General features: G+C 58.9%; 104 protein-coding genes (1 of these 104 cut by a window edge). 60 read left to right on the top strand and 44 right to left on the bottom strand.

Annotated elements, in window-relative coordinates:
* Nucleotides 1–720, bottom strand: the 5' portion of a protein-coding gene (locus tag RBB47_RS14735) for an SDR family oxidoreductase (RefSeq protein ID WP_305986584.1). It extends 96 nt beyond the left edge of the window; the window shows 720 of its 816 coding nt (coding positions 1–720); its start codon is at nt 718–720; its stop codon lies beyond the left edge, outside the window.
* A gap of 253 nt (nt 721–973) precedes the next feature.
* On the opposite strand from RBB47_RS14735, the gene hisB reads away from it, so the two are divergent.
* The 9 genes from hisB to RBB47_RS14690 all read left to right on the top strand — a co-directional run bounded on the left by hisB (nt 974) and on the right by RBB47_RS14690 (nt 6,763).
* Nucleotides 974–1,567, top strand: a complete 594-nt coding sequence (gene hisB / locus RBB47_RS14730; protein ID WP_305986583.1) for an imidazoleglycerol-phosphate dehydratase HisB — start codon at nt 974–976, stop codon at nt 1,565–1,567.
* A 14-nt stretch (nt 1,568–1,581) separates the two neighbouring features.
* Entirely contained in the window at nt 1,582–2,085 is a 504-nt protein-coding gene (locus tag RBB47_RS14725) for a DUF2628 domain-containing protein (protein WP_305986582.1), read from the top strand.
* A complete protein-coding gene (gene hisH, locus RBB47_RS14720; RefSeq protein WP_305986581.1) occupies nt 2,082–2,735 on the top strand; it encodes an imidazole glycerol phosphate synthase subunit HisH in 654 nt (217 codons plus the stop codon). Before RBB47_RS14725 ends, hisH begins: the two co-directional genes overlap by 4 nt.
* 45 nt (nt 2,736–2,780) lie before the next feature.
* Nucleotides 2,781–3,068 carry a DUF1330 domain-containing protein gene (locus tag RBB47_RS14715; protein ID WP_305986580.1) on the top strand — a complete coding sequence of 96 codons (288 nt, stop codon included), beginning with the start codon at nt 2,781–2,783 and terminating at the stop codon, nt 3,066–3,068.
* Nucleotides 3,069–3,073: 5 nt separating this feature from the next.
* Entirely contained in the window at nt 3,074–3,817 is a 744-nt protein-coding gene (gene hisA / locus RBB47_RS14710; protein WP_305986579.1) for a 1-(5-phosphoribosyl)-5-[(5-phosphoribosylamino)methylideneamino]imidazole-4-carboxamide isomerase, read from the top strand.
* Nucleotides 3,814–4,593 (top strand): imidazole glycerol phosphate synthase subunit HisF, encoded by a 780-nt coding sequence (hisF, locus tag RBB47_RS14705; protein WP_305986578.1) that lies wholly within the window; start codon nt 3,814–3,816, stop codon nt 4,591–4,593. Before hisA ends, hisF begins: the two co-directional genes overlap by 4 nt.
* 25 nt (nt 4,594–4,618) lie before the next feature.
* A complete protein-coding gene (locus tag RBB47_RS14700) occupies nt 4,619–4,942 on the top strand; it encodes a phosphoribosyl-ATP diphosphatase (RefSeq protein ID WP_305986577.1) in 324 nt (107 codons plus the stop codon).
* Between the two features lie 39 nt (nt 4,943–4,981).
* Nucleotides 4,982–5,947, top strand: a complete 966-nt coding sequence (gene coaA / locus RBB47_RS14695) for a type I pantothenate kinase (protein WP_305986576.1) — start codon at nt 4,982–4,984, stop codon at nt 5,945–5,947.
* A 186-nt stretch (nt 5,948–6,133) separates the two neighbouring features.
* Nucleotides 6,134–6,763 (top strand): hypothetical protein, encoded by a 630-nt coding sequence (locus RBB47_RS14690; protein WP_305986575.1) that lies wholly within the window; start codon nt 6,134–6,136, stop codon nt 6,761–6,763.
* A gap of 97 nt (nt 6,764–6,860) precedes the next feature.
* Here RBB47_RS14690 and RBB47_RS14685 read toward each other — a convergent pair whose 3' ends face one another.
* The 4 genes from RBB47_RS14685 to RBB47_RS14670 all read right to left on the bottom strand — a co-directional run bounded on the left by RBB47_RS14685 (nt 6,861) and on the right by RBB47_RS14670 (nt 12,674).
* Nucleotides 6,861–8,549, bottom strand: a complete 1,689-nt coding sequence (locus RBB47_RS14685; RefSeq protein ID WP_305986574.1) for a methyl-accepting chemotaxis protein — start codon at nt 8,547–8,549, stop codon at nt 6,861–6,863.
* Between the two features lie 174 nt (nt 8,550–8,723).
* Nucleotides 8,724–10,547, bottom strand: coding sequence for a hypothetical protein (locus RBB47_RS14680; protein WP_305986573.1), 1,824 nt, complete (start codon nt 10,545–10,547; stop codon nt 8,724–8,726).
* 146 nt (nt 10,548–10,693) lie between these two features.
* Nucleotides 10,694–11,239 (bottom strand): ActR/PrrA/RegA family redox response regulator transcription factor, encoded by a 546-nt coding sequence (locus RBB47_RS14675; protein WP_305986572.1) that lies wholly within the window; start codon nt 11,237–11,239, stop codon nt 10,694–10,696.
* 88 nt (nt 11,240–11,327) lie between these two features.
* The gene (locus tag RBB47_RS14670; RefSeq protein WP_305986571.1) at nt 11,328–12,674 is read right to left on the bottom strand and encodes an ActS/PrrB/RegB family redox-sensitive histidine kinase; all 1,347 of its coding nucleotides are present in this window, start codon (nt 12,672–12,674) and stop codon (nt 11,328–11,330) included.
* A 175-nt stretch (nt 12,675–12,849) separates the two neighbouring features.
* Between RBB47_RS14670 and secB the strand changes: the two genes are divergently transcribed.
* Nucleotides 12,850–13,353, top strand: a complete 504-nt coding sequence (gene secB, locus RBB47_RS14665) for a protein-export chaperone SecB (protein WP_305986570.1) — start codon at nt 12,850–12,852, stop codon at nt 13,351–13,353.
* Nucleotides 13,354–13,447: 94 nt separating this feature from the next.
* Here the strand turns inward: secB and RBB47_RS14660 are convergent, their stop codons facing one another.
* From RBB47_RS14660 to hrcA, 3 genes are all read right to left on the bottom strand, one after another.
* Nucleotides 13,448–13,855, bottom strand: a complete 408-nt coding sequence (locus tag RBB47_RS14660) for a carboxymuconolactone decarboxylase family protein (protein WP_305986569.1) — start codon at nt 13,853–13,855, stop codon at nt 13,448–13,450.
* 64 nt (nt 13,856–13,919) lie between these two features.
* Nucleotides 13,920–14,723, bottom strand: a complete 804-nt coding sequence (locus RBB47_RS14655; protein ID WP_305986568.1) for a molybdopterin-synthase adenylyltransferase MoeB — start codon at nt 14,721–14,723, stop codon at nt 13,920–13,922.
* Between the two features lie 68 nt (nt 14,724–14,791).
* On the bottom strand, nt 14,792–15,883 hold the full coding sequence (gene hrcA / locus RBB47_RS14650; protein ID WP_305986732.1) for a heat-inducible transcriptional repressor HrcA: 1,092 nt from the start codon (nt 15,881–15,883) through the stop codon (nt 14,792–14,794).
* Between the two features lie 173 nt (nt 15,884–16,056).
* On the opposite strand from hrcA, the gene rph reads away from it, so the two are divergent.
* The 7 genes from rph to RBB47_RS14615 all read left to right on the top strand — a co-directional run bounded on the left by rph (nt 16,057) and on the right by RBB47_RS14615 (nt 22,772).
* Nucleotides 16,057–16,770 (top strand): ribonuclease PH, encoded by a 714-nt coding sequence (gene rph / locus RBB47_RS14645; protein WP_305986567.1) that lies wholly within the window; start codon nt 16,057–16,059, stop codon nt 16,768–16,770.
* Between the two features lie 12 nt (nt 16,771–16,782).
* Nucleotides 16,783–17,421, top strand: coding sequence for an RdgB/HAM1 family non-canonical purine NTP pyrophosphatase (rdgB, locus tag RBB47_RS14640; protein ID WP_305986566.1), 639 nt, complete (start codon nt 16,783–16,785; stop codon nt 17,419–17,421).
* Nucleotides 17,422–17,426: 5 nt separating this feature from the next.
* Complete coding sequence (hemW, locus tag RBB47_RS14635) at nt 17,427–18,590, top strand: radical SAM family heme chaperone HemW (RefSeq protein WP_305986565.1); 1,164 nt, start codon at nt 17,427–17,429, stop codon at nt 18,588–18,590.
* Between the two features lie 321 nt (nt 18,591–18,911).
* Entirely contained in the window at nt 18,912–20,507 is a 1,596-nt protein-coding gene (gene phaZ, locus RBB47_RS14630; RefSeq protein WP_371932795.1) for a polyhydroxyalkanoate depolymerase, read from the top strand.
* Between the two features lie 440 nt (nt 20,508–20,947).
* A complete protein-coding gene (locus tag RBB47_RS14625) occupies nt 20,948–21,376 on the top strand; it encodes a DUF2852 domain-containing protein (protein WP_305986563.1) in 429 nt (142 codons plus the stop codon).
* A gap of 134 nt (nt 21,377–21,510) precedes the next feature.
* The gene (locus tag RBB47_RS14620) at nt 21,511–22,248 is read left to right on the top strand and encodes a M48 family metallopeptidase (protein ID WP_305986562.1); all 738 of its coding nucleotides are present in this window, start codon (nt 21,511–21,513) and stop codon (nt 22,246–22,248) included.
* 89 nt (nt 22,249–22,337) lie between these two features.
* Entirely contained in the window at nt 22,338–22,772 is a 435-nt protein-coding gene (locus tag RBB47_RS14615) for a hypothetical protein (protein ID WP_305986561.1), read from the top strand.
* Nucleotides 22,773–23,060: 288 nt separating this feature from the next.
* Here the strand turns inward: RBB47_RS14615 and RBB47_RS14610 are convergent, their stop codons facing one another.
* The 10 genes from RBB47_RS14610 to RBB47_RS14565 form a co-directional block, all read right to left on the bottom strand.
* Nucleotides 23,061–25,316, bottom strand: a complete 2,256-nt coding sequence (locus RBB47_RS14610) for a transglycosylase domain-containing protein (RefSeq protein WP_305986560.1) — start codon at nt 25,314–25,316, stop codon at nt 23,061–23,063.
* Between the two features lie 168 nt (nt 25,317–25,484).
* On the bottom strand, nt 25,485–26,423 hold the full coding sequence (locus tag RBB47_RS14605) for a GNAT family N-acetyltransferase (RefSeq protein WP_305986731.1): 939 nt from the start codon (nt 26,421–26,423) through the stop codon (nt 25,485–25,487).
* A gap of 325 nt (nt 26,424–26,748) precedes the next feature.
* Complete coding sequence (locus tag RBB47_RS14600) at nt 26,749–29,154, bottom strand: PAS domain-containing hybrid sensor histidine kinase/response regulator (protein ID WP_305986559.1); 2,406 nt, start codon at nt 29,152–29,154, stop codon at nt 26,749–26,751.
* 307 nt (nt 29,155–29,461) lie between these two features.
* Nucleotides 29,462–30,541 (bottom strand): tryptophan--tRNA ligase, encoded by a 1,080-nt coding sequence (gene trpS / locus RBB47_RS14595; RefSeq protein ID WP_305986558.1) that lies wholly within the window; start codon nt 30,539–30,541, stop codon nt 29,462–29,464.
* Nucleotides 30,542–30,662: 121 nt separating this feature from the next.
* Nucleotides 30,663–32,225: a murein biosynthesis integral membrane protein MurJ gene (murJ, locus tag RBB47_RS14590; protein ID WP_305986557.1), complete on the bottom strand. Its 1,563-nt coding sequence runs from the start codon at nt 32,223–32,225 to the stop codon at nt 30,663–30,665.
* 32 nt (nt 32,226–32,257) lie between these two features.
* Entirely contained in the window at nt 32,258–35,092 is a 2,835-nt protein-coding gene (locus tag RBB47_RS14585; protein WP_305986556.1) for a [protein-PII] uridylyltransferase, read from the bottom strand.
* A 227-nt stretch (nt 35,093–35,319) separates the two neighbouring features.
* A complete protein-coding gene (locus RBB47_RS14580; protein ID WP_305986555.1) occupies nt 35,320–35,691 on the bottom strand; it encodes a helix-turn-helix domain-containing protein in 372 nt (123 codons plus the stop codon).
* Nucleotides 35,692–35,695: 4 nt separating this feature from the next.
* Nucleotides 35,696–36,265: a Smr/MutS family protein gene (locus RBB47_RS14575; RefSeq protein WP_305986554.1), complete on the bottom strand. Its 570-nt coding sequence runs from the start codon at nt 36,263–36,265 to the stop codon at nt 35,696–35,698.
* A gap of 3 nt (nt 36,266–36,268) precedes the next feature.
* On the bottom strand, nt 36,269–37,387 hold the full coding sequence (locus RBB47_RS14570; RefSeq protein WP_305986553.1) for a murein transglycosylase A: 1,119 nt from the start codon (nt 37,385–37,387) through the stop codon (nt 36,269–36,271).
* A 116-nt stretch (nt 37,388–37,503) separates the two neighbouring features.
* Complete coding sequence (locus RBB47_RS14565; RefSeq protein ID WP_305986552.1) at nt 37,504–38,226, bottom strand: Tim44/TimA family putative adaptor protein; 723 nt, start codon at nt 38,224–38,226, stop codon at nt 37,504–37,506.
* Between the two features lie 238 nt (nt 38,227–38,464).
* On the opposite strand from RBB47_RS14565, the gene RBB47_RS14560 reads away from it, so the two are divergent.
* The 3 genes from RBB47_RS14560 to polA all read left to right on the top strand — a co-directional run bounded on the left by RBB47_RS14560 (nt 38,465) and on the right by polA (nt 43,172).
* On the top strand, nt 38,465–38,989 hold the full coding sequence (locus RBB47_RS14560; RefSeq protein ID WP_305986551.1) for an FxsA family protein: 525 nt from the start codon (nt 38,465–38,467) through the stop codon (nt 38,987–38,989).
* Nucleotides 38,990–39,108: 119 nt separating this feature from the next.
* The gene (locus RBB47_RS14555) at nt 39,109–40,140 is read left to right on the top strand and encodes an acyltransferase family protein (RefSeq protein WP_305986550.1); all 1,032 of its coding nucleotides are present in this window, start codon (nt 39,109–39,111) and stop codon (nt 40,138–40,140) included.
* 56 nt (nt 40,141–40,196) lie between these two features.
* A complete protein-coding gene (gene polA / locus RBB47_RS14550) occupies nt 40,197–43,172 on the top strand; it encodes a DNA polymerase I (RefSeq protein ID WP_305986549.1) in 2,976 nt (991 codons plus the stop codon).
* 157 nt (nt 43,173–43,329) lie between these two features.
* Here polA and RBB47_RS14545 read toward each other — a convergent pair whose 3' ends face one another.
* Both RBB47_RS14545 and RBB47_RS14540 read right to left on the bottom strand, forming a co-directional pair.
* A complete protein-coding gene (locus tag RBB47_RS14545; protein ID WP_305986548.1) occupies nt 43,330–44,151 on the bottom strand; it encodes a cyclase family protein in 822 nt (273 codons plus the stop codon).
* 133 nt (nt 44,152–44,284) lie between these two features.
* Entirely contained in the window at nt 44,285–45,193 is a 909-nt protein-coding gene (locus tag RBB47_RS14540; protein WP_305986547.1) for a LysR family transcriptional regulator, read from the bottom strand.
* Nucleotides 45,194–45,363: 170 nt separating this feature from the next.
* Between RBB47_RS14540 and RBB47_RS14535 the strand changes: the two genes are divergently transcribed.
* The 7 genes from RBB47_RS14535 (at nt 45,364) to RBB47_RS14505 (ending at nt 53,871) form a co-directional block, all read left to right on the top strand.
* Nucleotides 45,364–46,398 (top strand): hypothetical protein, encoded by a 1,035-nt coding sequence (locus RBB47_RS14535; RefSeq protein ID WP_305986546.1) that lies wholly within the window; start codon nt 45,364–45,366, stop codon nt 46,396–46,398.
* Nucleotides 46,358–47,554: an MFS transporter gene (locus tag RBB47_RS14530; protein WP_305986545.1), complete on the top strand. Its 1,197-nt coding sequence runs from the start codon at nt 46,358–46,360 to the stop codon at nt 47,552–47,554. Before RBB47_RS14535 ends, RBB47_RS14530 begins: the two co-directional genes overlap by 41 nt.
* Nucleotides 47,555–47,665: 111 nt before the next feature.
* Nucleotides 47,666–47,896 carry a hypothetical protein gene (locus RBB47_RS14525; RefSeq protein WP_305986544.1) on the top strand — a complete coding sequence of 77 codons (231 nt, stop codon included), beginning with the start codon at nt 47,666–47,668 and terminating at the stop codon, nt 47,894–47,896.
* A 171-nt stretch (nt 47,897–48,067) separates the two neighbouring features.
* Nucleotides 48,068–49,594: a YifB family Mg chelatase-like AAA ATPase gene (locus RBB47_RS14520; RefSeq protein ID WP_305986543.1), complete on the top strand. Its 1,527-nt coding sequence runs from the start codon at nt 48,068–48,070 to the stop codon at nt 49,592–49,594.
* A 75-nt stretch (nt 49,595–49,669) separates the two neighbouring features.
* Entirely contained in the window at nt 49,670–51,418 is a 1,749-nt protein-coding gene (locus RBB47_RS14515; RefSeq protein WP_305986542.1) for a sigma-54-dependent Fis family transcriptional regulator, read from the top strand.
* 170 nt (nt 51,419–51,588) lie between these two features.
* Complete coding sequence (locus RBB47_RS14510) at nt 51,589–53,388, top strand: NAD(P)/FAD-dependent oxidoreductase (protein WP_305986541.1); 1,800 nt, start codon at nt 51,589–51,591, stop codon at nt 53,386–53,388.
* Nucleotides 53,389–53,553: 165 nt separating this feature from the next.
* Nucleotides 53,554–53,871 carry a heavy metal-binding domain-containing protein gene (locus RBB47_RS14505; protein WP_305986540.1) on the top strand — a complete coding sequence of 106 codons (318 nt, stop codon included), beginning with the start codon at nt 53,554–53,556 and terminating at the stop codon, nt 53,869–53,871.
* 119 nt (nt 53,872–53,990) lie between these two features.
* Here the strand turns inward: RBB47_RS14505 and cysK are convergent, their stop codons facing one another.
* The 3 genes from cysK to dut all read right to left on the bottom strand — a co-directional run bounded on the left by cysK (nt 53,991) and on the right by dut (nt 56,202).
* A complete protein-coding gene (gene cysK / locus RBB47_RS14500; RefSeq protein WP_305986539.1) occupies nt 53,991–54,950 on the bottom strand; it encodes a cysteine synthase A in 960 nt (319 codons plus the stop codon).
* 126 nt (nt 54,951–55,076) lie between these two features.
* Nucleotides 55,077–55,739: an HAD family phosphatase gene (locus tag RBB47_RS14495; RefSeq protein ID WP_305986538.1), complete on the bottom strand. Its 663-nt coding sequence runs from the start codon at nt 55,737–55,739 to the stop codon at nt 55,077–55,079.
* Between the two features lie 13 nt (nt 55,740–55,752).
* Nucleotides 55,753–56,202 (bottom strand): dUTP diphosphatase, encoded by a 450-nt coding sequence (gene dut / locus RBB47_RS14490; RefSeq protein WP_305986537.1) that lies wholly within the window; start codon nt 56,200–56,202, stop codon nt 55,753–55,755.
* Between the two features lie 172 nt (nt 56,203–56,374).
* Between dut and RBB47_RS14485 the strand changes: the two genes are divergently transcribed.
* The 4 genes from RBB47_RS14485 (at nt 56,375) to RBB47_RS14470 (ending at nt 59,144) form a co-directional block, all read left to right on the top strand.
* On the top strand, nt 56,375–56,794 hold the full coding sequence (locus RBB47_RS14485; RefSeq protein WP_305986536.1) for a hypothetical protein: 420 nt from the start codon (nt 56,375–56,377) through the stop codon (nt 56,792–56,794).
* Nucleotides 56,795–56,814: 20 nt separating this feature from the next.
* Nucleotides 56,815–57,396 carry an OmpA family protein gene (locus RBB47_RS14480; protein WP_305986535.1) on the top strand — a complete coding sequence of 194 codons (582 nt, stop codon included), beginning with the start codon at nt 56,815–56,817 and terminating at the stop codon, nt 57,394–57,396.
* Between the two features lie 168 nt (nt 57,397–57,564).
* Complete coding sequence (locus tag RBB47_RS14475) at nt 57,565–58,353, top strand: class III extradiol ring-cleavage dioxygenase (protein WP_305986534.1); 789 nt, start codon at nt 57,565–57,567, stop codon at nt 58,351–58,353.
* A 356-nt stretch (nt 58,354–58,709) separates the two neighbouring features.
* Nucleotides 58,710–59,144, top strand: a complete 435-nt coding sequence (locus tag RBB47_RS14470; RefSeq protein WP_305986533.1) for a hypothetical protein — start codon at nt 58,710–58,712, stop codon at nt 59,142–59,144.
* Between the two features lie 19 nt (nt 59,145–59,163).
* Here the strand turns inward: RBB47_RS14470 and coaBC are convergent, their stop codons facing one another.
* Both coaBC and RBB47_RS14460 read right to left on the bottom strand, forming a co-directional pair.
* Nucleotides 59,164–60,405 (bottom strand): bifunctional phosphopantothenoylcysteine decarboxylase/phosphopantothenate--cysteine ligase CoaBC, encoded by a 1,242-nt coding sequence (coaBC, locus tag RBB47_RS14465; RefSeq protein ID WP_305986532.1) that lies wholly within the window; start codon nt 60,403–60,405, stop codon nt 59,164–59,166.
* A 30-nt stretch (nt 60,406–60,435) separates the two neighbouring features.
* Nucleotides 60,436–61,659: a penicillin-binding protein activator gene (locus RBB47_RS14460; protein WP_305986531.1), complete on the bottom strand. Its 1,224-nt coding sequence runs from the start codon at nt 61,657–61,659 to the stop codon at nt 60,436–60,438.
* A gap of 176 nt (nt 61,660–61,835) precedes the next feature.
* Here RBB47_RS14460 and rsmI point away from each other — a divergent pair, with 176 nt between their 5' ends.
* The 3 genes from rsmI to gshB all read left to right on the top strand — a co-directional run bounded on the left by rsmI (nt 61,836) and on the right by gshB (nt 64,289).
* A complete protein-coding gene (gene rsmI / locus RBB47_RS14455; RefSeq protein ID WP_305986530.1) occupies nt 61,836–62,741 on the top strand; it encodes a 16S rRNA (cytidine(1402)-2'-O)-methyltransferase in 906 nt (301 codons plus the stop codon).
* A 2-nt stretch (nt 62,742–62,743) separates the two neighbouring features.
* Nucleotides 62,744–63,127, top strand: coding sequence for a YraN family protein (locus RBB47_RS14450; protein WP_305986529.1), 384 nt, complete (start codon nt 62,744–62,746; stop codon nt 63,125–63,127).
* 217 nt (nt 63,128–63,344) lie between these two features.
* Entirely contained in the window at nt 63,345–64,289 is a 945-nt protein-coding gene (gshB, locus tag RBB47_RS14445) for a glutathione synthase (RefSeq protein WP_305986528.1), read from the top strand.
* A 412-nt stretch (nt 64,290–64,701) separates the two neighbouring features.
* On the opposite strand, the gene hppD is transcribed toward gshB, so the two are convergent.
* Nucleotides 64,702–65,814, bottom strand: a complete 1,113-nt coding sequence (gene hppD, locus RBB47_RS14440) for a 4-hydroxyphenylpyruvate dioxygenase (RefSeq protein WP_305986527.1) — start codon at nt 65,812–65,814, stop codon at nt 64,702–64,704.
* A gap of 126 nt (nt 65,815–65,940) precedes the next feature.
* On the opposite strand from hppD, the gene RBB47_RS14435 reads away from it, so the two are divergent.
* On the top strand, nt 65,941–66,408 hold the full coding sequence (locus tag RBB47_RS14435; RefSeq protein ID WP_305986526.1) for an Lrp/AsnC family transcriptional regulator: 468 nt from the start codon (nt 65,941–65,943) through the stop codon (nt 66,406–66,408).
* 112 nt (nt 66,409–66,520) lie between these two features.
* Here RBB47_RS14435 and RBB47_RS14430 read toward each other — a convergent pair whose 3' ends face one another.
* Nucleotides 66,521–67,060 carry a hypothetical protein gene (locus RBB47_RS14430; RefSeq protein ID WP_305986525.1) on the bottom strand — a complete coding sequence of 180 codons (540 nt, stop codon included), beginning with the start codon at nt 67,058–67,060 and terminating at the stop codon, nt 66,521–66,523.
* A 141-nt stretch (nt 67,061–67,201) separates the two neighbouring features.
* Here RBB47_RS14430 and RBB47_RS14425 point away from each other — a divergent pair, with 141 nt between their 5' ends.
* Complete coding sequence (locus RBB47_RS14425; RefSeq protein WP_305986524.1) at nt 67,202–67,963, top strand: tellurite resistance TerB family protein; 762 nt, start codon at nt 67,202–67,204, stop codon at nt 67,961–67,963.
* A 531-nt stretch (nt 67,964–68,494) separates the two neighbouring features.
* On the opposite strand, the gene RBB47_RS14420 is transcribed toward RBB47_RS14425, so the two are convergent.
* Entirely contained in the window at nt 68,495–69,640 is a 1,146-nt protein-coding gene (locus RBB47_RS14420; RefSeq protein WP_305986523.1) for a citrate synthase/methylcitrate synthase, read from the bottom strand.
* A gap of 34 nt (nt 69,641–69,674) precedes the next feature.
* On the opposite strand from RBB47_RS14420, the gene RBB47_RS14415 reads away from it, so the two are divergent.
* The 4 genes from RBB47_RS14415 (at nt 69,675) to RBB47_RS14400 (ending at nt 74,099) form a co-directional block, all read left to right on the top strand.
* Nucleotides 69,675–70,844: a citrate/2-methylcitrate synthase gene (locus tag RBB47_RS14415; RefSeq protein ID WP_305986522.1), complete on the top strand. Its 1,170-nt coding sequence runs from the start codon at nt 69,675–69,677 to the stop codon at nt 70,842–70,844.
* Nucleotides 70,845–71,054: 210 nt separating this feature from the next.
* Nucleotides 71,055–72,134, top strand: coding sequence for a ribosome small subunit-dependent GTPase A (gene rsgA / locus RBB47_RS14410; protein ID WP_305986521.1), 1,080 nt, complete (start codon nt 71,055–71,057; stop codon nt 72,132–72,134).
* Between the two features lie 156 nt (nt 72,135–72,290).
* Nucleotides 72,291–73,184: an AEC family transporter gene (locus RBB47_RS14405; RefSeq protein WP_305986520.1), complete on the top strand. Its 894-nt coding sequence runs from the start codon at nt 72,291–72,293 to the stop codon at nt 73,182–73,184.
* A 21-nt stretch (nt 73,185–73,205) separates the two neighbouring features.
* A complete protein-coding gene (locus RBB47_RS14400; RefSeq protein ID WP_305986519.1) occupies nt 73,206–74,099 on the top strand; it encodes an AEC family transporter in 894 nt (297 codons plus the stop codon).
* Here RBB47_RS14400 and RBB47_RS14395 read toward each other — a convergent pair.
* The 4 genes from RBB47_RS14395 to RBB47_RS14380 form a co-directional block, all read right to left on the bottom strand.
* Nucleotides 74,092–74,574, bottom strand: a complete 483-nt coding sequence (locus tag RBB47_RS14395; protein WP_305986518.1) for a GNAT family N-acetyltransferase — start codon at nt 74,572–74,574, stop codon at nt 74,092–74,094. The genes RBB47_RS14400 and RBB47_RS14395 overlap by 8 nt on opposite strands.
* Before the next feature lie 5 nt (nt 74,575–74,579).
* Nucleotides 74,580–75,413, bottom strand: coding sequence for an oxaloacetate decarboxylase (locus tag RBB47_RS14390; RefSeq protein WP_305986517.1), 834 nt, complete (start codon nt 75,411–75,413; stop codon nt 74,580–74,582).
* A 209-nt stretch (nt 75,414–75,622) separates the two neighbouring features.
* Complete coding sequence (locus RBB47_RS14385) at nt 75,623–76,087, bottom strand: DUF1203 domain-containing protein (protein WP_305986516.1); 465 nt, start codon at nt 76,085–76,087, stop codon at nt 75,623–75,625.
* A 126-nt stretch (nt 76,088–76,213) separates the two neighbouring features.
* Nucleotides 76,214–77,383, bottom strand: coding sequence for a hypothetical protein (locus RBB47_RS14380; RefSeq protein ID WP_305986515.1), 1,170 nt, complete (start codon nt 77,381–77,383; stop codon nt 76,214–76,216).
* 167 nt (nt 77,384–77,550) lie between these two features.
* Between RBB47_RS14380 and RBB47_RS14375 the strand changes: the two genes are divergently transcribed.
* From RBB47_RS14375 to RBB47_RS14325, 11 genes are all read left to right on the top strand, one after another.
* Nucleotides 77,551–79,164 (top strand): GMC family oxidoreductase, encoded by a 1,614-nt coding sequence (locus RBB47_RS14375; RefSeq protein WP_305986514.1) that lies wholly within the window; start codon nt 77,551–77,553, stop codon nt 79,162–79,164.
* Between the two features lie 17 nt (nt 79,165–79,181).
* Nucleotides 79,182–79,922 carry a molybdate ABC transporter substrate-binding protein gene (gene modA, locus RBB47_RS14370; RefSeq protein ID WP_305986513.1) on the top strand — a complete coding sequence of 247 codons (741 nt, stop codon included), beginning with the start codon at nt 79,182–79,184 and terminating at the stop codon, nt 79,920–79,922.
* Nucleotides 79,923–79,968: 46 nt separating this feature from the next.
* A complete protein-coding gene (gene modB / locus RBB47_RS14365; protein WP_305986512.1) occupies nt 79,969–80,676 on the top strand; it encodes a molybdate ABC transporter permease subunit in 708 nt (235 codons plus the stop codon).
* Nucleotides 80,669–81,754, top strand: coding sequence for a molybdenum ABC transporter ATP-binding protein (modC, locus tag RBB47_RS14360; protein ID WP_305986511.1), 1,086 nt, complete (start codon nt 80,669–80,671; stop codon nt 81,752–81,754). The genes modB and modC overlap by 8 nt, the downstream gene beginning before the upstream one ends.
* A 55-nt stretch (nt 81,755–81,809) precedes the next feature.
* Nucleotides 81,810–83,612: an ATP-binding protein gene (locus tag RBB47_RS14355; protein ID WP_305986510.1), complete on the top strand. Its 1,803-nt coding sequence runs from the start codon at nt 81,810–81,812 to the stop codon at nt 83,610–83,612.
* Between the two features lie 3 nt (nt 83,613–83,615).
* The gene (locus RBB47_RS14350; protein ID WP_305986509.1) at nt 83,616–84,950 is read left to right on the top strand and encodes a sigma-54 dependent transcriptional regulator; all 1,335 of its coding nucleotides are present in this window, start codon (nt 83,616–83,618) and stop codon (nt 84,948–84,950) included.
* A gap of 220 nt (nt 84,951–85,170) precedes the next feature.
* A complete protein-coding gene (locus RBB47_RS14345; protein WP_305986508.1) occupies nt 85,171–85,602 on the top strand; it encodes a carboxymuconolactone decarboxylase family protein in 432 nt (143 codons plus the stop codon).
* Between the two features lies 1 nt (nt 85,603).
* Nucleotides 85,604–86,518, top strand: coding sequence for an RNA polymerase sigma factor SigJ (sigJ, locus tag RBB47_RS14340; protein ID WP_305986507.1), 915 nt, complete (start codon nt 85,604–85,606; stop codon nt 86,516–86,518).
* 256 nt (nt 86,519–86,774) lie between these two features.
* Complete coding sequence (locus tag RBB47_RS14335; RefSeq protein ID WP_305986506.1) at nt 86,775–87,782, top strand: DctP family TRAP transporter solute-binding subunit; 1,008 nt, start codon at nt 86,775–86,777, stop codon at nt 87,780–87,782.
* A gap of 102 nt (nt 87,783–87,884) precedes the next feature.
* Nucleotides 87,885–88,589, top strand: a complete 705-nt coding sequence (locus tag RBB47_RS14330) for a TRAP transporter small permease (protein WP_305986505.1) — start codon at nt 87,885–87,887, stop codon at nt 88,587–88,589.
* A gap of 4 nt (nt 88,590–88,593) precedes the next feature.
* Nucleotides 88,594–90,195 (top strand): TRAP transporter large permease, encoded by a 1,602-nt coding sequence (locus RBB47_RS14325; RefSeq protein ID WP_305986504.1) that lies wholly within the window; start codon nt 88,594–88,596, stop codon nt 90,193–90,195.
* Between the two features lie 115 nt (nt 90,196–90,310).
* Here RBB47_RS14325 and RBB47_RS14320 read toward each other — a convergent pair whose 3' ends face one another.
* The 9 genes from RBB47_RS14320 to RBB47_RS14280 form a co-directional block, all read right to left on the bottom strand.
* Nucleotides 90,311–90,592: an SCP2 sterol-binding domain-containing protein gene (locus RBB47_RS14320; RefSeq protein WP_305986503.1), complete on the bottom strand. Its 282-nt coding sequence runs from the start codon at nt 90,590–90,592 to the stop codon at nt 90,311–90,313.
* 353 nt (nt 90,593–90,945) lie between these two features.
* Nucleotides 90,946–92,745, bottom strand: a complete 1,800-nt coding sequence (locus RBB47_RS14315; protein ID WP_305986502.1) for an IlvD/Edd family dehydratase — start codon at nt 92,743–92,745, stop codon at nt 90,946–90,948.
* 112 nt (nt 92,746–92,857) lie between these two features.
* Nucleotides 92,858–94,420 carry an HAD family hydrolase gene (locus tag RBB47_RS14310; RefSeq protein ID WP_305986501.1) on the bottom strand — a complete coding sequence of 521 codons (1,563 nt, stop codon included), beginning with the start codon at nt 94,418–94,420 and terminating at the stop codon, nt 92,858–92,860.
* Between the two features lie 836 nt (nt 94,421–95,256).
* A complete protein-coding gene (locus tag RBB47_RS14305; protein ID WP_305986500.1) occupies nt 95,257–96,981 on the bottom strand; it encodes an ABC transporter ATP-binding protein in 1,725 nt (574 codons plus the stop codon).
* Nucleotides 96,982–96,988: 7 nt separating this feature from the next.
* On the bottom strand, nt 96,989–97,966 hold the full coding sequence (locus RBB47_RS14300; protein WP_305986499.1) for an ABC transporter permease: 978 nt from the start codon (nt 97,964–97,966) through the stop codon (nt 96,989–96,991).
* 15 nt (nt 97,967–97,981) lie between these two features.
* The gene (locus RBB47_RS14295; protein WP_305986498.1) at nt 97,982–98,956 is read right to left on the bottom strand and encodes an ABC transporter permease; all 975 of its coding nucleotides are present in this window, start codon (nt 98,954–98,956) and stop codon (nt 97,982–97,984) included.
* 73 nt (nt 98,957–99,029) lie between these two features.
* A complete protein-coding gene (locus RBB47_RS14290) occupies nt 99,030–100,610 on the bottom strand; it encodes an ABC transporter substrate-binding protein (protein ID WP_305986497.1) in 1,581 nt (526 codons plus the stop codon).
* A 133-nt stretch (nt 100,611–100,743) separates the two neighbouring features.
* A complete protein-coding gene (gene argE / locus RBB47_RS14285; RefSeq protein ID WP_305986496.1) occupies nt 100,744–101,889 on the bottom strand; it encodes an acetylornithine deacetylase in 1,146 nt (381 codons plus the stop codon).
* Between the two features lie 49 nt (nt 101,890–101,938).
* Nucleotides 101,939–103,654: an adenylate/guanylate cyclase domain-containing protein gene (locus tag RBB47_RS14280; protein ID WP_305986495.1), complete on the bottom strand. Its 1,716-nt coding sequence runs from the start codon at nt 103,652–103,654 to the stop codon at nt 101,939–101,941.
* A gap of 203 nt (nt 103,655–103,857) precedes the next feature.
* Between RBB47_RS14280 and RBB47_RS14275 the strand changes: the two genes are divergently transcribed.
* Nucleotides 103,858–104,217, top strand: a complete 360-nt coding sequence (locus RBB47_RS14275; RefSeq protein WP_305986494.1) for an ArsC family reductase — start codon at nt 103,858–103,860, stop codon at nt 104,215–104,217.
* 119 nt (nt 104,218–104,336) lie between these two features.
* Here the strand turns inward: RBB47_RS14275 and RBB47_RS14270 are convergent, their stop codons facing one another.
* Nucleotides 104,337–104,753: a D-Ala-D-Ala carboxypeptidase family metallohydrolase gene (locus RBB47_RS14270; protein WP_305986493.1), complete on the bottom strand. Its 417-nt coding sequence runs from the start codon at nt 104,751–104,753 to the stop codon at nt 104,337–104,339.
* A gap of 192 nt (nt 104,754–104,945) precedes the next feature.
* Here RBB47_RS14270 and RBB47_RS14265 point away from each other — a divergent pair, with 192 nt between their 5' ends.
* Together RBB47_RS14265 and RBB47_RS14260 are read left to right on the top strand one after the other, a co-directional pair.
* Nucleotides 104,946–106,262 carry an aspartate aminotransferase family protein gene (locus RBB47_RS14265; RefSeq protein ID WP_305986492.1) on the top strand — a complete coding sequence of 439 codons (1,317 nt, stop codon included), beginning with the start codon at nt 104,946–104,948 and terminating at the stop codon, nt 106,260–106,262.
* A 131-nt stretch (nt 106,263–106,393) separates the two neighbouring features.
* Nucleotides 106,394–106,681, top strand: a complete 288-nt coding sequence (locus RBB47_RS14260) for a hypothetical protein (RefSeq protein WP_305986491.1) — start codon at nt 106,394–106,396, stop codon at nt 106,679–106,681.
* A gap of 52 nt (nt 106,682–106,733) precedes the next feature.
* Here RBB47_RS14260 and RBB47_RS14255 read toward each other — a convergent pair whose 3' ends face one another.
* The gene (locus RBB47_RS14255; RefSeq protein ID WP_305986490.1) at nt 106,734–107,330 is read right to left on the bottom strand and encodes a LysE family translocator; all 597 of its coding nucleotides are present in this window, start codon (nt 107,328–107,330) and stop codon (nt 106,734–106,736) included.
* A gap of 98 nt (nt 107,331–107,428) precedes the next feature.
* On the opposite strand from RBB47_RS14255, the gene RBB47_RS14250 reads away from it, so the two are divergent.
* From RBB47_RS14250 to RBB47_RS14225, 6 genes are all read left to right on the top strand, one after another.
* Nucleotides 107,429–108,838 (top strand): PLP-dependent aminotransferase family protein, encoded by a 1,410-nt coding sequence (locus RBB47_RS14250; RefSeq protein WP_305986489.1) that lies wholly within the window; start codon nt 107,429–107,431, stop codon nt 108,836–108,838.
* A 109-nt stretch (nt 108,839–108,947) separates the two neighbouring features.
* The gene (locus tag RBB47_RS14245) at nt 108,948–109,724 is read left to right on the top strand and encodes an energy-coupling factor ABC transporter ATP-binding protein (RefSeq protein WP_305986488.1); all 777 of its coding nucleotides are present in this window, start codon (nt 108,948–108,950) and stop codon (nt 109,722–109,724) included.
* A complete protein-coding gene (locus RBB47_RS14240; protein WP_305986487.1) occupies nt 109,721–110,332 on the top strand; it encodes an energy-coupling factor transporter transmembrane protein EcfT in 612 nt (203 codons plus the stop codon). The genes RBB47_RS14245 and RBB47_RS14240 overlap by 4 nt, the downstream gene beginning before the upstream one ends.
* Nucleotides 110,333–110,431: 99 nt before the next feature.
* Nucleotides 110,432–110,986, top strand: coding sequence for a biotin transporter BioY (locus RBB47_RS14235; RefSeq protein ID WP_305986486.1), 555 nt, complete (start codon nt 110,432–110,434; stop codon nt 110,984–110,986).
* A gap of 24 nt (nt 110,987–111,010) precedes the next feature.
* Nucleotides 111,011–112,447, top strand: a complete 1,437-nt coding sequence (locus RBB47_RS14230) for an AMP-binding protein (protein ID WP_305986485.1) — start codon at nt 111,011–111,013, stop codon at nt 112,445–112,447.
* Nucleotides 112,444–113,613 carry a thiolase family protein gene (locus RBB47_RS14225; protein ID WP_305986484.1) on the top strand — a complete coding sequence of 390 codons (1,170 nt, stop codon included), beginning with the start codon at nt 112,444–112,446 and terminating at the stop codon, nt 113,611–113,613. The genes RBB47_RS14230 and RBB47_RS14225 overlap by 4 nt, the downstream gene beginning before the upstream one ends.
* A gap of 116 nt (nt 113,614–113,729) precedes the next feature.
* Here the strand turns inward: RBB47_RS14225 and RBB47_RS14220 are convergent.
* Nucleotides 113,730–113,950, bottom strand: a 221-nt coding sequence (locus RBB47_RS14220; protein WP_305986483.1) for a hypothetical protein, incomplete at its 5' end; no start/stop codon positions are given.

The following is a 113,950-nucleotide window of genomic DNA, read 5'->3' as shown; positions in this document are numbered from 1 at the left end:
GTAACGCAATGTATCGGTTCCGTCGGTGGCGGCTTGCCAGATCACGTCGGCGACGACAGACGGCTCGGAGCCGTTGTTCCCGGCTTCGCCGAGGGCCGCAAACAGCTTTTGAACCGTTTCCTGATATTCACCCAGGGTTTCGTCATTGCTGAAATCGAAGGACCGGCCCGCAAAATCGGTCTGGATGACGCCTGGCTCAATGATTTTTATCTTCACGCCGAACGGCTCCAGTTCGAAATGCAGGGATTCAGACAGGCCTTCAACGGCGAACTTTGTGCCGTGATAAAGCGTTCCGAGCGGGAACGTTATCTGGCCGCCGATGGAGGAGACGTTGATGATCGTACCGCTCCTGCGCTCACGGAAATGCGGCAGAACGGCCTTTGTAACCGCCAGAAGGCCGATAACATTTGTGTCGAATTGCCGCCGGATTTTCTCGATGGAGGTTGCCTCAAGCGGTCCGTAGGCACCGTAACCGGCGTTGTTCAAGAGAACGTCGATCTGGCCGAACTTCTCGATCGCCTGGGCGACAGATGCTTCGATGGTCCATTCATCGGTGACGTCCAGACGGGCCACGAGCACATTCGGATTGTCGGCGAGGGCACCTGCCTTGTCCGGATTGCGCATCGTCGCAACCACGTTCCAGCCCTTGTCGAGGAACAATTCCGCAGTGCTGCGTCCGATACCGGTGGAAGCGCCGGTGATGAGGATGGTCTTGGTCATGCCTGTCTCCTGAAAACTCGTTCGCGCCAACCGGTGACGGCCGGCATGTTCGGCAATATCGGAACGCCAAGGACGATTTTTCGGGTGAACTGCGCCAAATGACTTGCAGAAGACGCCAAACCTCCGATCTGGCAGCCGCGGGACTTCCGGCCAGGCAAACCGGCCAAGTTGGACTGCACGTGGCTATTTCATTAGCGGGTTCAGGCTGCTACAACACCGCCGGTTCCTCACTTCAGAGCAAGGACGACGGCAAATGCGTACAGCGAGTGTATCGCGCGACACCAAGGAAACCCGCATTTCGGTCGAGATCAATCTCGATGGAACGGGCAGTTATGACGTTGCAACCGGTGTCGGTTTCTTCGATCACATGCTGGAACAGCTGTCACGCCATTCGCTGATCGACATCAAGGTGCGCGCCGAGGGCGACACCCATATCGATTTCCACCACACTGTGGAAGACACCGGGATTGCACTGGGCCAGGCGATTTCAACCGCGCTGGGCGATATGGCCGGCATCACGCGGTATGCCGACACTCACCTTGCAATGGACGAGGCCCTGACCCGGTGTGCGCTCGATGTGTCCGGCCGGCCCTTCCTGGTCTGGGACGTAACATTCGACCGGGACAAGGTCGGCGATTTCGATACCGAGCTCTTTGAAGAGTTCTTCCGGGCTTTTGCCATGAATGCGGGCATCACCCTTCATATTGCCAATCTTTATGGGTCCAATTGCCACCATATCGCGGAAACCTGCTTCAAGGCGGTTGCGCGCAGCATGCGCAAGGCCGTTGAGATCGATCCGCGTCAGGCGGACCGGGTTCCGACGACGAAAGGCCAGTTGGGCGGCTGAAGGACTATCGGCAAATGAGTACTTACGTTGTGATGGCGCCGCCGGAATTCCGGGATCTGGCAGGAGACCCGCGCGAGAGCGACCGGCTTCTGTTCATTCCAGACCGGTTTTCCGTTCTGGCCTTTGTTTTTTCGATCATCTGGATCCTGGTGCACCGCATGTGGCTGGTGTTCCTTGGATATCTTGCGCTGACACTGGCAATTGAGCTTCTGGCGCTTGCACTTGGGAACGAGGCAACTGGAGTTGTCGCCTTGACGATTTCCTTGCTGTTCGGGTTCGAGGCGCAGGCGCTGCGCCGCTGGTCGCTGGAGCGCAAGGGCTGGCGCGTGGTCGGCATTGTCGATGCCGCCAATCCCGCTGAAGCCGAACTTCGCTACATTCACAAGGAAGCCGGAGAGACTGTCCCTGATGAACCGCAGCCAGACCTGCCGCCGCGCCCGGTCCACAATCCGATCGTCCCGCGCATCGGCAGCGAGCGGGTCGTCGGCCTGACACTTGGTCCGGAGCCCCGACAATGACGGTTGCCATCATCGATTACGGCTCGGGCAATCTACGCTCGGCGGAGAAGGCTTTTGAGCGCGCTGCGCGTGCCCACGCCCGCATGCCGGATGTGATCGTCACCGCCGACCCTGATCGTGTCCGAAAGGCAGATCGGATCGTGTTGCCAGGCGTCGGCGCCTTTGCCGACTGCAAACGCGGCCTCTGGTCGGTCGAGGGCATGCCTGAAGCGCTTCAGGAAGCCGTTCGCGACGCGGGTAAACCGTTTTTCGGCATCTGTGTCGGCATGCAGCTCATGGCAGAGCGGGGCCTTGAGTTCGAAACCGTTGACGGCCTCGGCTGGATCAAGGGCGATGTTTCGGAGATGAAACCCGCCGATGCATCGCTGAAAATCCCGCATATGGGCTGGAACACGATTGATGTCCGGCCCGAAAGCCACCCTGTTTTCAAGGGTCTCAGCACGGGGTCGGACGGGCTGCACGCCTATTTCGTTCACTCCTTCCACTTCGCCTGTTCTGAGGAAACAGACCGGCTCGCTACGTTCGACTATGCCGGCACTTTCACGGCGATGGTGGCAAAGGACAACATGATCGGAACCCAGTTCCACCCGGAAAAGAGCCAGCGGCTGGGTCTGGAGCTGATTGCCAACTTCCTGGACTGGACACCGTGAGCTGCGGGAAGTTGCCCGCAAAGAGGGCGCAGAGGGAGAAGTGATGTGAGCAAGGGATACTGGATAGCAAGGGTGGATGTCCGCGACCCGGACAACTACCTGCAATATGTCGAAACGGCGAAGCCGGCTTTCGAGAAGTTTGGTGCAAATTTTCTTGCCCGGGGCGGCAAGACCAACGCGATCGAAGGCCCGGGCCGCGCACGCAACGTTGTCATTGAGTTTCCGAGTTTCCAGCACGCGGTCGATTGCTATAACTCGCCGGAATACCAGGAAGCGGTGAAAATCCGCCAGAAAGTTGCCGATGGCGAAATCGTCATCGTGGAAGGACTGTAACTAGAATGATCCTTTTTCCCGCCATCGATCTGAAGGATGGCCAGTGTGTGCGCCTGAAGCTCGGCGACATGGACCAGGCGACCGTCTTCAACGACGATCCGGGCGCACAGGCAAAGGCCTTTGAAACTCAGGGTTTTGAGTGGCTGCATGTGGTTGACCTCAATGGCGCTTTTGCCGGTGAAAGCGTCAATGGCTCTGCTGTTGATGCAATCCTCGCCGCCACGGCCAATCCGGTACAGCTTGGCGGCGGGATCAGGACGCTGGACCATATCGAAACCTGGCTCGAGAAGGGCATCACCCGGGTCATTCTCGGCACGGTTGCCGTGCGCGACCCGGATCTGGTGAAGGAAGCCTGCCGGAGATTTCCGGGAAAAATCGCTGTCGGTATCGATGCCAAGGGCGGCTATGTCGCTGTCGAGGGTTGGGCGGAAACCTCTGAACTGACAGCCGTCGATCTTGCAAAGCAGTTCGAGGATGCCGGTGTTTCAGCCATCATCTACACCGATATTGACCGGGACGGGGTCCTGAAAGGGCTCAACATCCCGTCAACGCTCGAGCTGGCGAGGTCTGTTTCCATCCCCGTGATTGCCTCCGGCGGCCTCGCCTCGATCGACGACATTCACCGCCTTCTGGAACCGGACTGCGCCATTCTGGAAGGTGCGATTTCAGGCCGGGCGCTTTATGACGGGCGGCTTGATCCGAAAGAGGCAATGGATCTGATCCTGCGGGACCGGAGAAAAGCATCATGACCCTGAAAGCCCGTGTCATTCCCTGTCTGGACGTGAAGGACGGCCGTGTCGTCAAGGGTGTCAACTTTGTTGATCTGGTCGATGCAGGCGATCCGGTGGAAGCCGCAAAGGCCTATGACGCTGCGGGGGCCGACGAACTCTGTTTTCTCGACATCACGGCCAGTCACGAGGGACGCGATACAATCTACGATGTGGTCCGGCGCACCGCGGAAGCCTGTTTCATGCCGGTGACGGTTGGTGGCGGTGTCCGCACGGTCGAAGACATCCGCAAGCTCCTGATTGCCGGGGCGGACAAGGTATCGATCAACACCGCCGCGGTCAGAAACCCGGATTTCGTGCGCGAGGCGGCGGAAAAATTCGGCGCCCAGTGCATTGTCGTTTCCATCGATGCCAAGCAGGTCAATCAGCCCGGCGAGCCTGAAAAATTCGAAATTTTTACCCATGGCGGGCGCAATCCGACCGGTATTGACGCGATCGAATTTGCGAAGAAGGTGGTCGCGCTTGGTGCTGGCGAACTGCTGGTCACCTCCATGGACCGGGACGGCACCAAGGCCGGCTACAACATTGCACTGACACGGGCAATTGCCGATGCCGTGCCGGTGCCGGTGATTGCGTCCGGAGGTGTCGGCACGCTCGATCATATGGTCGAAGGGGTGCGCGACGGACACGCGACGGCGGTTTTGGCCGCGTCGATCTTCCACTTCGGCGAATACACCATCCACGAAACCAAGAAATACATGAACGACGCAGGTATACCGATGCGTCTCGACCTTTGATGTTTCTCCTACGAGCGCTAGCCAAATGACCAAGTTCACACTGGACGATCTGGATGCCATAGTCGCAGCGCGCGCGAAAAGCGACGATGAAAAGTCCTATACGCGCAAGCTTGTGAACAAGGGCGTGGCAAAATGCGCCCAGAAGCTGGGGGAAGAGGCGGTTGAGGCGGCGATCGCCGCCGTGAGGCGGGATCGGGAAGAGTTGACGGCGGAAGCCGCCGATGTGCTTTATCATTTGTTGGTGGTTCTGAACGTATCCAATGTTTCGCTTGAGGAGGTCATGGCGGAGCTCGGGCGGCGTACGGGACAGACCGGACTAGAGGAAAAGGCCTCCCGGCCTCAGGAGTGATTGTCCGCCGAAAGGCAGCGCAGCGGGAACTGCGAGACGATGGATCAGAAAGTCGCAACGGCCCTGGACATGGACCTGTCCCCCTACCGGGTGTTCACCGAGCGCCAGTGGTCCCGTTTGCGCGCTGACACACCGATGACGCTCGATGAACACGAGGTCGAGCAGCTCCAGGGTCTGAATGCGCCGGTCTCCATGCAGCAGGTCGAGACCATCTACCTGCCGCTCTCCCGCCTATTGGCCTTCTATGCCGAGGCCACGATCGGCATCCATCAGGCAACGCAGAACTTCCTCGGCCATCGCGAGGGCAAGTCACCATTTATCATTGGCGTTGCGGGCTCTGTCTCGGTCGGCAAGTCAACGACATCCCGTGTTCTGCGCGAACTGCTGGCCCGGTGGCCCGCAAGTCCCAAGGTCGACCTGATCACGACAGACGGTTTTCTCTATCCCAATGCCATTCTTGAAGCGGAAGGGTTGATGTCGAAAAAGGGCTTTCCGGAAAGCTTCGACCGTCCGCGGCTTCTAAAATTCCTTTCTGATATCAAGGCCGGCCGGCGTCACGTGCGCGCACCGGTCTATTCGCACTTTTACTATGACGTCATGCCCGGCCACACGATCACCGTCGACAAGCCGGATATCCTGATCGTCGAGGGCCTGAATGTCCTGCAGGCCCGGGAATTGCCGAAGGACGGCCGCGCCGTGCCGTTTGTCTCGGATTTCTTCGATTTTTCGGTCTATATCGATGCGGATGAGGATCTTCTGCGCAAATGGTATGTCGACCGGTTCATGCGGCTGAGAGAGACAGCGTTCCGCGACCCGGGATCCTACTTCCATAAATTCTCGCGAATAACCGACGAGGAAGCGCTTGAGACAGGTGAGAAGATCTGGAACGAGATCAACCTGGTCAACTTGCGCGAAAACATCTTTCCAACGCGTCCGCGCGCCGATCTGATCCTGTCAAAGGATGCCAGCCACCGGATCTCCAAGGTCGCCCTTCGCAAGATCTGAAGCCGGACGGCAGCACTTGAATTCAACTTAGATTGCTGGAGTTCGGAAAGTGAGGTTATCGGGCACAGCCCCCTTTCCCATCGCGGAGCAGATATTCCTGCTCCTGCGCAACCAGACCGAATTGCTTCTTTCAAGTCGCTTTCGACTTTCACAATCCGGCCTCTCGCCAAACAGAAACAGACAAACATGTCCCGCATGCACCTGCAAAACCGCGTTCTGCCGACCGGCGAAATCGTTTCGGCACCCTTTCGTGGAACGTTGACCGGAAACCGTGGGATACTGCCCTTCGACGCCAGCGGCCAGCTCGGCACGTCCCGCTGGAAACACCAGCACTGGATCATCTGCACATTGACGCATCCAAGAGGCCGGTATCACGGGCCTCAGCCCGCGAGGGGATGGACACCACTCTTTTTCCTCAACGAGGCGGTCGCGCTCGCCGCTGGCCACCGGCCGTGCGCTTATTGCCGGCCGCAGGCCTATCGCGCCTGGCAACGCGCCTGGATCGACGCGCACGGAGATCCGTCAGGGCACAAGGAAATGGATGCAGCTCTTCATGCTGCCAGAGTGACAAGAAACAGGCAGCAGATCCGCTATTTTGCAGGCTTACGGGACCTGCCGGACTACACCTTCGTTCTGTTTCAGGAGCACCCGCACATGGTGCTTGGTCAACACCTGGTCCCCTTCGCACCCGATGGCAACGCAGACCCGCTTCTCAGGCACAAGGTCGATGATTTGCAGGTCGAGGTTCTGACGCCAGGGCCAACTGTTGCCGTTCTGGCATCCGGTTATCGGCCCGATGTGCCTGAAGCCCGTTGACACGACCGGAGTTTGGGAAGTGTAGCGGCTCCCTCTCCCATGGGGAGAGGGCCGGGGTGAGGTGAAAGGTGCGTTTGCGACCTATCTCAAGGCTGCATCAAGCGACGGACCGTTGGCGGACCTCGTCGAGGAACGTTGCGACCTGGCCGCGCAGCTGCGCAGCATTGTCCTTCAGTTCCTGTGCCGAGGTGTCGACCTTTTCGGCGGTATCCCGCGTGTTTTCAGCTGCCGCCGCAACGCTTTCGATATTGGTGGTCACGTCGACTGTGCTGCGGGAAGCCTCGGTCGCATTGGTGGCAATCTCCTGGGTCGCAACACCCTGTTCATCGACAGAGGCGGAGATTGAGGAGGCAATCTCGTTCATGTTGTTGATGATTTCGGTGACCGATGAAATCGCGCTTGCCGCGTGACCTGTTTCTTCCTGGATTGCCGAAATCTGGCTGGAAATCTCTTCCGTTGCCTTGGAAGTCTGGTTGGCCAGTTCCTTGACTTCGGCCGCGACGACCGCAAATCCTTTGCCGGCCTCGCCTGCCCGCGCCGCTTCGATGGTGGCGTTGAGCGCAAGGAGGTTCGTCTGTTCGGCAATTGCCTGGATCAGCGTGACGACTTCCCCGATCCGGCTGGCCGATTCCGACAAGCCGCTCATGCGCTGATTGGTCGATTGCGCTTCTCCGGCGGCCTTGGCTGCAATCTCGCTGGAGGACTGAACCTGCCTGCGGATTTCGTTGACCGATGCGGACAACTCTTCAGCCGCGGCCGCAACCGTTTCGACGTTGTGGGCGGCCTGCGACGATGCATTTGAGACCAGTCCGCTCTGTTCGGTCGTCTGTGTGGCTACTCCGGTCATATCGGCGGAAGCTGTCTGCAGGTTCTGGACCGAGCTGTCGATGATGTTCAGCATGTCCATGATCTGGCGATCGAACTCGCCGCTGAGCTGCTGGATCTCCGATCCCTTCCGGGCAGCGTCTTCCTGCGCAGCGTTCTGCTGGTCCTCCAGCGCACGCCGTTCGGTTTCGTTGTGCACGAAGACCTCCATCGCGGACGCCATCTGGCCGATTTCATCGCCGCGGTTTGCGCCTTCAATTGAGATGTTTGTATTGCCCTCCGCCAGCGTGCTCATGTTGGCCGTGAGTGCGCGCAATGGACGAACCGTCTGGCGGACTGCAATAATCGCGATCATGATCGCAATCCCGGCACCGAAAACAGCGAGCGCGATGATGGTCGTGGCAGCGCTCCAATAGGCCGCTTCGAGGTCATCGACATAAACACCGGTTCCGATCATCCAGTTCCAGTCTTCAAAGCCCGCGCCCCAACCGTATTTCTCGATTGCTATCTCGCTGTTCGCGCGTGGCCAGAAGTAAAGCATCGACCCGCCGCCTGCCTTGGCGACATTGATCAGCTCCTCGACCAGACGGACACCCGTCTTGTCGGTAAAATCCATCATGTTTGTGCCGACGAGCGTCGTCTTCGGATGAACCAGGTTCATGCCGGTATAGTCATAGACGAAGAGATAGTTGTCGCCTTCAAAGCGGATCGCCCCAATCGCGGCCTTGGCGGCAGCCTGGGCTTCTTCAAGGCTCATCTCGCCATCTTGCTCAAGCTGGTGAAAGTGAGCCGCAATCGCAACGCCGCCGTTGGAAATGTCCTCGATTTTCCGCATCCGTTCATCGAACATCGCTGAATAGAGGCTGTTCAGGCTGATCGTGCAGATCGCCACGGTGAAAACGAGGATCGTCGCGATCGGGAGACTGATCTTCCAGGTGATGGGCCAGCGAGCGAAGGACATGTCGGGTGATTCCTCTCGTATTGCAGTGCGAGAATGAAGTCCCGAAATTGCTGACCAAAGGCTTAAGAAATCACGCGCGAGAAGACGAATTTCAAGTGTTTGCACACCTAGGCAAGCGGTGCTCGTAAAATCTGCCTAAGTACTTTCAAATACTACGCTTTATGTCTGCAACTTTTACCTGCGTGCGCAGAAGACATCCCGTAATCCGGGACGTGACCAGGTCGCGTTTTCCAGTTGGCCCTTCAGCACGTGCCCCTGGGCCTCGAAATGGAATGTGTTTGCGCCACCCAGCCGCTGCAGTGTCACGGCGCCATAGCCCATTTCCGCAACGGTCGCGAGTTGCCCGTCCGTCGAGAAGACGACATTCAGATCAATACCGGCGGTGCACAGGTAGTCGGCGACGTTGGTTCGGGCGGCCTGCTGCTGAAAATTCGGCTGGTTGGTACCGCCGACGCTTCCCGGCGGAACCGGACCATTCGGAATGCCCGTGTTGAACTGGTCGTTCTGAAATCCGCCTTGTCCGTTCAGGTCTGCGCCGAAGCCGCCACCGGTGTTGTTGCCGAACGTCGACGGCCCGCTAATCGTGATTTCCCGGTAGGGCGACTGAGTCACGTAGATACCGCGACATTCGCCAGTGGCGCCGCGAACAGTCCACGCGTGGGAAAGGAACGTCTGCTGGTCCAGAACCTGCCCCGGTTCAAGGCGCGCATAGGGACGTTCTCCCCCGCGGTAGTCGACCCAGTTGACCTCGACAGGCTGTTGGCTGGCGTTTCTGAAGATGATCTGGCCTGGACGAACGGCTTCGACGGACCGCACACGGCCAAGTTCGTTACACGAGAGATCCGAACTGGGATCCTGGCCCGGAACACCAAAGGCGTCATCGCCGACAATCTGTTGCGGCAACGCACAGGTGGCCACGAAGAGGCGCACCGGACTGGCACTGCCCTTTAGCGAAACCGGATAAGCAGGAAGGCCTTCAACCGACACGGAGAGTTCTGCCTCGCGGATCATTGCCTCCCAGAGCGGGTCGGTCATCTCGATATTGACTTCGGGCAGGGAAACGCCGGCATCATTTGCGTTGGACGATCCAAACGCGTTGTAGGTTGTCGAAAATCCGCCAGCCGTCACGCGGATCGCCTGAGGCATGCCTTCCTGCAACCCGGCGGGTGCTTGCTGGAACGTGATTTTCGCAAAACCCGCCTGGGTCGTGCAATCGGCCCGGAAATCGCGGTCATTGGTCTGCGGCACGATATGTTGCAACACGGACGGTGCGCCGGGCTGGCTTCCGGGTTCTGACACCCATTCACGATTTTCTGTCGGCGAAACCAGGATGGCCTGCGCGTTGCCGGCGCCACCCGACAGGCTGTCCCGGACGAGGTTCTCGAAATTGTCGGGAGTGCCGGTGTCATCGGTTCCGGGCGTCGAAATCGCTGTTTCGACTTCTTCAAGCGGCTCAAGACCGTCTGAATCTGCCGGCGGGGTGACCTCGACAATAGAAGGCTGCTCCTCCTGGACAGGACTTTGCTCGGTCGTTGCCGCCGTCTGGGTTTGGCCGGTCTCGGCCGGTGCGCTGGTGACAGCGCCTGTGGATACTCCTGAAGATGTGCCGACAATACGTGCCGCAGCGCCGGGTTTGCCGTCGCTCGTGACGTCCACGACAAGGGTGCTGCCGCTGCACAGATTGGCATCACGGTGCAGAATTCGGCTGTTTTCGAGAGTCACTTCTAATTTGACATCGCACGGCGGCAATGTGTTGTCGCTGCCCATCGTATCGATCACGACGCCGTTTTCATCGCGGCTGATGATCGGGCGGTATTTCTTGTCGACGGTTATGGATCGAATACCGGGTTCCGCCGGCTGCACATTAATGCGGACGGTTTCCGGAACCGATTGCGCAAGCGCAGCGGGGCCGTACGTCAGGAAAACGGCGCTACAGGCGGCAAGAAGGCCGGATTTGAAGGCAGGCGTATGCGTGTTTCGAGCAGCAGCAAGCCGCATGTACGATCTCCGTCGGAGCGCTCGTCACCTGAACCGAGTATTATCCCGTTCTTGGGTGCGAAGCCTTGAGAACCACCAATAAGATCTACTTAGGCAAAGTGGCGTTGAAAGGGCAACCCCGCATGAGGCCGTTATCCAGCGCGCCGTCAGCGCGGCGCGCGCTTGGCAAGGATCCGCTGCAGCGTCCGCCGGTGCATGTTCAAGCGACGTGCTGTTTCAGAAACATTGCGGTCGCACAGTTCGTAAACGCGTTGGATGTGTTCCCAACGGACACGGTCTGCAGACATTGGATTTTCAGGCGGCTGAGCCTTGTCTTCCGGCTTGCGGGCCAGGGCGGCGACAATGTCGTCCGGGTCAGCCGGTTTGGCAAGGTAATCAATCGCGCCAAGTTTCACGGCAGTCACGGCTGTTGCGATATTGCCGTAGCCGGTCAGAACGATGGCGCGCGCGTCCGGGCGTTTCTGGCGGATCTGTTCGATGACATCAAGACCGTTGCCGTCCTCCAACCGCATGTCGACGATCGCATAAGCAGGTGCACCGCGCGAGATCTTGGCAGAGGCATCTTGAACACCGTCCGCTGTCTCGGTGGTAAAACCGCGCTTTTCCATCGCGCGCGCCAGCCGTTGCTGGAACGGCTTGTCATCGTCAACGATCAGGAGGCTTGTGTCTCCGGATCCGTTCAAAGTACTCATTTGGTCCGTCATGGCTCGTTACCGTTATTTTTACGTCTTCTTGTGCAGGCCGGATGAGTTTTTTGCCAACGAACCTGCCAAAGAAAGCCTATTTATTGCCGTTATGGGGCGAAAATGACGTTTCGTCCACTCTGGAACCGCCTTCGAACATCGCGCGCGGCCAGCTGACGCGGATATGGGCGCCCCTGCCCGGGGGCGCTTTGTTCTCAAGTTGAAGTTTCGCGCCGGTGCGCTCCAGAAGCGTTTTGGCGATGAATATTCCCAGACCCAGGCCACCGCCCGTACTGCCCCGCGAAGATTTGCCGGCCCGGACCGACACATAGGGATCGCCGATTTTTCCAAGGATATCGACCGAAAAGCCCGGCCCGTCATCCCGGATCGAAATCCAGAGTGTTTCGGCATCCCACTTCGCCGTGACATCGACCCGCGCCTTGGCAAAATCGACTGCATTTTCAACCAGGTTTCCCAATCCGTAACGGATTGCGGCATTCCGTGTGCCGACCGGTTCCGGACCCACGCCGTCATGGGTCGAATGGATTGCGACGCCTGTGCCCCGGTGCGGATCGATAACATCTTCCAGAAGCTGCGACACCGGCATGCGCTGATAGGTCTGGTCTTCTTCGCTGGAAAGACTTGCCAGTTGCTTCAGGATTTCCCGGCACCGTTCGGCCTGTGAGCGGATCAGCGCCACGTCCTCGCCTCTGAAGTCGCCGCTTTCGAATTCGTCGGTCAGCTCCTTGGCGACAAGGTAAATGGTCGCAAGCGGCGTGCCGAGTTCGTGGGCGGCAGCCGTCGCCAACCCATCAAGCGCATTGAGGTGCTGCTCCCGTGCAAGCACCAGCTCTGTTGCGGCAAGGGCGTCGGCAAGCTGCCGGGCTTCTTCAGCAACCCGGAACGCATAAACCGCCATGAACCCGAGCGTCAGAACAAGTGCAATCCAGATGCCGGCCGAATAAATGACCGGAAGCACGAAATCCTCGTTGTCCGGCCACGGCAGCGGGAAATGGAAAACGGCCAGAAAACTTGCGCAAAGCGTTGCCAAGACACCGAGCATGAATGTGTAGCGCGCGGACAGGCCGGTCGCGGACACCATCACAGGCGCCATCAGGAGAAAGGCAAACGGATTTCCGAGCCCGCCGGTCAGGAACAGGAGACCACTCATTTGCACGATATCGTAGGCAAGCTGAACTGCGGCAGCACGTTCCGAAAGCCGCATGGCGGACGGCCAGCGGACCTTGAGGAAGATGTTGAGCCAGGCAGAAAGCGCCACCATGGCGAATGCGGGGCCCGCGGGCAGGGAGTAGCCGAGACCAACATAGACAACCAGCAGAGCCGCCGACTGGCCGCCGACTGCGAGCCACCGCAGTCTGACCAGTGTGTCGAGTTTCAGCTGCCGGTGCGGCAGTGTAATGTTGGATGCGGGTTGATCCGTCATGGCCCCTTTTGAATCGGATTCCCGCCGCTGACAAGGCCATAGCCCTTGTGCGCGCCCTTTTGAGATGTTAGCCAGCCGCTAACAGGGTTGTCCGGATCACGCGGGCCGGCGGCCGTCCGGAGGGATTTCAGAACTCTTCATTTCAGATCAGCACCGCGAAACGGAATGAAACAAGATGACCGATACGAATGACGGCGGCGCACAGCCGCAGACAGAAGGCGCTGCAGCACCCGGCATGCATATCCTGGGTCAGTACATCAAGGACCTGTCGTTTGAAAACCCGAACGCACCGCGGGCACTCGCTCAGGGGGATCAGCCGAAACTTGACATCAACGTCAATGTCGGTGCGCAGGCGATGGCTGACGACCAGTTCGAGGTTATCCTCACGCTGAGCGCCAAGGCGGAACGTCCGGACCTGGTAATGTTCAATGTCGAGCTGGTCTATGCCGGTCTCTTCAAGATCACCGGCGTGCCGAAAGAGCACATGCATCCGTTTGTGATGATCGAATGCCCGCGCATGATCTTCCCCTTCGCACGCAACATTCTGTCCGAAGCGACCCGCAACGGCGGCTTCCCGCCGCTCATGCTCGATCCGATCGACTTCGCGCAGCTCTACCGCCAGAACATGGCGCAGCAGGCCGCCGCTCAGCCGGAAGGTGAGCAGCCGCAACCGAACTGACGTCATCCGGCGTTCCTTTGGAAAAACCCGCTCTGATCGACTGATCGGCGCGGGTTTTTTGTTGGAAATTTGCCGCTCAGGAATGTTCAAAGCTCTAGCTGACTTCGAATTCCGGATCGACCGGAACCTGCAGAGACGTGACGAGCGTGTTTGTCATTGCGGCGAGCGCGATGATCTGGAGCAATTCGCCGTGTTCCTCGTCCGTCATGCCCTTGGCACGAGCCGCCGCAGTGTGGGAATGGACGCAGTAACCGCAGCTGTTGGCCGATGACACGGCGATATAGATCATTTCCCGGGTCTTGGGGTCGAGCGCACCAGGCGTCGCCATGACCGCCTTGACCTGGTCCCAGGTCCGTTTCAGTCCCTGCGGATCGTTTGCGAGCGCGCGCCAGATATTGTTGATGAAGTCCGAACCGCGCGTTTCCCGGATATCGTCAAAGACCGCCTTGACCTCAGGGATCGCTTCAGCCTCGGCATTTGACATCAGTTTCGCGGTCGCCATGGCATGCTCCTCGTATCTTGTTGGATTGTTCGGCGGGACCCGGGTTCCTGAATTTCCACCGTCCTTACGCTTCCTCCAGAAGCTCCGCCCAGCTTTTCGGGGTCTCTCCGTTTAGCGGGTTCCTGGGCGATCGCTTGTAACGGATCGTTTCCATCCGGAAGCTGCGGGCGTCGAACATGATCATTCTGCCGACCAGTCCCTCGCCGGTTCCGGTGATCTCCTTGATCACCTCCATGGCCTGCATGGCCCCGACAATGCCGGTCAGGGCTCCCAGAACGCCTGCTTCCGCGCAGGTCGGCAACAATCCGTCGCGCGGTTTCTTGGGAAACAGGCAGCGGTAGGTCGGATTGAGAGTGCCGTCCTTGCCGGTTTCAAACGGCCTGAGGGTTGTAATCGAGCCATCGAATTGTCCAACAGCGGCGGTGACAAGTGGCTTTTCGGCAAAAAAACAGGCGTCAGAGACCAGATATCTCGTGTCGAAATTGTCCGATCCGTCGACAACAAGATCGTAGTTGGAAACAAGCGCAAGCGCGTTGTGCCCGGCAAGGCGCGTTGGATGGGGTTCGACTTTGACGTTCGGATTGAGCCGCGCGATGGCCTCCGCGGCGCTGGCGACCTTGGGTTCGCCGAGCCGGTCGGTGTCGTGAATGACCTGTCGCTGCAGGTTCGAAAGCGACACCGTGTCATCATCGACGATCCCGAGCGTGCCGATACCGGCTGCAGCGAGATATTGCAGGACAGGCGCCCCAAGGCCGCCGGCGCCGATCACCAAAACACGGGCATTCTTCAGCTTCTGCTGGCCGGGGCCGCCGATTTCCTGCATCACGATGTGGCGGGCATAACGTTCAAGTTCGGCAGCGGAAAGCATGAATAGTCCTGCGTCAGCGATTGTAATTCAGCCACATCGGCCTTGCGTCTGGAATAAAAGACATGGCTTCACCCGAGGATCTTGCTGACCAGCCGGGCCGTATAATCCACCATCGGGATCACACGCGCGTAATTCAGGCGGGTCGGACCGATCACGCCGAGCACGCCGACGATGCGCTGGTTGCTGTCGCGGTAGGGTGAGACCACGAGGGACGAGCCTGACAGGGAAAACAGATTGTTTTCCGAGCCGATGAAGATGCGGACACCATCACCCTTTTCGGCAAGGCCGAGCAGGTGAATGAGGTCTTTCTTGTTTTCAAGATCGTCAAACAGAAGCCGGATCCGTTCCAGGTCTTCGACGGCGTCAAGATCGGTCAGCAGGTTGGACCGGCCGCGGACAATCAGCGTGCCCGGATCGCCGCTGTTGTCACCGCCCCAAACGGCAAGACCCGCACTGATGACCTTCTGGCTCAACTGGTCGAGTTCGGCCTGATCGGCATCGCGCACCCGCTCCAGTTCCGTTCGGATTTCCGGGATCGTCCGTCCCTGGATCTGGGCGTTGAGATAATTTGTTGCCTCGACCAGTGCGGAAGACGGCAGGTTGGCCGGCAGATCGACCACCCTGTTTTCGACCGAACCGTCTTCGCTGACCAGAATAACGAGCGCCTTTTGAGGTTCGATACGCACGAATTCGATGTGTTTCAGCCGCATGTCGGATTTGTGCGTCAACACGACACCGGCACCCATCGACAGGCCCGAGAGCATCTGGCTCGCTTCGGTCAGCACTTGCTCGGTCGAATTGGCCTCGGTGGACGCCCTCACCTGAACATCGATCTGGCTGCGTTCCGCTTCGGTCAGATCGCCGACTTCCAGCAATGCATCGACAAAGAAGCGCAAGCCGATTTCCGTTGGCAAGCGCCCCGCGCTCGTATGCGGCGAATGTAGCAGGCCGAGATGTTCCAGGTCCGACATCACGTTGCGAACCGAGGCCGGTGACAGGGACATGGACAGGTTGCGGGAGACATTCCGGGAACCGACCGGTTCCCCGGTCTCCAGATAGGTCTCGACAATCGAGCGAAAAATCTCCCGGGATCTTTTGTCGAGGTCGCTCAGACTCAATGCAGGTTCTCCATATGGGTGGCTGGGGCCGCACAGGAAAATTCGTCTTACACCCAAGATATAGGCGCAAAATGGGTCCGGCGTGAAGCAGGGCCTTTACCTTGGACGAATTTGAAGTCTACAAGGCGCAGTAACACTAGGGTCCGTACCCTGGGAAAAACTGGCGATTTCGAACAAACGGATTTCGAATCGGACGAGGGTCGAAAGGAAATTTCATGCGTCCATCAAAACGCGCAGCCGACGAACTCCGGGCGGTGACCCTGGAGCGCGGTGTTTCCAAGCACGCGGAAGGGTCGTGTCTGGTCAAGTTCGGTGACACACATGTGCTTTGTACAGCCAGTTTGGAAGAGCGGGTACCGCCCTGGCTGCGTGGCCAGAACCGGGGTTGGGTGACGGCGGAATACGGCATGTTGCCGCGCGCGACCGGCGATCGGATGCGCCGCGAGGCGAGTGCTGGAAAACAGTCCGGCCGCACCCAGGAAATCCAGCGCCTTATCGGCCGCTCTCTGCGCGCGGTCGTGGATCTGCAAGCGCTGGGCGAAGTTCAGATCACAGTCGACTGCGACGTGGTCCAGGCCGACGGTGGTACACGCACGGCGGCGATCACCGGCGCCTGGGTGGCTCTGCGCGACTGTATCGAATGGATGCGGGCACGGGACATGGTGACGGGAGACGTCCTGACAGACCAGATTGCCGCGATTTCCTGCGGGATCTACGAGGGTACACCGGTCCTTGACCTCGACTATGCCGAAGACAGCACCGCCGAGACGGATGCAAATTTTGTCATGACGGGCTCTGGCGGCATTGTCGAAATCCAGGGTACGGCGGAAGGCGTACCGTTTTCCGAGGACGAATTCGGTCAGCTGATGGGCCTGGCAAAAGCCGGCATCAATCGTCTCGTCGATCTGCAGAAAATGGCAATTCTCTAGGAAAACCGACGCATGGATCACCGCAAACTCGAACCCGGCAAGCTTGTTGTTGCAAGTCACAACAAGGGAAAGATCCGCGAAATCAACGACCTGCTTGCGCCATACGGGTTTGAGGTGGTGTCTGCTGCCGAGCTCGATTTGCCGGAGCCGGAGGAAGACGGACTGACGTTTGAAGCCAATGCCGCCATCAAGGCGGTGGCGTCCGCCGAGGCGTCCGGTCTGCCTGCTCTGGCCGATGACAGTGGGTTTTGCGTCGAGGCGCTGGATGGCGACCCGGGGATTTATTCCGCCCGCTGGGCCGGACCCGGCAAGGATTTCGCCATGGCAATGCGGACGATCGAGGAAAAGTTGCGCAGTCTGAAGGTCGAAGCACCCGAAGAGCGGCGTGGATCTTTCGTTGCGGTGCTCTGCCTTGCCTGGCCGGACGGCCACAAGGAATATTTCCGTGGCGAGGTCGAAGGGCTGGTGGTCTGGCCACCACGCGGCAGCCAGGGCTTCGGGTATGATCCGATGTTCCAGCCGGACGGTCATGAGCGCACGTTCGGCGAAATGTCCGCAGAAGAAAAACACGGACTTTCCGCGGACAAAGATCCGCTGTCGCATCGCGCCCGGGCATTCAAGATCTTCGCGGAAGGCTGTCTGGAGGGATAACTCACGTGACCACCCAACGGTCAACCGACGGCGGCTTCGGGATTTATGTGCACTGGCCGTTCTGTGCCGCCAAGTGCCCCTATTGCGACTTCAACTCCCATGTCCGCCATCAACCGGTCGATCAGGAGCGTTTCTGCGCAGCGTTCGAAAACGAACTCAGCTATTTTGCCGATCTGACGAAAGGCAAAACCGTCCAGTCCGTGTTTCTCGGCGGTGGCACGCCGTCCCTCATGGAGCCTGCAACGGTCGAGCGCGTGCTCAACGCGATCTCGGACCGCTGGACGATGGACGGCGACGCTGAAATCACGCTGGAAGCCAATCCAAGCTCAGTCGAGGCAAACCGGTTCAGAGGATACCGCACAGCCGGAGTGAACCGCGTTTCGCTTGGTGTTCAGTCCCTGAACGACACGGATTTGAAGCTGCTCGGCCGCCTTCACGACGCAGCGACTGCGCGTGCAGCCATCGAGACGGCGCGCGCCACCTTTCCGCGCCTGTCTTTCGATCTCATCTACGCCCGGCCGGATCAGACGCCCGCTGAATGGGCAGCCGAGCTTGATCAGGCAATCGGCCTGGCAGCCGATCATCTGTCGCTTTACCAGCTGACGATCGAGGAAGGCACGCCCTTTTACAGGCTCTACATGGCCGGGAAGCTGAAGACGCCCGAACCGGAACTGGGTGCGGAATTTTACGAGCTGACCCAGGACGTTACTGCTGCGGCCGGATTGCCGGCTTATGAGGTTTCCAACCATGCCCGCCCCGGTGCGGAATGCCGCCACAACCTCGTTTACTGGCGATATGGCGACTATGTCGGTGTCGGGCCGGGTGCGCATGGGCGGCTGACGGTGGGCGCAAGCCGGTTGGCGACGTCCACCGAAAGCCATCCCGAGACCTGGCTGGAAAATGTTGAAGGCAACGGGCACGGCCTGATCGAAGAAGTTGGGCTGAACGAGGAGGAACAGGGAGACGAGTTTCTTCTCATGGGCCTCAGGCTGACGGAAGGGATCGATCTCAGCCGTTATGAAAATTTCGCTCACCGGTCGGTGGACCCCAAGCGCCTGAAAGCGCTTTTGGAGCACGAAATGGTGGAAGAAATCGGGGAAAACCGGATCCGGGCGACGCGGGAGGGGTTTTTCGTACTCGATGCGGTGGTTGCCGACCTCGCGGCTTGAGCCGGGACGATCTCTGCGGCAATTAATTCTACCAGCTTGATTTAAATGCCCTATCTGCTTTGTGCGCTGCAAAGAAATTCGATGCCGAAACGAGTTTGGCAGTGACTTGGACTGCTTAGACGATTTTTCGACTAGCAATTAGCAGTATTGCGGCTGCCTGATTGCCTAGCTATTGTGCTGCGATGCAAAACATGGTGCCATAAACAAACGGGCCGCGAATAAATGTTTATAAACTTCGCCAAGGGGGCAGGCGGCGGCTTCGTAAACAAGGGAGACGCGCCTTTGCCGTTTTATCACCTTTACGAGCTGAACCACGCGGCCATGGCGCCGTTCAGAGCACTCGCGGATATGACGCGGCTCTACTTCCAGAATCCTCTAAATCCCTGGACACACACCAGTTTCGGCCGGCAGATTGCCGCCGGATGTGAAGTGCTTGAACGCACCACGCGACGCTACGGCAAGCCGGAATTCGGTTTAAAGGAAACCGTGGTCGGCGGTGTGCGCGTGCCGGTGCGCGAAAACATTGTCTGGAGCAGACCCTTTTGCGACCTGGTGCGTTTCGAGCGCGGGGTCACCTCGCACCGCAACGACCCCAAGGTGCTGATTGTTGCGCCGATGTCGGGCCACTACGCGACTTTGCTGCGCGGCACCGTCGATGCTCTGATGCCGAATGCGGACGTCTACATTACCGACTGGATCGATGCACGCATGGTGCCGATCCAGGATGGTAAATTCGATCTGGACGACTACATCGATTACATCATTTCCATGCTGCATTTCCTGGGTCCGGACACCCATATCCTCGGTGTCTGCCAACCATCCGTTCCGGTGCTGGCAGCTGTCGCGGTGATGGAAGACCGGGAAGATCCTTATATTCCCGACACCATGACGCTTATGGGCGGTCCGATCGACACCCGCGTTGCGCCAACGGTCGTGAACGACCTTGCGGTGACGAAGGGCATTGATTGGTTCAAGAGCAATGTCGTGATGAAAGTGCCGTTCCCGCATCCCGGGTTCATGCGCGACGTTTATCCCGGTTTCCTGCAGCTTTCCGGCTTCATGAGCATGAATCTGGACCGCCACGTCACGGCGCATCGCGAATTCTTCCAGCATCTCGTGGAAGGGGATGGCGACAGCGCTGAAAAGCACCGCGATTTCTATGATGAATATCTGGCGGTTATGGATCTGACGGCTGAATTCTACTTGCAGACGGTGGAGACCGTGTTCATCAGGCACGCCCTGCCGACCGGCACGATGGAGCATAATGGCAGGCTCGTCGACTGTAGCAAGATCACGCGCACCGCGCTGCTGACGGTCGAAGGTGAGAAGGACGATATCACCGGCCGCGGCCAGACCAAGGCAGCTCACGATCTTTGCACGAGCCTTCCGGAAGATATGAAGGCGCATTACGAACAGCCGGATGTCGGTCACTACGGCGTCTTTAACGGGTCCAGGTGGCGTTCCGAGATCGCTCCGCGGGTCATGGACTTCATCAGGTCCAACCGGTCGGGTGCGCCCCGTAAAGCGCAGGTGCGTACACCTGCCAAACCCACGGCTCCAGCTAAACCTGCAGCCCCGGTGAAAACTGCAGCCCCGGCAAAAGCCGAGGCACCGGCAAAGCCCAAATCCGCGCCGAAACCCAAGTCAAAACCCGCACGGAAACCTAAGCGCGGATCGCTGGCGGAAGTTCTTCTCAGCAAGCCGGATGGTGCCGCCGATGACCTTAAGGCGATCAGTGGTGTCGGACCGAAACTGGAATCTTCTCTGAACGAAGCAGGCATTTTCCACTATTGGCAGATTGCCGCGTTGACTGGAGACCAGATCGAAGCGCTCGACACCAAGCTCGACTTCCGTGGACGGATCGAGCGCGACAACTGGATCGAACAGGCGCGCCAGCTTTCGGAAACCGTAAGCTGAACAAGACAACCAGGGTGCTGCTTGCGCAGCACTCCTTTTCCCTTTCTGGCGACAACACAACCTCAACCTGAGGAAGCGCAGAGCGCTGTCTCGGAGGATGGGTGGCCATCTTCTTTTCAAGCGGTTTTTCCTGCGAGATACGCGCCTTCAACAAGCTCTTCCGGATGATGGTCAAAACGAGAAGTCATCCGCGGCGCGAGTCGCCTGTTTTGACCTCGGACGGCAAAAATCCGAGGATTCTTCGGACCGGCTTTTGGTTAACGCAGAAAACAGTCGAACCATTTTTTAAAGCAGTAAAAACAGAGACTTGACCGAAGGAGCGGCCAACCGCCTCGCGACCTTTCGAGCTAAAAAACGACTGTGTTGAGCATCACAAATCCTTGAAGCGGCAGCTGACAATTCCCACTTCACTAACGTGGATGTCTTAAATGGATAGGAAGATGACGACGACCAAAAGTTGTATGATCAAACCTGCCTGGACGCCGGTGACCATCGGCCTGATGGTGCTGGGGTTTGTGGTTTTCTGGCCGCTTGGCCTCGCCATGCTTGCCTACATTTTATGGGGTGACCGTTTCGAAGGCATGGCCCGCGACGCAAAGGAACACTGGCGGGGTAGCCCGCTGAAGGGAGCATTCGATCAGATGTCAAACACGACTGCCTATGCACGCACTGGAAACGTTGCGTTCGACGACTACCGTGAGCGCGAGTTGAAGCGCCTGGAAGAAGAACGCGCAAAGCTGGATGCCATGCGGGCAGACTTTGACGACTTCCTGCGCGAACTGCGCCGTGCGCGCGACCAGGAAGAATTCGACCGCTTCATGGCCAACCGGGGCCGCACGAGTGGTGGCAGCGAAGCTGCTCCATCGTAAGGTCTTCCTCCTCCCGGACCCGTCCCTGGACGGCCTGACCGAAGGCGGCGCTTCAAAAAAGCGCCGCTTTCGTCGTTTTGTTTCCCGAAAGTGCTTTAGAATCCCGCGTAAGTGATTCGAACGGACCACCTTTCATGCTCTTTCGCCGCAGCAAAACCCAACTGCCAGATCACATTGACATTGAGACAGACACAAAAGCGGTTCGCATCCGACTGAAGCCAAATCCGCGGGCGCAGCGCTATCTTTTGCGTCTTCCTGCAGATCATTCCGGACCCGTTCTGACCGTTCCGAGGGGCGGCAATCTTACCCGTGCGGAGCATTTTGCGCGTCAGCATATCGACTGGCTGGTCGAACGCCTGCAGGACCGGCCTGAGCACATAGCTTTTCTACCGGGTGATGCGGTGCCATTGCGGGGCGAGCACCATATCATTATCCCGACCGGCAAGTTGCGCGGGCTGGTGTCGAGTGGGATATCAGAAGGCGGTGTTCCGGCGCTTTACGTTCCCGGCGCCGAAGACCACATTCCGCGAAAGGTAACGTCCTGGCTCAAGGAACAGGCGCGCAAGGATCTGACGCTGCGCGCAAATCACCACGCCGGGACCATTGGCAAGAAGATCGCCGCAATCAGCATCCGCGACACCAAGAGCCGCTGGGGGTCTTGTGCGGCCAATGGCAGGTTGTCCTTTTCCTGGCGCCTGATCCTCGCGCCTCCCGACATTCTGGATTATGTCGCGGCGCACGAAGTTGCGCATTTGAAGGAAATGAACCATTCCGCCAGGTTCTGGCGCCTTTGCGAGGAGCTTGCACCACAAACACCGACAGCACGTGTCTGGCTCAAGGAAAACGGGCTCTATCTCCACGGCTTCGGTTAGTGGGTCGCAATTGATTGGCCTTAAAAACCAATTTGCAACATCCCAAATCTGTGCTTCGCTGCCCTGAAGTGACTTTAGGGGGCGGTTACATGTTTTTTCTGAGATTTCTGATGCGCGGTTTGCTCGGACTGGCAGTTCTCGCCATCTCGGGTCTGTCGGTTGCGAGCGATGCAAGAGCGGACAGCTGTTGGGACCACAACGGATCGATCATGCGCCTGCAGGCTCAGGGCAACCAGCGTTGGCTGTCCTATGAGGTTCCGCGCAATGTTCTGCGTCAGGCCGGCGTCCAGCCCGGCACGCTCCTGTTCAACGGCACCAAGAACGGCAATTGGTATTCCGGGATCGCGCGCGTCTTTTCCAAATACTGCCCTGGCAACCCGCTGGAATACTACGTTGAAGGACCGGTGCGGGGCGACCAGCTTCAGGTCACGGTCACCGGCACCCGCGAGGTCTTCAAGCAGTGCCGCCCAACCGGGCGGATGACGACGGACACGCTGGTCTTTACCTATAGCCACGATTGCTGATTGGGCACGTCACTTCAGGCGCGTGCACATCGACCGACGTGTGAGTTTCGAACCGGAAAGAATTTTGAATTTCCGGGAAAAGAGGACCCCCACCCCTAACCCCTCCCCACAAGGGGGAGGGGAATCCCGACACGCCTCGTCCGAACTTTTCGATCCTGCTACTGGTTCCAAGAAGCACTGTGGTTTGCAAACGGCACTGCCTGGTCCCCCTCCCCCTTGTGGGGAGGGGTTAGGGGTGGGGGTTTGCTGAAGCAACAAAACAGTGCGGCGGTTTTCAGCCGTGCGCCCCTAGCCGCCGCCAAAAATATTTCTGAGCAGATTAAGTGGCCCGCGGCGTTCGCCGTTGCCGCTGTTGCCACCGCCAACGGGTGCCGGTGGAATCGGCTCTCGACCAGATCCGACTGCAGCGGTGGGCTGTGCCTGGGGTTTGCGCGGGGCTGCGACAGTCACTGGAAGGTTGGGAACACCCGGCAGGTCCGCAATGGGCAGTCCCTGGTGCGAGGCATCCATGACCGCTTTCCAGGTTGCAGCGGGCAAGCTGCCGCCGGTGGCCTTCTTCGTCGGCGAATTGTCGTCGTTGCCGAACCAGACGGCCGTGGTGAGATTGCCTGTATAGCCGATGAACCAGGCATCGCGGAAATCCTGGCTGGTGCCGGTCTTGCCGCCGGCTGGCCGGCCGCTGTCAAGCCGCGCCTTGCGCCCGGTCCCGGTCAAGAGCGTTTCGGACATCATCAGGTTCATATTGCCGACGTCGCGCCGTTCGACCACCCTGCCGCGTCCGTCGCCCGATCGGGAATAAAGGGTCTTGCCGTCAACGGTTCTGATCCGCCGGATCACGTGCGGCAGCACTCCATAACCTCCGTTTGAAAACGGGACGTAGGCGCCGGCGATTTCAAGCGGCGTGACCTCGGAGGTCCCGAGCGCCAGCGAAAGGTTCTTCTTCAGGTCGGAGGTGACGCCAAGCCGCTTGGCGGTGTTTGCGACCGTTCCGGCCCCGACTTCATGCGCAAGCCGCGCAGCAACTGTGTTCAGCGACAGGCTCAGCGACCGGGTCAACGTCACGGGACCATAGTGTTCCTTGGTGTAGTTCTGCGGCGACCAGCCGCCGATCGTGATCGGTTGATCCTGGCGGACCGTTTGCGGCGTCATGCCGCTTTCGAGCGCCGCCAGATAGACGAACGGCTTGAAGGCCGATCCAGGCTGGCGCTTAGCGTAGACCGCCCTGTTGAACTGGCTCTTGGCATAATCCGCTCCACCAACCATGGCCTTGATGGCGCCGGCGGTGTCGAGCGTCACGATTGCGCCCTGTGAAACGCCCAGTTTTTGGCGGTTTTCTTCAAGAGCTCCGCGCAGCGCGGTCTCGGCGGCCTGCTGCATGGCCGGGTCTACCGTGGTGTCGACGATGATGTCGCCGTCGATCGATCCGACGAAATGCGGCAGCACGTCCATGACGTAGTCGGCGACGTAGTTTTCGCTCGCGGTCGTGTAGCGCCGGATTGCCTTGGCGGGTGCGGCAATCGCGGTCTTGGTCTCATCGGAGCTGATGTAGCCTTCTTCATGCATGGCCGCGAGCACGAGCTGCGCCCTGTCCTCGGCAAGATCCGGGTTGCGCGCCGGTGAGTAGCGGGAGGGTGCTTTCAGGAGGCCGGCAATGGTCGCAGCCTCCGCGACCGTCAGAAGGCGCGCCGACTTGCCGAAATATCGGCGCGCGGCAGCATCCACACCATACGCGCCGGATCCGAGATAAACCCGGTTGAGATACATTTCGAGAATTTCGTCTTTCGAATATTCACCTTCCAGCCAGAACGCGAGCACCAGTTCCTGGATTTTCCGCTTGATGGTCCGGTCGGGTTCGAGAAAGAGGTTCTTGGCGAGCTGCTGGGTCAGCGTAGAGCCACCTTGCGCCACTCGGCCGGACGTCACATTGGTATAGGCAGCCCGCGCCAGACCGATCGGATCAATGCCGAAATGCGACCGGAAACGTCTGTCTTCGATGGCAATGACGGCATTCGGCAGATAAGGCGGCAACTGTTCCAGCCGCACGGCCTCTCCACCCGTGTCGCCCCGGTTCGCGATGAGCTGTCCGTTCATCGCAACGATCTTCACATTCGGCGGGCGGGCCGGCACCTGCCACTCGGAGGTTGGCGGAAGATATGCGGCGTAATAGCCAATGACGCACACAACTGCGATCACGCACCAGATGCCGAGAACAGCGCTCCAATAGGCTCCGCGCTTTAGCAGACGCCCGAGGCCTGCCGGCATCTTGAAACTGCTCTTGCGCTTTCGGCTGCGCCGCTTGGCGCCCGAGCGGCCTCCGCGGCGATTGCTTTGACTGGTGCGGGCTTTGCCCTTTTGTGATTTCGCGCTCTTTTTCGGTGAGGATTTCTTCCGGGTCCCGGGCTTGCCGGATTTGCCTTTGGATCCCGTCTTTGATGCAGGCGCAGAAGGGCGATCCTGCGGGCCAAGGCGCAGGTCAAGCAGGCTGCTGCTGTCGCTTCCAAATGTCGGTTCAATCCGTGGCTGGCGTTTCGCCCGACGCGCCATTGATCATTCGTCCCGTAGTCATACTCGGCAATTGCCGGGATCCCCGGTGATGATCTTAGAATGCGGCAATTTAAGGGGGCGTTAAGGCTTGGACAGTTCCCGAAAGGCAATCACCCGCGGGTCCGGAGCGGATTCCAGCCGGTTCACCGATTGTCCATACGATTGTATTTAACTGGCGTAGCGGCTTGCGTCCGCACCGTAATAGTTGACGTAGCGCGTATTGAGCTCCGTCACCGGCATGACAATCAAGATATCGGTCGTGCCAAACTGGTGATCGACCACGGCGCCGTCGCCGACAAACGCCCCAAGGCGCAGATATCCCTTCACAAGTGGCGGCAGGGCGCGCAGCGCTGTTTTGGGATCGATCCTGTCCGCCGGCAGGCGGTTCATTTCCACGTAGCGCTCGTCAACGGCCCGCACCCGCCATTGTTCGGGTGCACGGGCGTTTTGATGCAGGAAGGAGAGTTGCTGCGCCATGGCATCCGGGCTTGTTCCCTCGATGGAGGCGCATCCCACCATGACGTCGATCTTGTGGCGCAGGATGTAGGACCAGACGCCATGCCAGAGCAATTCGACGGTTTTCTTGTTCCGGTAGGGCTTCAAAACGCAAGAGCGTCCAAGCTCCAGGAAGCGTTTGTCCGGATTGGCGTCGATGAGTGCTTGAATGTCGTACTCTGCGGAGGTGTAAAACCCGCCATGCTGGTCGGCGACTTCCTGGCGCAGCAACCGATAGGTTCCCACAATCTCGGGTTTCAGCCGGCCCAGTTTGTTTCGTTTCATCGAGGCGTGATCGACGACAAGCAGATGGTCGCAATACGCGTCGAACGGGTCCGCGTCCCGACGCGTCGCAAGCGTGTGGGCATCTGCGATCGCCGACATTTCCTCGTAGAAGACTTCGTAGCGGAGGCGCTGGGCTTTCTTCACTTCCTTGAAGTTCCGCGCCATACGCACTTCCAGGGAGCCGATCCGGCCCAGGGTTTCGCCGGTCTTGACCGGCGTTCGAACCGGATTACCGATACGGGCGGATTTCGCGGCGGCAACACCTGTGCGCATTCCTGGTGTAAACCTGCGCACCAGTTTCCTTGGAGAAAACAGTCCCTGCCGCATTATGGCCATTCCACCCTCTTGCATTCCATCCAGATCACGCTGGGAGGTTTCACAGTTTGTGGTCTGCCTCACCTTTCTTTTTCCCTTAGCCGGTGTACTAACACCGGTTGCGGTCAGCGCGCTTCAATCCTGCCGTAGAACACATTTATCCGACAACTGGATGACAATAGTTTTTTTTCACTTCACCCGCCAGATTAAGCTTAACTTAGTCTTGGATATTTGTGAAATTTGCCGAACTGCTTAGGGTTCTGACCCTAAGCTTGCTGAAGGCTTTCGCGATCGAATCTTAGATAAGCAGTCGCGCCGATTTCGCAAGTCAAATCCGTCACGACCTGCCGATCGCTGCCAGCGCTCCGGAAATCGACTCCACGGACAGGGGTTTGGTCAGATAGCCGGCCGCCCCCATTTCAGCCGCCTTGTCGCGCGCATCCTGCATGACGTCCGCCGTCACGATCATCACCGGAACCGGAGGCCGTCCGCTGGCGCGTTCGTCTTCGCGGATTTTCCGGATGGCTTCGAAGCCGTCCAGTCCCGGCATATGCAGGTCCATCAGAATCGCGTCGAACGTGCCATTGGACGCTTCTTCGACAGCCCTTTCGCCGTCTACCACCATGACGGGTACATGACCGAGCTTGCGCAACATTGCCTCGCTAAGGAGCCGGTTAATGTCGTTGTCTTCCGCAACAAGCAGCCGCAACGGTCGCGCAGGTGCATTGGCCCGCCGCAGTGCCGCGCTGCTGTTTTCCGGTTTTGCGCCGGCATCCCAGGCAAGCTCGCTGACCGTGCCTTCCAGCAGCCCGGAAAAAATCTGCAACAGCGTTTCAACACGGACGGGTCTGATCAGATAAGCGGCATATCCGGCCGCGTGAAGATGCGCCAGCTTGTCCCGTTCAGAGGGGGAAACCAGGACGACGGCGGGCGCGGAGCAGCCCGCAAGGCGTGCGGAGGCCAGCCATCCGCCGCTATCCGAAAGAGCCGCATTGTCAACCACGACCAGGTCCGCACCTGACAGGGCGTCCTCGAGGCCGGAACTGCCCGGCGCTTCGACCGAAGTTACAGCGTCGTGCTGTGCGAGCCGACCGGCAAGCAGCTGGCACTCGATCCGGCTGTTGCTGATGAAGACAATGTTCCGCTCCGCCAGACTGGAAAGCCGGGGGTCGGTACTGGCGGCCATGTTCTCCGGGATCGGCAGACAGACCTTGAAGTGTCCGCCGCCTTCTGCGGAGGGCTGCGCGGTGATCTTGCCACCCATCAGACCGGCGAGCCGCTGTGCGATGGCAAGACCCAGTCCGGTTCCGCCGAATTTCCGCGCAGGACCATGGTCGACCTGCTCGAACTCCTTGAACAGGCGGTCCGCCTCCAATTCGTTGAAGCCGATGCCTGTATCGCGGACGTTGATCTCCAAAAGACTGCCGCCGGACGGATTGGGCCGCCCCGCAAGTTCGACTGCGACACCGCCTTCGTCGGTAAACTTCACGCCATTACCAATAAGATTGAACAGGATCTGCCGCACCCTTGTGGCGTCAAGAGTGACTTCCTCGGGAAGGTCGGGCGCCAGCATGGAGCCGATTTCCAGGCCCTTGGCATGTGCCTTGGGGGCCAGAAGCTCGACCACGCTTTCCGCAAGCGCGCCGATCTTGACCGGGGCAGCCTGGATCTCCAGCTTACCGGCCTCGACCTTGGAAAAATCAAGCACTTCGTCAATCAGCAGCAGCAGGGTTTCACCAGAGGTTTCCAGCGCTTCGATGTATGCGCCCTGCTCCTTGGTGAGCCGGGTGTCCCGCAGGAGGGAGGCCATACCGAGAATGCCGTTGAGCGGCGTGCGGATCTCGTGGCTGACGGTTGCCAGGAAGCGGGACTTTGCCTCGTTTGAACTTTCCGCAGAATGACGGGCCGCAAGCAGTTCTTCTTCGATCAACCGCCGCTCCGTGACGTCGCGCAGAACTGTTTGAACCAGTTGCCGGTCCGTGGCCGTGTCGCGCACGGGAACGTCGATCCGCGAAAACCAGCGCGGACCTTGTGCTGTTCGCATGCGAAGATCCTGAAAACCCATGCCGCCGGCGCCACCATCTCTCGAAGCGAGATCGGGATGCGATGGATCACCGCCGCTGATCACCGGCAATTGCATCGCATTGCCGGGATGCAGATCGTGCCCGTTGCCGAAAACATCTTCTGCTGCCGAATTGGCATAGGTGATGATGCCGTCTGCATCGCGGCGGATGACCACATCGCCGAGCGTTGCAAGAATGCTGGCATGCCGTTCGTCGGATTCGCCAAGTTCCCAGGCCCGGTCTTCCAGTTCTTCGCATCGGGCCATCAGCCGCCGGATTTTTTCATCCTTCAACTGAAGGGCCTGCACGGAGCGCTGCAAGTCGTCGGCAATAACGCGCCACACCGCCAGCCCGCCGGCAAAAAATGCGAGGCCAGCCCCCAGGAAACGGTTGAACCCGTCGGTCGAAACGAGAAACAGTGCCGCTCCGAGGCCGATTACAAGCCCGGCAACGGCCAGATGTTGCAGGGACTTCTGTGGGGCGTTGACCGGCGTGTCCGTTGCGCGCCGTCCCGGGCCAACGTCCGGCCCGAGGTCGCGCAACTCCGAATCATCGGTGGGCGCGGCAGACGTGTTGTCGGACTGACGCGGTTCTTTCAAAGGCAACTCGCCTTGCGCGTCTCCCTCTGCCACCTGCCTCGGTTCTGTTTCGGCTGTCTGCTCACGGTTCTGATTGACCAAAATCGCAACTCTCTGCTGGACCTGTTGGAGCAGAGAGTGCCGCTTAAACTTTTAGAAACCGTTTCCTTCGAGGCGGGTAAGGAACTTGTGCGGACGAGAACAAGACCGTCCATCCTTCGAGACGCGAGCATGCTCGCTCCTCAGGATGAAGGCGTGCAGTTCGCTGGCGCGAACCGTATCAGAACCCACCAACCTCATCCTGAGGAGCCGCAACGCGGCGTCTCGAAGGTGGGTCACAAACTCTTGTTTTTGTGGATAAATTCATGCCCGCTTCGCTCCGTGTGTTCCCGGAGCGAAGCGGTTGCTCTTATCGCACGTCCAGGAAACCAATGATCTTGCGCACGTCTTTCAGGACGGGTTCGGCAATTGCGGAGGCTTTTTCCGCGCCGTCCTTGAGGACAGCGTCGATCTGCGCCTTGTCTTCCTTCAGCCGGCGCATCTCGTCCGTCATTGGCGAAAGTTTGGTCACGGCAAGTTCTGCAAGCGCGGGTTTGAACGCCGAGAATTGCTGTCCGCCGAATGTTTTCAGGACGTCTTCTTTCGAACTGCCGTCCAAAGCGGCGAAAATTCCGACAAGGTTGTCCGCTTCCGGCCGCTCTTCCAGACCGCCGACTTCGCTGGGCAGTGCATCCGGATCGGTTTTGGCTTTTCTGACCTTTTTCGCAATCGTGTCGGCGTCGTCGGTCAGATTGATGCGCGACAGGTCAGACGGGTCGGATTTCGACATCTTCTTTGTTCCGTCGCGCAACGACATGATCCGGGTCGCAGGACCGGCGATCATCGGCTCGGTGATCGGGAAATAGAGCTGCTCGGGCAGCTCCGGAGACGGTGTTGGATTGGGAACACCAATACCGAGCTCCTTGATCCGGTCGCCGAAATCGTTGTTGAACTTCGTCGCGATATCCCGGGTCAGCTCCAGGTGCTGTTTCTGGTCGTCGCCAACCGGCACATGCGTGCCACGATAGGCCAGAATGTCTGCGGCCATCAGATTCGGATAGGCGAACAGGCCGACGGAGGCGTTTTCCTTGTTCTTTCCGGCTTTTTCCTTGAACTGGGTCATGCGGTTGAGCCAGCCCATGCGCGCCACACAGTTGAAGATCCAGGCAAGTTCCATGTGCTCGCGCACCTGAGACTGGTTGAAAATGATCGACTTATTGGGATCGATGCCTGCTGCCATATAGGCTGCGGTCACTTCCCTGGTCGCTTCGCTCAGCTCGATGGGGTCTGGAAATCCGGCGGTAATGGCATGGCTGTCGACCACACAGAAGATGGTCGGCATCCGGTCCTGCAGCGGGACCCACCGGGAGACGGCTCCCAAATAGTTGCCAAGATGAAGGTTGCCGGTCGGCTGGACGCCGGAAAAGACACGGGGCTGGAACTCCGCCATTCTTGATCCCTTTAATTAGTGCGGCCGGTTGGAAGGGCGCTGTGAAACTTTGGGCGCGCCGGGTGTAAGCCCCGCAGGACGTGTACGCAAGCGGTAACGGCGAAGATTTCGTCTTAAATTGTTAAGTGTTGCGCCGTGTCAACGCCTTAAGCATGCGCAAAAGGTCTGCACCACCACTGAGTTGCGTGAAAACGGCAAAGGTGACGATGCCGGTCAGAACAATCAAAGCAAGGCTTGCCACGCGCACAATCAGCCAGGTATCGGCGAGATATGGTGCAAGAAACAGGGCAACGAAATGAATGCTCACGCCCATGAGCAAACTTGCCAAAAGCACCAGCGACATTTGCCTCAAGAGCGAAAAATCCGGGGTAAAGTGGCCGCGTTTCCACAACACGATGACCAGAAGCGCTGTGTTGACCCAGCCTGCGATCGTGGTGGCCAGGGCAATGCCGACATGTTTGAGGACCGGAAACAGCGCGATCGAGAGGGCAACGTTCACCACCATGCCGACGGCCGCGAATTTCATCGGCGTCTTGGTGTCCTCGCGCGCGAAGTATCCAGGTGAGAACACCTTGTTCAGGACAAAGGCAGGCAGGCCGAGCGCGAAGGCCATCAGGGCCGCAGCGGTGCCGTCGACGGCTGCTGCGTCGAAGCGCACGCGTTCGAACAGAACGGAGACGATTTCATGCGGGACGACCGCCAGCGCGACGGCTGCCGGCAGGGTCAGCACAAGCGAAATCTCAAGCGCCCGGTTCAAACTGTGCTGATAGGCGCTGAGCTGCCCCGACCGCAATTGCCGCGTCAGGCTCGGCAACAGAACGACGCCGATGGCAATGCCAATCACGCCGAGCGGAAGCTGGTAGAGGCGGTCGGCGAAATAGAGCATGGCGTTGGCGCCGTCCTGGAGCGACGCGATGATTGTTCCGACCGCAATGTTGAACTGAGTGACGCCGCCCGCGATGATTCCGGGGATTCCGAGGACCAGCAGCCGTTTCGCAGACTGCGTGTAGCGTGGCCGAAACACGGGAATCTTGAAACCAAGGCGTTTGAGGTCGATCACCACCACAAGCAGCTGGAGAATGCCGCCCAGGGTCACGCCAATGCTCAAAAGGACGCCAAGTTGGAAATTGTCTTCAACACCGGCAGCAAGAATGCCGCCGAGGACAATGCTCATCACCACGTTGAGCATGACCGGTGCGAACGCGGCAGCGGCAAATCTTTGATAGGTGTTCAAAATTCCGCCGACAAAGGCGAGCAGCGACATGAAAACGAGATAGGGGAATGCGATCCGGGCCATGACCACGGTCAGGTCGAACTTGTCCGGGTCGGCGGAAAATCCCGGCGCCAGTCCCCAGACGATCAATGGCATGAAGATCTGCGCGACAGCTGTCAGGATCAGCAGGCAGAACAGGAGCGCGGATCCGATCTCTCCGGCAAATCGCCGTGCGTCCGCTTCACCGCCTTCCTCCAGTGCCCGGCCAAACAGCGGAATGAAGGCGGAGTTGAAGGCGCCTTCCGCAAACAGCCTGCGGAACAGGTTCGGTAGCCGGAACGCCACGGCAAAGGCATCGCCGACGGGACCGGTCCCAACCGCCGCAGCAAGCAGTACGTCCCGCACAAAGCCTAGCACGCGGCTCAGCATCGTCGCGCCACCGACCGTGGTGAAATTGCGCACAAGGCTCATTGGGACGTGGCTCCGTGACGGCGTCTGGTCATTCAGGACGCCTGGCGCTGGACTTTGCGTGTGACGGGAGCCGCCGGGTCAAGCTCAAGACGGCCTTGCACCGCGTCGGCAAGGCGTTCTCGAATGATTTCCTGGCGGCCGATATTGGAAATTTTCTGACCGGTCAGATCAGTGACGTAGAAGACGTCGACGACCTTCTCCCCGAAGGTGGAGATGTGCGCCGAGCCGATATTGAGGTTGAGCGTTGCGATTGACCGGGTCAGGTCATAGAGCAGTCCGGGACGGTCCAGGCCGGATATTTCCAGAACCGTGTAGTCGTCAGAAAGTGAATTGTTGACGAGGATCTCGGTCGCGACCTTGAAGGCCTTTACCCGGCTCTTCATGGCATTTTTCTTGGTAACCGGCTCCGGCAGGCGCTCGTCACCGCGCAACGTGGTTCGGATCAGTTGCGTGATCCGCTCGCCCCGGCGTTGTTCGTCCTTGTCGTCCGGAAGTTCCCGCCCGATGAAAATCGTGTCGAGCGCAAAACCGTCCGTGGTGGTGTCGATCTGTGCGTCGACAATGTTTGCGCCGGTCGAAAAACAGGCACCTGCGATGATCGAGAGCAAACGCGGATGGTCAGGTGCCATGATGTTCAATTCAGTCACGCCTTCAAAGGCGCGAGGAATAACCTCGAACGCAAGGCGCTTGCGGCCCTTGTCCGCCTTGCGGAGCAATTCGGCGTGGGTCAGGAGCCGTTCGGGTTCGGTTCGCAGCCAATAGGCCGGATAGTGCCGGTTGAGGTAAGCCTTCCGATCCTTCTCGGGCCAATGGCCAAGCTTGCTTGCCAGATCCTGCTTGGCCGATTCGATCGCCTGGTTGTGGGACATTTTCGAATGACCGCCTGAAAGATGCGGCTCGGTCGCATAATAGAGCGTCCGCAGCAATTGCCCCTTCCACCCGTTGAAGACACCCGGCCCCACGGCACGGATATCCGCGACGGTCAGGATCAAGAGAAGTTTCAACCGTTCCAGGGATTGCACGGTGTTTGCAAAGTCGGTGATGGTCTTGCGGTCGTTGAGGTCGCGCGACTGGGCGATCGTGCTCATGTCGAGATGATGTTCGATCAGCCAGGCCACCGTCTCGGTTTCCGCCTCGTTCAGACCGAAACGCGGACAGATCTTGCGGGCAACCTTGGCTCCGGCGATCGAATGATCTTCCGGGCGCCCCTTGGCGATGTCGTGCAGGAACATGGCCACATAGAGCACCTTGCGGTTCTGCAGCGTCAGGATCAACTCGGTGGAAAGAGGGTGGTCCTCACCGGAATTGCCGCGTTCGATCTCTGACAAGACACCGATCGAGCGGATCAGATGCTCATCGACCGTGTAGTGGTGATACATGTTGAACTGCATCATCGCGACGACCTTGCCGAAGTCCGGCACGAACCGGCCGAGCAAGCCGGTTTCGTTCATCTTGCGCAGGACTTTTTCTGGCGTGTTCCGGGACGTGAGCACAGACAGAAACAGCCGGTTGGCTTCCGGATCGTTCCGGAGATCGCTGTCCACGAGCTTGAGCGAGTGGCGGATCAGGCGGGTCAACCTCGGATGAAGATTGTAGTCATGCTTGTCCGCGAGCTGGAAGACCCGGAGAAGGTTGGCGGGATCGGTCTGGAAAATCGTATCGTTGGTGACATTCAGCCGGTTGTTTTCGACAACGAACCCAGGCGCGCCCTTCACCGGCTTGGCAGTGTCCGACACCCGTCCGCTCCGCAACCGCCGCATCATGCCGGAAAGGCCCTTGCCGCGCGGTTCCTTGACGTGTTCTTCCTCAAGCGCCGCGCAGATAATGCGCGTCAGGTCGCCAACGTCCTTTGCGACCAGGAAATAGTGTTTCATGAACCGTTCGACATCGCGCATTCCCGGATGCTGCGTGTAGCTGAGCCGGATTGCGATCTCGCGCTGGTATTCGAAAGCAAGCCGTTCTTCCGGTCGGCCCGTCAGGAAGTGCAGATGGCAGCGCACCGCCCACAGGAAATCCTCGGATTTTTCAAACCGCGTATACTCGGAGCGTGTCAGAACGCCCTTTTTGACCAGTTCCGCCTGGCTGTCGACCCGGTAATGATATTTCGCGATCCAGAACAACGTGTTGAGGTCACGGAGGCCACCCTTGCCTTCCTTGATATTGGGTTCAACCAGATATCTTGACGTGCCCTGCCGCCTGTGCCGATCATCCCGTTCCAGAAGTTTTGCGGCGATGAACTCGGAACTCGTGCCATTGACGACATCGTTGCCGAAGCGGTTGACAAGGTCATGGAAGAGCGGTTCGTCGCCCCAGATGTAGCGTGCTTCCAGGATGGCGGTCCGGATGGTCATGTCGGACTTCGCCAGCCGCATGCATTCGTCGATGTTGCGGGTCGCATGACCCACCTTGAAACCCAGATCCCAGAGCATGTAGAGAATGTACTCGACCACCTGCTCGCCCCAGGGGGTCTGCTTGTAGGGCAGGATAAACAGGAGATCGATGTCCGATCCGGGCGCAAGCGTTCCGCGTCCGTAGCCGCCCACCGCGGCAACCGACATGCGTTCGGCAGCCGACGGGTTCTTGGCGCGATAAACATGCTGGACCGCAAAATCGTAGATGACGCGGATCAGTTCGTCCTGAACATGCGACAGGCGCTCGGCGCACAAGAGTCCGCCGCCATCTTCGTTCAGTTTTTCCTCGACAAGCTCACGCGCCGCTTTCACTTCTAACTTCAGCTCGTTCAGGACGGCGGCCCTGATCTTCGAATCCGACCCGTCGCCCTCGGATTCGGCGGTTAGCGCGCTCAGGCGCGTCCGCAAGGCATCCGCATCGATCAATCCGGCAAGGTCTTCCTGGGTGGCTTTCATGCGTGTCAGAGGGTCCGTTCAGCAGTCTGTTCAAGTGTGCAGGTTATATAGGGATCGCGCGATAAGGACACGTAAATCTGAAACTGCCTCGCGTCTCTTGTCATCCCTGCGCGGGCAGGGATCCAGTAAACGCAGGCCCGAATTGCAGAAAACGAAAGTTCTCGAGTCCTGGAACCCGGTCTTGGCAGAGCCAAACCGGGATGACAAGGTTTGCGCGACCAACTGAATTAGACATCGTCCTTGGCGGCGGCAACACGGAGCTGGTGCAGGAGGGCGGCGAGTGAGTCTTCCGACAAGACACCGATTTTCAGGGAAAGCTGGTTGGCCAGTTCGGTCGCCTTGGGGTTCATGCCGGCGGTATCGATTGTGATCCTCGGGTCAGACAGCTCCGCCAGCCGCTGGATTTCTTCCGCCTCGTCCCAGATCACGTTGAAATAGGTGATGATCCGCTGGACCAGAAACCATGTCGGCTTGCCGCGCTTGCCGTGTTCGAGCGCAGACAGATAAGCGCTTGAAACCGAAAGCGCGGTCGCCATTTCTTTCAGCGAGACGCCGCGCTTTGCCCTGAGTTCCCGAATTTTAGCCCCAAGCGGTGTCACGGTCCTACCTTCTTTTTCGTATCCGGACGTAGAGCGCCCCCGCTCCACCGTGGCTGGCATGTGCTTGTTCATAGCCCAGCACCACCGGTCGCAGGTCCGGCATCGACAGCCACTGGGGAACCATTCTGCGCAAAATGCCGCGTTCGTCCATATAGGCTTTTTCCGGGCCGCCGCCCTTGCCGGTAATCACCAGCACGACCCTGTGCCCGCGGGTCTGTGCCTGATAGAGAAAACCGACCAGTCGGTCATGAGCCTGATACTGGGTCAATCCGTGAAGGTCGATGCGGGCATCGATCGCGGTGACACCGCGCACGATTTTTCTGCGGTACCGTGTCTCGAGCTGGTTGAGAGGCAACAGGGCAGGCGTTTTCCTGGCTGGTTCCGGAGCCTTGATTGCTGTTGCGGTCTTGGGTGTTTTCACAGGTTTTGGCGGGGCGTCTTCCTGGCTCTTGGCAAGCTCTTCCTGAAGATCGCGTGCCCGCTCCGGGTGCAGCGGCGTCAGAGTTTTCGCAACCTTGCCCCAAAGCTCCCGGTCCTCCGGAGACAGGCTGCCCTTTTTGCCCCGCTTGCTCATTCTTCAGTCAGTCGCCAGTTCTGCACCTGTGCCAGGCCTCTTGGGAACAAGGATGGTGAAGCGTGCCTCGTGCCGGATCTCGCCCGCCAGATCGCCGGCAGGATCGCCCGACCCGGTAAAGATGTCTCCGCGTGCCGGACCCCTGATTGCCGAACCGGTGTCGTCGGCAACCATCAGCCTGGAAAAGTCCCGGCCGTCAGCGTCAGCGTCCGGAAACCCGGCCTCGACGAAGACGAGCGCTCCATAAGGAATGTGCTCAGGATCAACGGCAAGGCTCCGTCCCGGCGTCAGCGGCAGACCGGATGCGCCCACAGGCCCCTCGTTCGGCCCGGTCTCCGTCACTTCCCGGAAGAAGATATAGGACCGGTTCTCTCTGAAGAGCGCGTCGCGCCGGTGTGGATCGGCGGCAAGCCAGCTTCGCAGCCCGGCCATGGTGAAGTCTTCAGGAGTGCCTTCGCCGCGCTTGACCAGCAGTCGTCCGATTCCGGTATAGGGATGACCGGACTTGCCCGCATAGCCGACCCGCATGACCGAGCCGTCGCTCAGACGCAGACGGGCCGACCCTTGTACATGAATGAAGTAGGCATCGATGGGATCGGCGAGCCAGACCAGTTCCAACTGTTCCGCATCGAGCGCGCCATCCATGATGGCGGAACGGTCGGGCAATTCTTCAAAACCGCTTCCGACCCGGCGGCCATGGCTAAACTGTTCGGGCCAGCCTGTCGGGCGGGTCTCCGGCGTCAGAGCTTCAAGACCGGTGGGCTTTTTGTGGAGCGGCACAGAAAACCGGTCTGATCTTGTGCGGGATGCTGGGACTTCCGGTTCGAAGTAACCCGTCACAAAGCCGGGTTTTGTAATCAGATACGCCGTGAAATGCGCCTCGATGAAGTGCCGGATCTCATCATTTGTCGCGAGCGATGCCTGATCGATTGCCGCGCACAACGACGGCATATCGGCGAGCGCATACCGCACCGACGCCGGGTTCGAGCCCAGTGCTTCTGGCTTTGCGCAAAAGCGCAGAAAACTTGTCAGCGCCTTCGACTGGTCATCCTGCGTCCAGCCGGAAAGGTCCGAATACGCGATCTCTTCGAGATGGTCGGGCGTGTGCGAGCTTTGCGGCATGGCCGGCGCAGGTCCTGCAAACAAAAAAAGTGGCGCGGCCAATACCGCGCCCCTTAAACACATGGAAGAACGAGGTGGCAACAACGCCCTCGTCAGCCGCTGCGTCCACGTCATTGTCACTCGGCGGATTCGGTCGCGACCAGCTTCCAGTTCGGATCGCGGGACTCTGTGTCGCGCGCGAAGGTCCAGATATCGACCACTTCGGTGACCTTCGCGGGATCACCATCCACCACTTCACCCGCCTTGTCCTTGGTCGCCGAAATCAGCTGGCTGTGGATCTTGACCGTTACCTGGGCCGTTGATCCTTTCAACGCTGCTTCCACGATTTCCGCCTTGTCGATGCCGACAAAGGTCGATTCGATGTGCTCCCCGCGCTTTTCGCGATCTTCAATGGCCGTGACGAAGCCTTCATAGACTTCACGGGAGAGAAGGTTCTTGAGAGCTTTCTTGTCGCCGTCCGCAAAAGCCATGACGATCATCTCGTAGGCGGCGCGAGCCCCTTGCAGAAATTCCTCGGGCTCGAAGCTTCGGTCCACGGAAAGGATCTGCTTCAGCGCGCTGTTGAGCGCGGATCCTTCCGGAGCGACCTTGTCGATCACCACATCGCCGGTCTGCGCCGGCTGTGCCACGGTTTCGGGCTGTTGATCGGTCTGGTTCGGAAGCGGGATGACGTTGTCCTGACCGTTGGACTGCTCGTTCGTCTGCTCCGGTTTGGAATAGGGATCAAAGGGCGGGCGCTCACTGCCGGTACGTTTGCCCAGGACAGATCTCAGTCTGAACAAGATAAAAACCGCAAGTCCCATCAGGAGGAGGTTTAGTGGGTCGAAAATTTCATTCATCTTACGTTCCGGCTACCCTTTGGAGGCATTTGACGCCGCCTCTTGCATATTCAGCTGCTTGCTGCCCGCGTTCAATGTCATCTGGTTCCTTATTTAGGGGGTTCTTGAACCAGCATCCAGACCTGAGGGCAAGACTGAAATTTTTGCAATGATTGTCTTTCCTGCGAGCGCCTGCTCGCATTTTTGAGAGCGAATGTCTAGGTTATGGCAAAATAACTTATCAGACGATGGAGGTCCCGTGGGACTTTATATCATTGCCGCCATCATTTTGCTGCCCCTGATCGAAATAGCGGTTTTCATCTGGGTGGGCGGCTTGATTGGCGTGCTGCCGACAATCCTGCTGACGGTAATCACTGCGCTCGCCGGCACGATCATGCTGCGCCAGCAGGGCTTGTCGCTGCTCACGCGCATGCAGAGCGAACTGGATGCCGGCCGGGCCCCGAACAGCGAGGTTATGCAGGGCGCGATGATCGTTCTTGCAAGCATTTTGCTGCTGATTCCGGGCTTCGTGACGGATGCAGTCGGCTTGATGCTGTTCATTCCGCCGGTTCGCGAAGCGCTGGCAAAGTTCATCATTTCGCGGTCGGATGTCGTGATCGTGCAAGGTGGCCCTGGAGGGGCGCGCCGGTCCGACGAGCATGTCGTGGACCTTGACGAAGGCGACTGGTCGGAGAAACAGGACAACCCGTCCGCCGATGCGCCGGACAAGGGTCAACCGAGGATCAGTCCCTGGCAGGACGGCTCAAACGACGCAAAATCCTGAATTTCAGCCGGTGAAGTCACTAAAACGTGACATGGGCTGTATGCGTAATATTTACCAGTTGAGGTTACGCCTCTCCGTAACTTTGCGGCGAAGACCGCGTAAAACGGAAGGTGCGAACCATGAGGACCGGGCGCGTTGACTGGGTCGATACGGCCAAGGGCATCTGTATCATCTTCGTTGTGATGATGCATTCGGTGCTTGGCGTCGAGGCCGCCGCCGGCGAAACCGGCTGGATGCATGCGGTCGTCGCCTTTGCCGCTCCGTTCCGTATGCCGGACTTCTTCCTGATTTCAGGCCTGTTCCTCTCCAACGTCATCACGCGCGACTGGAAGCTCTATCTCGACCGAAAGGTCGTCCATTTTGCCTACTTTTACGTGCTCTGGATGACGATCCAGTTCGTGGTCAAGGCGCCTGTGTTTGTGGGTGACCTCGGCACCATGGGCGCGCTGGAATTCTATGTCCTCAGCTTCGTACAGCCTTTCGGCACCCTTTGGTTCATCTACATGCTGCCGATCTTCTTCCTGGTCTGCAAACTCGCGCATGACAAGGGCGTGCCCTGGCAGGTGATGTTGGTCCTTGCGGCTCTTTTGCAGATCGCAAAGATCGACACCGGTTGGCTTCTGGTCGATGAATTCGCCTCACGTTTCGTCTATTTCTATGCTGGTTACATCTTCGCCCCGCAAATCTTCCGCCTGGCCGACTGGGCGCGTGACCGCATCAACATCAGTCTCGCCTACCTTGTCGGCTGGGGGGTCGTAAATGGCGGCCTTGTCTACCTCGGTTGGGCGCATCTGCCGGGTATTGCGCTGGCGCTTGGGGCTGCCGGCGCGGGCGCGATCATCCTCACCAGCGCGTTGATCGTCAAAACGGGGCAGATGGGTTTTCTGCGTCATTTTGGCGAGAACTCGATCGTCATCTACCTCGCCTTCTTCTTCCCGATGGGTGTTACCCGGGTGATTCTTTTGAAGCTCGGCATTCTCGACATCGGCACGGCCTCATTGATCGTCACCATTGTCGCCTGCGTCAGCCCGATGATCCTTTATTGGATGATCCGGAAAACAAATCTCGGCTGGTTCTTGTTCAAGCGGCCGGAATGGGCGTATCTCGGCGGCACTTTCGGCAGAAAGCGCGCGCCGCAGGCAGCGGAGTGACAGGAGCGGTCCGGAATATTTGTCTTTAGGACTTTTCTCCGAGGTTCGCTCCGGGCATGATCCGCGCCATGTCGACGCAAGATTCCGCCCCCACCCTCACCGCTGACGACCACCTCATTCTGGTTGACGGTTCCACCTTCATCTTCCGCGCCTATCACGCGTTGCCGCCGCTGACGCGCAAGCCCGACGGGCTGCCCGTTGGCGCTGTTTCCGGCTTCTGCAACATGCTCTGGAAGCTCTTGCAGGAAGGTTTGACACCGGAAGAAGGCGATGAGCCGACGCATTTCGCGGTGATATTCGACCATTCCTCGCAGACATTCCGGAACGAGATCTATCCCGAATACAAGGCCAACCGTCCGGAACCGCCCGAGGATCTGGTGCCGCAGTTCGGCCTGATCCGCGAAGCAACGCGTGCGTTTTCCGTTCCCTGCATCGAACAGGAAGGCTTTGAGGCTGACGACCTGATTGCGACCTATGCCCGCCAGGCGGCGGAACTGGGTGCGCAGGTGACGATCGTTTCGGGCGACAAGGACCTGATGCAGCTTATCGGGCCGAAGGTCGGCATGATCGACACCATGAAGAACAAGGTGTTCGGCGAGCCGGAAGTCTTTGAAAAATTCGGGGTCGGGCCGGACAAGGTGATCGAAGTTCAGTCGCTCGCCGGCGACAGTGTCGACAACGTGCCCGGCGTTCCGGGCATCGGCCTGAAGACGGCGGCGCTTCTGATCAACGAGTTCGGCGACCTTGAAACGCTGCTGGCACAGGCAGACACGATCAAGCAGAACAAGCGGCGTGAAAACCTGATCGAATTCGCCGACCAGGCACGGGTCTCCAAGGAGCTGGTGACCCTCAAGCAGGACGTTCCGGTGACGGTGCCGGTTGCCGATTTGACGGTGACCGAGGTCGACGGTCCAAAAGCGGTTGGCTTTTTGAAAGCCATGGGCTTCAACACGCTGACAAAGCGCGTTGCGGAGGAAACCGGGGCGGAACTCGCCAATATCGAGCCGACCGACTTCCAGGTGCCGGGCTGGGATATGCCGGATCAGAAGGGTCGCATGGTCGAGCGCTCGGAGAGCGCCTCCGGGCCGGATGCGGCGGCAGGCGAGATTGCCGGCGACGAAGGCATGATGGTGCCGCAGACCGTCGCCGACGCGCGGGCCGAGAAGGTCAAGGCAATCCCCATCGATTCCAGCGCATACGAGACCGTCACCAGCATCGATCGGTTGAAGCAATGGTGCGCAGCAGCTTACGAAAGAGGCTACGTCGCCTTCGATACCGAGACGACGTCATTGAATGCCATGCAGGCGGATCTCGTGGGTCTATCGCTCTCCACCGAGCCCGGTCAGGCCTGCTATGTCCCGCTGGCGCATGTGGATGGCGAAGGGGATCTTTTGGGCGGCGGCGACCTGCTTCCTGATCAGATTCCGCTGAAAGATGCCCTGGAGGTTCTAAAACCGATGCTGGAGGACAGCGCGGTCCTGAAGATCGCGCAGAACCTCAAATACGACTGGCTGGTCATGACCCGTTACGGCATCGACATCGCCCCCTATGACGACACCATGCTGCTCTCCTACACCGTTGACGCGGGCAAGGGTGGCAACGGCATGGACGAGCTTTCCGAACGCTGGCTCGATCACAAGCCGATCCCGTTCAAGGAGGTCTGCGGCTCGGGCAAGTCGATGATCACCTTCGACAAGGTGGCGATCGACAAGGCGACCGCTTACGCCGCCGAGGATGCCGACGTCACGCTCCGGCTTTGGATGATCCTGAAACCGCGCCTTGCCAGCGACCGGATGGCGACCGTCTACGAGACCCTGGAGCGGCCGATGGTGCCGGTGTTGGCACGTATGGAGAAGCGCGGCATTTCCGTTGACCGGCAGATGCTGTCGCGTCTCTCCGGCGATTTCGCGCAAGGCATGGCCGGCTTGGAATCAGAGATTTACGAGCTGGCCGGCGAGAATTTCAACATCGGTTCGCCCAAACAGCTCGGTGACATTCTCTTCGGCAAGATGGCGTTGCCCGGCGGGAAAAAGACCAAGACGGGTGCGTGGTCGACATCGGCCCAGGTTCTGGAGGATCTGGCGGCCGAAGGCCATGAATTGCCGTCGAAAATCGTCGCCTGGCGCCAGCTTTCCAAGCTGAAATCCACCTATTCCGACGCACTTCCGGGCTATATCAATCCCGAAACGGGCCGGGTGCATACGTCCTATTCGCTGGCCTCCACGACCACGGGCCGGTTGTCCTCGTCTGAGCCGAACCTGCAGAACATTCCGGTCCGCACGGAAGAGGGTCGCAAGATCCGTCAGGCTTTCGTTTCGAACAAGGGTCACAAGCTGGTATCCGCCGACTACAGCCAGATCGAGCTGCGCGTGCTGGCGCATATGGCCGACATTCCGCAACTGAAAAAGGCGTTCGAGGATGGGCTCGACATTCACGCCATGACGGCAAGTGAAATGTTCGGCACGCCGATCGAAGGCATGGACCCGATGGTGCGCCGCCAGGCCAAGGCGATCAATTTCGGCATCATCTACGGCATTTCCGCCTTCGGCCTCGCCAACCAGCTCGGCATTTCGCGCCAGGAGGCGGGAGACTACATCAAGACCTATTTCGAGCGGTTCCCGGGCATCCGCGAATACATGGACGCGACCAAGAAGAAGGTGCATTCCGACGGGTTCGTGACCACGATCTTCGGACGCAAGGCGCACTATCCGGACGTGAATACCAAAAACCCGAACATGCGTGCCTTCTATGAGCGGGCAGCAATCAACGCGCCGATCCAGGGCTCGGCCGCCGACATCATCCGCCGCGCCATGGTGCGCATGGAAGAGCGGCTGTCGGTGGCGAAGCTGGATGCACAGATGCTGCTGCAGGTGCATGATGAACTGATTTTCGAGGTCCCGGACGCCCAGGTTGACGACACCATTCCCGTGATCTGCGATGTTATGGAAAACGCCTGCGATCCGGCTCTTGAACTATCGGTTCCGTTGAAAGTGGACGCCCGCGCCGCGGACAACTGGGACGACGCTCATTAGCAATAGCGAAGCGCCCGCGAAACTGCCGCCCCGGACTTGATCCGGGGCCAACCATTGCCAGAGCACGATGGAAACCACGATTTTGCCTTCATCACCATGATTTGGTCCCGGGTCTGGCCCGGGACAGCACGAAGACTGGACCGTGTCTAAAGCAACCTCACACCATCGCCATGACGCGGGATGGGCCGCCGGTGCCACCTCGGAACTTCGGCGCGCCGACGACAAGCGTTGCGCCGCTTGCCGGCAGAGCGTCGAGATTGGCGATGCACTCGATACCCCAGCGGTTGCTTGGCAGCCAGGCGTAGTGGACGGCGAAATCGGGTGATGGGCCAAAGTCCAGCGAAAGCGTATCCACCGCGATACCGACCACATTCGCTTCTTCCATCAGCATTTCTGCGGCTTCCAGGTGAAATCCCGGGAAATGCATGACGCCATTCTCGTCGGCATTGCGGAACTTGTCGGTGAGTACCTGAAGACCCCAGCCTGAATTCATGGCAACGCAGGCGCCGTCCGGAATATCGCCGTTGGCGGAGATCCACGCCTTGAGATCGTCCGGCGTCACCTGCGCGTCCGCGTTCTCCGAGGCCTTGGACTTGATGTCGACGATGCAAAGCGGGGCAACGAGATTTTCGACCGGGATTTCCGCGACGGACTGGCCATCTTCGGAAAAGTGCAACGGCGCATCCATATGGGTGCCGGTATGCTCGTTGTAGGTCAGGTTGAAGAGATTGTAGCCGTCCTTGTTGAAATCAACGAGCTTTTCCATGAAGAACTGCTGCTCGCCGCCAAAAGTCGGAAAGGTGTCATAGAGCTCGTGAGTCATGTCCATGACCTTGGTGGGCGCCTGGGCCATGGCCGGCATTGCCCCGGCAACCGCTGCTGTCGCCGCAACGCCTGCACCGACGGCTGTTGCCCTGAACAAATCTCGTCTCGACATCATTCGATTCTTGACGGATTTGATGACACAGAGATCACACATGGCAGCTCGCTCCTATTTTTTACGCAAGGGAATGCTGCGCTTGGATCGGGAATTTTGCCAGTTAAATTGTTGTCACCGGCTTCCGTCACCATTTTCCGGAAGGGAATTCATCCTGCCGAATCAAAGCGTTGCATCAAACAACCCGAAGATCCGGTTGGGCTTTACCGGACAGCGCAGAGCGTGGGGCAATGGCGTTTTTGAGAAGCTCGGTGAGATGTTCTTCCAGATAGTCGACAATAGGCGACTGTGCCTTGGAGGGCGTATAGATGGCGAGCTGCGCGGAGGGCAGGGCCGGGAAACCGTCCTGATCCCTTAACAGCTTGAAACCCTCCTGAAACGCGCCGGAGGGGAGGCAGCAGATGCCCGCTCCAGAGGTGACGGCCACCTGGGCGGCGGCAACGCTTGTGGTTGTAATCCGCTCATACCACTGCCGGCCGGCACTCGCGAGCGCGCGAAATGCCAGCTCCCGGAAGGGGCAGGGCTCCGGGAACAGGATCAGGGGCAGCGGATCGCTCAGAACACAGTCCTCGCTGACGGCCCACAAAAGCGGCTCCTCCACGATGCCGACCGGTTCCGGCTTTGAAGAAGATACCAGCGCAATGGCAAGATTGATCTCGTTGTTGGAGAGCATGTCGTGAAGCGTTGCGCTGTCGGCGACCGTCATCTCCAGTTTGACGTTCGGATGGATGCGCACGAAGTTGCAGAAGATCGACTGAAGCTGGCCGGTGGCAAACCATTCCGGAAGGCCGACATGCACGGTTCCGGTCAGCTCCGGCGCCGACAGGCGCAATCGGGCCTCCTCATGGGATTTCAGGATTTCCGTTGCGTGCTGATAAAGGATCCGCCCGGCTGGCGTCAAGTTCATGGTCCGCGCCGTGCGTTCGATCAAGGGCTTGCCGACCCGATCCTCAAGGCGCCGGAGCTGTGTGCTGACGCAGGGTTGCGTGCGGTTCAGCTTGCTTCCGGCATGGGTAACATTGCCTGCCTCTGCAACGGCGACGAATGCTTCCAGCAATTCGATATTGAATCGGCCGATGGTCATCCTGTGTCATCCTGCCCTTGTGCCGTACCGGACTTTGGCCCGCCGGCGTCTCCTCATGCCCTGTGTGCACGAGCATAACGTTCCATTATGAAGTTCTTCAATTATAAATTTTATAAATGGGGCGAAATCACGTAATCCGGGAAATCTTATTATCAAAACGGGTATCAGCCATGACTCTCGCGTTTACTTTCAGCCAGTCAGATCTTGAAGTCGCGAACACGCCTGCGTCTTCGTTGCAGTCCAGGGTGCATCGGGCGATCGCGTCCCACACCGAGTTCAGTCTGGACCGGATCGTGACGCAGGATAACCGCGTCAAATACACCAACGAGGGCCGGGAGCATCAAGCCACCGACCATCTCGACGAGGTCTTCCGGCTGATGCGGGAATTGAACGAAACGGGTGTCGGCTCGCAGTCGCTCGGGCAGCTGACCGAGGGCGGCGTCTCCTTCAGGCAGGCCCTGTTCCGGATTTGCGAACAGGTTGCCGGCGAAAGTGCCGGTGGCCCGCTTGTCTATGTCGAGCTCGGCCCCGAGCCGGTCAAGACCGGGTTCATCCTGAAGGCACTGCAACAGCTCGGGGTGGCCATTGACCGCTACATCGCGGTCGATCTCAACCCGATGTCCGTCGCTCACATGCGCTCGGCTCTTCAGGACGCCCTGCCCGGGACAGACCTTGAATTTATGACCTGCTCGTTTGACGAATTCCGGCTGAAGGACGTCATTGGCGAAGAGGGGCCGCCTGCGCTCATCACCATGCTGGGCTTTCAGGAAGGAAACGACGACCCGTTCACCGTCAACGGCTGGCTGAAGGACATCGCACGGCCCGGCGACCTGCTGTTGTCGGAGAGCCAGCTCTACGCCACGCACCAGATCGACCGGATCCCGTTCTTTTATGCCCATCCCGCCATGCAGAGGTTTTCACGGATCGCGTTTGAGCAGGCGGTCGGTCGCGCGCTGCCCACACTGAACCGCTTTTTTCTGCTGCCCGTGCCGTTTCAGGAAAACGAAACGGCGCATGTTGCTGTGCTTGGCGAGGAATTTTCCAGCACAGTCAATGGACGAAACCTGCACGTGTCTAACTTCTGCCTGAAACTCACGCTTGATCAGTATCGGCACTACAGGGAACATGGTGGGCATTTCCGGATTGCCGGCGAGACGTTGACAGATGACAAGACACTTCACTTCCAGCTCTCCCGGCGGCTATGACAATGCCATGAAGACCCGCGGCCTGACCGTCGCGGGCCTGGCGATAGTTGCCGCCACCTATGGGCTGGCAAGGTATTGCTTTGGCTTGTTTCTTCCCGAATTCCGCCAGGAATTCGGCCTGTCGACCGAGACGATCGGCCTGATTGCCGGGCTGTCCTACGCCGGATATCTGATGGCGACCTTTCTCGGGTCGGGCCTGTCGACCTGGTTCGGTCCAAGATTGCCCATCCTGCTTGGAGGACTGACGGCGGCCTGCGGCATGGCAACGATTGCCGTTGCTCCCGATGCCTGGATCCTCGCATTCGGGGTGTTTCTGGCCGGCGCCAGCCCAGGGCTGGCGTATCCGCCCTTTTCCGACGTCATCGTCCGGCACACCGAACCGAGCCGGCAGAACACGATCTATGCCTGGATCAACTCCGGAACCGGCTTTGGTGTGGCCTTTGCCGGACCACTGGCGCTCTATGCAGGCGAGGACTGGCGCCTCGCCTGGTTCCTGTTTGCGGGGCTGGCACTGGTGATTACCCTGTGCAACTACTGGACGCTGCCGCATCACAGTCCACGGCCGGCCAACGCCATGGCCGCGATTTCTCCCAGGTTTCTGTTGCAGCGGGCCGCCCGTCCGCTCTTTGTTGCCGCGTTCCTGTTCGGTATTTTTTCCGCCGTCTACTGGACCTATGCCGTCGAGCTGCTGGTTGACCGGACCGAAAACGCCAACGACGCCATTCTGTTCTGGATCGTGCTTGGTATGGCAGGCGTGACCGGGTGTTTTGCCGGGGGTTTCGTCAACCGCTGGGGCTTACGACGGACCTACTGGGTCTTGGCGCTCGTCGTCGGCACTGCCGTTGGAACCCTTCCTTTTCTGATCGGGGTCCGGCACGGCATTTATTTCTCCGCCGCCTTCTTCGGTGTCGGTTTCATTGTCATGACAGCCCTTTACGGCATGTGGAGCATGCGCATTTTCCGGGATGCGCCGTCCATTGGCTTCGGTCTGACTTTTTTCCTGATTTCTCTTGGACAGGGTGTTGGCCCCGTTGTCGCCGGGTTCGCGATACCCGTGCTGGGCCACCCGGCGCTGTTTGTTGCGTCCGGCATCTTGTGCTGCGGACTTGCGTTCTTCAGTCCGAGGGAGCGTGATGCAGCCGGCAATCGCCCATAACACCGGTTTATGGTGGCCGGGAACGGCATAACGCCTATGTGCTGGTCTTTCCCGAAAATAGCATCCATCATTATGGCACGCTATGATTGTATAATGTGACCTGAGATGCCCATGATCGTTTCGAAAACGACAAGCGAAAACCTGCAACTCGACACGGAGCTCTGCAGGGCCATGTTCGAAAAAGACCCGGACAAGATGATTGAGCTCCTGTCGGACTGGATGGAGATGAACGGTCTCACCCCGAGTGAGGACTTCTGCATTCCCCCCTATCTGCACCAGGTTCTAAGCGGCACGACAGGGTGCACCAAAATTCCCCGCAGCTTGCGCATTTACGCGTCCTGACACCCATCGGCAGTGCGAATAAGCGCCCGTCATTACCTTTGGTTCCGGTGGCAGACGCCGGTGTCGACAGGGCAGTAGCAGCCGCTCCGCCATAAATCGTTCCACATTTGTTCTTGCAACCTGATTTGAGATATGTTTGGTTGAAATACATCTCAAGGTAGAGGGCTGCGCATGGTCAGTCGCGTCACGACGGTCGCTTTTCAAGGTATCGATGCTGTCCCGGTCGATGTGCAGGTGCATGTCGGGCCAGGCATGGTGGCCTTCAATGTTGTCGGCCTGCCGGACAAGGCGGTCGCCGAAAGCCGGGAACGCGTCAGGGCAGCCCTTTCCGCGTCCGGACTCGCGCTGCCGGCCAAACGGGTCACCGTCAACCTCGCCCCTGCGGACTTGCCGAAGGAGGGGTCGCACTACGATCTGCCCATTGCGCTTGGCGTGATGGCTGCAATTGGTGCCATTCCGGCAGAGTTTCTCGACGGTTACGTTGTTCTGGGCGAACTCGGCCTCGACGGAACGCTGGCGCCGGTCGCCGGTGTTCTTCCTGCCGCGATGGGGGCGAACGCACTCGGCAAGGGTTTGATTTGCCCCGCGGCCAGCGGCAGCGAAGCGGCTTGGGCCGATGCCGATATGGACATTCTGGCACCGCGCTCGCTGATCCAGCTGGCCAATCATTTCAAGGGAACGCAGATCCTTTCCCGCCCGGCCGCCAAGCTTCAGGGCAACCCCGGAGTGCTGCCTGACCTTGCCGAAGTCAAGGGTCAGGAAACGGCAAGGCGTGCGCTCGAAATCGCGGCCGCGGGAGGTCACAATCTGCTGATGACCGGCCCTCCGGGGTCGGGCAAGTCGATGCTGGCCAGCCGCCTGCCCTCCATCCTGCCACCGTTGACACCGCGTGAGCTTTTGGAAGTCTCCATGATCGCCTCGCTGGCCGGGGAGCTCGCCGAAGGCCGGCTGACCGACCGGCGCCCGTTCCGCTCGCCGCATCATTCCGCCTCCATGGCCGCCCTGGTTGGTGGCGGTTTGCGTGCAAGACCCGGAGAGGTGTCGCTGGCCCACAACGGCGTTCTCTTTCTGGATGAATTGCCGGAATTCAATCCGCAAGTGCTCGACAGCCTGCGTCAGCCGCTGGAGACCGGCGAGGCGGTGATCGCGCGCGCCAACCATCGGGTCACCTATCCTGCGCGCATCCAGCTCGTGGCTGCCATGAACCCCTGCCGCTGCGGCCATGCAGGCGAACCGGGTCATGTGTGCCGCCGTGGCGAGCGCTGCGTAACCGACTACCAGACCCGCGTCTCCGGACCGTTTCTCGACCGGATCGACGTCCGGATCGATGTTCCGGCAGTCACTGCGGCAGATTTGATCGGCCCGGCCGAGGCAGAGCCGTCGGACGTGGTCGCGGCACGCGTCGCCGAAGCCCGGCGCATTCAGGAGATGCGTTTTTTCGACCTCGGGATCGCCTGCCGCTGCAACGCTCAGGCGCCGGCTTCCATCGTCGAGAAAATGGCGCAGCCGGACGAAATGGGTCTGGCATTCCTGCGCGATGCCGCCGAAAAGCTGCATCTCAGCGCACGCGGCTATCACCGGGTCCTGAAACTCGCCCGGACGCTCGCCGATCTCGACGGCCGGGACACCGTTGGCCGCATCCATCTTGCCGAAGCGCTCAGTTATCGCGGCCGGGACGTGTCGAAAATGGCGGCCTGAGCAGCCCTTTTCGAGCGATTGTTTGCAAAGACCGGCGGTCAGGCTATCGTAAAGCGCAATGCCAGGGAGGATGGCATGCGCGACACAGAACACGTGAGCGAAATCGACCGGGTGCTTCGGGGACACGAAACCGGCAGGGACGAGCTTGTCTCGGAAAGCTGGCGACGGTGCGTCCAGACCTACGGCATGGACCCGACACGTCCGGAACCGCCGCATATCGTCACCGAGCAGCGGCTCAGGGAACACCAGGAACAGTCCGAGCGATTGATCGCAACGGCCCGGTCCGGGCTGCAAACGCTTTTCAAGCAGGTCGCAGGACAGAACTACGTGCTGATCCTGGCCGATGCCAAAGGCATCAGCGTCGACTTTTTCGGAGATCCGAGATTTGAAGAAGAGCTGCGCCAGGCAGGGCTCTATCTCGGGTCGGACTGGTCCGAAGATCTGGCGGGAACCTGCGGGGTCGGATCCTGCATCGTGACCGGCAAGCCGGTGACCATTCATCAGGGTGATCACTTCGGATTGTCCCATACGCCGCTTTCCTGCACGTCCGCGCCAATCTTCGACACGAGCGGTAATCTTGCGGCCGTGCTGGATGTGTCGCTCCTGCGTTCGCCCAGTCCGAAATCGAGTCAGAACCTTGCGATGAACCTGGTAAAAGCGTCGGCACGACGGGTTGAAATGGCAAATCTCATGGCGATGAAGCGCAAGGAATGGGTCTTGCGCTTCTCCACGTCGGCCGAATTTCTGGAGGTCGACCCCGAAGCTGCCATTGCTCTGGATGACAGCGGCCACATCACCGGCATGACCCGCGGCGCGCTGGAGTGTTTTGCCTCCGAGACCGCTGAGGAGCTGATCGGCACCCGAATAGACCAGCACCTGGATTTGAGCATCGATGATTTGCCGGACCTAATGCGTGGGCGCCCGCCGGAAGAACGTGTTCTTCGCCTACGCGATGGCCGCGGGCTCTTTGGTCATGCGATTGCGCCGCCGACGGCGAGAGTGCCGCGCTCCCAGGCGATGGGCGCGTTGTCTGGCCCTTTGCGTGGTTTCTGCGGACCCGACCCGGCGCTGGCCCAGGTGGCCGCGAAAGTGGACCGGCTCGCCGCAACACAGGTTCCCATCCTGCTGGTCGGCGAAACCGGAACAGGCAAGGAGTATCTGGCGCGAGCCGTTCATGTTCTCGGACCGGCCAACCGGGCCTTTCATGCGCTTTCGTGTTCCGCGCTCGGGAAGGAAAAGGTCGACGCAATTGCAGAGGCAGCTTCGGGCACCCTGTTTCTGCGCGGGGTTGAGGATCTCGATGACGAAAGCCAGTCGCTCCTTCTCGCTTTGCTGGAAGCACGCAGTGATCTGCGCGTGATTGCCTCGGTGAGACAGGATCCCGCAAAGCCTGGCAATCTGAAGGAACTCCGGCCTGAACTTTACTTCAGGCTTGCCGGTTCGGTCGTCGCAATTCCACCGCTTCGGCACCGCAAGGACTTCGATTGGCTTGCCGAGCGGCTGCTCCGGCGGTCGCCGAAGGATTTTCGATTGTCTCCTGCCGCCCGCGCCGAACTCAATGGCCGCGAGTGGCCCGGAAACATCCGCGAACTGTCGACAACGCTCGATATCGCCATGGCGATGGTCGACGGATCCGTCATCGATTTGCCGGACCTGCCGCCGCCAGCCTTTTCTGAACAGGCACGGACGAACCCGGAAGACGACCTGGAAGCGTTGCTCGAGGCGTGCGATGGAAACATGTCGCTGGTCGCAAGGCGCCTCGGCATCAATCGCTCAACCGTCTTGCGCCGGATGCGCAAGGCGGGTCTGTCCAACAAGCGCTGAATTGAACCTGGCCGCGCAACGTTGCGCCCATGCGCCTGTGTTGCGCGCTGTTGCACACGCAACAGGCAAAGCAGATTGTTTGGCTTTGCTTTCACAAAACGGCTGCGTGCGATAGCGCGCAGCCCATGGCGTCTGCAATCCTCCCAGGCCTGAATATTGGGAGGAATAAAATGCTCGACACACCTTTGGTGCATCAAACCGAAACCTTTCTAAAATCCTTTGGGGGCGCGCTGGAAGCCGGCGACATCGACAAGGCGGTGGAGCTGTTTCAGGACGATTGCTACTGGCGGGATCTTGTCGCCTTCACCTGGAACCTCAAGACCGTCGAAGGCAAGGATCAGGTTCGCGATATGTTGACCAGCCAGCTCGCCGCGACGGCACCGAGCAACTGGACAATTGCCGAAGGAGAGGTTCCGACGGAAGAAGGCGGTGTGATCACGGCCTGGATCCAGTTCGAAACCGCGGTTGCACGCTGCTTTGGGCTGATCCGCCTGAAAGACAACAAGATCTGGACCTTGCTGACCACGACGGTGGAACTCAAGGGTCACGAAGAGCCCAAGGGCTTTCAACGGCCGCTGGGGGCCAAACACGGTGCCGGCAAACACAGGACAACCTGGAAGGAAGAGCGGGAGAAGGAAGAAACAGAACTGGGCTTCACGACTCAGCCCTACTGCGTGATCATTGGCGGCGGTCAGGGCGGGATCGCGCTCGGAGCCAGGCTGCGGCAGCTCGGCGTTCCAACCATCATTATCGAAAAGAACGACCGGCCCGGCGACAGCTGGCGCAACCGCTACAAGTCGCTCTGCCTGCATGATCCGGTCTGGTACGACCACCTGCCTTACATCAAGTTTCCGGAAAACTGGCCGATTTTCAGCCCGAAGGACAAGATCGGCGATTGGCTTGAGATGTACACCAAGGTCATGGAGTTGAACTACTGGAGCCGCACGGTTGCCAAGTCGGCCAGCTATGACGAAGCGAAGAAGGAATGGACAATTGTCGTCGAGCGCGACGGCAAGGACATCACCTTGCGCCCCAAGCAATTGGTGATGGCCACCGGCATGTCCGGCAAGGCGAATGTTCCTCACTTTCCGGGCATGGAAAAATTCAGGGGCGACCAGCACCATTCATCGAAGCATCCAGGCCCGGATGCCTATCGCGGCAAGAAAGCTGTTGTCGTCGGGTCGAACAATTCAGCCCACGACATCTGCGCGGCGCTTTGGGAAAACGATGTCGACGTCACCATGGTCCAGCGCTCGTCGACGCATATTGTCCGTTCAGACACCCTGATGGATGTTGGGCTGGGCGCGCTTTATTCCGAAGAAGCCGTCCGGGCAGGCGTCACCACCGAGAAAGCCGATCTGATTTTCGCATCCCTGCCCTACCGGATCCTGCACGAATTTCAGATCCCGGCCTATGCGGAGATGAAAAAGCGCGACGCGGATTTTTATGACGGGCTCGAAAAAGCCGGCTTCTGGCTGGACTGGGGCGACGACGACAGCGGCCTGTTCATGAAATATCTGCGCCGTGGGTCGGGCTACTACATCGATATCGGCGCCAGCCAACTCATCATCGACGGTGAGATCAAGTTGAAACGAGGCCAGGTCACGAAAGTCGTCGAGGACGGCGTTGTCCTGGACGACGGCAGCAAACTGGAAGCGGATGTGATCGTCTATGCGACCGGGTACGGCTCGATGAACGGCTGGGTCGCGGATCTGATGGGCCAGGATATGGCGGACAGGGTCGGCAAGGTCTGGGGCCTCGGCTCCGACACGACCAAGGATCCGGGCCCGTGGGAAGGTGAACAGCGCAACATGTGGAAACCGACCCAGCAGGAGGCTCTGTGGTTCCACGGCGGCAATCTTCACCAGTCACGCCACTATTCGCAGTTTCTGTCCCTGCAGTTGAAAGCGCGAATGGAAGGCCTGGAAACCCCGGTCTACGGCCTCCAGCAGGTTTATCACCTGTCTTGACCGCAAAGGAGCGCGGCCTGCAAACCGGGCCGCCTCCCAGCCCGGTTCTCCGAAACACCGGCGGAGCAAGCGCAACGAACGTGACCCGAGTTCCGTGACGTGGGTCTTGCAACGGTTTCAGGTCACCCCATCTCCCTGACTGTCGACACAACGAGGAGAGACGGCATGCTGGTGACCACGACGAACACGATCGAGGGAAAAGATCTGGACTACAAAGGCCTGGTCACGGGCGAGGCCATTCTTGGCGCAAATCTCTTCAAGGATCTTTTTGCCGGCATCAGGGATATCGTCGGCGGCCGTTCGGGCGCCTATGAGGAAGAACTGGCCAAGGCGCGCAAGATCGCAATCGAGGAAATGTGCCAGCAGGCGCAAGCGCTTGGCGGCAATGCCGTTATCGGCGTCGACCTCGACTACGAAACCGTCGGACAAAATGGCTCCATGCTGATGGTCAGCGCGACGGGTACCGCAGTCTCGATTCGTTAGATTTCAATCACAGTGCGGCCCCGGAGGCGATCCGGAACCCTTCTTGTCTTTCGCGCACCCAGACCCCGGTTCAGGGCCGGGGTGGCAAAGAGCATATTCGTCGGGAAGGTTCGTCTGCCTCAAAGTCCTTCGAACAGCGCCGTCGACAGGTATCGCTCGGCGAAGGACGGAATAATGATGACGATGTTCTTGCCCTCCATACCGTCGCGTTGACCGACTCGAACGGCCGCTGTAATGGCAGCTCCGGAGGATATGCCGACCGGAACACCTTCGGTCCTGGCGATTTCCCGCGCCATTGCGAAGGCATCTTCGTTGGAAACCGTCTGCACTTCGTCATAGGCGCCTGTTTCCAGCACGCCGGGGACGAATCCGGCGCCGATGCCCTGGATCTTGTGAGGACCGGGCTCGCCGCCGGAAAGAATTGGGCTATCGGTCGGTTCGACGGCAACGACGTGCAGATCAGGTTTGCGCTTTTTCAGAACGTCACTGACACCGGTGATCGTGCCACCGGTGCCGATACCCGAAACGAAGACGTCGATCTGCCCAGAGGTATCGTTCCAGATTTCCTCCGCCGTCGTATTGCGGTGGATCTCCGGGTTGGCCGGGTTTTCGAACTGTTGCGGAATGATTGCGCCATCGATTTCGGAGACCAGTTCTTCCGCACGGGCGATCGCGCCTTTCATGCCTTTCGGTCCCTCGGTCAGCTCCAGTTCGGCGCCGAGAATCTTGAGCATTTTCCGCCGCTCGACCGACATCGTCTCGGGCATGACCAGGATCAGCCTGTACCCTTTGGCTGCAGCAACAAAGGCAAGGGCAATTCCGGTGTTGCCGGAGGTCGGTTCGACCAGCGTCGACTTGCCGGGTTCAATCCGCCCGTCCCGTTCCATGGCCTCGATCATGGCGACGCCGATACGGTCCTTGACGCTTGCGATCGGGTTGAAGAACTCAAGCTTGGCCAGCAGGTTGCCCTTGACGCCGTGGGCCTGAGCCAACCGGTCCAGCCGTACGATCGGCGTGTCGCCGATGGTTTCGGTAATGGAGGAATAGATTTTCCCACGGCCGCTGGTCGTTATCGTCATGGCAGTTCTCCCTGGTCCGCCTTGTTGCTGCGCTCGAAGGGCTAAAGTAGTGTTCACCCCGTCAATTTTTAAGGGACTTGTCTTCCCACAAAAACATCACCTGTAAAACTTTTTTCCAGAGTAGCTTCAGGATTTGGAAAACAACAGATCCGGCAGTTCCGACATGTTCTCAAACAGGGTCGCGCCAGCATGTCGTAGGGCTGTGCGGTCAGAAACGGGATCTGCGACATAGGCAAAAACCTTCATCCCTGCAGCCCTCCCCGCAAGGACGCCGGGAAGGCTGTCTTCGATGACAACACAGGTTTCAGGCCCATATCCCATCGTTCGTGCTGCCAACAGGAAGACATCTGGCGCCGGTTTACCCTGCTCACAGTCCTGGGACGAAAAGAGTCTGTCTTCAAGCCGCGGGAGCAGACCCGAGCTGCCAAGCGTTGCGCGCATCTTTTCGTATTTCCCGGAAGACCCGACGCAGTAGGGGATGCCGCGCTGGTCGAGCAAGTCCATGACCTGCGCAACACCCGGCACCTGCGAAATGCCTGCCTTGAAGCTCTCGACATCGCGGGCGCGCAATTGATCCAGCCAGTCGTTCGGCAGCTTCCGGCCGAGTTCTTCCTCAACAATTTCCTGAACAGCTTCCAGCGTTCGCCCCATGAAGCGTTTCTGGCACTCCGGTCCGGTTATCGGAAATCCCAGGTCTGTCAGAAGCCCGGCCAGCGTACGGTTGGTCAGGCGTTCCGTATCGACCAAAACGCCGTCGCAATCGAAAATGACAAGCTCCGGGGTCCTCATGAGCCGCGCTTCCTCATGTGCGGCCGGTTGAGCCGAAACCACCGGAGCCGCGCTCCGTTTCGGACAGGGTTTCAACTTCGGCAATCTCGGCCTGAAGCACCGGTGCAATCACCATCTGTGCGATGCGTTCACCACGCACGATTTCGAACGGCTGATTGCCCATGTTGATCAGGATAACCTTGACCTCGCCCCGGTAATCCGCGTCGATTGTACCGGGCGTGTTCAAAACGGTGATGCCATGCTTGGCGGCGAGCCCGGAACGCGGCCGAACCTGCGCTTCGAACCCCGCCGGCAAAGCCATGGCAAGGCCGGTTGGTACGAGCGTGCGTTCACCCGGCGCCAGTGTAAGCGGGCCGTCGACCGCGGCCAGCAGATCCAGTCCTGCGGCAAGATCCGATTGGTAGGCGGGCAGGGGAAGGTCCCTGCCATGTTCAAGCCTTTTGAATTCCAGGGTGACGCGCATGGTATTTCTGTCTTTCCGGTTCCGTTTGGACGACGATATTCGTCCAATCCTGTCAAGATTGGCAAGGGTGTGTTTTCCTTCCCAGTTTTTTCAGCTAACACCTTGAAACCTCGGCGATCTCCTGAAACACTCTGCCGCATCGGAATGTTGCCTTGCTTGGGAGATTTGCAACATGAGACGTTTGATCTTTGCGTTCACGACAGGTGTATTTTTGGCGATGGCTCCTGCGGCCTTCGCCCAGACAGTGGGGTTCGCCGAGGCGATCAAGATTTTGTCCGTTAGCTGCGGCAAGGATATCGAAACTTACTGCAAGACGGCCACGCTGGCGAATAACGGTATCGGGCAATGCCTGGATCAGAATCAGGCGAAAGTTTCCCAGAAATGCAACGCCGATCGTGCGGTTGTTGTCTCCCTCATCCAGGAGCGGCTTGCGGCACAGGCAGCGGCCCCCAAGATCTGTGAACGCGACGCCGCTCAGCGCTGCAAGGGTGTCAAACCCGGTGCCGGTCACATTCTGCGCTGCCTCCTGAAGGCAGAGCGCACCGTCAGCAAGAAATGCAACACCGCCATCGATCTGGCCGGATACCGTTAAGACTGCCCTGGAGACTATTCATGAAAAAGATGTTTTTGGCTGGTTTGTCGGCCGCATTTCTTGCCGTTTCAGTATCGTCCGCCACAGCGCAGACCCAGCTTAGCCGGAACGAGATCATCAACTCGCTGCAGGGTGCCCAGCAGGAGGTTGATATCAGCGCGGATGCCCTCCAAAAGGCAGCGTTTGAAAATATCCAGAAGTATCCGGGCGCCAACTCGCCGGGTAACCTGCCGCTATGGGATAAGCTGGCGTCCTTGCGCCAGTTCAACGTGGAGATCACGTTTGATCTGAATTCGGCGCGCATCCGGCCGGAATCTTACGAGACCGTCGGACTGATCGCCGACGCTCTGCACACACCTTATCTGCAGGGGCAGACCTTCTTCATCGTCGGTCACACAAGCGCAGACGGCCCGCGTGATTATAATCTCGAACTGTCCATCAAGCGCGCCAATGCCGTTCGCGAAGCGCTTGTCACGACCTTCCAGGTGCCGGGCCAGTATCTTCAGGCTGTCGGTCTTGGAGAAGAGCAGTTGCGCGACCCCTCGCAGCCGGATGCAGCGATAAACCGGCGCGTTCAGTTGATCAACGTCGGCTACAGATAAGTCCTCGTTGAGCGCAATAAGAGCCGCTTCCGGAAACACCGGGGGCGGTTTTTTTGTGATTGTTCCAGAATCGGGAACAGCCCTTTTCCGAATTCTGACCTTCTGCTTTGCCGGTGCCCGCTTATTTTTCTAAAACTAACCAAGCCGACAAAGCGAAGGAGCGCTTGCATGTCTAACGTTCGAGGCCCGATTCCGCCCGTGTTTTTTGCCCACGGTGCACCGACGCTGGCGGCAGAGGATACGCCGGCCAGCCGGTTCCTTAAAACTTTTGCGGAGAGCGACAACTGGCCGGACGGGATCTTGATCCTGTCGGCTCACTGGGAGACAGAAGGCCTGAAACTTTCCGCGCCGGGACCGCTTCGCACTTATCACGATTTCAGGGGGTTCCCGGCTGAGCTTTACGAGATCTCCTATCCGGCCAGCGCCAGCGAAAAACAAGTCGACGAAACCGCCAAGCTCCTGGAGCAAAACGGTTACGACGTCGATCTCGACAGTGAATGGGGTCTTGATCATGGGGCCTGGGTGCCGCTTTCGCTTGCCTTTCCAAGAGCCAATGTTCCGGTGACCGCCTTGTCCCTTCCCAAGGGCAGCACGCCGGAATCGGTTTATGAACTCGGCAGGGCGGTCGCACCGCTGAAGGATAAGGGTATTTTGATCGCAGGATCCGGAAGCACGACCCACAATCTGCGCCAAATCCTGCCGCAGGGATCAGAGGCACCGGAATGGGCGGAAACCTTTGATCATTGGCTGGACGCGGGCCTCAAGGCCGGTTCCATCGACTATTTCAAGGACCTGGAGGCAGCCCCTCAGTTCCGGCAAAATCATCCGACCGAAGAGCATCTGCTGCCCCTCTTTTTCGCTTTCGGGGCCGCCGCAGATGATCCGGATCCCGAGTTGCTTCACCGCAGCTACGAGTACGGTTCGATCAGCATGAGCTACTTCCGCTTCGCGGCATAGGCAATGTGAAGACCTGTCAGGCGCGTCTTTCCGGTGACCGGCGAAGCGGATTGCTTCGCGGGTGGCTCCGGCGTTTCGGGGCATACAAACAGAAATTTAAAAACCGCAACAATGCCACTTTTGCTTGTTAGCGTTCAGTCATGGCCACCTGTTGGCATGCGCGCCCGCAGGAAAATACACGCAACTCGGGGTGAAGGGATGGAGTCCGGACTGCCCCGTTAAAGGCCTGATTTGGACTGTTGATTGACGTAAGAAAGTGAAGGCAGCGAATTTTTCCCGCTGTATCTGACCACAATTTTCAAGGTCAAGTTTCTGTTTTAAAAGAGTTTATTTCACTTATGAGGTTCAATATGTGGATGTCTTTGATTGATCAAGCGCGTTTCAGAAAATTTCGAAGCTATGTCAAATACGATATGCCCGACGTGGCGAAATCCTGGAGAATACGCCGCGCCTTCGAGCGCTATGGCCAACTGGACAACACGTCCTTGAAGCGGGCGCTCAAATGGGGCGAAGAGCCGAAAATCGATGTCACTCCGCTGACCGGTGCTTACGGAGAATTCACGCCAACCCCAGGTAACAACGTCATCAAGATCGACACTGATCTGGTCCGCAAGTTTGAAGCCGGCACCGACATAGTGAGCACGCGAAGCGGCAAGGATGTCCATCTTGCCGGTGCGACCATCCTGCATGAGATGATCCACTGGGCCGACAATATCGACGGCCGCGATTATCCAGGCGAAGAGGGCGAAAAATTCGAACGCTTCGTCTACGGAAAGGTGCTTCACCTCTAGGGTCAGTGGCCTAGGGTAGCTAGCCCGGGTTACCGGTCATTTTTTTGAGCGCATCGGCAGCCCGGGCGATAATCTCCCGGGCAACTTCGGTCTTGTCCATTTGCGGCCAGTCTTCAACGCCGGTGGCGCTGACAAGGCGGACAGTGTTCGCATCCCCGCCCATGATGCCGGTCTCCGGGCTGACATCATTGGCAATGATCCAGTCCGCCTTTTTCCGCTGCAGTTTTGAGCGCGCATTGTCGATCAGGTTCTGCGTTTCGGCTGCAAATCCGATCAGAAGTTTCGGACGCAGGCGCTCGTGATGCCCGACGGTTGCCAGAATGTCGGGGTTCTCGACCAGCGACAGCGCGGGCGGTTTGCCACTGCCGTCTTTCTTGATCTTTTGTGCCCCTTCCGACGCAACACGCCAGTCGGCAACGGCAGCTGCCATAATGGCAATGTCGGCCGGGAGTGCCGCTTCGACAGCGCGGAGCATCTCTGCGGCCGATTCCACCTGGACGACATCCACATTATCGGGATCCGGCAATTCGACAGGTCCGGAAACCAGCGTCACCCGTGCACCTGCTTCATAGGCGGCTGCGGCGAGCGCATGACCCTGTTTGCCCGAAGATCTGTTGGCGATGTAGCGCACCGGGTCGATTGGTTCTTGCGTCGGGCCCGAGGTGATCACCACGTGTTTCCCTGCAAGGGGAAGGCGGCTCTGCCGGATGTCTTCGTCCCGGAGCACGGCCTTGGCGGCAGCAACGATCTCCAGCGGTTCGCTCACGCGGCCGGTACCCGCTTCGCCTTTTTCGGCCATTTCCCCGCTGCTTGGGCCGACAAACCGGATGCCGCGTTCTTTCAGCTGTTCGAAATTGCGCAAGGTCGCAGGGTTCTGCCACATTTTCGGGTTCATTGCCGGTGCCGCAAGAACCGGCTTGTCGGTAGCCAGCAGAACCGCGGTTGCAAGATCATCGGCAATGCCATGCGCCATTTTCGCCATCAGATTGGCCGTTGCCGGAGCCACCACGATCATGTCGTGATCGCGCGCCAGGCGAATATGGCCAACGTCGTGTTCGGCTTGCCTGTCAAACAGGCTGGTAAAGACCGTCTCGGCCGAGAGCGCGCCGACCGCAAGCGGCGTAATGAATTCCTGGGCACCTGCCGTCATGATGGGGATCACGCGCGCGCCGCGTTCTTTCAGCCGCCTAATCAGATCAAGCGACTTGTAGGCGGCGATGCCGCCGCTGATGATCAAGACGATCTGTTTGCCGCTTAACATGGACGCAATACTCCCGATAAAGGGGCGGTGTCAGAACCCGGAGCGGAAATCCCTCGGCGCCGGTGAAATCACCTGGGTTCCCTGCCCGGTGATCTGATAAACAGCCAGGCCTCGTTCGTTGAGGCCGTTCGATTTGAAGCGGAACAGGCCGTCAATGCCGATGAAGCCGTCCCTGTTTGTCAGAATGCTTTGCTGAAAGCGTTGCGGCCCGGCGGACCGGATCAGGCCTGCAGCAAGGGTGACCCCATCATACACGAGGCTGGCGTTGCGCGGTGGAGCGGAGCCGTATGTGCTCTGGTAGCGCTGGGCAAATCCTTGGAAGCCCTTGTCCTCCGGTCCAGCAAACCAGGCACCGGCAAGTGTCGGGTTGTTCTTCACCTGCGCCGTGTCCCATTGCCCGGATCCGAGCATCTTGATGCTGCCGAGTGGGGCGTTCTGATTGGCGAGAGTCTGGACAACCAGCGCCGGAACGCCGCCTCCTGCCGGCACGAACAGGGCATCGATGTTATTGACCACCGATTGCAGTGCAGTAGCCTTGGCGACAAGGTCGGACGTATCCGATCCGGACATACTGTAGCGTTGAATGGTCGCGATCCTGCCGGCGCCGCGCCCGACTTCCTGGCGGAAAGCAGCCTCGGCAACGGCCCCGTAAGACCCCTCGGGAATGAGCGCAGCGTAGGAGCGCTTTTGCTGGCTGTTGGCGTATCCGATAATACGCTTCACGTCTGTCTCGGGCAGAAAACTCAGCAGGTAGACGCCGCGGGCGGCGACGGAAGTGTCCGTTGAAAACGCGATCACCGGCACACCTGCAGCGCGTGCCGCAGTAGCTGCTCCCGACACTGCCGGGGCAAAGACCGGGCCGAGGATCAGCTCCGCACCTTCCGAAATTGCTGTTTGGGCCGCGCTGCGGCCACCTTCCGCCGTACCGCCCGTATCCTTGACCAGGAGCTGGACATCCGCATTCGGGAAGTTCTGAAGGGCAAGAGAAGCCGCGTTCTTGAAGACCGTGCCGATGGAGGCATTGCCGCCGGTGCCGCCAAGAGGCAGCAGAAGTCCGACCCGGACGCTTCCGGTTCCCAGAACCTCACCCGTGGTCTGGGGCTGGGCGGTCGGCTGAACCTGATCGCCCGGCAGCGATCCGAGCGACGAGCCAAGACAGCCCGCCAGCGTCAACGAGCTTGCGCCGGCAAGCGCTGCCTTCAGAAATTGCCGCCTCTGTTGCTGTCCGGTTTTGCCCCGCATTGCATTTGCCATTTTTATTTGTCCACCGATGGGAAAGACTTACGTATTCGCCTCGGGTATGTCCAGTTTTAGCGGCTTTTCAGTGGCATATCAGAAAGAAGAACAGTGGATTTACCTTGCATCGTTGACGTGCTGAGGTTAGCGCAGGAGCGATCACCTACATCCTGCGTGCATTTGTTGGAGTTTTCATGGGGACCGAGCCACCTGCGGACAAGAATCGCTACTCTCTCTCCGAGCACGCCTTCTCTGCGCCCAATCTGGAACCGGCACTTTACATCGTCTCAACTCCGATCGGGAATCTCGGCGACATAACCGTGCGCGCGCTGGAAACGCTGGCGGCTAGCAGCGTTATCGCGTGCGAGGACACGCGGGTTACCTCCACGCTGACCCAAAAGTTCGGCCTGAAGACCCCCCTGATGGCCTATCACGAACACAACGCCGACAAGCAAAGACCAAAGATCCTTGCAGACCTTGAAGCAGGCAAGGCGGTCGCGCTTGTATCCGACGCCGGAACGCCGCTCGTCTCCGATCCCGGCTACAGGCTCGTGCGCTCTGTCCTGGAGGCGGGATACGCTGTTGTTCCGATCCCCGGCGCCTCGGCACCGCTGGCAGGGCTTGTTGCGTCCGGATTGCCAAGCGACACGGTGCTGTTTGCCGGGTTCCTGCCGCAAAAGGGAGGGCCTAAGACGAAGCGGCTCGAGGAACTGGCGAGCATTCCGGCAACCCTTGTCTTCTTTGAATCGCCTCACCGCACGCCAGCAACGCTGAAGCTGATGGCGGACATTCTGGGTGCCGGGCGCGAAGCGGTCGTTGCGCGGGAACTGACCAAAAGGTTCGAGACGTTCGAGCGCGGTTTGCTGGGCGATCTGCCCCGGCGCTTCGACGGGACGCAAGTCAAGGGTGAGATCGTCATCCTTGTCGGCCCGCCCGAAGCCGTGCCCGAAGCGGGTGTTGCGGATACGGATGCCTTGTTGCGCGAGGCGCTCAGCGAGATGCCGGTCAGCGCGGCCGCCAAGAAGGTGGCAAAGGCAACCGGTCAGGAAAGAGGCGAGGTCTACAAGCGCGCCCTGGAACTGAAGGCAGGGGACAGCTGACCGTGGCACGTCCGGAAAAGACCAGGGATCAGCGGCGCAAGGCGCACGCGCTCGGTCTTTCCGCCGAATTCTGGGCTGCCTGGTACCTGCGCCTGACGGGCTGGCGCATCCTGAAACACCGCTACAAGACAAAAGCGGGCGAAATCGACCTGATTGTAAAAAGACGCAAGACCGTTGCCTTTGTCGAGGTCAAGGCGCGCAAGACGCGGGAAGCCGCACTGGAGGCTGTCACACCGGCAAGCCAGAAGCGCATTTCGCGCGCGGCGAGGATCTTCGTGACCGAACACCCGAAGGCCGGTTTTTTCACGCTTCGCTTCGATGTCGTCATCATCCGCCCCTGGGCCCTGCCCGAACGGATCGAAAATGCGTTCGAGGCCTGGGAGTAGGATTGGTTTCCTCAGATTGCCGTCCCGGACTTGATCCGGGACCTTGTCTTCTCCCGCGTTTGGTTCCGGATCGGTGCCCGGGACAGCATATCTGAACTCGTGTGAAAGCGTTGCAGCCTCAGACCTCTGGACAAAGGGCTGCGGCCACCGCATATCTGGACCACTTGTTCTGAAATCCCATTCAAGCGCTCAGCCGCTGCCCGCCGGGAGTTGCCTCATGGCTTTGAAAGTAGCGGTCCAGATGGACCATATCTCGACAATCAACATTGCCGGCGACAGTGCCTTCGCCATGATGCTGGAGGCGCAGGCAAGAGGTCACGAGCTTTATCACTATACGCCTGACCGCCTCGCACTGCGGGGCGATGAGGTTCATTGCGCGCTGGAACCGGTCGAGGTCCGGGACGAAAAGGGCAATCATTTCACGCTGGGCGAGAAGACGCGTACCGACATGCGCGAAATGGACGTGGTGCTGATGCGCCAGGACCCGCCCTTCGACCTGTCTTATGTCGCGGCCACGCACATTCTGGAAAAAATCCATCCCGACACGCTGGTAGTGAACAATCCGGCGGAGGTCCGGAACGCGCCGGAAAAACTCTTCGTCACCGACTTTGCCGACCTGATGCCGCCGACCCTGATCACCAAGGATCGGGCGGAGATCGATCTCTTTCGTGAGGAATACGGCGACATCGTCATGAAGCCGCTGTTCGGCCACGGCGGCGCTGCAGTCTTCCGGATCACCAAGGACGACCTCAACTACGGTTCGCTCTACGATTTCTTCGATGCCACCTTCCGTGAGCCCTGGGTGATCCAGCAGTTTCTGCCGAATGTGAAGCACGGCGACAAACGCATTCTCCTGGTCAACGGAGAATTCGCAGGCGCGGTCAACCGGGTGCCGGCGGAAGGCGATCTGCGATCCAACATGGTGCGCGGCGGCGCCCCGACGGACAGCGACCTCACGGAGACCGAGCGCGGCATCTGCGCGCGGCTTGGCCCAAGCCTGAAGGAAAAGGGTCTGATCCTGGTCGGCATCGACGTGATTGACGGCCGCCTGACGGAAATCAACGTGACGGCCCCGACCGGGATCCGTGCGATCAAAAACCTTGGCGGTCCGGACGTCGCGGCGATGGTCTGGGACGTTCTGGAAGAAAAAATCTCATCGTAATGGCACACAGCCGGACGGCGTCAGATCCGTTCCGGAAAGAAAAAACCTCCGCGCAAGCGCGGAGGTGAAGTTAGTGTGCTTAGACAATGCAACAGAGGGCCTACACGGCAGCCTCTGTAGACTAAAACCCACCGACGGCATTGTTCTTCCTTGGAAAATCAAAAAAAATTACAAAAAAATTCACCGCCGTGAACGCCAAGTCTAAATCGTTAAAAAAATCAATGTTTTAGCGTTTCTGTTACCGTAAAACTTTTTTGAAAAAACCTGATGATACAATTACTTAGGCAACAAATGGTTGTAGCGGGCAGTCTGTCGGCTTCAGCACTTGGCAACCGGCGCCAAAAGACAAAAACCGCCTCCTTGATGTAGGAGGCGGCTCAATCAGATTCCGCGTTTAATAACAATGGTGAAGTTATTCGGCGGCTTCGGTTTTCAGGACGCCTCGACGGATCTGATCTTCCTCGATCGACTCGAACAAGGCACGGAAATTACCCTCTCCGAAGCCCTCATCACCCTTTCTCTGGATGAATTCGAAAAAAATCGGACCGATCACGGTTTTTGAAAAAATCTGCAGCAGGATTTTTGTCATGCCGCCGTCGATGACGCCTTCGCCGTCAATCAGGATGCCATGGGTCTTCATTCGGTCGACGGGTTCGTCATGACCGTGCACACGGGCATGGGACCGTTCATAATAGGTCTCCGGCGGTCCGGGCATGAACTTCAGGTCGTTCGATGCCAGCCTGTCAGTGCTGTTGTAGATATCATCCGTGCCGACGGCGATATGCTGGATGCCCTCACCGCGGTACTTTTTCAGATATTCTTCGATCTGGCTGGTTTCGTCCTTGGACTCGTTCAGCGGAATGCGGATCTTGCCGCAGGGACTGGTGATCGCTCGGCTGACCAGACCCGTGATACGCCCGTCGATGTCGAAGAAGTGGATTTGCTTGAAATTGAAGAGATCGCGATAGAAGTCCCACCACTTGTCCATGTTGCCGCGATAGACATTGTGCGTCAGGTGGTCGAGATAGTAGAACCCGACACCTTCCGGCTTCGGGTCAATTTCGCCAAGCCAGTCGAATTCCGCTGAATACGCCGATCCCTTAGCGCCATAGGTTTCGACGAAGTAAAGCAGCGAGCCGCCGATGCCCACAATGGCCGGCACATCAAGGGTCTTGTCGTCGCCTTCATAGGGTGTGGCACCGTTGGCAACTGCATGGTCAAACGCATGTTGTGCATCGACGACACGCCAGGCCATGGCAGGCGCACATGGGCCGTGCGCGTCGACAAACTTCATGCCGTGGCTGCCGGTTTCCGCGTTCAGCACGTAGGTGATATCGCCCTGGCGGTAAAGCGTGATGTTCTTCGTCTTGTGCTTCGCGACGGGCTGGTAACCCATCTTGCGGAACAGTGTGTCCAGCTTTTCCGGCTCCGGGTGAGCGAATTCGACGAATTCAAAACCGTCGGTACCGGCGGGGTTCTGCGGCGTGATCTGCGCGGGCGGGGCATCGTGCGGAAACGGTCCCATAGTGTCCTCCTTGAAAACAAACCGATTGACAAAAAGAATGCCTGTCTTGGCGCGCAGGGTGTGTGCAATCCACGTAAATTCGCGTAGTCTTTTGCATGAATTGTGCGAGAATTCAGGAGTTAGCGCATGACGTTCGCGCTTGATGGCTATGACGTGAAGCTTTTGGCCGCATTGCAGGAAAATGCGGCGCTGACCAACGCGGAGCTTGGAGACGTGATCAGCCTCTCCGCCAGCCAGGTGTCGCGCCGCCGTCAGAAGCTCGAAGAGGCAGGAGTTATCCGCCGCTACAGGGCGGCTCTCAGTTCCGAAGCACTGGGCCTGACGGTGACGGCGTTTATCGGTGTGACACTTGGTGCGCATAGCCGCGAAAACGCGCGCAAGTTCCGCAACATGGTGACGGCAATGCCGGAAGTTCAGGAGGCGCACACGCTTACCGGAGACGTCGACTACATGCTGAAGATCGTTGTTCCCGACCTAAAGACCCTGAGCCGTATCATCAACGACGACCTCCTGCCGCAGGAAGCGGTCCAGCACGTCCGTTCGTCGATCGCCATGGAGACCTTGAAAGACGACAATTTGCTGCCGCTAAGCTAAATCGGAGCATCGAAAGGTGTTCCAAAGTGCCGTCCCTGCCATGAGCTGGGACCTGCAGCAGCACAAAATCCCGGATCGCGTCCCGGACAGCTGACCCGTTTCGAAGAGGCGACTAAAGCCCGAAGAGCTTGATCAGGTCGGACCAGAAATCCTTGCGCAGGCCTGGCAGGTCGGGCGCCGCATTCCCGTTTGCGTCGGCGAGGCAAACGTCCGAATAGTCCTTCTGGGCCGAGATCAGGCAGCTTGCCGGATCTTCATCGGACTGCCGGACGTAGAGCCTTGTGCCCGCATTCATTCTGAAGATCAGTTCAGGCGCTGGGCTCTTGGAGTTTCTGAAGACGAATGTCGGGAATTCATCGCCCCGCGGTTGCCCGCGGTCCTGAACGACAGTCAACAGGACTTCGTCTTCCGGCTGTGTTTCACGCGTTGCCGGTGTGATCATCTGAAAAACGAACAAGTTGCCGGTTGAGCTCTCACCCTGAGCTGCAAGAATCTCAAGGTAGGTTGTTTTCATGTGCTCATCGGTCAGTGCGACGTAGGTATCCGGGATGCCGGCATCGATTGTTGCTCTGGCTTCGTTTCCGAAAACCGCACAAAGGATGATCACCAAAAAAAGTGGGACGGTCTTGTGACCGATCAGGGCAGCCGGCATTTGGTATCCATCAAAAACCCAAGTGGCGTTGGTCTTAATTTTGTATGCGAATGTATCGCAATCTTGCGGGATCTGCAGAAAATCCCATCTGTTAGGACAACAGTGTTTTGCCCCCGACGGGGCCGAAAGAGGGAGCAATTGATGTTTGACGCAAAATCCTTGCTGGACCAGTTCCTGGGCAGCCAGTCCGGCGGACAGTCCGGAGGTCAATATGGCGGCCGTGGCGGCGCGGCTGCACAGCGCGCCGGATCCGGAGATCTGCTGTCGCAGGGCAAGGATTTTCTGTCGTCCCAAGGTGGTGGTCTCGCGCTTGGTGGGCTTGCCGGTCTGATGCTCGGGTCCAAATCCGGGCGGAAGATCGGCAAGAAAGCTGTCACCTACGGCGGTCTCGCGCTCGTCGCCGGGCTTGCCTACAAAGCCTATCAGGGCCACCGGGCAAATCAGCAGAATGCACCGCGCCCGCAATATCCGCAGGACGAGCCGATCCCGCTTGAGGCACCACGCGGAACGGCTTTTGACCCGGCGCAGCAGCCGGGGGGCGAAAACGAGTTTGCCGTCGCCCTGTTGTCGGCAATGATCGCGGCGGCCAAGGCCGACGGTCATATCGATCAGGAAGAGCAGGAGCGTATCTTCGAAAAGATCGATGAAGCCGGCCTCGACAGCGAGGCCAAAGCCTTCCTGATGGACGAGTTGCGGTCACCGCTTGATCTCGACAAGATTGTCGCCAGCGCGACCTGTCCGGAAACGGCCGCCGAAATCTACGCCGCATCCCGGCTTGCGATCGACCCGGACCATCCGGCCGAAAAAGCCTATCTTCAAATGCTTGCCGCCCGTCTCGGTCTGGAAGAGGGTCTCGTCAACGAGATCGAGCTTGCCGTCCGCGAAGCGGAAATGGCGGAATAACCATGCTTTCAGACAAGTCCAGGTCAACCCCGCGTAAGCGGGGAGCCAGGAACCTGCAGCGCGCCGATGGCATACAGCTTAGAACGGAAGGCTGACCAGAAACCCTGCGCGCGCTGCGCTTGGCCAAGATGGTTTGGGTCTTGCAACGTTCGACACACAGTCATTTGGCGAGCCGGATCGAAAGGTTCATTGCGAACACCTCCTTCATCCTGAGGAGGACCGTCGCGTCCGTCTCGAAGGATGGGCCGCAAACTCCGGAGCATGTGGTCCATCCTTCGAGACAGCACTTCGCGCTTCCTCAGGATGAGGGAGATGTTGAGCATTCTCCAAGCGGGACATTTAACCCCGAATGTCGTCAGCTCAATGAACTCGTTACGAGCTTAGCCCTATCAAAGGGCCGGGCGACCACGGACCAGCTCCGAGTTCAGAAACTCGAGTGACAAGACCCCGGCTCAGGGTCCGGGCACGAGCGACTAAGCCCGGCTCCCATTCTCGCGAATTCAAGTCATCCCGTGGCGCTCTGGCAGGCACCTACGCCGGCATCGGCCCGACATAGTGGGACGCGGGGCGGATCAGTTTTCCGGTTTGTTGCTGTTCCAGAATATGGGCGCACCAGCCCGGTGTGCGCCCGGTGGCAAAGAGCGGTGTAAACAGCGTGCGGTCAATGCCGATCGCGTCCAAAAGCACCGCCGTATAGAACTCCACATTTGTGTCGAGTGACCGGTCCGGTTTTGCCTCTTTGAGGGCTGCGATTGCTGCCAGCTCAATTTCCTCCGCGAGACGGACTTTCGGGTTCTCCGACCCCAAAAGCTGCAGACCCGCTTTCAGCACGTCCGCACGTGGGTCCCGGGTCCGATAGATCCGATGACCGAACCCCATCAGCCGCTCCTTGCGATCAAGCGCTTGCCGGATCCAGACGGCAGCCTTGTCCGGTGAACCGATGGCGTCGATCATGTCGAGAACAGGTCCGGGTGCGCCGCCATGCAGGGGTCCGCTGAGTGCGCCCATGGCACCCAGGACGGCCTGTTTCATATCAGCCTGTGTCGAGCCGATCACACGTGCGGTGAATGTTGAGGCATTGAGCCCGTGATCCAGGATCGTCACCAGATACCGGTCAAGCGCGTCCGCGTGGAGCTGCGGCGGCGTTTCCCCGTTCAGCATGCGCAACAGATCGGCAGCGACCGGCAGGCTGCTGTCGGGCGCAAGCGGTCTTTGGCCTGTTGCAATCCGGTGTGAAGCGGCGAGCAGGACCGGCAGCGCTCCGCTGATGGCGATCGCCGCTGGAAGGGTATTGTTTACAGGCATTGCAGCGAGCCCAAGTTGCATGCGCTCGTAGACCGAAAGCCGCTCCGGGGCGGCTTCCAGAAGATGCGTGACTGCGAACGCGGCGACCCTGGCTTCACCGAAGGAATATCTGAGCGACGTTCCTTCCGGAATGGCAAGGTCCTGCCACAGATGCGCAACGGCGTCCTCGAAGCAAGCAATGCCGGCAAGGTCTTCGATGCTCTTGCCGCGCAGGATGAGAATTCCGTTCTGGCCGTCGACATCACTTAAAGAGGTGGTGGCGGCAACGACCCCCTCAAGGCCGGCAGTCGGGTCCTGGTTCATCTGAGCCGGATTTGGCACTTCGGTCATGGTCAGCTCCTTTTCGGTTTCCTGCAGATAGTCAAAGAGCATTGCATTGATCAATGTTGACAATTAAAATCAATATATGAGCACGCCAATCTATCTTTCTGCCCGGGAAGCGGCCGCCGAGCTCGGTGTCCAACCGGCAACTCTATATGCCTATGTCAGCCGCGGTCTGATTTCGTCCGTCGCCGGACCGGGCAAAAAGCGACGCTATGACGCCGCCGATGTCCGCAGGTTGAAGGGTCGCAGGGCCGCCGAGGACCACACGGGCGCACGACCCCTGACGGGTGATCCGGTTCTTGAGACCGAGTTGACGCTCATTTCCGAAGCCGGGCCTGTCTACCGGGGCCGGTTGGCCAGGGAGCTGGCCGAAACGTCAACGCTTGAGACTGTGGCAACGCTGCTCTGGGCATCCGGAGACGATCCCTTCGCCGACAATGTTCCGGAAGGGCCGCCGGCCTTGCCAGAAGGGCTGGCGCCGCTGGACAGGCTGATGATGGCACTGGCCGCATGGCCACTTCAGGACAAGGCGGCTTTCACGCTTGCCCCCAAACTGCTTCAGAAAAAGGGTGCAGCGTTGCTGCGCTACTCGGTTGCCGCCTTGTTGGGGCAGGACCCGGTCGCGGTTCCGATCCACACGCAGATCGCCAATGCCTTTGGTGTATCGGCGTCGGCCAAGAACCTGATCCGGGCCGCGCTGGTCCTGTGCGCCGACCACGAACTCAACACCAGTTCATTTACCGCCCGCTGCGCCGCATCGACCCGCGCGCCGCTGCATGCAGCCCTCCTGTCCGGCCTCGGCGCCTTTTCAGGACCGCGTCATGGCGCAGCGCCTGACAGGGCATCGGCCTGGCTCGCCGAAATCCGGCCGGAAACGGACATCGAGACCATGCTGGCCGACCGGCTCGCACGCGGCGAAACCCTGCCCGGCTTCGGTCATTCGGTTTATCAAGGCGCAGACCCGCGCGCAGATTGCCTGCTCGACATGTTGTTTCGCACCGAAGAGGGCAACCCCTTTGTTGAACGTCTGCCCGGGTTGATTTCCGCCGCGGATGATCTCTTCGGATTGCCGCCGAATATCGATCTGGCGCTGGCGGTTATCCAGAAAACCTATGAATTGCCGAAAGATGCCGGCAAGATCATCTTCTGCGCGGGCCGGATGACCGGCTGGATCGCGCATGCCCTTGAACAATATGCCGCCCATGAGAAAATCCGGCCTCGTGCCGCCTACGTGGGTGAACGGCCGGAATAGCGATACCCGAACTGATCGCCTTTGGTGTGTTGCCTTGAAACAGCAGTCTTGAGCGACTAGCTTGGGTGTGCGCCCCTTGCGGCGCGTCAGATGGAGATTGGATGCTAGAGCTTGCGTGAGCCGGCTCTCTGAAGACCGGAGAGCCGTAGATACATGAAACGGTGCCCAATTGGGCGCCCGACGACGTGTGTTTAAGTCTCGAGACATCCAATGAAACGAAATTATCAGAAATTCTTCCCTCCCGGCACGCAGAAGGGGGGATCAAACAAGCACTTCTCACTTCTGGAAAAACTCGGCTGGCAACCTCACTTTGCGCAGCAGATCAGTTCTGACGAGCTCATCGAAACGCCACCGGTCCGTGTCGTCGAAGTGCACCGTAGCGGGCTTCATGTGCTCGGCTCTGCGGTTGACGAGGTCATTCCACCCCGCCCTGACGCAACGGTGGGAGACTGGCTCCTGCTCAACCGTGAGCATATGGCTTCAAGCCGGGTACTGGAGCGCAAGAGCCTGTTGAAGCGCCGGGCACCGGGGACGGATCGTCAGGTCCAGTTGATCGCTGCGAATATCGAAACGGCATTCGTCGTGTCGTCCTGCAACCAGGACTTCAATGTCGCTCGACTGGAGCGCTATGTGGCGCTCTGTTTCGAGGCAGAGATCGACCCGGTTATCCTTCTGACGAAGTCCGATCTCGCTTCCGATCCGCGTGCGTACGCGGCCAAAGCCGCTGAGATTTCTCAACGGGTGCCTGTCATTACGCTGGATGCGCGTGCCAGCGAGCCGGTGTCCAAACTTGCCGACTGGTGCAAGGCGGGAAAGACGGTTGCGTTTTTGGGGTCTTCCGGCGTCGGCAAATCGACGCTGACGAATGCGCTTTCCGGGACCGGTTCCATTGCGACACAGGCGATCCGCGAAGATGATGCCAAAGGCCGCCACACAACGACGCGCAGGCAATTGCATCTCGTGCCGGGCGGCTGCCTTGTACTGGATACGCCCGGCATGCGTGAACTGCAGCTCACGGATGCGGCTTCCGGCATCGAAGATCTGTTTGCGGATATCAGCGAACTCGCACGCGGCTGCAAGTTCAAGGACTGCAGACATGAAACGGAACCGGGATGCGCGGTCCAGGCGGCCATTGTGTCCGGTGATCTCGACGCTTCCCGATTGCAGAGGTGGCGGAAGCTGAAAGCCGAAGAGGCCTTCAACTCCGCCAGCCTCGCAGAGCGTAGATCCAAGGACAAAGCCTTCGGGAAGATGGTTCGCAGGATCATGAAAGCGAAGGAAAACAGGTAACGCGTTCGCACACAAGCACCGCTGATGTCGGCTTTCGGGAGACAATCTTCGTGAAAGAGGAGGATATCCCGGGGGCCGCCTTCGTCGCGGCTGGGATTCTCCCGCTTTCTAAGCTTTACTGACCGACCAAAACGAAGAGGGATCCGGGAAGCGAGCATGGCGGGTATCGTCGAACACGTTGCCGATGTTCTCCTGCCTGTTCTGATCTGTGTTTTGCTCGGCTATTTCCTGTCGCTGATCAAGGCGCGTTTCGACACGAAGCTTTTTGGGGACCTCGTCTCCAATATCGGTTATCCGACGCTCGTCATTTCTCATCTCGCGAAAGAGCACATTCAACTGTCGACATTTGCCCTCGTGATGGTTGCGGCAGGTGGTCTGGTTCTGATTTTCGCGGTTTTGGGATATGCCGCGCTGAGAATTCTGCGCGTACCGGTGCGAGCCTACCTCGGGCCGATGATGCTCGCGAATGTCGGCAGCGTCGGCTTGCCGGTCGCAACGCTTGCCTTCGGTCCGCAGGGCGCAGCTGTCACGATCGGGTTCATTGCCGTCATTCTGGCCGCAATCTTCACGATTGGCATTGCCCTTCCAATGGGCAAGCCGGATCTGCGGGCACTCGCAAAGCAGCCCGTCATTTATGCTGTGCTGCTGTCGCTTGTCATGATGGCAACGGGCTGGAAGCTGCCCAAACCAATTGAACAGAGCTTTGACATTCTGGCGGGTCTCACCATTCCGGTGATGTTGCTGACGCTCGGGTACAGCCTGGGGACGCTCAAGCTCGGAGGACTTACCCGCGCGATTGTCCTGAGCCTCGTCCACATCGTCCTTTCCGCCATTGCGGCATTTCTGATAACGACTGCGCTCGGTCTGGAAGGGCGCGTGCAAAGCATTGTCATCTTGCTGTGTTTCATGCCGCCGTCCGCCATAACCTACCTGCCGGTCGCGCGGTATCAGCCTGACGAAGCGCCGGGGGTTGCAGGCTTCGTTCTTGTCTCGACGCTCATGACCCTTGTAACGCTGCCCATTGTCCTGACATTCTGGGCGACGGGATAGAATCAATCCGGGGCGGTTTTCGTGGAACAGGTTTTCGATCATGTCATCAACGTGATGCTGCCTGTTCTCCTGTGCGTACTGCTCGGCTACGCGCTCGCGTATTTCAAGGCACCTTATGACCGGAAGCTCTTCGGTTCGCTGGTGTCAAACGTTGGCTATCCGACCCTGATCCTGTCCCATCTGGCGAAAGAACATGTCCAGCTGGATACGTTTCTGACGGTTCTTGCCGCTGCCGCCGCGATGGTTGCGATCTTCGGTGTGATCGGCTTCGCCGTTCTGAAAATGATGCGCATATCGATAAGGGCGTATCTGGCGCCGATGATGCTGTCGAATGTCGGCAATATCGGTTTGCCGGTCGCAACGCTGGCCTTTGGACCGGAGGGAACGGCTGTCGCCATTGGCTTCATCGTGGTCGTGCTGACGGCGATTTTCACGATCGGGATCGCAATTCCCATGGGGCGCCCAGACTTCAAGGCGCTCGCGCGCCAGCCGGTGATCTATGCGGTCCTGCTGGCATTGGTTCTGCTGGCGACCGAATGGAAGATCCCCGATCCGGTCGACAAGAGCCTTGAGATACTCGGCGGCCTCGCCATCCCGATCATGTTGCTCACACTCGGACACAGTCTGGAAACGCTGAAGCTGAGCGGAGTGTCGCGGGCAGTAGCGCTCTCACTCATTCATATCGCGATTTCCGCGTTGGCGGCCTTTTCCATAACGCATGTTCTGACGCTCGATGCCAAGATCGAAAACGTGATCATCCTGATGTGCTTCATGCCGCCGTCGGTAGCAACTTATCTCGCGATTTCGCAGCACCAGCCCGATGAAGCCCATGGTGTTGCAGGCTTTATCTTCGTCTCCACTTGCCTGACCCTCCTGACGCTTCCGATCGTGCTCACCTACTGGGCGACTAGCTAGGGCGCGGACCCTGAAGCTTGAAGCACATGTGAACAATGCGCTTGTCGCCGCGTTGCTCCTGATGCGTTTCGGTGTAGCCCGCCCGTTTGTACCAGGCCCGGTTTTCGGGCATGAAAACATTGGTGTAGAGCCGTATCTCGGGCATGTTCATCTGCCGTGCTCGCAAATGCGCCCAATCGAGCATCCGCCGCCCCAGCCCGCTACCCTGATGGCCTGGATCGACGGCAATGCTCTCGATCATGAGGTGGTCGCCTTCCGCGACAAGAACAAGACTTGCAGCAATTCCATCTCCGGACCGGATGACCCAGACCTCCGCATCGTTGATCAAGGCGGCGTAGTCGGCCGTCATCGGCAGCGGTACCGCTTTCATGATCGGGATAAAGCCTTCATAGGCCCGGCGAGCGAGCTCGGTCAGGCCTCCTGCGTCTCCAGGCCCAGCTCTTTCCGGATCGTGCGAATCTGCGGTTGGGGCCATTCCGGTCAGGGCCGTGCTTTCATGAAAGACTCGAAATCGCTCATTCCTTGCGCCCTGTCGAAACAACCAAAGGCGCCACCGTCTTTCATGTCCTCCGCCGCGGCGACAAAGGCACCAAGTGCAATCCGGGCGAGACCTGCGCCAATGGAAACCCGGGCAACGCCCATGTCGGCAAGTTCCTTCCGCGTGAGGTGAAAGTTTTTGCGTCCGGCGAGAATGTTCATGGGCGCCTTCACGGCAGCCAGAACGGCAACGATCTGATCTTTTTCCTTCAATTCAGGTGCATAAATACAGTCCGCGCCAACCTCCACAAAAGCGTTGAGCCGCTTGATTGTTTCCTCAAGCTCATACTGCGTACGGACAGGACCTTCACTGCGGGCCGTCAGCACGAAATCCGGGGCAAGGCGGTTCTTGGCATCGACTGCAGCCTTGATCCGTTCGACGGCCTCTTCGAGTGAATAGTATGGATTTTGCGGATCGGTGGTGTAGTCCTCGATGGAACAGCCGGCGAGCCCGACCTCAATCGCACCCTTCACCGTCTCGACGACTTCTTCCGGGCTGTGGCCAAATCCATTTTCAAGGTCGCCGTTTACCGGAAGGCTTGTTGCACTGATGATGTCTGCGGCGTGGCCAAGCGCATCGTCACGCCCGATAAGTCCTTCAGCATCGCGGACGCCCTGTGTCCAGGCATAGCCGGCACTGGACGTCGCTAGGGCATCGAAGCGCATGCCGTCCAGGATGCGGGCCGAACCGATATCAAAGGGATTGGGCATCAGAAAAGCGCGTCCGTTTTCGTGAAGGGCCTTGAAAGCGGCGCGTCGATTGGCTGCGGATTGCATGATGCGTTTCTCCCTATGGTGGTGCTTTAACGTTACAATTATCTATAGTTTAGACCACGAGTCATCCTTTGCTGAAGACGGTTTCAAATCACAATAGCCGAAGCGAGCACCAGTTTACGCAAAAATCAGGTACCGGTTGGGCAGAGGCCGGCCAGCAAAAAAGCGCCCGGCCCGGGCGCTTGCTTGATCTCCAAATGTAAAGCTGAAGTTTAAGTGTCGGCACGCGTTACCTTCGCCGCAAAGCAGCCACGGCGAGCAAAGTGCAAGTGAAGATAAGCCACCTTCGGATTGTCGAGAAAGGTTGCGATCAGACCCGAAACGTCCTTGCCTTCAATCACGTCTGCATCGATCATTTCGTCGTCACGGTTGAAGGCCCGGACTGACAAAAGGCGGCTCTCGATAGAAGCTGGAATTGAGCCTGGCTCCGGATGAACCTCTCGTGCACCTTCCTTCACAAACACCGCATGGCGGGAGCGGTAAGGTGTGTCGCCTGGCTGGTGCTCGAAATTCAACAGCAGCACGCGTTCGCCTTCGGCGGCATCCGCAAGGGAAACCCTGCAGGGAAAGGCGCCGTTTGAGATGTGAACCTGGACATTGCTTGCGGCAAGTTCCTCGTCAGACAAGCCGAACAGATGGGAAAACGCATCTACCGGCAGCGGGTGAATTTGAAACATGAGCGGTCTCCTCTGTGATCTGGGAAGACCTTAGGAACACTCAGCGCCGGGTGCGACCCGATTTGCGAGCGGCCAGACCACATTCAGGGCCTGCCGCCAAATCGGCTTCATTTATGGTTCCGTACCCTAAGCTTCCTGTTGCTGCTGACGGTGCCACGAGACCAGCAGGATCATTCCCATGATGATGAGATACGGCAGGTAAAACCGGGTCTCGTAATGGGGGAAGACAAAATATTTGGCGATGACCGACGCAAACACCGCATAGAGCAGCACCTGTGGCCTCGGCTCCATCTTCTCCGGTGAAATGCACTTGGCGAAAAACAGAACCTGTCCGAACAGGACCGCAATCCAGGTGAAATTCATCAACGCCCTCACGGTGGCGCGGACCAGCATTTCGACATACGTGCCGACGGAAAACGGCGGATCGAATCCCTTCAGCGTCGGCACATATTCGATATGGGTGAACCACATGTGTATCCACCAGCCCGGATGATCGGATCCGCGGGTCAGCCAGAGATATATGGCCAGGCAGGCCGCGAAGCAGGCGGTCATCGTCCAGCGCCCGGGTCCATAGATTGCGGCAAATACAAAGAAGACGCCGATGAAGGCCAGATGGTCCGGCCGAACCAGAAACGCGGCAACAAGACTTAGGGCAGCCGGAATATCTAGACGGTCTACAAACAAAAGTGCCGCCAGCACCAGGAAGAATGTTGCGTAAATGTCCGGCGAGACGAGCTGGGCCGCGTAACCGAAGGAAGACAGCATCAACAACGCCGCGACAACCGGCCCGTATATCAAGGTGCCGGTTCGCGCGAGCCAAACCAGCAGGACGCCGCCAATCGCGACCGTGGACAGGAGCGAAATCAACCGCAGTGCTTCAACGGGGCCGGTAAAACCGGCAAGAAGCCGCGCTGTTTCCACGTAAAGCACCTTGAGCCGGTAGAACCCGAGCATCGTCGCGAATGCGTCCGGATCCTCGGCCTGGCGGATCCGGTAAGGGCGATCTTCTGTCAGCGTGACGTACTGGCCCTCGGGAACATTCTCCTTCACAAGAGCATAGGTGCGCGTATGGAGGTCCATTGCGTCCGCGCTCTCCGGCTCAAGGATTGTGGCCGTATAGGCGAGCATGTCCCAGTTGGAAACCGGGAAGACAAGCGTAACGGCAGCCGTCATCAACATGAAGACAGAGAGTATTCCGGCACCCATAAGGCCACGGACCGGCCGGTAAAGGCGGCCGATCGTGCCAAAGACCGTCAGGAAAACACTCTCCAGGCTGCGCTGCGCAGGATTGGACATTCGGGAAGCCTCGCGAACTGGTGTGTCCTTCTTTTCGCAAGGTCTCGTAAGAATTACGTAAACAACCCTGGTGCGCCTGATTGTCCTCCGCGCCGACATAGCCGTTTAACGGACTTGACCGCCTTCCCCGCTCGTGCCTCCATCTGGCAAACAACGCGGGAGGACTGATGCGCGATCTCGGATCATGGGATTATGTAATTGTGGGTGCCGGAACGGCGGGGTGCGTCCTGGCGAACCGTCTTTCGGAAGACCCGGACATGAAGGTTCTGCTGCTGGAGGCAGGGAAGCGGGACAATTACATCTGGATCCACATTCCCGTCGGGTATCTCCATTGCATTGGCAATCCGCGGGTCGACTGGGGCTTCAAGACCGCTTCCGATCCGGGCCTCAATGGCAGATCGTTGCTCTATCCGCGCGGCAAGGTTCTGGGGGGCTGTTCTTCCATCAACGGCATGATCTATATGCGCGGTCAGGCCTGGGACTACGATCACTGGCGCCAGCTCGGCCTGCCGGGTTGGGGTTGGGACGACGTACTTCCCTATTTCCGGAAGTCAGAGGACCACTACGCCTGGGACGATGATCTTCACGCCCAGGGCGGCAACCTGCGCGTCGAAGAACAGCGTATGTCCTGGGAATTGCTGAACGCCTTCCGCGACGCTTGCGAAGAAAACGGCATACCGAAAACAAAAGATTTCAACGGCGGTGACAATTTCGGGTCTGCCTATTTTCAGGTGACGCAGAAATCAGGTCTGCGCTGGAACGGAGCCAAGGCGTTCCTGAGGCCTGCAAAGGACCGCGCCAATCTCACCGTCCTGACCGAGGCCCATGTTGACCGGATCGACTTTGAAAACGGGACCGCAAGTGGCCTCATGCTCGATGTCGCAGGTGAAAAGGCAAAAGTGAAGGTCTCCGGTGAGCTGATCGTGGCGGCCGGCGCAATCGGTTCGCCGCAGTTGCTGGAACTCTCCGGTATTGGAAATCCGGACGTCTTGAGAAAAGCCGGTATCGAACCGCGACATGAAAACCGGAGTGTCGGTGAGAACCTTCAGGACCATCTTCAGTTGAGGCCGGTCTTCAAGGTGAAGAACGCCAAGACCATGAACGAAATTGCCAACTCCTGGTTTGGCAAAGCGAAGATTGGACTTGAGTATATCCTGAAGCGTTCCGGACCGATGGCCATGGCACCGAGCCAGCTCGGGGTCTTTGCAAAGACCGACCCGTCTTTCGAAACGGCCAATGTGCAATATCACGTCCAGCCGCTGTCTTTGCCGAAATTCGGGGAGCCGCTTCACAGCTTCCCGGCGATGACCGCAAGCGTCTGCAATCTGCGTCCGGAAAGCCGCGGGCACGTGCATATCACGTCACCGGACAAGACCAGCCAGCCCGAAATCCAACCGAATTATCTCTCGGCCGAAGCCGACAAGCGGGTTGCTGCCGACGCCATCCGACTGACGCGCCGGATCATGGCCTCCCCGGCGATGCAGCCCTATCAGCCCGAGGAGTTTTTGCCCGGGCCGGACCTTTCCACGGACGACGAACTGGTCAAAGCTGCCGGCGACATCGGAACGACCATATTTCATCCCGTCAGCACGTGCCGCATGGGCATGGATGAAGCTTCCGTCGTCGATGAAAGGCTGAAACTGCGCGGCTTTGCCAACATTCGGGTAATCGATGCATCGGTAATGCCGACAATTACCTCCGGCAACACCAACGCGCCGACGGTCATGATCGCCGAAAAGGGCTCCGACATGATCCGGGAAGACCGGCGGGCCGCCGGATGATCTGTCGGCAGTTGATCGTGCTTTCGGTTTTGGCGGCTTTGCTCCCTTCTTCCGCGGCAGCGTCAAGCCTGACTGTCTTTGCAGCGGCCAGCACGCGTGAGGCCATGGAGCGGATCGGTGCAGCCTTCGAAGAGGAAACGGGGACGCCGGTCGTCTTTTCCTTTGCCGGAACCGGCACGCTTGCCCGTCAGGTCGAGGCGGGTGCCCCGGCGGACCTGTTTGTTTCCGCCGATGCGGACTGGATGGATTATGCGGTCGAAGAAGATGCCGTTCTGCCTGAAAGCGTGCGCCTGATCGCCTCGAACGCGCTTGTCCTGATCGGCCCGGCCGACGGGTCTCCACTGGAATTGAAAGCGGCGGAGATCGCCGCGCTGCTCGACGGCGAACGTTTGGCGATTGCCGATCCGGAGACGGTTCCTGCTGGCCGCTATGGCAGGGCGTCACTTGAAAAGCTCGGGCTCTGGCAGGAGGTTTCGGGCCAGCTGGCGCCAATGGAAAACGTGCGTGTGGCGCTTGCCTCGGTTGCGCGGGGGGATACGCCACTTGGCCTCGTCTACAGGACAGACGCGGCGATCGAACCCGGCGTTGCCGTTTTGGCAGAGCTTCCGCAAGACAGTCATCCGGAGATTGAATATCTCGCCGCTCTGACTGGAACACCACCCACACAGCAGGCGCAGACATTTCTCGCCTATCTGACGGGGCCGCAGGCACAAGAAATCTTGCAATCTCTGGGGTTTGTGACCGATAAGGTTGAATAGGCCGTTCAAGCTTTGGCGGTCGGTTTGACCAGCACACCGGGCGCACGTGAGTTTTTTCAATCTACAACCAGACGAATGGCAGGCCTTGCTTCTGACCTTGAGGGTCGCGGCGGCCGCACTCGCGGTGTCGCTGCCGCTTGCCATTTTGGTGGCGTATGTCCTCGCACGCTACAGATTTCCCGGCCACGGTGTCGTCAATGCGCTCGTTCACTTGCCGCTGGTGCTGCCGCCCGTGGTCACGGGCTATGTGTTATTGCTCACTTTTGGACGCAAGGGACCGGTCGGTGCCTTTCTCGACGATGTTTTCGGCATCAGTTTCGCGTTCAACTGGACAGGGGCGGCGCTTGCCGCCGGTGTCATGGCGTTTCCGTTGATCGTGCGCCCCATCCGGCTGTCTTTCGAGGCTGTCGATCCAAAGCTCGAAGAAGCCGCGAAGTCTCTCGGGGCACATCGGCTTGTCAGCTTCCTGACGGTGACGCTGCCCCTTGCCTTGCCCGGCATTTTGGGTGGGGCGATCCTGGGGTTTGCCAAGGCGATGGGAGAGTTTGGCGCAACAATCACCTTTGTCTCAAACATTCCGGGAGAGACCCGCACACTGGCGCTCGCCCTTTACACCGCAACCCAGACCCCGAGTGGCGATCTTGCTGCCTTCAGGTTGACCCTGATCGCCGCGTTTGTCGCGTTCGCGGCACTGATCGCCTCGGAACTGCTTGCGCGCCGGCTGAAGATACGGCTGGGAGGCGACATTGCTTGACGTCGACATCTCCGGAAAAGTCGGTGAAATGGACTTTCAGGCCCGGTTCGAAAGTGAAAGCGGCGTTACGTCCCTGTTTGGACAGTCCGGTGCCGGCAAGACAACACTCACCAACATGATTGCGGGCCTGGTCAGGCCTGCGTCGGGCAGAATCTCGCTGGGCGGAACAGTCTTGTTTGATTCCGCAAAGGGTACCAATCTGCCCGTCCAGCAGCGCCGTATCGGGCATGTGTTCCAGGACGCACGGCTGTTTCCGCATCTAAGCGTGAAGTCGAACCTTACCTATGCGCGCTGGGCCGGTCGCCGGTCCGGCGACCGGAACTTTACCGAAGTGGTCGAACTTCTTGGCTTGGACACCCTGCTCCAGCGCAAGCCGGCAACCCTTTCGGGGGGCGAAAAACAGCGGGTGGCCATTGGCCGGGCGCTGCTGTCCGATCCCAGACTGTTGATCATGGACGAACCGCTGGCCAGTCTCGACCAGGCACGGCGCAACGATATTCTGCCCTATCTTGACCGGCTGTGTGTCGACGCCGGCATTCCGATCCTTTATGTCAGCCACTCCATTGAGGAAGTGGCGCGGCTCTCGAACACACTGGTGATCCTGTCGGACGGGCGGACACCCGCATTTGGGCCGGTCGCCGAGATGCTGACCCGTACGGATCTCGGACGCGCAACGGGCCGCCACGAAGCCGGCGCACTGGTTCATGGCAAGGTGACGGAAGTCGACGAAAACTGGGGCCTCACATTTGTCGACATCGGCGGTGCGGTGCTCCAGATCCCGGATCTGGCAGCCCGGCGCGGCGACACGGTGCGCTTGCGCATCCGCGCCCGCGATGTCGCGCTTGCGAGCGAACCGCCCAAGGGGCTCTCGATCCGCAATGCCTTTCCGGCACAAATAACCAGCATCTCGGAAGAGACCGGCCCCTACGCGGAAATCCTGTGTGCGCTTGAGGAGCAGACGATCCGGGCGCGTATCACACGGGCCTCGGTTGCCGACTTGGAACTGGCTGTCGGCAAGGAAGTGACCGTCCTCGTCAAGAGTGTCGCCATCGACCGGCGGCAGAGAAATCTGGTTTGAGTCCGTTCAATGGCCGATGTGCTGATTGTCTTGGTCACCTTCACGGCAGAATTTGGTGGTTTATACTGACGCGATGATACGCAGACCCAAGCGCTTGACCTGGCGCAGGATGAAATTCGGGATTGGAGCCGGTCTGGTTCTGGCCACGTTATTAATCGTGTGGCTTACGGGTCTGGCCAGCCTGCGTATTACACTTGCTGAATCGGAAACCCGCGCGAACGCCAATCTTGCTGTTCAGACTGCTGTTCTGGAGCGGCTACTGGACAAGTTTCGGCTGTTGTCACCTCTGCTTGCCCGCAGCCCGGATATCGCCAGTTTCTACTTCAAGGAAAGGGCCGACGCGGAACCCGGGATTGCGGCCATTGCAGCTGGCATGTCAGGTGCTGAGGAAATCTGGCTGATGGATGCCACCGGCAAGGTGGTGGTCTCAAGCCAGGACAGCGTTCCTGCCAACGCCATTGGCGGGTCCGGCCGGATTCCGCACGCATTTACCCAGGCGAGCCAGGGTCAACTCGGGCGGGAGTTGATCCCGGGGACACCTGACACGCCCTCAAATTATGTCTTTGCTTCTCCCTTGCGAACTGAAGAAACGTTTCTGGGTGTGCTTGCGGTCCGCGTGAGCCTGGATGACGTCGAACAGGCCTGGGCCTTGAGCAAGGACCCCATACTTGCCCTGGACGGGAACGACCGTGTTGTAGTGTCCAATGTGCCGGATTTCCGCGGAATGAGAGCCGGCGAGCTGGATCCTGGCTGGAACGTCGTGGACCTTTCGCTGACGGGTCGCATGCAGCTGCTGTTGCCGTCTGCGGGCGCAGGTAACGCACATATGCAATTGACATCAGACTTGCCTGTTCTCGGCTGGCAGGTCCGCACTCTGGTTGATATCGGTGATGCCCGCCGTCAATCGGGCTGGGCCATGCTGGTTGCCCTGCTTGTCTGCGTGATTGCGGCCGGCGGCATCTGGTTCCTGATTGCGCGCCGCGAGGAATTCATGCGCGAGGAACGGCGCAACCGGGCGGCAGCCCTTCGCCTGGAACGCCGCGTCCAGAGCCGGACGGCAGAGCTGCGCCGGGCCAACGCCCATCTGGAACGGGAAGTCGGCGAACGCCAGCAGGCTGAGGAAAACCTGCGCCAGACACAGGCCGAATTGGTTCAGGCGGCAAAGCTGGCAACGCTCGGGCGCATGTCGGCAGCGCTCAGCCACGAATACAATCAACCGCTCGCAGCCATTCGCTCAGATGCGGAAATCGCGGAAATGCTTATCGACCGCGGCCGCGCCGACGAAGCAAAGGGCAATCTCACGCGGATCGGCGGCATGGTGAAGCGCATGGCCGAAATCGCCAAGACGCTCAAGGGCTTCACGAGAAAGTCGGGCACCGACATCAAACCGGTCTCACTGAGACAGGTGATCGACGAGGCGATGCTGTTGCTCCAGCCCCAGATCAAGCAAAGCGGCTTCGTGCTGTCAGTGGATCTCCCGGATGAGGACATTATCGTCGCGGGTGGACGCATTCGCCTGGAACAGGTTGTCATCAACCTGCTCTCCAACGCGCTTGACGCGGTCCAGGCAAGTCCGGCGCCCTTGATCAGCCTTTCCCTGAAACGGGAAGGCGATGAAGCCGTGCTGGAGGTTGCCGACAACGGCACCGGCATAGACGAGGAAGCCCTGCCGCAGATCTTCGATCCGTTTTTCACCACAAAGGATGTTGGCGCGGGGCTCGGTTTGGGCTTGTCGATCGCCTATAAGATCGTTCATGACTTTTCCGGATCGCTGAAAGCGGCGAATCGTGACGGCGGCGGCGCTGTTTTCACGATGCGTCTGCCGGCGGCGGATGAGACTGTACTGGCGGCGGAATAGAAGATGGATCAGGCAACGGTCCTGTTGATCGACGACGAAGCAGATCTGAGAGGCTCCCTGAGCCAGGGCCTCGAGCTGTCCGGTCAGGACGTCTTTGCGACAGAAAGGCCGGAAGCGGCGCTCGAACGGATCAGCCGCGACTTTTACGGCGTGCTTGTGACAGACATTCGCATGCCGGGGACCGACGGCTTTCAGGTCATGAGAAGGGCTTTCGAGATCGACCCGGCGCTTCCTGTCGTTTTGATCACGGGCCATGGCGACGTACCCCTTGCGGTCGAGGCCATGCGGGCTGGCGCCTATGACTTCCTGGAAAAACCGTTTTCGGTCACGCACCTTGCATCGGTGGTGGAGCGCGCTCTCGACAAGCGCCGGCTCGTTCTTGAAAACCGGAAGCTGCGCGAAGAACTTGCCGACAGAACCGGCCTGGAAAGCCGGTTGGTTGGAAGAACCGCTTCGATGGATCTTCTCCGGAAAAATGTCACGGCGCTCGCGGCGACAGACGCCGATGTCCTGATCCTGGGAGAAACCGGGTCCGGCAAGGAAGTGGTTGCACGTGCGCTGCACGACGAGGGCCCGCGTAAGGACAAGCCGTTTGTTGCGCTCAATTGCGGCGCTTTGCCCGCCGAGATCATCGAATCCGAACTCTTCGGCCACGAAAAGGGCGCCTTTACCGGTGCCAGCGGCCAGCGGATCGGCAAACTTGAACACGCACATGGTGGGTCGGTCTTCCTGGACGAAATCGAATCCATGCCTCTGGAGTTGCAGGTCAAGCTGCTCCGGGTGATCGAGACACGGACCATCGAACGCCTCGGTTCCAACAAGGCGATCGACCTGGATGTCCGTTTCATAGCCGCGACCAAGGAGGATCTCGAGGCTGCGGGCAAGGAAGGCCGTTTCAGGCTGGATCTGTTTTATCGTCTCAATGTCGTCCATGTTGCGATCCCGCCGCTGCGTGATCGTCTTGAGGACATTCCCCTCTTGTTCAGGCATCTCGCCGTTGAGGCAAGGGCGCGCTACCGTCGCGAAATTCCCGACATCAGCGAAGCCTATCTCGCCGGCCTCGTCGCAAGGGACTGGCCCGGAAACGTGCGCGAACTTAGAAACGTCGCTGACCGGTTTGTCCTCGGCCTCGAACAGCAGCCCGAGCCGGCGGCTGACTCAGGCTCGAGCCTGTTCGATCAGGTTGCCGGCTTCGAGCGTGCCCTGATTGCCGCCGAACTGAAGCGCAATGCCGGTGCTATCAAGCCGACTTACGAAAACCTCGGCCTTTCCCGTAAGGCGCTTTACGAGAAAATGCGGAAATACGGGCTTGGCAAGGATGAAGCCGAGGCGGTTTGACGAGTGTTGAGCTCGGCTAGGTGCTGCGCACCGACGATCATTCTTGCGAACGCGCCAACCCGCGCAATGCATAGATCGCTAACATAACTGGCTTCCGGCCTTCCGCCGCTTTTCAGCCGGAATGAAAACTCCGAATAAATTTCTGGCAGCTTGTCACAAACCACATGGTTCGCTCGTCAAAGGAGTGTCACTCCCACAAAACGACTTACGGAAGACATCAATGACGACAGCAAACTCAATCAACTATCAGGAGTTCGTTCCTACGGTACTGCAGCGTTTCGCTGCTGCGAGCGGTGAAATCGGCAAGACCGAACTTGACCCGCAACTGCATCATCTTCTTGATCTGCGGGCGTCTCAGATCAATCAGTGTGCCTACTGCGTGAAGATGCATACGAAGGAAGCACTGGATGACGGGGAAAGCCAGGAGCGCCTGCAGCGCCTGACCGTCTGGCGGCACGTTGACGACTTCACGGACGCGGAAAAGGCGGCGCTCGCCTGGGCGGAAGCTTTGACGAGCCTTGACGTGAAAACCGACTATGCTGATCTCAGAAACGATCTGCAGGCGCATTATTCGGACGCGGAAATCAGTGCCATGACATCGGCAGTGGCCATGATCAACCTCTGGAACCGGATACAGGTCTCGAACCATTGACATGACGACCGCGACTGAAACCGAACTCTTTGAAAAAGCGCGCCCGAGATTGCTCGGGCTCGCCTACCGCATGCTCGGGTCGATGGCGGATGCGGAAGACGCGGTCCAGGACACATTCGTCAAATGGCAGGGCGTGGAAAAATCCTCGGTCGTCAGCACGGATGCATTGTTGACGACGATCTGTACCAATCGGTGTCTCGATTATCTGAAGACAGCTCACAGGAAACGGGTCGACTATGTTGGCCCCTGGATTCCTGAGCCCCTTCAGACCGACGCCGGGTCCGATCCGGAATCCGACCTTGAGCGCGCGCAATCGCTGACAACCGCCTTCCTTCTGCTGCTGGAACGGCTCACGCCGAAAGAAAGGGCGGCCTATCTGCTCCGGGAAGTCTTCGGAAAGCCTTATGCGGAGGTCGCCGAAACGCTGCAAATGAGCGAAGCAGCATGCCGTCAGCTGGTGTCGCGTGCGGCCCGGCTTGTTCAATCGCAGGCGTCAAGATCGGTCCCGACAGCAGAGCAACAAAGTAGTTTCCTAAAAGCCTTCATGTCCGCGCTCGAAACCGGATCGACGGAGCAACTGGCCGGACTTCTGGCAGAATCGGTCCAGCTCCGCACAGACGGCGGCGGCAAGGCGACAGCCATTGGCCGTATCCTGGAAGGGCCGGAGGCTGTTTCCAAGTATATTGCCAAGATCCTTGGGCGTCTTTGGACCGACGGTCAGACCGTCGAAATTGAAATCAACGGCATGCGCGGCCTTGTCGAATATGAGGGGTCGAAAATTGTCACCGCAATGACCCTGGGTTTTTCCGAAGCCGGGCTCGTGAACCAGGTGTTCATGATCCGCAATCCGGAGAAACTGGCGCGTCTTGAAGTCCTGATGCATCACGACGTCCAGAGCGGAGCCCTTTGGCAGTAACAAAGACTTGATATTCTGGAGAGAGCCGATGTGTCGATTCCGACACATCGGCTTTTTCGCATGTGTCGGACTCTGCACATTTTCTACGAATTAGCCCGGATGAAAGAGGATGTGCCGCTTTGCTAGTCTGCAGAAAGCAGCGATTTTGAAGCCTTCTGGCGGAGTTGGCACGCACTTTGCGAAATAACTCACGACCAGCCGCCGCGCTGTCCGGCCGAAACGGCCGTCATATTGAAATGTCTGGGAGGACATCCGAATGAAAAAGTTTGTAATCGCCGCTGCCGCTGCAGCTTCCTTTGCCATGACTTCTTCCGCCTATGCTGCGGACGATTGCGGCGATGGTGAAGTTATCATCAAGTTCAGCCACGTTGTTGCTGCCCAGGGTCACCCGAAGGGCGAAATGGCAACTGCACTTGCCAATCGCATCAACACCGAAATGGACGGCAAGGCCTGCATGCAGGTGTTCCCATCCTCACAGCTGTTCGATGACAACAAGGTCATGGAGGCTCTGCTTCTGGGTGATGTTCAGCTCGCTGCACCGTCCTTGTCGAAGTTCGAGTCCTACACGCTGAAGTACCGCGTTTTCGATCTGCCGTTCCTGTTCTCCAACATGGATGCGGTCACCACCTTCACAAAGGGTGACAAGGGTCAGGAACTGCTCGGTGCCATGTCCGACTACGGTTTTGTTGGCCTTGGGTATGTTTTCAACGGCCTGAAGCAGTTCTCCGCCGACAAGCCGCTCTTGGTGCCGTCGGATGCGAAGGGTCTGAAGTTCCGCGTCCAGACCTCTGACGTAGCCGTTGCCATGATCGAAGCCATGGGTGCAAACGCGCAGAAACTGGCCTTCAAGGAAGTCTACGGCGCCCTTCAGACTGGTGTTGTTGACGGTCAGGAAAACACCTGGTCGAACATCTACACCCAGAAGTTCTTCGAGGTTCAGGACGGTACAACCGAAACGAACCACCAGCTGCTGACCTATCTGGCCGTCACCTCTCAGGAGTGGCTGGACAGCCTGGAGCCCGACGTACGTGACCAGTTCGTGACGATCTTCAACGAAGTCGCCGATGAGTACAACGCGCGCTCCACGCAGATCAACGAAGACAACAAGAAGAAGATCGAGGAAACCGGCGCCGTCGTCCGTCAGCTGACGCCGGAACAGCGTGACGAATGGGTCGAGACCATGAAGCCGGTCTGGGACAAGTTCCGCGACGATATCGGCCAGGACGTCATTGACGCAGCGGTTGCCTCAAACCAGGCAAGCTAAGCCTCTGACCGCTTAGCGTCAAAATAAGAAGAAGGCCGTCCGGCCTTCTTCGACTTCTCAAGAAAATCTCTCAAAAGAGTACTCTCAACGGGGGAGGGTAATATGGGCTCTTGGTTGGCCACATACTGGCCGGTCGTGCTTATTGTTGCGCTGTTGTGTGTTTATGTCGTTCTCGATTTCGCCCGGCCGAAGTTCATCGAGGTTCTGGACGAGACCTTCATCGCGATCATTCTGGCACTGATGACACTGGTCACCTTTTCCCAGGTGATTGCGCGATACGGGTTCAATTCCGGCTGGACTGGTGCGCTTGAATTCACGCGCGTGCTCTTCGCCTGGCTGATCCTCTTCGGCATGAGCTACGGCATCAAGATCGGAGCCCATCTGGGCGTTGACGCCATCATCAATCTCCTGCCGCGGCGGCTGTTCCGTCTGGCTGCTTTGCTCGGTGCCGTGCTTACAATCCTTTATGCCGCCTTGTTGTTTGAAGCGGCATGGTTCGGTGCGTTGCTGGGCCTTGAAAACAAGGGATCGGAAGGCGGCGCCTACGCCTATATTGCCCGGTTCTACAAGCTCCCCATCGGTATGGAAGACCTGAAATGGCCGGCCTTCGTGGTCGAGTGGTTCGAAGTGAAGGAACGTGTCCCTCGCTGGATGCCGTACATCATCCTGCCGATTGGCCTTGCCTTGCTCATCTATCGCGCCGTGCAGGCCTTCGTGCTGATCCTTCTCGGCAAAAAAGACGCCATCATCGCCGCGCACGAAGCGGAAGAGCTGGTCGCCGAAAACAAAGACGTGCTGAAGGACTAGGCCGATGGAAACCGCATTTCTGTTCATTTTCGTTTTCGGCTTTCTGTTCCTCGGTGTTCCGATTGCCGTTTCGCTTGGCCTCTCGGCCGTTCTCTACATCGCCCTGTTCAGCCATGACTCGATGAGTTCCGTGGCGGTGCAGTTGTTCAACGCATCGCAGAACTTCACGCTGCTGGCGATCCCGTTCTTCATTCTGGCCTCCAGCTTCATGTCAACAGGCGGTGTCGCCCGGCGCATCATCCGCTTCTCGATCGATGCCGTCGGTTGGATACGCGGGGGACTTGCCATCGCGGCAGTCTTTGCTTGCATGCTGTTTGCGGCCTTGTCCGGGTCTTCGCCTGCGACGGTTGTTGCGATCGGCACGATTGCCATCGCCGGCATGCGCCAGGCAGGCTACACCAAGGAGTTCGCAGCCGGTGTGATTGCCAATGCGGGCACACTTGGCATCCTCATTCCGCCCTCCATCGTTATGGTTGTCTATGCAGCTGCCACAAACGTTTCGGTCGGCAGAATGTTCTTTGCTGGCGTTATTCCCGGCATCATTGCCGGTCTGATGCTCATGACCGCAATTTACATCATGGCGCGGGTCAAAAAGCTGCCGGCCCAACCATGGGCGGGCTGGAAGGAACTGTGGAGCTCGGTGTCGCAAGCAGCGGTCGGTCTTTTCCTGATGATCATCATTCTGGGTGGCATCTACGGCGGTATCTTCACGCCGACAGAAGCGGCGGCCGTCGCAGCCGTTTACGCCTGCCTGATCGCCTTGTTCGTCTACCGTGACATGGGGCCGCTGGCCGGAATAGGCTGGGTTGAGGACAAAGACGGCGAACTGGGCCTGACCGGGTTCAAGACCATTACCTATGCTGTTGTTGCCGTCTTCGTCTGGTCGGGTCTGGCTTACGCCTTTACGGAACGGGCGGCCCTGTTCGGCATCGACAGTGCGGTCGTTCTGATTGCGGCGCTCATCGGCTATCCGATCCTGCGTCACGGCGTCAGCCCGGCCGCGCTCCCGGCAACGTATGGCGTTGGAGCCAAGGTCTGGGGTCGGAACCTCGGCATGATCGGCTGGAAATTCTTCCCCGCTTTGTTCCACCGGGACACCAAGAAGGTGCTGACGGATTCGGCGAAGACGACCATCATGCTGATGTTCATCATCGTCAACGCTCTGCTATTCGCGCATACGCTGACGGCCGAACAGATCCCTCAGGTCATCACCGACTGGATGGTTGAAGCAGGGTTCAACTGGTTCACGTTCCTGATTGCGGTCAACATCATTTTGTTGATCGGCGGTCAATTCATGGAGCCGTCCGGCCTGCTATTGATCGTGGCACCGGTGGTGTTTCCGATTGGCATCGAACTCGGAGTCGACCCGATCCACCTGGGGATCCTGATGGTCGTCAACATGGAGATCGGGATGATCACACCGCCGATCGGGCTCAACCTCTTCGTCACCTCGGGCATCACAGGCATGAGCCTCGTTCAGGTGGTGAAAGCCGCAGCGCCATTCGTGCTCGTGCTGTTGCTGTTCCTGGTCCTGGTGACCTACGTGCCGGCTCTCTCGACCTTCCTGCCCTATTACTTCATGGGGCCGGAGATCATCACGCAATAAGAAGACGACACGTAAGCAAACTGGCGGCGGCCTTCGGGCCGCCGTTTTCTTTGAGTTCGGGCAACAAAAAAGCCGGCCTGACCGGCCGGCTCGTGCGTCGGTGTTCCCGGATTGCTCAGACGATGCTGCCGAGTTTCATCGCAACACTCATATCGCCTTCAACCTGCATCTTTCCACCCATGAAGGCGGACGTCGGATTCAGCTCACCGGACAAGAGGTCGGCGAGATCGTCGGCGGAAATCTTGATGGTGCAGTCCGCATCGCCATCGTCGTTGCTGACCTCGGAGCCTTGCAGAAATATCACGCCGTCACCGCCAAGATCGAACTTGACGCTTTCCTCAATGCCGCCGCCAGCGACCTTTTCGCGGATACCTTCAGTAAGTTGTTCCAAGGACATTCTCTGTCTCCCATCTGATTCTGGCGATTGCCATGCATGGTCTTTTGAAGCATGCCCTTTACGTAATCGTCAAGGGTTGATTGTGGCTTGTGTCGGCCGTGCGTTTTGAAGCTTAACCATCACTGCTTGCCACGGTCCCGGCCAAGTCCAATCTCCGATACATGGCCTTACTATCAGTCATGCCATGACTGGATCATGGCATCCATCCTGCAACGTGTCAGGAACCAAAAAGGAGGCCCGGATAACTCCCGGCATCCATTGCAGGGTCAAGCCCTGCAATGACGGTCGCGACCCGGGTAGACCGATCATGTTCGTGGGCTTTTTGCGTCGGGCAATTTCCAACGTGCCGAAACTCAGTGATTGTCCCTCGGAAGCCCTCTGGTGTGCGCAACGTCCTGATATTTGACCGCCGGCTCCAGCACCATGCCCCTGTCGAACTGGCCGACCATGCCGCGCTGCATTTCCTGCCAGGGCGTCTGGCTCTCGGCGACCTGAAAGCCGCCGGCGGCCTCAAGGTCTGCGCGGCGTTGTTTCAGTTCTTCGTCGGAAATCAGGATGTCGGCCGTTCCCTTGTTCAGGTCGATGCGCACGCGGTCCCCGGTTTTCAGAAGCGCCAGCCCGCCCATCGCAGCCGCTTCCGGCGAGGCGTTCAGAATAGACGGTGAGCCCGACGTGCCGGACTGGCGGCCGTCACCGATACAAGGCAGCGCGGTAATCCCGCGTTTGATCAGGGCCGCCGGGGGCTGCATGTTCACCACTTCCGCACCACCCGGATACCCGATCGGTCCAGTGCCGCGAATGAAGAGCATGCAATGCTCGTCAATATCCAGCTCCGGGTCGTCGATCCGGTGATGATAATCCTCCGGCCCTTCGAAGACGATGGCCCTCCCTTCAAAGGCTTCCGGGTCGTTCGGATCTGACAGATAGCGGTCACGGAATTCGTCCGAAATGACGCTGGTCTTCATGATTGCGCTGTCGAAGAGATTGCCTTTCAGATTGATGAACCCGGCCCGTTCCTTCATCGGCGCATCGAAGGATTTGATGACATCCGGCAAATCGGTTACGATACCTTCGCAGTTCTCGGCGATGGATTTCCCGTTCGCCGTTTTCGCATTCGGATGCGGCAACTTGCCATGACGGATCAGCTCTGCAACGACGGCAGGCACCCCGCCCGCATGAAAATAGTCTTCGCCGAGATACTCGCCTGCCGGCTGCAGGTTTACCAGCAACGGCACATCGTGGCCGATTTCCTGCCAGTCATCATTGTCGAGTTCCACGCCAAGATGGCGGGCAATGCCGTTCAGGTGGATGGGCGCGTTGGTTGATCCGCCAATCGCGGAATTGATGACGATCGCATTCTCAAACGCTTCCCGCGTCATGATGTCGGACGGTTTCTGGTCCTCCAGCACCATGTCGACGATGCGTTTTCCGCTCTCGTAGGAAATCGCGCCACGTTCACGGTAAGGTGCCGGAATGGCGGCGGAACCGGGAAGCTGCATGCCGAGCGCTTCGGCAAGCGAGTTCATTGTTGTTGCGGTCCCCATGGTGTTGCAATAGCCGACAGACGGGGCCGATGAGGCAACGAGATCCATGAAGCCCTGATAATCGATCTCTCCGGCCGCAAGCATTTGCCGCGCCTTCCAGACGATCGTGCCCGAACCGGTGCGCTCGCCCTTGTACCAGCCGTTTAGCATCGGACCGACGGACAGCGCGATTGCCGGGATGTTCACCGTTGCCGCGGCCATCAGGCAGGCCGGTGTGGTCTTGTCGCAGCCGATGGTCAGCACGACCCCGTCAATCGGATAGCCGTAAAGCAGTTCAACCAGGCCGAGATAAGCAAGGTTCCGATCAAGCGTCGCCGTCGGGCGCTTGCCCGTTTCCTGGATGGGATGGACGGGAAACTCGAATGCGATGCCACCCGCCTCGCGAATGCCTTCACGAACGCGGTTGGCAAGCTCCAGGTGGTGACGATTGCAGGGCGACAGATCCGACCCGGTCTGGGCAATGCCGATGATTGGCCTGCCGGACTGCAGTTCCTCGCGGGTGATCCCGAAATTCAGGTAGCGCTCGACATATAGCGCCGTCATGCCGGGGTTGTCCGGATTGTCGAACCAGGCCGCTGACCGCAGCTTGGGCTGTTTGTGCTCGCTCATGGCGCCTCATCCCTCAGGCAGATCTTTTCAGGGTGTTGCGCAGGATAAACACCAGCCTCAGGAGGCTGTAAAGGCAAGGAGAGGCCAATATGGTCCCAGCATATGAGACTTTTTAGCCGCGAATGGCATTGTTTCGCACGATACCGGCGGAAAATCGAGCAAATGCGAGGAGCACACCGAGGCAGGCGAGGAAGGCCGCAGGTGCTGCCGTCACGGGCAAAAGACCAGCCGCACCGAAAAGACCGCCCAACGTCCAGATCCCGGTGAGCACCTGCCTTGCCCGGAGCGCCAGCAAGTCGCGGCGCATGGCAAGGGCCTTGAGTGCCGGAAACGCGCCGATGTCGTCTGTATCGCTGATAGCGAGCAGTCTCGATTGTCCCGAACGGCCCGAGGCCCGGGATGTCCTGGCGGCGCGGAGCTCAAGCGCTGACCTGTCCGGGGACAGCGTCAGAATGAGGCACTCTTGTGCGCGAAAGGCACGTATCACGGCATCATCCGCGTTATCGTCGGGTTTTGTTTCAGCAAGGAGATCCAGGCCGAGCATGCCGGCCAGGGCTTCGCGTGTCTTGGTGCTGTCATTGGCGAAAAGCCAGGGCGTCAGACCTTCGGCCCTGAGCGCCATACCGGCGACGCCGGCGTCCTGGCGCAAGGTGCCTTCGAGCCCGAGAACACCGACCACCCGGTCGCCCACAGCCACGCGAAGCACCGTTTTCCCGTCCGCCTCGAGGGAGCGCGCGATCGCGTCGGCTGTGAAGCTGTCAATCTTGAGGCGTTTGAGAAGATCGGGGGTGCCAATGGCAACGGTCTGCCCGCCAAGCAGGGCGACCACACCAAGGCCGGGCGCAGGTTCGAAGCGGTCCGGCAGCTTGATCGTGACCCGCCATTGAGCGGCAAGCTGGCGCAGGGCAACTGCGACCGGGTGGCAGGACTGCGCCTCTGCCGAGGCCGCAACTGCAAGCAGGGTTTTCGGCTCATTGTTGAACGCCATGACATTCGTCACCATCAAATCCGGCCCGGACATCACCGCGGATCTGTCGATGACAATGTGCTGCGCCCGCGCGATCGCTGTGAACGCGCCCGGCGCCAGATTGCGGGCACCGGTCGCAAGGGCAGCCTTGCGGAACACTTTGTCCGCAAAGGCATTGATGCCGTCGACCAGATGCGGCCAGGACAGCAGAAGACCGGTCGCAAAACCGATGGCAACAAAAGCGGGATCGAAGACCCACCAGATCGCACCGGCTGCAAACGCAAGGCAAAGCGATCCAAAGCCCTCAATCAGCCCGGTGCGGTCACCCCTTGGTGGCAGCAGGGCGACCCCAAGCGCGCGCGACACCATCATGGCTGCGGCAGCAAGGGCGGGATAGCTCGGGCCCTCAAACGTGACGCCGGACATTAAAAGAGCCGCGGTCGTCAGCAATAGAAGCAGGCTGACACCAGCAGTCATCAAAGTCAGCGGTCTTCCTGCCGGGTCGGTCAAGGAAAACGAAAGAGCAATCAGCGCGAAGATTGCAGAAAACATTGAGAAGACGAGAGCGCTGTAGGCACCGAAGATCTCCAGTTTGTCAAAGAACAACCCGGACGCGTTGTGAACCGTGGCTGTGGCAAGGACGAGAAGCAGCATCGACAGCCCCTGGACGAGCAGCCAGAAGACGGAAGAAAAAGATAGGTTCGGCATGGCCGCTGACTTTCGCGAACGGGTTCTCTGCGGGAAGGGACAAGGAAACGAGATCCGCCATGTGGCGGCCCAATGACCCTGAAAGCATGCGAAAACAGATCGACGAAAACAACGCGATCGAGCCAAGGCGAGCTGAGTCGCGAGCGTGTTTGTTGACAGATACTCGTGATTACTTGCGATGGTTCGGTGGAGACTTGCGATGCCGGGCGGTGGCACGGTTTTCGGATTCACAAATGATTCCAGACAACTCGGTCTGACCTGCCGGAATCTCACGGTAAATCTTGCCGGGTCCGGACTCGATTGTGGTTATCTGCCGGTGCAAAGGGCGGAATCGGGTGTTCGAAGTGAGTCAAGTCCACGACTCACGAAAACCGAAAGAAATTGTCTTGTCAGTCGGCCGGCAGTGACCCCAGGAACGCGCTGTTGCTTTCTGCCAATCGAATCTGAACGATCAGGGGTTCAAAACAGGCGAAAGACAGTTCCTCGGATTTGTCGTCCCGGTTTGCCGCGAATGCGGCAAGACCGGGATCCAGTATTTGGTGAGGCTGGCGATTGAAAAATACGGTCAGACAAGTGTTTACCGGATTCCGGCCTTCCGCTGCGCTCCAGCTGGAATAACAATCAAGGCGGGAACAGATCGGGCTCTCGTCCCTTGTGGTGAGGGGCAAGCGCTTGTGTGGGCAACGACTTCGCCGTTCACCACTTCCGTAGGCCTTCCCCTTAAGGCGGACTTGAATGGAGTTGCGCCGCCCATGGCCTGAGCGCGGGAAGATCCGGGATCGGCGAGCCCTATTTTGGGGCCAGGGAGAGCCGCCTCTCTCCAACCCCGTCTCAAGTCATTCGACCGTATCCAGATTGGCGCGGGAGAGCAGTTCCAGGGATGGCATCAGATCGAGAAGTTCGCGCGTGTAAGGATGCTTGGGGTGTTCGAACAACTCGTCGCATTCGGACACTTCGCACAGTTCACCGTTGCGCATCACGCCGATGCGGTTGCACATCTGGCGGATCACCGCGAGATCGTGGCTGATGAACAGCATGGTCAGGCCCAGCTCTTCCTGAAGGTCCTTCAAAAGGTTGAGGATCTGCGCCTGGATCGAAACGTCCAGCGCCGATGTTGGTTCGTCGCAGATCAGGAAGCGCGGCCGTGTGGCAAGCGCGCGTGCAATCGATATCCGCTGGCGCTGGCCACCGGAAAACTCATGCGGAAACTTCTGTCCGGACTGGGCGCCCAACCCGACGTGATCAAGAAGATCATCGACAATCTGCCGGACCTCCGCGTTGCTGGACGCGAGCTTATGAAACTTGATGGGCTCTGCGATAATGTCGCGGACACGCATGCGCGCATTGAGCGAAGAATAGGGATCCTGGAAGATCATTTGCATCTGGCGGCGCATCGCCAGAACATCCTTGCGGTTTTTCAGCGAGGTCAGCTCGGTTTTGCCGAACAGGATCGAGCCCCCCGTCGGGTGGTAAAGCCCGGTGATCAGGCGGGCGATGGTCGACTTGCCCGAGCCGCTTTCACCGACAAGACCGAATGTTTCGCCTTGCTCGATATTGAAGCTGACTTTTTTGACGGCCTGGAAATACTTTCGCTGTGAGGGAAAGATCGAGCCACGGACCTCGAAGCGCATGTCGAGATCCTTGATCTGGACAAGCGGTCCGGTGACCTTTTCGTAGTCCCGCGACTTGCCAAGCCAGTGCGTCGAGATATCGATGTGTTTTTGCGGTGTTCCGGCCTTTTCGATGTAGTTGACCACCGGAAAGCGCTCAACCTTGATATCAGGCCGGGGCACAGCGGAAATCAGGCTTTGCGTGTAGGGATGCTGAGGCGCGCCGAGCACCTGCTCCGTTTCGCCATATTCAACCAGATCGCCGTGATACATCACGGCAACGTGGTCGGTTATGTCGGCAATCACACCCATGTCGTGGGTGATGACCAGCATCGCCACGTTGCGCTCTTCGCAGAGCTTTTTCATCAATTCCAGGATTTGCGCCTGGATCGAAACGTCGAGGGCCGTCGTGGGCTCATCCGCGATAACGAGTTCCGGTTCGGCACAAAGCGCCAGCGCGATGACCACCCGCTGCCGCATGCCGCCGGAGAACTGATGCGGATACTGTTTGATCCGCTCGGCGGGATCCGGGATGCCGACCGCGTCGATCAGTTCAATCGCCCGGTTCTGTGCCTGCTTGGCCGAGAGCGGCAAATGGGTTCGGATTGTCTCAACCAGCTGCGATTCAACGGTCTGCAGGGGATCAAGCGAGGTCAGCGGATCCTGGAAGATCATGCCGATCTTGCGTCCGCGCAGCAGCCGTTTTTCCTTGTAAGGCAAATTGTCGATACGATTTCCGTGCAGGAAAATCTCGCCAGCCGCGATCTGGCCGGGCTCCTGAAGCAGCCCGATCACCGCGTTGCCGACCGTTGACTTGCCCGCACCCGATTCCCCGACAACGCCGAGGACCTTGCCCGCCTCGACACTCATGGTGACGTCGTCGACCGCAACGAAAACCGATTTTCGTCCGGGGAACTCGACCGTGAGGTCCTTGATGTTCAGAACGCTCATGATGGCCTCACCGCAGTTTCGGGTTCAGGGCGTCGCGCAGCCAGTCGCCCAGAAGATTGACGTTCAGAACAAGCAGAGCCAGTGCAAGACCCGGGAAGATCGCGATCCACCATTCGCCAGAATAGAGGAAGTCATTGCCGATCGCGATCAGCGTCCCGAGGGACGGCTGGGTGGGCGGCATGCCGACACCGAGGAATGACAGCGTCGCTTCGGTAACGATCGCGAGGGCCAGATTGATGGTTGCGATGACCATCACGGGTCCCATGACGTTCGGCAGGATATGACGCGCCATGATGATGATCGACGGGATCCCGATCACGCGCGCTGCCTGAACGTATTCCTTGTTTTTCTCAACCATGGTGGAGCCGCGGACCGTGCGCGCATATTGCACCCAGAACGACAGCGCCAGCGACACGATCAGGATGTAAAAGGCGAAAATCTCCCGGTCGATCCCACCGAAAATGCCCGCCGCAATACCGTCGATCAGGAGGGCGATCAGAATGGCCGGGAAGGTCAGCTGCACGTCGGCAATCCGCATGATCACGGCATCGACACGCCCGCCCATATAGCCGGCGACCAGGCCGAGCGATATGCCGAGCACCGCGGCCGCGATCACGGAGCAGAAGCCGACAATCAGCGAAATCCGCATACCGTAGAAAATGGCCGAAAGCAGATCCCTGCCCTGGTCGTCGGTCCCGAGGAAAAAGCGCGGATCCGAGTATTCCATCCAGACCGGTGGGACGCGTGCATCCAGGATTGAGATCGTGGCAAGGTCGAACGGATTGTGCGGAGCGACCCAGGGGGCAAGAAAGGAAAGCAGAAACAGGACCGCGGTGCCTATGGCAGCCGCGACGGTGACCTTGGAGCGCAGGAACGAATGGAACAAGTCGCTGTCGAAAATCTTGGCGATGCGTCCCTGGGCCGGCTGGCTTCCGGCGCGGTCTTCGACGGCCGCTTTGACTTCTTCATTGGAGACGTAAGGCATGAGTAACAGTCTCCCTTAAGGCCGTCCGACGCGTAGGCGCGGGTCGATGAAGAAATAAAGAATGTCGACGATGAAATTGATCGCCACGAACAGGAATGCGGTCAGGAGCAAGTAGGCTGACATGATCGGGATGTCGACATTCTGGACGGCCTGCAGGAACATCAGTCCCATGCCGGGCCAATTGAAAACCGTTTCCGTGATTGTCGCGAACGCGATGATCGCGCCAAGCTGAAGGCCGGTGATTGTGATCACGGGAACCAGCGTATTTTTGAGCGCATGCTTGAAGTGGACAAGCCGGTCCGGCAGGCCGCGTGCGCGGGCAAACTTGATGTAGTCCGTCCGGATCACTTCGAGCATCTCCGCCCGGATCAGCCGCATGATGAGGGTCATCTGGTAGAGCCCGAGCGTGATCGACGGCAGGATCAGAGCTTTCAATCCGGAGATGGTCAAAAACCCGGTGGTCCACCAGGAGCCGATCTGCACGGTTTCACCGCGCCCAAAACTCGGGAGCCACTGCAGAGTGACCGAGAACAGGAAGATCAACAGAATCCCGATAAAGAAGGTCGGTAACGAGATTCCGATAAGCGAAACGGACAGGAACATCTTGGAAATCGCCGATTCCCGATTGAGACCCGCATAGATTCCCATCGGGATTCCAACCACCAGCGCAAACAGAGCCGATGTGAAACTGAGCTCAAGTGTTGCCGGGATCCGTTTTGCAAAGAGTTCCGAAACAGGGACTCGGAACTGGTAGGACGTGCCGAAATCGAACTGGGCCGCCTTGGTTACGAAACGCAGGAACTGGACCGGGATCGGATCGTTCAGGCCAAGTCTCTCCCGAAGGGCTTCTCGCTCCTCGATAGATGTTTCGATACCGACCATCTGGTTGATCGGATCACCCACAAAGCGGAACATGGTGAAGGCGAGCAGCGCCACCACCAGCATGACTATCATCGCCTGGATCAGGCGGCGCGTCGCAAAACCTATCATTTCGGCTCTTTAGCGTCTGACATGAAAATACGCTCCCGGCAGTGCCGGGAGCGTCGAGCAATATGCGCTTGGATCAGTTCTTGACGATGAATCGGAACTTGAACTGGTTGTCGGCGCGTTGAACGAGCTGGACCTTGTCCGAAACGCCCCAGGCAAGACCCTGCTGGTGCAACGGAATGTAGTTGACGTTGTCGTGGCTGATCTTGTAGGCCTCCGCGATCAGACCGTCACGCTTTTCCGGATCGATTTCCACCAGAACCTGGCCGGTCAGTTCGTCGATTTTCTCATCGCAGAAACCGCCGAGGTTGAACGGTGAACCCTCACCACCTTCGGTCCGGCAATTCATCAGGTTCGACAGAACGTTCCAGCTGTCGAGAGAACCAGGGGTCCAGCCGAGCAGGTAGAAGGACGTGTCGAAACCGCCGGATGCCAGCACTTTTGCGAAATACTTGGCTTTCGGCTGTGCATTCAGGTCAACCTTGACACCAACCCGCGCCAGCATGGCGGCGACCGCCTGACAGATGGCTTCGTCATTGACATAGCGGTCATTCGGGCAGTCCATTCCAACCGTGAACCCATCCGCATAACCGGCATCTGTGAGCAGTTTCTTCGCCGCGTCCGGATCATATGGATAACGTTCAAATTCGCCGGACTTGGAAAACAGGAACGGCGAAATCATGATGGCGGACGGCGTTGCCAGGTCGCGCATGACCTTCTGCTTGATCGCCTCGATGTCGATAGCCTGATAGAAGGCCTTGCGCACATTCGGGTCCTTGAACGGGTTCTTGCCCTTGACGTCGGAATAGAGCAGCTCGTCGCGCATCTGATCCATGCCGAGGAAGATTGTGCGCAGTTCCGGACCGGTCAGAGCGACGGTGCCGGCATTGTCGTTGATGCGCTTGATGTCCTGGACCGGGATTGGATAAACCATGTCCAGCTCGCCGGACAGGAGCGCGGCAACGCGTGTCGCATCGGACGGGATCGGGGTGAATTCGATTGTATCGACGTTGGAGGTGGATTCGTCCCACCAGCCGTCATGTTTCTCGTAAACCGTCTTAACACCGGCTTCGTGGCTGAGGATCTTGAACGGACCGGTGCCGTTTGCATTCAGCGCCGCGTAATTCGGTGTGGTGTCGGATGCGGATGTGACTTTGACCGCATCGTTCTCGGTCGTCCATTCCTTGTCCATGATGTAGAACGTATCCCACTCGTAGTGCAGGATCGGGTTCGGGCCGGTCAAAACGAAATCAACCGTGTGATCGTCTACGATTTCCACCTTTGCATCGGCCGGAACGCGCGTCGTCAGGTCGGACCCTTCGGAGCGGACGCGCTCTACGGAAAAGGCGACGTCTTCGGCGTTGAAATCGTTGCCGTTGTGGAACTTGACGCCCTTGCGAAGATAGAAGCGCCAGCGGTTCGGTTCGATGATTTCCCAACGCTCAGCCAGAGCCGGTTCAATCGCCAGGTCAGCGCCGCGTCGTGTCAGACCTTCATATGCATTGCCGAGCGACGACAAGGTGAACGTCTCGTTGAGACTGTAGGGATCGAGCATGTTCAGGCTGCCCTGAAAGGCGAACTTGAATGTTTCAGCCTGAACAGCTCCGCCTGTCCCCGCAGCCAGCAGCGCGGTCAAAAATAGTGCTTTTTTGTTCATTTTCCCCTCGTTTGTTCCGTGTTCCGGAAAGACCCTGCAGATCTGGTTGTATTTAATAATCCAGATACATCCATTGGCTAGTGCGAACTATGACACTGTAATTGTCCGTGTTCAAACCTGTTTAGAAGCGTTTTTACGATAATCCCGTAACGAGCCTGTCCAAAAAGCCGGCGCACCGGTCCAATTCGGCAAGCTCGATAAACTCATCTGCCTGATGGGCCTGATCAATTGAACCCGGCCCGCAGACGACGGTCGACAGTCCGTGCTCCTGAAAGATGCCGCCTTCTGTTGCATAAACGACCACGTGGCGCCCGTTGTCACCGGTCAGGCGGCGGACTTCGGCTTCCGCGATGCCGTCGGTCTCTTCCGACAGTCCGGGAACATAGGCCAGTTCCTCGACGCTGATCGCGCAATCAGTGGAGATCGCCAGCATGTCCGGCAGGACATCCGTTTCAATGAACGATTTATACGCGGCGATCCACCGTTCGGCGCCGTCGCCCGGAAGCAGGCGGATATCGGTCACGAACTCGCAATTCTGGGCGGTAATGTTGTGCGCTTCTCCGCCCTTGATCACACCGCTGTGCAGCGTCGTATAGGGAGGTTCGAACGGGCAATCGGGGTCGGCGGCAGCCCTGTTTTCTGCCGTTCTTGCATCAAGCCAGGTAATCAGTTTTGCGGCAGCCGAGATCGCTGAGACCCCTCTGTGCAATTGGCTGGAATGAGCAGGGTGCCCCCGGACCTTGGTCCGGAAGACTGCGATTCCCTTGTGCCCGGTGACGACTTTCATGTTTGTCGGCTCGCCCACGATCGCAAAGCGCGGCCTGGGGCCCCTGGCGAGCAGGTCGCGGACCAGTGGCGGTGCACCGAAGCAGCCGACTTCTTCGTCATAGGAAAGCGCGACATGTATTGGCCGTTTCAGGTCCGCAGCGACAAAGTCGGGGACTTTCGCAAGCACCGTTGCGGCAAATCCCTTCATGTCTGCAGAGCCGCGACCGTAGAGCCTGCCATCCTCTTCCCAAGCCGAGAACGGGTCGCTCGACCAGTTCTGACCGGTCACCGGCACGACGTCGGTGTGTGCGGAAAGGACCACCCCACCGTCGATCGGCGGTCCAATTCTGGCGTGCAAAGCCGCCTTGGTGCCGGTCTCGTCCGGAACGCGCACTGATTCGACACCGTGCGATGCCAGGTAGTCTTCGACATATGAGACGAGTTCAAGGTTGCTGCGGTCCGAAACCGTATTGAAGGAAATCAGCTTCTTCAACATTTCCCGAGGCGTCATGCGGGTACTCACAGATGGTTCTAGGGACATGAAAGGCGCAAGCAGGACGTTAATCTTCGGGGATTTCGACGGTATCTAAGCTGCTCATGGTGAAGATTTGCAAGGGAATTTCCTTGCCGCGCAATTTGATCTCGGAGGTTTGAGCATCGGTCACCGTCGCTTCGGCGGCGTCCAGAACGGACTTCGATACGGCGAGGAAACTGTTGTGCGCCTTGTTTTCAGACTCCAGCCGGCTCGCCGTATTCACGACATCACCGAGTGCGGTGAGGCCGCCGGTTGTGCCTGCTGCTCCGATCCGGCCGAGGATCGCCGGTCCCAGATGCAGGCCAATGCCCAATCGTATCGGATCGCTGAACTGCGGACCTTTTTCCGTTTCGAGCTCTGTCATGACACCTTCGATGCGTTTGGACGCACGCAAGGCCTGGCGGGCTCCGACTTGGGGATTTGTATCCATGCCGAAGATGGCCATGATGCCATCGCCGATGAATTTGTCGACGAAGCCGCCCTCAGCCTGAATGGCCGCAGAGGCCTGATCGAGATAATTGTTCAGGAGATGGACCACGTCGTAGGCAAGCTGTGACTCGGTTATGCGGGTGAAATTCCTGAGATCAACAAACATCACCACGACGTCCTGTTCGACACCCCAGTAGTAGGCGTCTTTCAGGTTCTCTGTGGTTTCCGCCTTTGCCTTGACCGGCACCAGGGGTTGGACCTCGATGTTCTGCTGTGGCCGGATCTGGCACGCGAGCCGCACGTCGTCAGTAGCGGAAATACGGGAAAGGACTGCTTGTTCGGCGGCATCTGGTGCCGAAAGCGTTTCTGCACCGTCGAGCACCTTCACGCGGCATGTTGAGCATCTGGCGCGCCCGCCGCAAACGGATGCGATCGGGACTTCGTTGATGCGGCTGATTTCCAGAAGCGTCGCCCCGGGCTTGGCTTTGACCGCAAGGCTGCCGGGATAGGTAATCGTCAGCCGCCTGGCGCTCAGGCTGACAAGGTACCGGACAAGGATCACGAGAAGACTGACAATGATCAGCCCGAAGGCCACCGCCCGGGCCTCGATTGTGAACACGGTCAGCCAGTCGAACTGCTCCGGCGAGACCTTCACATTAACGTCCTTGGCGAGTTCGAGACGGCGTGCCCCTTCGATAAAGCCCCACAAGGCGAGCACCGGCATCGCGATCGCAAAGGCAAGTGCTGCATATTTCAGGCGATGATAGAGCGGATAAAGCCTGAGCCAGAAATGCAGGCCGATCATGGAATGCACCCACACCACGAGAAGAAGGAGAGACTGCGTGAAGCCGTGCCTCGGCCAGAGGATCGTCAGCATTTGGTGGTAGGTCGGCGCGAACCCGAACTCGTTGGCGAGACCCATTGTCATGCCCACATGCGGGATCAGCGACCAGGGAATATAAAGGCCGAGAACAAGCTGGATGAACTCCCACCTGGGCATTTTCAGCGTGCGCCGTCTGGCCGTGCGCCAGAGCGCGAGCAGCACATGCGTGACCGCCGCCAGCATCAGGACAGTTTCGCCGATCTCGTTGCGCCAGATCTTGTAGTGCCAGACCGATGCCTTTTCCATGGCGTCGATCGAAATGATGCCCAGAGCATGGTTTGAAAAGTGGCTGAGGCAGAAGACGAACAGGATGAGCCCGCTCCACAGCCGCAGACGTTGGCGCCAGTTGCCCCATCCGGGCACGAATTTGCCTCTCGGACTGGACGAACTTGTCTTGACCGGCAGGGAGGCTGATCCTGTCGCTGTCATTCGCTGTTTCCGGTCATGTCTGGTTCACACTCGGCAATCTTGTTATCGGCACTCACTCTTAAAAAGCTGTGGCCTGAGAGTAAAGCGGGGTCAACCCGTGCAGTGGAAAGCCCAGTCAGGGACTTGAAACGCCGTCGCCAAACCGTACTGTCCGAAGCTTGGAAACAGGAAGTTGGTCGTCACGCGTTCAGGAAGGAAGTTACATGAAAGTCTACGGCATCAAGAACTGCGACACGGTCAAAAAGGCGCGCAAGTTTTTGGAAGAGGCTGGAATCGAGTACGACTTTCACGACTACAAAAAAGACGGTGTGAACGGAGACAAACTTGCCGCTTTTGTCGATGAGTTCGGCTGGGACACTGTCTTGAACCGGCGCGGTACGACCTGGCGAAAACTTGACGAGGCCACCAAGGAAGGCGTGACCGGACCGGCAAGTGCGCTTGAGGTGATGATCGAAAACCCATCGGCCATCAAACGCCCGATTGTTGAAGGCGCGGTGAAGAACTTTGTCGGTTTCGATCCGGTGTCCTGGGAAATGGCGCTGGAGCTCGGAGAGCTGAAATGACCGGCGAATGCCCGCAAATCTTCCAGAAGTCCGTGTTCCTTAAAGCTTGAAGAGGGATGTTATTCTGACCCTCAAGGGCGTTGACTGTTGAGCACCTTTGGGCACGAGTGGCTGTCAACCTACCAGGTGCGCCGCGGGCCGGTGTCGATATGATAGTGCCCTGACGCATAATACTTGTAACCACCGACCTCCGGTTGGGCTTTCAGGAACGCGACCACCGAGGAAGGATTGCCGCTGACCGAAAAGTCCACGGCCTGGCAATTCAAGTGATAGGAATTTTTCGCGCCGCCCTTGCGCCAGTTTTCCAGCCACCAGCGTTTGGTGGAATGGACAGTGACTTCGCCGTAACGCTTCGCGACGCGGTTCAGTACCTTTTTCAGTTTGCGTGGAACGCACCAGGACGTGTCGTCATAGTCGATTGAACCGTGAGATGCGGTTGCCCAGCCCATGCCGGTCACACCGGCAATGGTGCCGCAACCGGCAAGCGTAACAGTTAATCCGATAAAGAAGATCCAGGCAAAGAGGCGCTGACGCATAACTGGTGTGCCTTGTCGAAATTGTGATGCGATGTCCCCCACGCGCAGGTTTCTGCAATTTGATTAAAATTGTGATGAAAAAGTTGGTTAATGCGGATAAGAAACAAATGTTTCAGGTTTAGCGTAAATCTGATACAAATGTCACAACCTCACTTCTGACCGCTGTCCGGTCCACTGTCCAGGTCTGAGTAAATGTCCCACGTTTTTCCCCGCCACACCAAAGCCAACCCGCCTGTCGCCGAGTCTGGCGATGGGTGTTATATTATTGACAAGACAGGCAAAAAATACTTCGACGGATCGGGTGGGGCAGCAGTTTCTTGCCTGGGGCACAGCGATCCCGACGTGACAAAGGCAATCAAAGACCAGATCGATCATATTGCTTTCGCTCACACGGGTTTCTTTACCAGCGAGCCGGCTGAAGAGCTTGCGGACCTCTTGATTTCACACGCTCCGGGCAATCTTGACCGTGTTTACTTCGTTTCTGGCGGATCCGAAGCCGTCGAAGCCGCGCTCAAGCTGGCGCGCCAGTACTTTCTGGAAAAAGGTGAGCCGTCGCGCCACAGGGTCATTGCTCGCCGGCAGAGCTACCACGGCAACACGCTTGGCGCGCTCGCCACGGGTGGGAACCAGTGGCGCCGGGAACCATTTGCGCCGCTGATGATCGACACATCGCATATTTCACCATGCTACGAATACCGCGGCCGCCGGGACGATGAAACGGCTTTCGAATACGGCCAGAGGGTCGCGGGTGAACTGGAAGCGGAAATTCTGCGGCTCGGACCGGAAAACGTCATGGCGTTTGTTGCTGAACCTGTCGTCGGCGCGACGGCGGGCGCGGTTCCCCCCGTTGAAGGCTACTTCAAGCGGATCCGGGAAATCTGCGACGCCCACGGCATCCTGCTGATCCTGGACGAAGTCATGTGCGGCATGGGCCGCACGGGAACCCTGTTCGCCCACGAACAGGACGGTGTCTCACCGGATATTCTCTGCGTCGCCAAGGGTCTGGGTGCAGGTTATCAGCCGATCGGTGCAATGCTTTGTACAAGCGAAATTTATGCAGCGCTCGAATCCGGGTCCGGTTTCTTTCAGCACGGTCACACCTATATCGGACATCCGACAGCCTGTGCGGCAGCCCTTGCCGTCTTCAAAAAATTGTCCGGTGGTCTCGTCGAGCGAGTCTCGCCGATGGGCGAAAAACTGGATGGTGCATTGACCACCGCCTTCGGACAGCATCCTCATGTCGGCGACATTCGCGGCCGGGGTCTGTTTCGGGGCATTGAACTTGTCGAGGATCGGGCGACCAAAGCGCCTTTTGATCCGGCGCGTGGTCTCAACAAGGCAGTGAAGAAAGCAGCGTTCGAAGCAGGCTTGATCTGCTACCCGATGGGCGGCACGGTCGATGGCGTGCGTGGCGACCATATTCTGCTCGCCCCACCCTTCATCCTCGAAGACAGCCATGTCGACGAAATCACCGATAAGCTGGACCGGACCTTCAGGTCGGTTTTCTGACCGCCTTATCACCGGTCGAAGCTTACCGTTAGATGGTGCTTACGTTAAATTCGCTTAACATTACATAGAGTTAAATTGAAGATTTGCTGATCGGGGCCACCTCTAGGTGCACACAAACCTAGGAGGAAATGATGGCTTACATCACGGAAGAAAACAAAGCAGGGTCTGCATCCGCGAACAAGGCAAGCGGCTTTCTGACCTGGCTTTCAAATGGCTTCATCAGCATGATGGAGCGCATGTATGAAAACGCAAAGCATCGGCTGCCGCCCATTCACAAAAATGAAGAAGCCGGCATCGAGGCAGAGTTGAAAAAACGAAGCGCCTATCAGGGACTTGAAGACGACACTGACCATGATCTGAGTGAGCAGCAGAACTTCAGGGGATACCTGAGCGCCGAGAAATTTCACTACTACTACTAAGGCAACAGCGTTGGGTTGGACTTGAAGGTCCAGCCCAAGCCTTTTCCAACTCTCAAATCGCCAGGGCCCACACTGTTGCTGCCAGCATCGAGATCGCCATGGCGACCGTGATTGCCCGCATGACGGCCCCCTCCCCGATCAGCGCCAGTATCGACACGCCGACAAGTGCCCACAGCGAGTGAAACACCAGGCCGCCAAGCGTGAACCCGGCGATCAATATCAGCGCATTTTCGTGAATGCTGAGGCCGTTCCCCGCCAGAAAAGTCGAAAACGCGACCAGGTTCATGGCCCAGGTTTTCGGACTGAGGGGATGGATCAGCAATCCTTCCCAAAAACTCGGCAAGGCCACTTCGCCTTTCGGTTTGACGCTCAAGGAGATGATGCGCCAGGCGAGATAGGTCATGTAAGCCATGCTGAGGGCCTTGAAGACGGTGACGATCGGGCCCCCGCCCGCCATGACATGCCCCAGCCCATAGGCGACGCTCAGCTTCAGGGGCAGCGACCCGACTTGCGACGCCACAATGACCGGGAACGCCGTCCTGTAGCCAGCTGAAGCGCCGATTGCGAGAAAGGTCAGGTTTCCCGGACCGGGCGTGCCGGTCATGACGATGACGAAAATCGCAAAGGCAAGAAAGGTGGCGAAATCCATCGGGTGTCTCCAACTACAATATCGATACAATCGATACAAAATGAGGGAGATACTAATTGTCTTGAGATATTGTATTAGTCAATGTAAACATTGTTCCCATGACAATGTGGATTCCGAAAATCGAGGAAGCGCAGGGACCGATCTATCTTGCGATCGCCGATGCGCTGGAAACCGATATCAGCGAGGGCGTTCTGGCCCAGGGCGACCGCCTACCGCCGCAACGCGAGCTCGCCTACCAGCTTGGCGTGACGCTCGGCACCATCACGCGTGCCTACGGCGAAGCGGAACGGCGCCGGCTGGTGAAGGGCGAGACTGGGCGCGGGACCTATGTGGCACCGGAAACGCACAAGGTCTCGCCGCTCATCCCGAAAGAGGGTGAACCGGAAGTCTGCGACCTTGCGCGCAATTTTGCCTACCCGCATCTCAACCCGAGCCTTTCCGAAGGGCTTGTGCGCATGGCACGAACGGCCGGCATCGATCGGCTGAACGGCTTCGTGCCCTCCGAGGGCCTGAAGGCCCACCGGGAAACCGGCGTGCTCGTGTTCAAGGACTACGGCCTGGACGCCGATCCCGAGCGGGTCGCGGTTACCTGCGGGGCACAGCATGGTATTCAGGTGACCTGCCAGGCGCTTTTCCGCAGCGGAGATGCGATTGCCATTGACCGGTTCACCTATCCCTCGATTTTTCCGTCACTTGCCAGCATCGGACTGAAACCTATTCCGGTGCCCGCTCTTGTCCGAGAGGATGGCGGCTTCGGTGCAATGGACCCGGTGGCTCTGGCCCAGGCCGCAAGACTCCATGGCGTCAAAGGTGTCTTCCTGATGCCGAACATGCAAAACCCGACGACCCACACAATGTCCGTCACCGAGCGCGAAAACCTTGTCGACGTGGCGCGCGAGCATGATCTGAAAATCGTCGAGGACGATCCTTACACGCCCTTCTTGCCCGAGACCTTGCCGGCATTCGGAGCACTGGCCCCGGAAAGAACCGCGTCAATTGCCAGTATCTCCAAGGTTTGTTCCCCCGGAAGCAGGATCGGGTTTGTTCATGTTCCGGAACTCTTCGGCGATTCCATTCGGAACAAGATCGGCGAGAGCACCTGGATGGCCTCGCCGATCACGGCAGAACTGATTGCCGGATGGGTGCGCGAAGGTTTCCTGTTCAAGACCTTGCGTTTGAAACGGGCCGCCAACCGCATCCGGTTCCGTCGAGCGCAGGAGATCCTGTCACCTTATTTTCTGCAAGGGGACACCCACAAGGTTTTCGGTTGGTTGCGCCTGCCGGAGCACGTTGACGCCGATGCGGTTCAGGCGACGCTTGGCCACCAGCGCATTTCCGTGCTGTCCGCCCGTTACTTTCAGTCCAGGGAGCATGCACAGGCGCCGTATCTGCGCCTCACCTTCGGTTCGGAAGAGTCCGACGAACGTTATTTCAAAGCGCTCGAGATTGTCCGCGCGACCATTGACCAATTGGCCGAATTGCCGGAGTTGGGCCGTCCGGTAGGATAGGGTCGCTTTGACATCACGGGCTTTCCGGTCAATAAGCTGTCCCCGGAAAACGCGATGAGCGGGGCATTTCCGTCAATAGGTGAGAGCTCTGGGCTCTCGGCGAGGACACATGGCTTTCTGGCCCAAAAAGAAAAATGAGGCATCGGTCCGGGTGTGCGACCCGGCGGCAAGCCCTTTTGCGGTTTTTGAGGACGTCGGCCTGGATATCGGCGATAGACGGATCCTGTCCGGCCTGAATCTGTCACTCAAGGAAGACCGGATCGGCGTGATTGGCCTCAATGGTTCGGGTAAGAGCACATTCGTGCGCCTGCTTAACGGTTTGCGCACCCCCAGCGAAGGCTCTCTGACGCTCTTTGGCGCCCAAGCTCAAAAGGCGGCTCCGGAGTTGCCGCGCCATGTCGGTTTCGTGTTCCAGAACCCGGATCATCAGGCCATTTTCCCCACGGTCGAAGAAGAGATCGCGTTTGGGCTGAACCAGCTGGGGGCTGGCAAGGACGAAAGCCGGAAACGCGCTGCAGAATTTCTTGCGTTGCATGGCTGTGAAGCGCTGGCAACGTCGCCGATCGCCGAGCTTTCGGAAGGTCAGAAGCAGCTGGTCTGCATCCTGTCGGTTCTGGTCATGGAGCCGGCGTTGCTGGTTCTGGACGAGCCGATGACCAGTCTGGATGCACTGGCTTCGCGAAAGATCAGGGACAAGATCCTGTCACTTCCGCAAAAGATCGTCATGGTCAGCCACGACCTCAGCCATTTCGAGGGTTTCGACCGCATTCTCTGGCTTGAAGACGGCCGGTTACGCATGGACGGGTCACCGTTCGAGGTCTTGCGGGCATTCGAAACGGACATAGACCGCAGGTCAGGTGCCAAACTGGAGCTGGCAGCGCTGTGATCTCGATCTATCTCCAGGGAAACAGCTGGCTTCACAAGACACCGGCGAGCCTCAAACTGCTGGCTGTGGCGGTCGCCAGCCTCGTGTTGTTCATGGTCAAGTCCGCATGGGTTTTCCTGCCCTGCCTTGCGGTCGTCATCGGCCTTTATGCATCGCTCGGCCGCACGGGCCTGCGACAACTCAAGCTGCTGCGCGGGCTCACATTTTTTCTGGGGATCCTGCTTCTCCTCCATTGGGTCTCGGGCACCTTCTGGGAAGGTGTGACGGTTATCTTGCGCCTGATCGTGCTGGTCCTGGCTGCCAATCTGGTCTCTGTGACAACGCGCATGGACGATATGCTGGAAGCCGTCATGCCATTGTTCAAGCCGCTGGAATGGTTCGGTGTTTCGGCAAGGAGACCGGCGCTTGGCGTTGCGCTCGTGCTCCGCTTTGCGCCTTACATGATGCAGGTCTTTTCCAGGTTGCGGGAGGCCTATCAGGCCCGGACCGGAGCCAAAAACTCGTGGAAGCTCCTACCGCCCCTCGCCATTCAGTGTTTGCGTATGTCCGACAATGTCGCCGACGCCCTGCGGGCCCGGGGCGGATCGGAGGGCTTGTCGGGAAGGTGAAGTTTTTGTGCGGACATGAGTGATCCGCGCGACAGAACGGCTGCAGATCGGTAAACACTGGCGCAGCACCAAGAACAATAAAGGAGGCGTGAAAACGCTATGGCTGATCGTTCGCTCGTTCATATTGCATTCTATGCGGCCCTGATTGCCGCACTCGGGCTGGTTCCGCCGGTCGCCATTCCGTTCCTGGGCGGTGTGCCGATCACCGCGCAGACGCTCGGTGTCATGCTTGCAGGGGTCATGCTCGGCCCTGTGCGTGGTGGCTTGGCCGTGCTTCTTTTCTTGTTTCTGGTAGCGCTCGGAGCGCCGTTCCTCGCTGGGGGGCGAGGCGGGCTCGGCGTTTTTGCAACCCCGTCTGTCGGCTTCCTGATCGGTTGGCCGATCGGCGCCTTTGTCGCCGGCTGGATCATGCGGTCGACGTCAGGCATGAACATCCTTGCATCTGCTGCAATTTCCGCCGCTGTTGGCGGCATTGGGGTGGTCTATCTGTTCGGAATTCCGGGTGTCGCCTATATGGCGAACCTGTCGCTGGGGCAGGCCGCGATCGGCAGCGCAGTCTATATTCCGGGTGACCTCGTCAAGGTGGTGATCACGGCCCTGGTGGCCCAGACCGTAGCCCGCGGTTTGCCCGGTGCCATTCTGTCACGAAGCTGACCTGGATATTCAAGGCGGAATGCCATGGCATTTGTCGGAGACAGGTTGGATGACTTCGCCGCCCGCAGACCGGACGACATCGTCCTGACCTCAGGTGCCGCCGCCTGGAGCTGGCGGCATCTGCTTGATGAGATAGCCGCGGCGGAGGCCTATATCTGCCGCAAGACATCCCGAAATGGCCGTGTCGCGCTGCTGCTTGACGATCCGGCCAAGGTTCTGATCGTGTTCTTTGCCTGCGCGCGCTCAGCGCGCACGGCGATGGTCATGGATCCGGCTTGGCCCGACGCCCATCGGCAAAGCGTCTTGAAGGCCGCCCGGCCGGATATGTGCATCGATGCAGCCGCCTACACGCAGATCCAGTCGCAATCCGTCAAAGACGACCGTGATCGAGAGCTGTGCGGGCGCTCGCCGGATGAGCGCGATCTCTTTTATTGCGGGTTCACCTCCGGTTCGACCGGCGTCCCCAAGGGCTACGTCAGGGATCACGGGTCCTGGCTGAAGAGTTTTGAGCTTTCGGGCCGGGTGTTTGGCATCTCGGACCGCACCCGGGTGGTGCTGGCGGGGCAACTCACCCATTCACTCCACCTTTACGGTGCGGTGTGCGGCCTGTCGGGCGGGCACGAAATTGCCCTGACGCCGCGTTTCGATCCCCGCTCGGTTCTCTCAGACCTTGCGCGCTCAAGATCTGCCACCGCACTTTATGCAACACCGACGCAACTGCACTTTCTGGCAGAGGCTGCGGAACGTAGCGGACCCGTCGAAACGGTCCGCCAGGTGCTGGCAAGCGGCGCCAAATGGCAGGATCGGGATCGCGAAAGACTTGCCCGCGTCTTTCCGGATGCTGACCTGATCGAGTTTTACGGCGCTTCTGAAACCAGCTTCATCACGATTTCAGACACGTTTGCACCACCCGGTTCAGTCGGCAAGGCACCTGCCGGTGTTAAAATCGCCATCGGCGATCCGGACAACCCTGAACGGCCCGGGGAGGCAGGTCCGATCTGGGTCAAGAGCGCCCTTCTGTTTTCCGGGTATTTGTGCGGCAGCGATCCGCAGACGCGCTGGCACAATGGGTGGGTTACCTTCGGAGACCACGGGCAAGTCGATGAAAACGGCTATTTGTTTCTGACCGGCCGCTCGAACCGGATGATCGTGACCTCCGGACTGAACGTCTATCCGGAAGAAATCGAGGGCGTGCTCTTGTCTCATCCGGGGGTCGCCGCCGCAGTGGTCACCGGACTGGACGACGCTGCCAGAGGGCAAAAGGTTGTCGCAGCAATCGAATTGACGGCATCACGTCCAGATGCTGAACAGGAACTGTTGCACCACTGCAGGAAACATCTCGCTGCGGGCAAGGTGCCACGGCGCATCCACGTCGTCGATGCCTTGCCACTTACGGCGGGCGGCAAGCCGGACATTCAGCGTGTGTCTTTGACCCTCAAGGCGCAGGAGACCCCGGCGTGACGAGAAGCGCATACCTGATCGCCGCACGACGGACACCGGTTGCGCCACGCGGCGGCGCCTTGTCTTCGCTGCAGGCCGACGAACTCGCAGCACCCGTTCTCAGCGCACTTCTCAAGGATGCCGGCTTGGCTCCGGCAGCGGTCGACCATGTCATCTTGGGAAATGCCCTTTATGCGGGCGGAAACCCGGCGCGCCTGGCTGCCTTGAGCGCCGGAGTGCCGATGTTGGTGCCGGCGATGACAATCGACACGCAATGCTGCTCCGGCCTCGATGCCATCCTCATGGGGGCGCGCCTGATCGAGGCTGGCGCAGCAAATTGTGTCTTGGCGGGGGGAACCGAGAGTTTCAGCCGGGCCCCGATCCGGATGCACCGCCCATTAGACCAGACTGAAGAGCCCGTTCCTTACGAGCGTCCGCCGTTTGCACCGCCGCCATTTCAGGACCCGGATCTTGCAGAAGCCGCTGCAAGACTTGCAAGGATCCATCAAGTGAATGGTCGTGCGCAGGCAGAGTTCGCCGTGGCATCGCATGAAAAGGCTCTGCGGGCCCGGGACGTTCAGGGCTCTGGTCTGGTGGCTGTGACGGGCGAAGACCGAAACGACGGCTTCACGCGGCAGCTTAAGGTGAGCACTGCGCTGCGGGCACCGATCCTCGCCGGAGATCAGGACTTCGGATTAACGGCAGCAACAATTGCTTGCGAGGCGGACGGAGCGGCCGCCGTACTGCTGGTCTCAGAGAGGATCTGGCGGGAATGCGGGCTGCCCGGGCTAAGAGTTGTCGCGGGTGTGAGCGAAGGGGGCGACCCGGCCGATCCGGCGCTGGTTCCGGTTTCGGTCGCAAAAACGCTTCTCACAATATCCGGACTGGACATGAAGGATATCGGGTGCGTGGAACTGATGGAGGCCTATGCGGTTCAGGCGATGGTGACGGTCAAGAGCCTTCAGATCGACGAGCGCCGGCTGAATGTCATGGGGGGCGCACTGGCGCGGGGTCACCCGATTGGAGCATCCGGTGCCATTCTGGCAGTGCAGCTGTTCCAGCAGATGCTGCGGACGCAGGGGAACGCTGGAGAAACGGCTGACGGACCTGGTCTGGCGTTGATTGCGGCAGCCGGTGGGCTGGGTTCCGGATTGCTTGTCGAGCGCGCTGTTTACAAAGGTGGATAACCAGTAAGGCATTGAAAAAATTAAATTTAGTTCATGTTGTGAATCTTTTTTCGCTTTTTTGTATTTTTTTCAGAGAACACTGTTGACGGTTTTATATTGTGTGCGTATAACGCGGTTCATCGACGGCGGTATTGCTGCTGGCGACAAGGTTTTGTGACCTTAATTCCAGAAAATTGGTCTTGATTGGCCGGGTCGAGAGGTTCGGTATTGGGTCGATTTTGTGTTTGGTTTTGGTTGCGGTCTTGCGAGGTTTTTCCTCTGTTCTTTGACAATTTGGATATGAAGGAAGGGAAGCGTAGGCGGCGTTGGCCTTGCGATCCTCGGCTTAATTGCTGGG

Source organism: Roseibium sp. MMSF_3544, from assembly GCF_030732845.1.
In the GTDB taxonomy this organism is placed as follows: Bacteria; Pseudomonadota; Alphaproteobacteria; order Rhizobiales; family Stappiaceae; genus Roseibium.
The sequence above is the reverse complement of the archived record's forward strand: the minus strand, read 5'-3'. Positions and strand labels throughout refer to the sequence as shown.

Excerpts from the sequence above, each read along its gene's own strand:
- RBB47_RS14675 (WP_305986572.1), bottom strand. The coding sequence starts at position 11,239 with ATGAGTACTTTGAACGGATCCGGAGACACAAGCCTCCTGATCGTTGAC.
- rdgB (WP_305986566.1), top strand. The coding sequence starts at position 16,783 with ATGGATCACCGCAAACTCGAACCCGGCAAGCTTGTTGTTGCAAGTCAC.
- RBB47_RS14585 (WP_305986556.1), bottom strand. The coding sequence starts at position 35,092 with ATGAAAGCCACCCAGGAAGACCTTGCCGGATTGATCGATGCGGATGCC.
- RBB47_RS14575 (WP_305986554.1), bottom strand. The coding sequence starts at position 36,265 with ATGAGCAAGCGGGGCAAAAAGGGCAGCCTGTCTCCGGAGGACCGGGAG.
- RBB47_RS14315 (WP_305986502.1), bottom strand. The coding sequence starts at position 92,745 with ATGAGCGAGCACAAACAGCCCAAGCTGCGGTCAGCGGCCTGGTTCGAC.
- RBB47_RS14420 (WP_305986523.1), bottom strand. The coding sequence starts at position 69,640 with ATGCTCTTTGACTATCTGCAGGAAACCGAAAAGGAGCTGACCATGACC.
- RBB47_RS14725 (WP_305986582.1), top strand. The coding sequence starts at position 1,582 with ATGAGTACTTACGTTGTGATGGCGCCGCCGGAATTCCGGGATCTGGCA.
- polA (WP_305986549.1), top strand. The coding sequence starts at position 40,197 with ATGATCCGCGCCATGTCGACGCAAGATTCCGCCCCCACCCTCACCGCT.
- RBB47_RS14405 (WP_305986520.1), top strand. The coding sequence starts at position 72,291 with ATGGCGGGTATCGTCGAACACGTTGCCGATGTTCTCCTGCCTGTTCTG.
- RBB47_RS14330 (WP_305986505.1), top strand. The coding sequence starts at position 87,885 with ATGGGCTCTTGGTTGGCCACATACTGGCCGGTCGTGCTTATTGTTGCG.
- RBB47_RS14615 (WP_305986561.1), top strand. The coding sequence starts at position 22,338 with ATGTTTTTTCTGAGATTTCTGATGCGCGGTTTGCTCGGACTGGCAGTT.
- RBB47_RS14250 (WP_305986489.1), top strand. The coding sequence starts at position 107,429 with ATGACAATGTGGATTCCGAAAATCGAGGAAGCGCAGGGACCGATCTAT.
- hisF (WP_305986578.1), top strand. The coding sequence starts at position 3,814 with ATGACCCTGAAAGCCCGTGTCATTCCCTGTCTGGACGTGAAGGACGGC.
- cysK (WP_305986539.1), bottom strand. The coding sequence starts at position 54,950 with ATGACGATAACGACCAGCGGCCGTGGGAAAATCTATTCCTCCATTACC.
- rph (WP_305986567.1), top strand. The coding sequence starts at position 16,057 with ATGCGTCCATCAAAACGCGCAGCCGACGAACTCCGGGCGGTGACCCTG.
- RBB47_RS14530 (WP_305986545.1), top strand. The coding sequence starts at position 46,358 with ATGACAAGACACTTCACTTCCAGCTCTCCCGGCGGCTATGACAATGCC.
- RBB47_RS14655 (WP_305986568.1), bottom strand. The coding sequence starts at position 14,723 with ATGCTTTCCGCTGCCGAACTTGAACGTTATGCCCGCCACATCGTGATG.
- phaZ (WP_371932795.1), top strand. The coding sequence starts at position 18,912 with ATGGCGCCGTTCAGAGCACTCGCGGATATGACGCGGCTCTACTTCCAG.
- murJ (WP_305986557.1), bottom strand. The coding sequence starts at position 32,225 with ATGAGCCTTGTGCGCAATTTCACCACGGTCGGTGGCGCGACGATGCTG.
- RBB47_RS14565 (WP_305986552.1), bottom strand. The coding sequence starts at position 38,226 with ATGAATGAAATTTTCGACCCACTAAACCTCCTCCTGATGGGACTTGCG.
- dut (WP_305986537.1), bottom strand. The coding sequence starts at position 56,202 with ATGCGCGTCACCCTGGAATTCAAAAGGCTTGAACATGGCAGGGACCTT.
- RBB47_RS14265 (WP_305986492.1), top strand. The coding sequence starts at position 104,946 with ATGTCCCACGTTTTTCCCCGCCACACCAAAGCCAACCCGCCTGTCGCC.
- RBB47_RS14470 (WP_305986533.1), top strand. The coding sequence starts at position 58,710 with ATGTCTTTGATTGATCAAGCGCGTTTCAGAAAATTTCGAAGCTATGTC.
- RBB47_RS14620 (WP_305986562.1), top strand. The coding sequence starts at position 21,511 with ATGCTCTTTCGCCGCAGCAAAACCCAACTGCCAGATCACATTGACATT.
- RBB47_RS14255 (WP_305986490.1), bottom strand. The coding sequence starts at position 107,330 with ATGGATTTCGCCACCTTTCTTGCCTTTGCGATTTTCGTCATCGTCATG.
- RBB47_RS14230 (WP_305986485.1), top strand. The coding sequence starts at position 111,011 with ATGGCATTTGTCGGAGACAGGTTGGATGACTTCGCCGCCCGCAGACCG.
- RBB47_RS14275 (WP_305986494.1), top strand. The coding sequence starts at position 103,858 with ATGAAAGTCTACGGCATCAAGAACTGCGACACGGTCAAAAAGGCGCGC.
- RBB47_RS14700 (WP_305986577.1), top strand. The coding sequence starts at position 4,619 with ATGACCAAGTTCACACTGGACGATCTGGATGCCATAGTCGCAGCGCGC.
- rsgA (WP_305986521.1), top strand. The coding sequence starts at position 71,055 with ATGAAACGAAATTATCAGAAATTCTTCCCTCCCGGCACGCAGAAGGGG.
- RBB47_RS14320 (WP_305986503.1), bottom strand. The coding sequence starts at position 90,592 with ATGTCCTTGGAACAACTTACTGAAGGTATCCGCGAAAAGGTCGCTGGC.
- RBB47_RS14415 (WP_305986522.1), top strand. The coding sequence starts at position 69,675 with ATGAGCACGCCAATCTATCTTTCTGCCCGGGAAGCGGCCGCCGAGCTC.
- RBB47_RS14510 (WP_305986541.1), top strand. The coding sequence starts at position 51,589 with ATGCTCGACACACCTTTGGTGCATCAAACCGAAACCTTTCTAAAATCC.
- RBB47_RS14460 (WP_305986531.1), bottom strand. The coding sequence starts at position 61,659 with ATGGCAAATGCAATGCGGGGCAAAACCGGACAGCAACAGAGGCGGCAA.
- RBB47_RS14685 (WP_305986574.1), bottom strand. The coding sequence starts at position 8,549 with ATGTCCTTCGCTCGCTGGCCCATCACCTGGAAGATCAGTCTCCCGATC.
- RBB47_RS14295 (WP_305986498.1), bottom strand. The coding sequence starts at position 98,956 with ATGATAGGTTTTGCGACGCGCCGCCTGATCCAGGCGATGATAGTCATG.
- RBB47_RS14475 (WP_305986534.1), top strand. The coding sequence starts at position 57,565 with ATGTCTAACGTTCGAGGCCCGATTCCGCCCGTGTTTTTTGCCCACGGT.
- RBB47_RS14545 (WP_305986548.1), bottom strand. The coding sequence starts at position 44,151 with ATGTGTGATCTCTGTGTCATCAAATCCGTCAAGAATCGAATGATGTCG.
- RBB47_RS14535 (WP_305986546.1), top strand. The coding sequence starts at position 45,364 with ATGACTCTCGCGTTTACTTTCAGCCAGTCAGATCTTGAAGTCGCGAAC.
- secB (WP_305986570.1), top strand. The coding sequence starts at position 12,850 with ATGACCGATACGAATGACGGCGGCGCACAGCCGCAGACAGAAGGCGCT.
- argE (WP_305986496.1), bottom strand. The coding sequence starts at position 101,889 with ATGACGCCTCGGGAAATGTTGAAGAAGCTGATTTCCTTCAATACGGTT.
- RBB47_RS14610 (WP_305986560.1), bottom strand. The coding sequence starts at position 25,316 with ATGGCGCGTCGGGCGAAACGCCAGCCACGGATTGAACCGACATTTGGA.
- RBB47_RS14260 (WP_305986491.1), top strand. The coding sequence starts at position 106,394 with ATGGCTTACATCACGGAAGAAAACAAAGCAGGGTCTGCATCCGCGAAC.
- RBB47_RS14380 (WP_305986515.1), bottom strand. The coding sequence starts at position 77,383 with ATGTCCAATCCTGCGCAGCGCAGCCTGGAGAGTGTTTTCCTGACGGTC.
- RBB47_RS14690 (WP_305986575.1), top strand. The coding sequence starts at position 6,134 with ATGTCCCGCATGCACCTGCAAAACCGCGTTCTGCCGACCGGCGAAATC.
- RBB47_RS14280 (WP_305986495.1), bottom strand. The coding sequence starts at position 103,654 with ATGACAGCGACAGGATCAGCCTCCCTGCCGGTCAAGACAAGTTCGTCC.
- hisA (WP_305986579.1), top strand. The coding sequence starts at position 3,074 with ATGATCCTTTTTCCCGCCATCGATCTGAAGGATGGCCAGTGTGTGCGC.
- RBB47_RS14425 (WP_305986524.1), top strand. The coding sequence starts at position 67,202 with ATGTTTGACGCAAAATCCTTGCTGGACCAGTTCCTGGGCAGCCAGTCC.
- gshB (WP_305986528.1), top strand. The coding sequence starts at position 63,345 with ATGGCTTTGAAAGTAGCGGTCCAGATGGACCATATCTCGACAATCAAC.
- RBB47_RS14245 (WP_305986488.1), top strand. The coding sequence starts at position 108,948 with ATGGCTTTCTGGCCCAAAAAGAAAAATGAGGCATCGGTCCGGGTGTGC.
- RBB47_RS14485 (WP_305986536.1), top strand. The coding sequence starts at position 56,375 with ATGAGACGTTTGATCTTTGCGTTCACGACAGGTGTATTTTTGGCGATG.
- coaA (WP_305986576.1), top strand. The coding sequence starts at position 4,982 with ATGGATCAGAAAGTCGCAACGGCCCTGGACATGGACCTGTCCCCCTAC.
- RBB47_RS14540 (WP_305986547.1), bottom strand. The coding sequence starts at position 45,193 with ATGACCATCGGCCGATTCAATATCGAATTGCTGGAAGCATTCGTCGCC.
- RBB47_RS14305 (WP_305986500.1), bottom strand. The coding sequence starts at position 96,981 with ATGAGCGTTCTGAACATCAAGGACCTCACGGTCGAGTTCCCCGGACGA.
- RBB47_RS14395 (WP_305986518.1), bottom strand. The coding sequence starts at position 74,574 with ATGGCCCCAACCGCAGATTCGCACGATCCGGAAAGAGCTGGGCCTGGA.
- RBB47_RS14300 (WP_305986499.1), bottom strand. The coding sequence starts at position 97,966 with ATGCCTTACGTCTCCAATGAAGAAGTCAAAGCGGCCGTCGAAGACCGC.
- RBB47_RS14625 (WP_305986563.1), top strand. The coding sequence starts at position 20,948 with ATGACGACGACCAAAAGTTGTATGATCAAACCTGCCTGGACGCCGGTG.
- RBB47_RS14680 (WP_305986573.1), bottom strand. The coding sequence starts at position 10,547 with ATGCGGCTTGCTGCTGCTCGAAACACGCATACGCCTGCCTTCAAATCC.
- RBB47_RS14375 (WP_305986514.1), top strand. The coding sequence starts at position 77,551 with ATGCGCGATCTCGGATCATGGGATTATGTAATTGTGGGTGCCGGAACG.
- RBB47_RS14270 (WP_305986493.1), bottom strand. The coding sequence starts at position 104,753 with ATGCGTCAGCGCCTCTTTGCCTGGATCTTCTTTATCGGATTAACTGTT.
- coaBC (WP_305986532.1), bottom strand. The coding sequence starts at position 60,405 with ATGTTAAGCGGCAAACAGATCGTCTTGATCATCAGCGGCGGCATCGCC.
- RBB47_RS14670 (WP_305986571.1), bottom strand. The coding sequence starts at position 12,674 with ATGACGGATCAACCCGCATCCAACATTACACTGCCGCACCGGCAGCTG.
- RBB47_RS14350 (WP_305986509.1), top strand. The coding sequence starts at position 83,616 with ATGGATCAGGCAACGGTCCTGTTGATCGACGACGAAGCAGATCTGAGA.
- RBB47_RS14385 (WP_305986516.1), bottom strand. The coding sequence starts at position 76,087 with ATGTTTCAAATTCACCCGCTGCCGGTAGATGCGTTTTCCCATCTGTTC.
- RBB47_RS14235 (WP_305986486.1), top strand. The coding sequence starts at position 110,432 with ATGGCTGATCGTTCGCTCGTTCATATTGCATTCTATGCGGCCCTGATT.
- RBB47_RS14520 (WP_305986543.1), top strand. The coding sequence starts at position 48,068 with ATGGTCAGTCGCGTCACGACGGTCGCTTTTCAAGGTATCGATGCTGTC.
- RBB47_RS14430 (WP_305986525.1), bottom strand. The coding sequence starts at position 67,060 with ATGCCGGCTGCCCTGATCGGTCACAAGACCGTCCCACTTTTTTTGGTG.
- RBB47_RS14660 (WP_305986569.1), bottom strand. The coding sequence starts at position 13,855 with ATGGCGACCGCGAAACTGATGTCAAATGCCGAGGCTGAAGCGATCCCT.
- RBB47_RS14555 (WP_305986550.1), top strand. The coding sequence starts at position 39,109 with ATGAGGACCGGGCGCGTTGACTGGGTCGATACGGCCAAGGGCATCTGT.
- rsmI (WP_305986530.1), top strand. The coding sequence starts at position 61,836 with ATGGGGACCGAGCCACCTGCGGACAAGAATCGCTACTCTCTCTCCGAG.
- RBB47_RS14495 (WP_305986538.1), bottom strand. The coding sequence starts at position 55,739 with ATGAGGACCCCGGAGCTTGTCATTTTCGATTGCGACGGCGTTTTGGTC.
- RBB47_RS14435 (WP_305986526.1), top strand. The coding sequence starts at position 65,941 with ATGACGTTCGCGCTTGATGGCTATGACGTGAAGCTTTTGGCCGCATTG.
- sigJ (WP_305986507.1), top strand. The coding sequence starts at position 85,604 with ATGACGACCGCGACTGAAACCGAACTCTTTGAAAAAGCGCGCCCGAGA.
- hppD (WP_305986527.1), bottom strand. The coding sequence starts at position 65,814 with ATGGGACCGTTTCCGCACGATGCCCCGCCCGCGCAGATCACGCCGCAG.
- trpS (WP_305986558.1), bottom strand. The coding sequence starts at position 30,541 with ATGGCGGAGTTCCAGCCCCGTGTCTTTTCCGGCGTCCAGCCGACCGGC.
- hisH (WP_305986581.1), top strand. The coding sequence starts at position 2,082 with ATGACGGTTGCCATCATCGATTACGGCTCGGGCAATCTACGCTCGGCG.
- RBB47_RS14335 (WP_305986506.1), top strand. The coding sequence starts at position 86,775 with ATGAAAAAGTTTGTAATCGCCGCTGCCGCTGCAGCTTCCTTTGCCATG.
- RBB47_RS14605 (WP_305986731.1), bottom strand. The coding sequence starts at position 26,423 with ATGCGGCAGGGACTGTTTTCTCCAAGGAAACTGGTGCGCAGGTTTACA.
- RBB47_RS14480 (WP_305986535.1), top strand. The coding sequence starts at position 56,815 with ATGAAAAAGATGTTTTTGGCTGGTTTGTCGGCCGCATTTCTTGCCGTT.
- RBB47_RS14505 (WP_305986540.1), top strand. The coding sequence starts at position 53,554 with ATGCTGGTGACCACGACGAACACGATCGAGGGAAAAGATCTGGACTAC.
- RBB47_RS14515 (WP_305986542.1), top strand. The coding sequence starts at position 49,670 with ATGCGCGACACAGAACACGTGAGCGAAATCGACCGGGTGCTTCGGGGA.
- RBB47_RS14525 (WP_305986544.1), top strand. The coding sequence starts at position 47,666 with ATGATCGTTTCGAAAACGACAAGCGAAAACCTGCAACTCGACACGGAG.
- RBB47_RS14570 (WP_305986553.1), bottom strand. The coding sequence starts at position 37,387 with ATGCCGCAAAGCTCGCACACGCCCGACCATCTCGAAGAGATCGCGTAT.
- RBB47_RS14290 (WP_305986497.1), bottom strand. The coding sequence starts at position 100,610 with ATGAACAAAAAAGCACTATTTTTGACCGCGCTGCTGGCTGCGGGGACA.
- RBB47_RS14345 (WP_305986508.1), top strand. The coding sequence starts at position 85,171 with ATGACGACAGCAAACTCAATCAACTATCAGGAGTTCGTTCCTACGGTA.
- hisB (WP_305986583.1), top strand. The coding sequence starts at position 974 with ATGCGTACAGCGAGTGTATCGCGCGACACCAAGGAAACCCGCATTTCG.
- RBB47_RS14325 (WP_305986504.1), top strand. The coding sequence starts at position 88,594 with ATGGAAACCGCATTTCTGTTCATTTTCGTTTTCGGCTTTCTGTTCCTC.
- RBB47_RS14310 (WP_305986501.1), bottom strand. The coding sequence starts at position 94,420 with ATGCCGAACCTATCTTTTTCTTCCGTCTTCTGGCTGCTCGTCCAGGGG.
- RBB47_RS14390 (WP_305986517.1), bottom strand. The coding sequence starts at position 75,413 with ATGCAATCCGCAGCCAATCGACGCGCCGCTTTCAAGGCCCTTCACGAA.